The 115,343-nt window shown below is 71.7% G+C and carries 87 protein-coding genes, 4 pseudogenes and 2 CRISPR repeat arrays (2 of these 93 only partly in view); of the genes and pseudogenes, 42 read left to right on the top strand and 49 right to left on the bottom strand.

Annotated elements, in window-relative coordinates; genetic code table 11:
• On the top strand, window positions 1–1,351 hold the 3' portion of the coding sequence (locus SNR22_RS00975) for a PQQ-dependent sugar dehydrogenase (protein ID WP_320064305.1). It extends 737 nt beyond the left edge of the window; only the last 1,351 of its 2,088 coding nucleotides appear in the window; its start codon lies beyond the left edge, outside the window; its stop codon occupies window positions 1,349–1,351.
• 454 nt (window positions 1,352–1,805) lie between these two features.
• Window positions 1,806–8,747 carry an RHS repeat-associated core domain-containing protein gene (locus SNR22_RS00970; RefSeq protein ID WP_320064304.1) on the top strand — a complete coding sequence of 2,314 codons (6,942 nt, stop codon included), beginning with the start codon at window positions 1,806–1,808 and terminating at the stop codon, window positions 8,745–8,747.
• 457 nt (window positions 8,748–9,204) lie between these two features.
• Here SNR22_RS00970 and SNR22_RS00965 read toward each other — a convergent pair whose 3' ends face one another.
• The gene (locus SNR22_RS00965) at window positions 9,205–11,172 is read right to left on the bottom strand and encodes a copper-translocating P-type ATPase (RefSeq protein WP_320064302.1); all 1,968 of its coding nucleotides are present in this window, start codon (window positions 11,170–11,172) and stop codon (window positions 9,205–9,207) included.
• Window positions 11,173–11,748: 576 nt separating this feature from the next.
• Here SNR22_RS00965 and SNR22_RS00960 point away from each other — a divergent pair.
• The gene (locus SNR22_RS00960; RefSeq protein WP_320064301.1) at window positions 11,749–12,846 is read left to right on the top strand and encodes a serine hydrolase domain-containing protein; all 1,098 of its coding nucleotides are present in this window, start codon (window positions 11,749–11,751) and stop codon (window positions 12,844–12,846) included.
• Between the two features lie 315 nt (window positions 12,847–13,161).
• Here SNR22_RS00960 and SNR22_RS00955 read toward each other — a convergent pair whose 3' ends face one another.
• Window positions 13,162–13,719, bottom strand: a complete 558-nt coding sequence (locus SNR22_RS00955; RefSeq protein WP_320064300.1) for a dihydrofolate reductase family protein — start codon at window positions 13,717–13,719, stop codon at window positions 13,162–13,164.
• 159 nt (window positions 13,720–13,878) lie between these two features.
• On the opposite strand from SNR22_RS00955, the pseudogene SNR22_RS29320 reads away from it, so the two are divergent.
• The 6 genes and pseudogenes from SNR22_RS29320 to gdhA all read left to right on the top strand — a co-directional run.
• Window positions 13,879–14,064: pseudogene (locus SNR22_RS29320) on the top strand (IS5/IS1182 family transposase); the annotation flags it as partial.
• Window positions 14,065–14,306: 242 nt separating this feature from the next.
• The gene (locus SNR22_RS00945; protein WP_320064299.1) at window positions 14,307–14,552 is read left to right on the top strand and encodes an acyl carrier protein; all 246 of its coding nucleotides are present in this window, start codon (window positions 14,307–14,309) and stop codon (window positions 14,550–14,552) included.
• Window positions 14,553–14,609: 57 nt separating this feature from the next.
• A complete protein-coding gene (locus tag SNR22_RS00940; protein WP_320064298.1) occupies window positions 14,610–16,121 on the top strand; it encodes an amino acid adenylation domain-containing protein in 1,512 nt (503 codons plus the stop codon).
• Between the two features lie 76 nt (window positions 16,122–16,197).
• On the top strand, window positions 16,198–20,565 hold the full coding sequence (locus tag SNR22_RS00935) for an amino acid adenylation domain-containing protein (RefSeq protein ID WP_320064297.1): 4,368 nt from the start codon (window positions 16,198–16,200) through the stop codon (window positions 20,563–20,565).
• A 99-nt stretch (window positions 20,566–20,664) separates the two neighbouring features.
• Window positions 20,665–21,516: an ATP-grasp domain-containing protein gene (locus SNR22_RS00930; protein WP_320064296.1), complete on the top strand. Its 852-nt coding sequence runs from the start codon at window positions 20,665–20,667 to the stop codon at window positions 21,514–21,516.
• 405 nt (window positions 21,517–21,921) lie between these two features.
• Window positions 21,922–23,268: an NADP-specific glutamate dehydrogenase gene (gdhA, locus tag SNR22_RS00925; RefSeq protein ID WP_320064294.1), complete on the top strand. Its 1,347-nt coding sequence runs from the start codon at window positions 21,922–21,924 to the stop codon at window positions 23,266–23,268.
• Here the strand turns inward: gdhA and SNR22_RS29315 are convergent.
• The 12 genes and pseudogenes from SNR22_RS29315 to SNR22_RS00870 form a co-directional block, all read right to left on the bottom strand.
• A pseudogene (locus tag SNR22_RS29315) lies at window positions 23,261–23,425 on the bottom strand (hypothetical protein); the annotation flags it as partial. The gene gdhA and the pseudogene SNR22_RS29315 overlap by 8 nt on opposite strands.
• 263 nt (window positions 23,426–23,688) lie before the next feature.
• A CRISPR array of direct repeats spans window positions 23,689–24,180; the repeat unit is 30 nt; unit sequence GTTGCGATCCCTCCAGGGGTGATGAGCGAC.
• An 89-nt stretch (window positions 24,181–24,269) separates the two neighbouring features.
• The gene (gene cas2 / locus SNR22_RS00920; protein ID WP_320064293.1) at window positions 24,270–24,533 is read right to left on the bottom strand and encodes a CRISPR-associated endonuclease Cas2; all 264 of its coding nucleotides are present in this window, start codon (window positions 24,531–24,533) and stop codon (window positions 24,270–24,272) included.
• Between the two features lie 3 nt (window positions 24,534–24,536).
• Window positions 24,537–25,472 carry a type I-B CRISPR-associated endonuclease Cas1b gene (gene cas1b / locus SNR22_RS00915; protein WP_320064937.1) on the bottom strand — a complete coding sequence of 312 codons (936 nt, stop codon included), beginning with the start codon at window positions 25,470–25,472 and terminating at the stop codon, window positions 24,537–24,539.
• Window positions 25,393–25,674, bottom strand: coding sequence for a hypothetical protein (locus SNR22_RS00910; protein WP_320064954.1), 282 nt, complete (start codon window positions 25,672–25,674; stop codon window positions 25,393–25,395). Before SNR22_RS00910 ends, cas1b begins: the two co-directional genes overlap by 80 nt.
• The gene (gene cas6, locus SNR22_RS00905) at window positions 25,671–26,360 is read right to left on the bottom strand and encodes a CRISPR-associated endoribonuclease Cas6 (protein WP_320064292.1); all 690 of its coding nucleotides are present in this window, start codon (window positions 26,358–26,360) and stop codon (window positions 25,671–25,673) included. Before cas6 ends, SNR22_RS00910 begins: the two co-directional genes overlap by 4 nt.
• 112 nt (window positions 26,361–26,472) lie before the next feature.
• Window positions 26,473–29,067 (bottom strand): TIGR03986 family CRISPR-associated RAMP protein, encoded by a 2,595-nt coding sequence (locus SNR22_RS00900; protein ID WP_320064290.1) that lies wholly within the window; start codon window positions 29,065–29,067, stop codon window positions 26,473–26,475.
• Window positions 29,064–29,702: a CRISPR-associated protein Csx19 gene (gene csx19, locus SNR22_RS00895; RefSeq protein ID WP_320064289.1), complete on the bottom strand. Its 639-nt coding sequence runs from the start codon at window positions 29,700–29,702 to the stop codon at window positions 29,064–29,066. The genes SNR22_RS00900 and csx19 overlap by 4 nt, the downstream gene beginning before the upstream one ends.
• Entirely contained in the window at window positions 29,699–31,399 is a 1,701-nt protein-coding gene (locus SNR22_RS00890) for an RAMP superfamily CRISPR-associated protein (RefSeq protein ID WP_320064288.1), read from the bottom strand. The genes csx19 and SNR22_RS00890 overlap by 4 nt, the downstream gene beginning before the upstream one ends.
• On the bottom strand, window positions 31,399–33,828 hold the full coding sequence (locus tag SNR22_RS00885; RefSeq protein ID WP_320064286.1) for an RAMP superfamily CRISPR-associated protein: 2,430 nt from the start codon (window positions 33,826–33,828) through the stop codon (window positions 31,399–31,401). Before SNR22_RS00885 ends, SNR22_RS00890 begins: the two co-directional genes overlap by 1 nt.
• Complete coding sequence (locus SNR22_RS00880; protein ID WP_320064285.1) at window positions 33,825–35,504, bottom strand: Cas10/Cmr2 second palm domain-containing protein; 1,680 nt, start codon at window positions 35,502–35,504, stop codon at window positions 33,825–33,827. Before SNR22_RS00880 ends, SNR22_RS00885 begins: the two co-directional genes overlap by 4 nt.
• A gap of 48 nt (window positions 35,505–35,552) precedes the next feature.
• Window positions 35,553–37,724: a hypothetical protein gene (locus SNR22_RS00875; RefSeq protein ID WP_320064284.1), complete on the bottom strand. Its 2,172-nt coding sequence runs from the start codon at window positions 37,722–37,724 to the stop codon at window positions 35,553–35,555.
• A 135-nt stretch (window positions 37,725–37,859) separates the two neighbouring features.
• On the bottom strand, window positions 37,860–38,240 hold the full coding sequence (locus SNR22_RS00870) for a hypothetical protein (protein WP_320064282.1): 381 nt from the start codon (window positions 38,238–38,240) through the stop codon (window positions 37,860–37,862).
• 68 nt (window positions 38,241–38,308) lie between these two features.
• Here SNR22_RS00870 and SNR22_RS00865 point away from each other — a divergent pair, with 68 nt between their 5' ends.
• Entirely contained in the window at window positions 38,309–40,768 is a 2,460-nt protein-coding gene (locus SNR22_RS00865; RefSeq protein ID WP_320064281.1) for a hypothetical protein, read from the top strand.
• A 433-nt stretch (window positions 40,769–41,201) separates the two neighbouring features.
• Window positions 41,202–41,885: a CRISPR direct-repeat array (repeat unit 30 nt; unit sequence GTCGCTCATCACCCCTGGAGGGATCGCAAC).
• Between the two features lie 25 nt (window positions 41,886–41,910).
• Here SNR22_RS00865 and SNR22_RS00860 read toward each other — a convergent pair.
• Complete coding sequence (locus tag SNR22_RS00860) at window positions 41,911–43,413, bottom strand: MFS transporter (protein ID WP_320064279.1); 1,503 nt, start codon at window positions 43,411–43,413, stop codon at window positions 41,911–41,913.
• 164 nt (window positions 43,414–43,577) lie between these two features.
• Here SNR22_RS00860 and SNR22_RS00855 point away from each other — a divergent pair, with 164 nt between their 5' ends.
• Window positions 43,578–44,366, top strand: coding sequence for a VOC family protein (locus tag SNR22_RS00855; protein ID WP_320064277.1), 789 nt, complete (start codon window positions 43,578–43,580; stop codon window positions 44,364–44,366).
• Here SNR22_RS00855 and SNR22_RS00850 read toward each other — a convergent pair.
• From SNR22_RS00850 to SNR22_RS00835, 4 genes are read right to left on the bottom strand one after another with little or no spacing between them, the layout of a single operon-like run.
• Window positions 44,337–45,545 carry a helix-turn-helix domain-containing protein gene (locus SNR22_RS00850; RefSeq protein WP_320064276.1) on the bottom strand — a complete coding sequence of 403 codons (1,209 nt, stop codon included), beginning with the start codon at window positions 45,543–45,545 and terminating at the stop codon, window positions 44,337–44,339. The two genes, SNR22_RS00855 and SNR22_RS00850, sit on opposite strands and share 30 nt — an antisense overlap.
• Entirely contained in the window at window positions 45,532–45,702 is a 171-nt protein-coding gene (locus SNR22_RS00845) for a hypothetical protein (RefSeq protein ID WP_320064275.1), read from the bottom strand. The genes SNR22_RS00850 and SNR22_RS00845 overlap by 14 nt, the downstream gene beginning before the upstream one ends.
• A gap of 35 nt (window positions 45,703–45,737) precedes the next feature.
• Window positions 45,738–46,022 carry a hypothetical protein gene (locus tag SNR22_RS00840; protein WP_320064273.1) on the bottom strand — a complete coding sequence of 95 codons (285 nt, stop codon included), beginning with the start codon at window positions 46,020–46,022 and terminating at the stop codon, window positions 45,738–45,740.
• Window positions 46,015–46,467 (bottom strand): DivIVA domain-containing protein, encoded by a 453-nt coding sequence (locus SNR22_RS00835; RefSeq protein WP_320064272.1) that lies wholly within the window; start codon window positions 46,465–46,467, stop codon window positions 46,015–46,017. Before SNR22_RS00835 ends, SNR22_RS00840 begins: the two co-directional genes overlap by 8 nt.
• A 187-nt stretch (window positions 46,468–46,654) precedes the next feature.
• Between SNR22_RS00835 and SNR22_RS00830 the strand changes: the two genes are divergently transcribed.
• From SNR22_RS00830 to SNR22_RS00810, 5 genes are all read left to right on the top strand, one after another.
• The gene (locus tag SNR22_RS00830; RefSeq protein ID WP_320064271.1) at window positions 46,655–47,443 is read left to right on the top strand and encodes a GntR family transcriptional regulator; all 789 of its coding nucleotides are present in this window, start codon (window positions 46,655–46,657) and stop codon (window positions 47,441–47,443) included.
• Between the two features lie 10 nt (window positions 47,444–47,453).
• Window positions 47,454–48,101, top strand: a complete 648-nt coding sequence (locus tag SNR22_RS00825) for a 2'-5' RNA ligase family protein (RefSeq protein WP_320064270.1) — start codon at window positions 47,454–47,456, stop codon at window positions 48,099–48,101.
• 249 nt (window positions 48,102–48,350) lie between these two features.
• Window positions 48,351–48,578 carry a winged helix-turn-helix domain-containing protein gene (locus SNR22_RS00820; RefSeq protein ID WP_320064269.1) on the top strand — a complete coding sequence of 76 codons (228 nt, stop codon included), beginning with the start codon at window positions 48,351–48,353 and terminating at the stop codon, window positions 48,576–48,578.
• Window positions 48,579–49,918: 1,340 nt separating this feature from the next.
• Complete coding sequence (locus SNR22_RS00815; RefSeq protein ID WP_320064268.1) at window positions 49,919–50,287, top strand: hypothetical protein; 369 nt, start codon at window positions 49,919–49,921, stop codon at window positions 50,285–50,287.
• 235 nt (window positions 50,288–50,522) lie between these two features.
• Window positions 50,523–50,945, top strand: a complete 423-nt coding sequence (locus SNR22_RS00810; protein ID WP_320064266.1) for a hypothetical protein — start codon at window positions 50,523–50,525, stop codon at window positions 50,943–50,945.
• A 590-nt stretch (window positions 50,946–51,535) separates the two neighbouring features.
• On the opposite strand, the gene SNR22_RS00805 is transcribed toward SNR22_RS00810, so the two are convergent.
• Entirely contained in the window at window positions 51,536–52,252 is a 717-nt protein-coding gene (locus SNR22_RS00805; RefSeq protein WP_320064265.1) for a TetR/AcrR family transcriptional regulator, read from the bottom strand.
• 112 nt (window positions 52,253–52,364) lie between these two features.
• Here SNR22_RS00805 and SNR22_RS00800 point away from each other — a divergent pair, with 112 nt between their 5' ends.
• On the top strand, window positions 52,365–53,348 hold the full coding sequence (locus SNR22_RS00800) for an NAD(P)-dependent alcohol dehydrogenase (RefSeq protein ID WP_320064264.1): 984 nt from the start codon (window positions 52,365–52,367) through the stop codon (window positions 53,346–53,348).
• Window positions 53,349–53,399: 51 nt separating this feature from the next.
• Window positions 53,400–54,056, top strand: a pseudogene (locus SNR22_RS00795) (DUF2306 domain-containing protein); the annotation flags it as partial.
• Here SNR22_RS00795 and SNR22_RS00790 read toward each other — a convergent pair.
• Window positions 54,049–54,246 (bottom strand): annotated as a pseudogene (locus SNR22_RS00790) (hypothetical protein); the annotation flags it as partial. The pseudogenes SNR22_RS00795 and SNR22_RS00790 sit on opposite strands and share 8 nt — an antisense overlap.
• Before the next feature lie 8 nt (window positions 54,247–54,254).
• Here SNR22_RS00790 and SNR22_RS00785 point away from each other — a divergent pair.
• On the top strand, window positions 54,255–54,542 hold the full coding sequence (locus SNR22_RS00785; protein ID WP_320064263.1) for a hypothetical protein: 288 nt from the start codon (window positions 54,255–54,257) through the stop codon (window positions 54,540–54,542).
• A 70-nt stretch (window positions 54,543–54,612) separates the two neighbouring features.
• Window positions 54,613–55,035 (top strand): hypothetical protein, encoded by a 423-nt coding sequence (locus SNR22_RS00780; RefSeq protein ID WP_320064262.1) that lies wholly within the window; start codon window positions 54,613–54,615, stop codon window positions 55,033–55,035.
• A gap of 489 nt (window positions 55,036–55,524) precedes the next feature.
• Here SNR22_RS00780 and SNR22_RS00775 read toward each other — a convergent pair whose 3' ends face one another.
• The 3 genes from SNR22_RS00775 to SNR22_RS00765 form a co-directional block, all read right to left on the bottom strand.
• Window positions 55,525–56,337, bottom strand: a complete 813-nt coding sequence (locus tag SNR22_RS00775) for an ABC transporter ATP-binding protein (RefSeq protein WP_320064261.1) — start codon at window positions 56,335–56,337, stop codon at window positions 55,525–55,527.
• Window positions 56,338–56,463: 126 nt separating this feature from the next.
• The gene (locus SNR22_RS00770; protein WP_320064260.1) at window positions 56,464–57,489 is read right to left on the bottom strand and encodes a FecCD family ABC transporter permease; all 1,026 of its coding nucleotides are present in this window, start codon (window positions 57,487–57,489) and stop codon (window positions 56,464–56,466) included.
• A complete protein-coding gene (locus SNR22_RS00765) occupies window positions 57,486–58,595 on the bottom strand; it encodes an iron ABC transporter permease (protein WP_320064259.1) in 1,110 nt (369 codons plus the stop codon). The genes SNR22_RS00770 and SNR22_RS00765 overlap by 4 nt, the downstream gene beginning before the upstream one ends.
• Before the next feature lie 65 nt (window positions 58,596–58,660).
• On the opposite strand from SNR22_RS00765, the gene SNR22_RS00760 reads away from it, so the two are divergent.
• The 4 genes from SNR22_RS00760 to SNR22_RS00745 are packed head-to-tail and all read left to right on the top strand — an operon-like array spanning window position 58,661 to window position 64,997.
• A complete protein-coding gene (locus tag SNR22_RS00760; RefSeq protein WP_320064258.1) occupies window positions 58,661–59,689 on the top strand; it encodes an ABC transporter substrate-binding protein in 1,029 nt (342 codons plus the stop codon).
• A gap of 32 nt (window positions 59,690–59,721) precedes the next feature.
• The gene (locus SNR22_RS00755; protein ID WP_320064257.1) at window positions 59,722–61,263 is read left to right on the top strand and encodes an aspartate aminotransferase family protein; all 1,542 of its coding nucleotides are present in this window, start codon (window positions 59,722–59,724) and stop codon (window positions 61,261–61,263) included.
• A gap of 45 nt (window positions 61,264–61,308) precedes the next feature.
• Window positions 61,309–62,601, top strand: coding sequence for a lysine N(6)-hydroxylase/L-ornithine N(5)-oxygenase family protein (locus SNR22_RS00750; RefSeq protein ID WP_320064256.1), 1,293 nt, complete (start codon window positions 61,309–61,311; stop codon window positions 62,599–62,601).
• The gene (locus tag SNR22_RS00745) at window positions 62,598–64,997 is read left to right on the top strand and encodes a GNAT family N-acetyltransferase (protein ID WP_320064255.1); all 2,400 of its coding nucleotides are present in this window, start codon (window positions 62,598–62,600) and stop codon (window positions 64,995–64,997) included. The genes SNR22_RS00750 and SNR22_RS00745 overlap by 4 nt, the downstream gene beginning before the upstream one ends.
• Before the next feature lie 163 nt (window positions 64,998–65,160).
• On the opposite strand, the gene SNR22_RS00740 is transcribed toward SNR22_RS00745, so the two are convergent.
• The 8 genes from SNR22_RS00740 to SNR22_RS00705 all read right to left on the bottom strand — a co-directional run bounded on the left by SNR22_RS00740 (window position 65,161) and on the right by SNR22_RS00705 (window position 73,421).
• Window positions 65,161–65,859 (bottom strand): aspartate/glutamate racemase family protein, encoded by a 699-nt coding sequence (locus SNR22_RS00740; protein ID WP_320064254.1) that lies wholly within the window; start codon window positions 65,857–65,859, stop codon window positions 65,161–65,163.
• Window positions 65,856–67,181 carry an NAD(P)/FAD-dependent oxidoreductase gene (locus tag SNR22_RS00735; protein ID WP_320064253.1) on the bottom strand — a complete coding sequence of 442 codons (1,326 nt, stop codon included), beginning with the start codon at window positions 67,179–67,181 and terminating at the stop codon, window positions 65,856–65,858. Before SNR22_RS00735 ends, SNR22_RS00740 begins: the two co-directional genes overlap by 4 nt.
• A gap of 9 nt (window positions 67,182–67,190) precedes the next feature.
• Complete coding sequence (locus tag SNR22_RS00730; RefSeq protein WP_320064252.1) at window positions 67,191–68,066, bottom strand: family 3 encapsulin nanocompartment shell protein; 876 nt, start codon at window positions 68,064–68,066, stop codon at window positions 67,191–67,193.
• A gap of 97 nt (window positions 68,067–68,163) precedes the next feature.
• The gene (locus tag SNR22_RS00725) at window positions 68,164–69,012 is read right to left on the bottom strand and encodes a methyltransferase domain-containing protein (protein ID WP_320064251.1); all 849 of its coding nucleotides are present in this window, start codon (window positions 69,010–69,012) and stop codon (window positions 68,164–68,166) included.
• 59 nt (window positions 69,013–69,071) lie between these two features.
• Window positions 69,072–69,899 carry an SDR family NAD(P)-dependent oxidoreductase gene (locus SNR22_RS00720; RefSeq protein WP_320064250.1) on the bottom strand — a complete coding sequence of 276 codons (828 nt, stop codon included), beginning with the start codon at window positions 69,897–69,899 and terminating at the stop codon, window positions 69,072–69,074.
• Window positions 69,900–69,904: 5 nt separating this feature from the next.
• Window positions 69,905–70,858, bottom strand: coding sequence for a sulfotransferase (locus tag SNR22_RS00715; RefSeq protein WP_320064249.1), 954 nt, complete (start codon window positions 70,856–70,858; stop codon window positions 69,905–69,907).
• The gene (locus tag SNR22_RS00710) at window positions 70,855–72,057 is read right to left on the bottom strand and encodes an MFS transporter (protein WP_320064248.1); all 1,203 of its coding nucleotides are present in this window, start codon (window positions 72,055–72,057) and stop codon (window positions 70,855–70,857) included. Before SNR22_RS00710 ends, SNR22_RS00715 begins: the two co-directional genes overlap by 4 nt.
• Window positions 72,054–73,421: a DegT/DnrJ/EryC1/StrS family aminotransferase gene (locus SNR22_RS00705; protein WP_320064246.1), complete on the bottom strand. Its 1,368-nt coding sequence runs from the start codon at window positions 73,419–73,421 to the stop codon at window positions 72,054–72,056. The genes SNR22_RS00710 and SNR22_RS00705 overlap by 4 nt, the downstream gene beginning before the upstream one ends.
• A gap of 841 nt (window positions 73,422–74,262) precedes the next feature.
• Here SNR22_RS00705 and SNR22_RS00700 point away from each other — a divergent pair.
• The 8 genes from SNR22_RS00700 to SNR22_RS00665 all read left to right on the top strand — a co-directional run bounded on the left by SNR22_RS00700 (window position 74,263) and on the right by SNR22_RS00665 (window position 84,338).
• A complete protein-coding gene (locus SNR22_RS00700) occupies window positions 74,263–74,994 on the top strand; it encodes a lytic polysaccharide monooxygenase (RefSeq protein ID WP_320064245.1) in 732 nt (243 codons plus the stop codon).
• Between the two features lie 58 nt (window positions 74,995–75,052).
• Window positions 75,053–75,685, top strand: coding sequence for a DUF305 domain-containing protein (locus SNR22_RS00695; RefSeq protein WP_320064243.1), 633 nt, complete (start codon window positions 75,053–75,055; stop codon window positions 75,683–75,685).
• Window positions 75,686–75,832: 147 nt separating this feature from the next.
• Window positions 75,833–76,291 (top strand): ATP-binding protein, encoded by a 459-nt coding sequence (locus SNR22_RS00690; protein WP_320064242.1) that lies wholly within the window; start codon window positions 75,833–75,835, stop codon window positions 76,289–76,291.
• Between the two features lie 141 nt (window positions 76,292–76,432).
• The gene (locus SNR22_RS00685; protein WP_320064241.1) at window positions 76,433–80,998 is read left to right on the top strand and encodes a HAMP domain-containing protein; all 4,566 of its coding nucleotides are present in this window, start codon (window positions 76,433–76,435) and stop codon (window positions 80,996–80,998) included.
• Between the two features lie 23 nt (window positions 80,999–81,021).
• Window positions 81,022–81,312 (top strand): hypothetical protein, encoded by a 291-nt coding sequence (locus tag SNR22_RS00680; RefSeq protein WP_320064239.1) that lies wholly within the window; start codon window positions 81,022–81,024, stop codon window positions 81,310–81,312.
• A gap of 218 nt (window positions 81,313–81,530) precedes the next feature.
• On the top strand, window positions 81,531–82,829 hold the full coding sequence (locus SNR22_RS00675) for a hypothetical protein (protein ID WP_320064237.1): 1,299 nt from the start codon (window positions 81,531–81,533) through the stop codon (window positions 82,827–82,829).
• A 197-nt stretch (window positions 82,830–83,026) separates the two neighbouring features.
• Window positions 83,027–83,632, top strand: a complete 606-nt coding sequence (locus SNR22_RS00670; protein WP_320064235.1) for a response regulator transcription factor — start codon at window positions 83,027–83,029, stop codon at window positions 83,630–83,632.
• Between the two features lie 121 nt (window positions 83,633–83,753).
• On the top strand, window positions 83,754–84,338 hold the full coding sequence (locus SNR22_RS00665; protein WP_320064233.1) for a response regulator transcription factor: 585 nt from the start codon (window positions 83,754–83,756) through the stop codon (window positions 84,336–84,338).
• A gap of 148 nt (window positions 84,339–84,486) precedes the next feature.
• Here SNR22_RS00665 and SNR22_RS00660 read toward each other — a convergent pair whose 3' ends face one another.
• From SNR22_RS00660 to pgi, 6 genes are all read right to left on the bottom strand, one after another.
• Window positions 84,487–86,331: an ABC transporter ATP-binding protein gene (locus SNR22_RS00660; protein WP_320064232.1), complete on the bottom strand. Its 1,845-nt coding sequence runs from the start codon at window positions 86,329–86,331 to the stop codon at window positions 84,487–84,489.
• Window positions 86,328–88,049, bottom strand: a complete 1,722-nt coding sequence (locus SNR22_RS00655; RefSeq protein ID WP_320064230.1) for an ABC transporter ATP-binding protein — start codon at window positions 88,047–88,049, stop codon at window positions 86,328–86,330. Before SNR22_RS00655 ends, SNR22_RS00660 begins: the two co-directional genes overlap by 4 nt.
• Window positions 88,050–88,125: 76 nt before the next feature.
• Window positions 88,126–88,245 (bottom strand): SapB/AmfS family lanthipeptide, encoded by a 120-nt coding sequence (locus SNR22_RS00650; RefSeq protein WP_320064229.1) that lies wholly within the window; start codon window positions 88,243–88,245, stop codon window positions 88,126–88,128.
• Between the two features lie 53 nt (window positions 88,246–88,298).
• Window positions 88,299–88,418 carry a SapB/AmfS family lanthipeptide gene (locus tag SNR22_RS00645; RefSeq protein ID WP_320064229.1) on the bottom strand — a complete coding sequence of 40 codons (120 nt, stop codon included), beginning with the start codon at window positions 88,416–88,418 and terminating at the stop codon, window positions 88,299–88,301.
• 5 nt (window positions 88,419–88,423) lie between these two features.
• Window positions 88,424–91,174: a class III lanthionine synthetase LanKC gene (lanKC, locus tag SNR22_RS00640; protein ID WP_320064227.1), complete on the bottom strand. Its 2,751-nt coding sequence runs from the start codon at window positions 91,172–91,174 to the stop codon at window positions 88,424–88,426.
• A 253-nt stretch (window positions 91,175–91,427) separates the two neighbouring features.
• Entirely contained in the window at window positions 91,428–93,065 is a 1,638-nt protein-coding gene (gene pgi, locus SNR22_RS00635; RefSeq protein WP_320064225.1) for a glucose-6-phosphate isomerase, read from the bottom strand.
• A gap of 355 nt (window positions 93,066–93,420) precedes the next feature.
• Here pgi and SNR22_RS00630 point away from each other — a divergent pair, with 355 nt between their 5' ends.
• From SNR22_RS00630 to SNR22_RS00600, 7 genes are all read left to right on the top strand, one after another.
• Window positions 93,421–93,927, top strand: a complete 507-nt coding sequence (locus SNR22_RS00630; protein WP_413775566.1) for a hypothetical protein — start codon at window positions 93,421–93,423, stop codon at window positions 93,925–93,927.
• Window positions 93,927–95,345 (top strand): hypothetical protein, encoded by a 1,419-nt coding sequence (locus SNR22_RS00625; protein WP_320064223.1) that lies wholly within the window; start codon window positions 93,927–93,929, stop codon window positions 95,343–95,345. Before SNR22_RS00630 ends, SNR22_RS00625 begins: the two co-directional genes overlap by 1 nt.
• Complete coding sequence (locus tag SNR22_RS00620) at window positions 95,342–96,703, top strand: VWA domain-containing protein (RefSeq protein ID WP_320064222.1); 1,362 nt, start codon at window positions 95,342–95,344, stop codon at window positions 96,701–96,703. Before SNR22_RS00625 ends, SNR22_RS00620 begins: the two co-directional genes overlap by 4 nt.
• 12 nt (window positions 96,704–96,715) lie before the next feature.
• Window positions 96,716–97,825, top strand: coding sequence for an AAA family ATPase (locus SNR22_RS00615; protein WP_320064221.1), 1,110 nt, complete (start codon window positions 96,716–96,718; stop codon window positions 97,823–97,825).
• A 140-nt stretch (window positions 97,826–97,965) separates the two neighbouring features.
• The gene (locus SNR22_RS00610; protein WP_320064935.1) at window positions 97,966–100,812 is read left to right on the top strand and encodes a DUF5682 family protein; all 2,847 of its coding nucleotides are present in this window, start codon (window positions 97,966–97,968) and stop codon (window positions 100,810–100,812) included.
• A gap of 273 nt (window positions 100,813–101,085) precedes the next feature.
• Window positions 101,086–102,828: a M28 family metallopeptidase gene (locus tag SNR22_RS00605; RefSeq protein WP_320064219.1), complete on the top strand. Its 1,743-nt coding sequence runs from the start codon at window positions 101,086–101,088 to the stop codon at window positions 102,826–102,828.
• A gap of 245 nt (window positions 102,829–103,073) precedes the next feature.
• Window positions 103,074–105,080, top strand: coding sequence for an ABC transporter ATP-binding protein (locus SNR22_RS00600; RefSeq protein ID WP_320064217.1), 2,007 nt, complete (start codon window positions 103,074–103,076; stop codon window positions 105,078–105,080).
• Here the strand turns inward: SNR22_RS00600 and SNR22_RS00595 are convergent.
• The 10 genes from SNR22_RS00595 to SNR22_RS00550 form a co-directional block, all read right to left on the bottom strand.
• Complete coding sequence (locus tag SNR22_RS00595; RefSeq protein ID WP_320064216.1) at window positions 105,038–105,274, bottom strand: hypothetical protein; 237 nt, start codon at window positions 105,272–105,274, stop codon at window positions 105,038–105,040. The genes SNR22_RS00600 and SNR22_RS00595 overlap by 43 nt on opposite strands.
• A gap of 8 nt (window positions 105,275–105,282) precedes the next feature.
• Complete coding sequence (locus SNR22_RS00590; protein ID WP_320064215.1) at window positions 105,283–106,452, bottom strand: NAD(P)/FAD-dependent oxidoreductase; 1,170 nt, start codon at window positions 106,450–106,452, stop codon at window positions 105,283–105,285.
• A complete protein-coding gene (locus SNR22_RS00585; RefSeq protein ID WP_413775565.1) occupies window positions 106,449–106,652 on the bottom strand; it encodes a ferredoxin in 204 nt (67 codons plus the stop codon). The genes SNR22_RS00590 and SNR22_RS00585 overlap by 4 nt, the downstream gene beginning before the upstream one ends.
• A gap of 11 nt (window positions 106,653–106,663) precedes the next feature.
• A complete protein-coding gene (locus tag SNR22_RS00580) occupies window positions 106,664–107,797 on the bottom strand; it encodes a cytochrome P450 (protein ID WP_320064213.1) in 1,134 nt (377 codons plus the stop codon).
• Window positions 107,798–107,921: 124 nt separating this feature from the next.
• A complete protein-coding gene (locus SNR22_RS00575) occupies window positions 107,922–108,209 on the bottom strand; it encodes a hypothetical protein (protein WP_320064212.1) in 288 nt (95 codons plus the stop codon).
• Between the two features lie 259 nt (window positions 108,210–108,468).
• Entirely contained in the window at window positions 108,469–109,770 is a 1,302-nt protein-coding gene (locus SNR22_RS00570; protein WP_320064211.1) for a sulfite oxidase, read from the bottom strand.
• Window positions 109,771–110,061: 291 nt separating this feature from the next.
• Entirely contained in the window at window positions 110,062–110,577 is a 516-nt protein-coding gene (locus tag SNR22_RS00565; protein WP_320064209.1) for an NUDIX domain-containing protein, read from the bottom strand.
• 212 nt (window positions 110,578–110,789) lie between these two features.
• Window positions 110,790–111,341, bottom strand: coding sequence for an NADAR family protein (locus tag SNR22_RS00560; protein WP_320064208.1), 552 nt, complete (start codon window positions 111,339–111,341; stop codon window positions 110,790–110,792).
• An 86-nt stretch (window positions 111,342–111,427) separates the two neighbouring features.
• Complete coding sequence (locus tag SNR22_RS00555) at window positions 111,428–112,072, bottom strand: SRPBCC family protein (RefSeq protein WP_320064206.1); 645 nt, start codon at window positions 112,070–112,072, stop codon at window positions 111,428–111,430.
• Entirely contained in the window at window positions 112,069–112,440 is a 372-nt protein-coding gene (locus SNR22_RS00550; RefSeq protein WP_320064204.1) for a metalloregulator ArsR/SmtB family transcription factor, read from the bottom strand. Before SNR22_RS00550 ends, SNR22_RS00555 begins: the two co-directional genes overlap by 4 nt.
• A 175-nt stretch (window positions 112,441–112,615) precedes the next feature.
• On the opposite strand from SNR22_RS00550, the gene SNR22_RS00545 reads away from it, so the two are divergent.
• Window positions 112,616–112,966: a YciI family protein gene (locus tag SNR22_RS00545; protein WP_320064203.1), complete on the top strand. Its 351-nt coding sequence runs from the start codon at window positions 112,616–112,618 to the stop codon at window positions 112,964–112,966.
• Between the two features lie 6 nt (window positions 112,967–112,972).
• Entirely contained in the window at window positions 112,973–113,497 is a 525-nt protein-coding gene (locus tag SNR22_RS00540; protein WP_320064201.1) for a hypothetical protein, read from the top strand.
• A gap of 22 nt (window positions 113,498–113,519) precedes the next feature.
• Here the strand turns inward: SNR22_RS00540 and SNR22_RS00535 are convergent, their stop codons facing one another.
• Window positions 113,520–113,993 (bottom strand): MarR family winged helix-turn-helix transcriptional regulator, encoded by a 474-nt coding sequence (locus tag SNR22_RS00535; RefSeq protein WP_413775564.1) that lies wholly within the window; start codon window positions 113,991–113,993, stop codon window positions 113,520–113,522.
• A gap of 85 nt (window positions 113,994–114,078) precedes the next feature.
• Between SNR22_RS00535 and SNR22_RS00530 the strand changes: the two genes are divergently transcribed.
• A protein-coding gene (locus SNR22_RS00530; RefSeq protein ID WP_320064200.1) for an ABC transporter ATP-binding protein crosses the window boundary here: on the top strand, window positions 114,079–115,343 show its 5' portion. The gene runs 538 nt beyond the window's last position; 1,265 of the gene's 1,803 nt are visible here — the first part of the coding sequence; the start codon lies at window positions 114,079–114,081; its stop codon lies beyond the right edge, outside the window.

Genomic DNA, 115,343 nt, shown 5'->3' with positions numbered 1-115,343 from the left:
CGGCAACGTCTCGCAGGCCAGCGCCACCGTGTCGATCACCCCGCCGCAGTGCCAGGTCGACACCACGCCACCGAGCGCGCCGCAGCAGCTCACCGGCTCGGCGTCCGGCACCACGGTGTCGCTGTCCTGGACGGCGTCCACGGACAACATCGGAGTTCGCGCCTACGATGTGTACCGCAACGGCGTCAAGGTCGGCACGGTCTCCGGGACCGGCGCCGTGCCGCCCGCGACCAGCTTCATCGACAGTGGACTGACGGCAAGCACCAGCTACCAGTACTACGTGCGCGCGCTGGACGCGCAGGCGAACGTGTCGCCGGTCAGCAACACCGTGACGGTGATCACCGGCGCCTCCTGTGGCGCCTCGGTGTGCACGGTCCGGCAGGTCGCCACCGACACCGACATCCCGTGGGGTCTGGTCACGCTGGCCGACGGGACGATTCTCTACAACCGTCGGGACGCGCACGACATCGTCCGGCTCACCCCGGCTACCGGCGCGAAGAGCACTGTCGGCGCGGTGCCGAATGTGCAGAGCACCGACGGCGAGGGCGGCCTGCTCGGTCTGGCGATTTCACCGACCTTCGCCAACGACCAATGGCTGTACATCATGCACACCTCGCCCAGCGACAACCGCATTGTACGGATCAAAATGCAGAACGGGACGCTGAACAACTCCACCTTGCAGGTCCTGGTCAGCGGCATTCTGCGTAACAAGTACCACAACGGTGGCCGGCTGCGGTTCGGTCCGGACGGCAAGCTCTACGCCAGCACCGGCGATGCGCAGAACGGCGACAACGCGCAGAACATCAACAACCTCGCCGGCAAGATCCTGCGGCTCAACACCGACGGGACCGTGCCCTCGGACAACCCGTTCGGCAACTACGTGTGGAGTTACGGCCACCGCAACCCGCAGGGACTCGCGTTCGACTCGCAGGGGCGGCTGTGGGAGCAGGAGTTCGGCAACTCGATCATGGACGAGACGAACCTGATCACCCGGGGCGGCAACTACGGTTGGCCGGCTTGCGAGGGCACCAGCGGGGCCTGCGGGACCGCCGGATTCATCGCGCCGAAGCGGACCTACTCGACGGCCGACGGCTCCTGCTCCGGCATCGCGGTCGTACGGGACGTGCTCTACGTCGCATGCGCCCGCGGGACGCGGATGTACCGCGCGGTAATCAGCGGCAGCAGCCTCACCGACGTCCAAACGTACTTCAACGGCGTCTACGGTCGGCTGCGCACCGTCGAGCCGGCGCCGGACGGTGGCCTCTGGCTGACCACCACCAACAACGGCGACAAGGACAGCGTCCCCAACAACAGCAACGAGCGGATCTTCCACGTCACGCTCGGCAGCTGACCAGTAGCGGCATGTCCCTGCGGCGCGGCGGTGGAGTCCGGCGCGTCGCGGGCCGGCTGGCTGACCTATCGGCAGGACGGCGATCAACCGATGGCCCACCCGCCGCCGGGGAGCGGAAGTTCGGGAGCCGGTCGCCGGCCGTAGCGGCGTCCGCAGGGTGCGGGCGGCGGCCAGCCCGGCGTCCGCTGTGCACCCGTCCATGATGGTCGTCCCACGATCACCCTCCGTAAGTCATGACCATGGTCTTGTCCTGGGTAGGCAGTTCTGCTAAAAAGATCCGTACCTCTGAGTAACTAATGTGCACGCCCCTGACCACCTCTTTTGCAGCTTTCTAGCCGCTGTCCTCGCGCCTGGGACGGCGGTTGCTCTGTGCTGTCCTGGCACCGCACCTGCTGTACCACCCCCCCTCCAGCAACTCGCCCGTAGGGCGAACATCACGTGGAGCGTGAACCGGATGCGATCACGTTGGATCGCCGTGACCCTGGCCCTCACCCTGGCTGCCGGCATCGTGCCCGTCAGCCCCGCTCGCGCTGCGCCCGAACCGGGGAGATCCCGTGCGGCGGGCCCGGCGGCGGCGGTGGACCGCTCGGTGAAACCCGGATCGGCGAAGCTGTCCGCGCCCGATCGCAGTGGGCTGCGGAAAGGATCGCTGGCCGAGGCGCTGCGCAAACCGGTGACCCCGCGCACTCCGCAGCGGTCGACCCGCTGGTCGAAGCTCGACAAGTCGGGCAAGCCGATCGTGTCCAGTGCTGCGACGGCGGGCACCGAGCCGGCACTTCGGTCCGCGTCGGCGACGGCCGCCGCCGAGGACCGGCCGGTGTTGGTCAGCCCCGCCGACAACGCAGTGATCGCGGGGCTGACCACGACCCTGGTCGCGTCGATCAGCGACCCCATCCCGGGGGCGACGTATCAGTACCTGTTCACCGTCTGCCCGCAGATTGGGACCGACTGGTTCTGCGACAATCAGCCGCTGGCGGCCAGCTCGGGGTGGAACTCGGCCTCGTCGTTCACGATCCCGGCCGGGCGGCTCTTCTGGGACACCAGCTACGTCTGGGAGGTGGCGATTCGCGACAACCCGTACATGGAAACGATCATGAATCCGAGCCGGACCTTCCACACCGCGGTGCCGCTGCCGGCCGACGCGCGGTCCGGGCGGGACAGCAACGCCACCTTCGTGCAGGGCACCAACATCAGCACCGGGCACTACGTGACGTCGGCGACCGACGCCAGCGTCGCCTCGGTCGGGGCGCCGCTGGAGCTGACCCGCGCCTACACCAGCGGTGACAACCGTGCCGGGGCGTTCGGCACCGGCTGGTCCTCGGTGCTGGACATGAAGGTCACCGTGACGTCGAGCGGGCCGAGGGTCCGGATGGCCGACGGTCACGACGAGGTCTTCGGCATCAACCCCGATGGCACCTTTGCGCCCGCGCCGGGCAACTCACTGCGCACCCTCACCAAGTGTGCGACCTGCGCCGCCTACACCGCCAAGGACCAGGCCGGCACGACCTACGAGGTGGACACCTCGGGGTTGGTGGCGATGACCGACGCGCAGGGCCGGCAGACCACGGTGACCCGGGACAGCGCCAAGCGGATCACCACGCTCACCGATGTCATCTCTGGCCGCCGCCTCGTGGTCACCTGGTCGGGCACGACGGTCGCCACGGTGAGCGCCGAGCCGGTGCCACAGGGCAAGCCGACCACCTGGCGCTACACGTACTCCGCCGGCAAGCTCACCTCGGCCTGCGACCCGCGCGGCACGGCCAACTGCATGGGCTACAGCTACGGCAACACCGCGTTCCCCACCAAGCTGACCTCGGTGGTCACCCCGCGCGGCAAGGTCCACCACCAGATCGGGTACGACTCCGCCGGGCTGGTCGCCACCGTGACCGACGCGGCCACCGGGGCGACCACGTTCACCCGCACCGCGATCAGCGGCGGCACCAGGGTGGCCATCAGAGACGCCCGCTCGTCCACCTCGACCTACGAGCTGGACGGCTACGGCCGGGCAGTGAAGCTGACCGACCCGACCGCAGCGGTGCAGACCTGGGCCTACGACGTCGGCGGGCGGTTGGCCCGCTACGTCAGCGGGGCCGGCTCCGCCCTGGAGTTGACCTACGACGAGCAGAGCCGGTTGACCGAGCGCAAGACCTGGCGGGACGCGACGACGTACACCCGGCAGCGATTCGAGCACTCGCAGTGGCACCAGGGCGACTACCCCAACCTGACCGTGGCCGGCGCCGAAACCAACAGCCGGGACGCGCGCGCCCCCGACAGCTACAACTACCTGAACACGGTCCGGTACGACCTCAAGGGCCGGATCGTCCAGTCCGTGAGTTCGGGGATGTACCGCTATTTCGAGTACACGACCGGCACCGAGGCGGCGGTAGGCGGTGGCACGATGCCGGCCGGTCTGCTCCGGACTGAGAAGGGCCACGTGTACGACCCGTACGTGTACGCCACCTACTCCTACGATTCCCTCGGCAACCTGCGCGAGAAGACCGACGCGGTCGGACTGCGCACCACCTACGAGTACGACCCGCTCGGCCGGCCGGTCGCCGCGACCGAGTTCTCCGACTCCTTCCCCGCCGGGCTGCGCACCGAAACGACGTACGACGAGACCGGGCGGCTGGTGTCGGCGACCGCGCCGCAGGTCAGCGACCCGGTCAGCGGTACCACCCGCCGGCTGCGGACCAGCCAGAGCTACGACGCGGACGGCAACCCGACGGTGGTCACGGTGACCGACCTGGTCAGCGGGGTCAACCAGAGCATCCGACAGGCATACGACGATGCCGGGCGGGTCGTCTCGGTGACCGGCCCCGATCAGGTGGTCACCGAACGGCTCAGCTACGACGCGGTGGGTAACCTCGCCACCCGCACCGACGCCCTCGGCGCGGTCACCCGGCTCACCTACTCGGCGCGCCACGAGCTGACCGGCACCGTCGCGGTCGGCTACCGGGACCCGGCCAACCCGGGCAACCCACGGGATATCACCCTCGGCGCGTCCACCTACGACGCCGCCGGTCGGCTCGCCACCAGCACCGACCCGGCCGGCCAGGTGCTGCGCTACGCGTACTGGGGTGACGACCGGCTCAAGTCGGTGACCGCGCTGGCCGCTCCGAAGCCGGGCGGTGGCACCGCGGATCTGGTGCTGCGCGAGCACGAGTACGACGCGCTGGGCAACGTCACCCGGATGCGCTCGAACGGCGGGCGTACCGAGGCGGTGGCGACCTACGACACCAGCTACGGGAGGCTGGCCTCGGTGGCGGTCGCCGTGCCGGCGGCGGGTGGTTCCCCCGCGCACACCCGGACGGTGACCTACTCCTGGAGCCCGACGGTCAACCAGATCTCCCGGGAGCGGTTGGACAACGGCGAGTCCAGTGACTACCAGTACGACCGGGCCGGTCGGATGACGTCGGCGTCAATGGGCACGGACCTTTCTAGACTCACCCGCGACAAGCGGGGCCAGGTCATCGCGGTGGCTGTGGGCCTGATCGGCGGCATCACCAACTACCAGTACGACCCGGCCGGGAACCTGGTGCGGATGCAGGCCCCCGCCGTGTCGACCCGTACCGCCACCGGCACCGAGACGCTCCGGCCGACCACCTCCTGGGGGTACGACGCGTTCGGCCGCACGGCGGTCGAGCAGGCCCCGGGTGGGGCCCGGACCAGCTACGCCTACGACTCGGCGGGCCGGCCCGCCCAGGTGACCGCGCCCACCTACACGCCGGCTGGCGGCACCACCCTCACCTCCCGCTACGGCTACCGGTACGACGCGGCGGGGCGGCTGATCGGCCAGCTCGACCCGGCGGGCCGGGAAACCGTCACCGAGTACGACACCCTCGGCCGGCAGGTACGCCGGAGCGCGCCGGCGCTGGCCGACGGTGGTCCGGTGCGGGTCACCACGGCCCGCTACGACGACGCGGGACGGATGTCCCGACTGGTCGACCCGACCGGCGCGGTCGGTGAGTTCGGCTACGACAAGCTCGGCCGCCGGGTCAGCGAAACCACCCTGGTCCGCTCCGGCTCCGGCAGCGTCGCCCGGACCAGCCAGTTCGGGTACGACGTCGCGGGCAACGTGGTTTCCGCGACCGACCCGGCCGGCGGGCGCAGCACCGCCGTCTACAACGCCCTCGACGAACTCGTCCGCGCCACCGATCCGGACGGCGTCGCCACCTCCTACCAGCGGGACCCGGCCGGCCGGGTGACCCGGACCACCGACGCGCTCGGCCGCAGCGTGGTGCAGGAGTACGACGCCCAGCACCAGCCCACCGTGACCACCTATCGGGACGCCGCCGGCAACCCGATGCAGACCTCGAAGGTCGGTTACTCGCGCGGCAACCCGGTCACGTACACCGGGCCGGACGGTTCGGTGAGCCGCAAGGCGTATGACGCGATCGACCGGCTGGTCTCGACCACGCTGCCGGACGGCACCACCACCCAACTCGGCTACGACGTGGACGGTCGTACCGTCGCGTTCACCGACGAACGCGGCAACGAGACCCGGATCGCCTACACGCCGTGGGACCAGGTGGAGCGGGTGACCGAGCCGGCCACCAGCGCCCACCCGGCGGAGGCGGACCGGACCTGGGGATACACCTACGACGTCCGGGGCCTGCCCGTCACCGAGACCCGGCCCGGCGGGGTCCGGGTGGACCGGACCTTCGACCACGGCGGCAACCTGCTGCGCGAGGCGGCCAGCGGCGGCGGAGCAGCCAGCGCCACCCGGCAGTACGGCTACGACCCGGCCGGCCGGCTCACCGGCGCGGCGCACCCGGGCGGCACGCAGAGCTTCACGTACGACGACCGGGGCCTGCTGACCGGCGCCACCGGCCCGGCCGGCGCCTCGACCTACGGCTACGACGCGGCGGGCCGGCTGACCGGCCGCACCGACGCGTCCGGCACCATGGCCGCCACCTGGAGCCCGGCCGGGCGACTCGCCACGGTCACCGAACCTGGCGGCGGCACCACCGGCCACAACTACGACACCGCCGGCCAGTTGACCGCGCAGAGCTACGCCGGCGGGCTACGCCGCAGCTACACGTACGACGGGATGGGCCGGCTGGCCACCGACCGGATCTTCAACGCGGCGGCCCTCACGTCGTACAGCCTCGGCTACGAGCACGACGCGGCCGGCAAGATCTCGAAGCGTACCGTCGGCCCGGCCGGTGTCGCCGGGGCCGGCGCCACCACCTACGGCTACGACAACCGGGGGCGGCTCACCTCGTGGGCCGGGCCGGACGCGGCCGCCCACACCATCGAGTGGGACGCCGCCGGCAACCAGACCAAGGCCGACGGGGTGACCCGCAGCTACGACCAGCGCAACCGGCTGCTCACCGACGGCGGCACGACGCACACCTACACTCCGCGCGGCACGATTGCCACCCGCAAGAGCGGGTCGACCACCACCACGTTGCAGCACGACGCCTTCGACCGGCTGACCTCCGACGGCAGCACCACCTTCCAGTACGACAGCCTCGACCGGCTGGCCAGCGCGGGGCAGACCGCGTTCGCCTACGCCGGCACCGATCCCGACCCGGTCAGCGCCGGAAACCGGACCTGGCAGCGGGACCCGGGCGGGCAGCTCCTCGGCACCAACGGCAAGCCACTGATCAGCGACCCACGCGGTGACGTGGTCGCCGGCACCGATGGGCAGACGGTCACCGGCACCCGTGACCACCAACCCTTCGGCCCGGTCACCAGCACCGGCGGCGACCTCGGCGCAGCCGGCTACCAGGGGGACTGGACCGCGTCGAGCGGGCTGGTGCACATGGGTGCCCGCTGGTATGACCCGAGCACCGGCCGGTTCACCTCCCGCGACGACGCGACCTTGGACGTCGGGGAGCAGAACCGGTACAGCTACGCCGGCGGCGATCCGGTCGGCGGCACCGACCCCACCGGGCACTTCCTCCAGTGCGCCACACCGGTGACCGCACCGATCTGCGTCGGCGCCGGCGCCGGTTCGCTCGCCGGGCCGGGCGGTGCGGTGATCGGCGGCGCCATCGGTGCTCTCGTGGGTGGCGGCATCGGAGCGGCCATCTGGGCCGGCAGCCTGGTGCCCGACTTCGACGTAAAGCCGATCAACTACCGCTCACCGGGCGGGTATTCGTCCTACTCGTACTCCAGCGGTTACTCCGGCTCGTCCTACTCGTACTCGGGTTCGGGTTCGTACTCGGGTTCGGGTTCGTACTCCGGTTCGTATCCCACTAGGTACTCGACTTCGTACTCGACTTCGTACTCGTCGATCAACATTGGCCCGATCAACATTGGCCCGATCAACATTGGCCCGATCAACATCGGCCAGATCAACATCGGCTTCGGCCAGATGACCTCCGGCATCAACCAGATGACCTCCGGCATCAACCAGATGAACTCCGGCATCAACCAGATGAACACGGCGCTCGTCCAGGCCAACATCGGCATCAACCAGATGAACTCCGGCATCAACCAGATGAACTCCGGCATCAACCAGATGATCGCCGGCTTCGGCCAGATGAACACGGCGCTCGTCCAGGCCAATGCTGCGATGACCCAGACGATCGCCGGTGTCAACCAGATGAACTCCGGCTTCGGCCAGATGAACACGGCGCTCGTCCAGGCCAATGCTGCGATGACCCAGACGATCGGCGGTGTCAACCAGATGCTCGACGGCATCAACCAGATGCTCGCCGGCATCAACCAGATGATCGCGGCCCTCGATTGGATCAATACGGCGTTGCCCAAGATGGTCGACGGTCCGCCGCCGGTACTGGGTGAACCGCCGGTCGGCCACACCGCGCCCAATTCGGCCGACCTCTGCGGGGCGGCCGGATACGCGGCCGGCTGTGCGGCCGTCACCACCAGCCGGGACAACACCTGCGCCGGCAGTGGGGTCAAGCTCTACCAGGGGTCGTGTGCGCCGACCGCAGTCCTGCCCGCTCCGGGCAAGGGCGGCACCCGGGTAGCCCTCGACGGCCCGGCGCTGGGGGACAGCGTCGGCGGCGGATCCAAGGAACCGCCGACCTCATCCGGCACCAACGATCCGTGCCGCGACTCCACCGGTGGCGGATCGCCCGAGGACGAGGTCGGCACCGAGGGGCGTACCGAGAAGCACCACTCCTGGCCGAAGTACCTCGGGCCGCCGCACCGGCAGTCCCTGGTGCCGCTGAGCCGCACCGAGCACTACGAACTGCACCAGTCGCTGAACGACTTCTTCGACGACTGCACCCCGATCGACGGCAAGACCATGCGGGCCAAGTCGAACTGGTCCGGCAAGCTGATCCGCCAGCAGTACAGCGAGGCGGAGCGGGCGTTGGCGCTGGCCCGGTTCTACCGGGGCCCCGGCTCCCGGTTCACCACCACCGCCGCGAAGTTCTTCGAGCAGTTCTCCAGCAAGATCCCTCCGTTCCCCGCTCCCTAGCCAGTGTCGAAGCCGGCGGTGCTACCTGAACTGGTGTGACCGCTCGGCGTGTCGAAGATCGAGATGTGGCGAGGTCTCCGGTAGATGGTTCAGCGACCAAGCTGAACCTGAAACCGGAGACCTCGTGGAGTCCTTTCAGGTCCGTCGTGAGGTTCACGCGGGCCGTGCTGATCCTGCGGGACGTGCTCGGCTGGCCGGCGAAGGATGTCGCGGAGCTCCTCGGGGACTCCGTTTCCCGCGGCTCGGGCTGCCGGAGCGCCTGCCGGCGGACGGCACGGAGTAGTCCCGGTGTGGACGCTCGTGCTGCGCGGTGGCGCGCGTGTCGCGGTGGTCGAGGCGGAGTGGTGCGACGCGTTCGGCGTCGTCACCCCTGGGCGGGTGCAGCACCAACGTGGCCCCCGGTGCTGCCACCCTCCATTCCAGGTTTCTTGTTTGTGACGTGGGAGGTTGGAAAGGCTCACTGTTCGGTCGGCGCGAGCTGTACCCGCCGGAGCAGTTGCGCGTTGAGTGCCACGACGATCGTCGACGCCGACATCAGGACGGCGGCGACGGCGGGGTTCAGGGCGAAACCGGCCCAGGCCAGCACTCCGGCGGCGAGCGGGAGTGCGATGACGTTGTAGCCGGCGGCCCAGGCCAGGTTCTGGATCATCTTGCGGTACGAGGCGCGGGACAAGCGGATGATCCCGGTGACGCCGCGGGGGTCGGACGAGGCAAGCACGACCCCGGCCGACTCGATGGCGACGTCGGTGCCGGCGCCGATGGCGATGCCGACGTTGGCGCGGGCCAGGGCGGGCGCGTCGTTCACCCCGTCGCCGACCATCGCCACGATCAGCCCGCGGCGTTGCAGGTCGGCGACGGTGTCGTCCTTGTCCGCCGGCAGGACCTCGGCGAACACCTCGTCGACGCCGGGCCGGAAGCCGAGGTCGGCGGCGACAGCCTCGGCGACCGGCCGGGCGTCGCCTGTGATCATCATCAGTTTCTTGACGCCCAGCCGTCGGAGCTGGTCGATCGCCTGCCGGGCCTCCGGGCGTACCTCGTCCTCGAGCGCGAGGGCGCCGACGATCCTCGCGGTCGCGTCGAGCCGGGCGAGGTAGAGCACCGCCGCTCCCCGGTCCGACCACTTCCTGGACTCGTGGGTGATGTCGTCGGGGACGTCGGCGCCGAGTTCACGCAGGAGCGCGGGGCCGCCCACGGCGTACTGAACGCCGTCGACGGTGGCGCGTACCCCTCGGCCGGTCAGCGACTCGAAGCCGGTCGCCCGTAGCGGTTGTCCGGGTCGGGCGGCGGCGGCCACGATCGCGCGGGCGAGCGGGTGCTCGCTGTCCGCCTCGACCGCCCCGGCCAGCCGGAGCACCTCGTCCTCACTGCCGCCGGCGGTCGCGGCGACCGCGGTGACGGCATGTTCGCCCTTGGTCAGGGTGCCGGTCTTGTCGAACAGCACCGCGTCGACGGTGCGCATCCGTTCCAGCGCGAGCCGGTCCTTGACCAGGATGCCGGACTTCGCTGCCACCGCGGTGGACAGGGCGATGACGAGGGGGATGGCCAGGCCGAGGGCGTGGGGGCAGGCGATGACCAGGACCGTCACGGTACGGACCACCGCCTCGTTGACATCGCCGAGCGCGGACCACACGACGAACGTGAGGACGGCGGCGCCGCTGGCGATGTAGACCAGCCAGGCGGCGAACCGGTCGGCGAGCAGTTGCGCCCGCCCCTGTGACTGTTGCGCCTCGGCGACGAGGCGTTGGATGCCGGCCAGGGCGGTGTTCTCGCCGATCGCGTCGACGCGTACCCGGATCGCGGAGTCGGTGGCGACCGTGCCCGCGACCGCCCGGTCGCCGGCACCTCGCGGCACCGGCCGCGACTCGCCGGTGATCATCGATTCGTCGAGTTCGGCCCTGCCGTCCACGATCTGCCCGTCGGCCGGCACTCTGGCGCCGGGGCGGACGAGCACCACGTCGCCGACGCGCAGCTGATCCACGGGAAGCCGCTGGACGCCGTCTTCGGTGACGCGTTCGGCGTCGTCGGGAAGCAGCGCGGCCAGCGCGGCGAGCGCGCCCTGGGCCTGGCCGATGGCCTTCATCTCCTGCCAGTGCCCGAGCAGCATGATCGTCACCAGCGCGGCCAGCTCCCACCAGAAGTCGAGGTCGAACGCTCCGGCGGTGGTGGCCAGCGACGCGACGTAGGCGACGGTGATCGCCATCGAGACCAGCAACATCATCCCGGGCGTGCGGTCTCGCAGTTCGCGGACCGCGCCGACCAGGAACGGCCAGCCGCCGTAGAGGAACACGACCGTGCCGAGCACCGGCCCGACCCATGACCTGCCGGGGAAATCGAGGGAGTACCCGAACCAGTCCATCACCATGTGGCTGGTGACCACGATCGGCACCGTCAGCGCGAAACTCAGCCAGAACTTGCGGCGAAACACCTCGGGGTCGTGCCCGGCGTGCTTGTCGTGCCCCTGATGCCCACCGTGACCGGCATGCTGATCATGTCCGCGATGTCCCGCGTGCTGATCATGGCCTCCGTGTGCCGCCCGCTCGGCGGGCTCGCCGTGTCCGGAGCGCGGGCGGTGATCATCGCCCGCAAAGTCGTGTTGCATCTCATTGCCTCCTTGTCTCGGCGGCCACTATACCCCCCGGGGGTATTGGTGCAAGGAGTGGAGCGAACTTTCCCCCATCGGGTCTGGTTTCTCCGGACGCGGAGGCGTACCCCGCCTGGTCTGGACAATGCCATCGACCTCGCCGGCGGTAGGGGGCCGCACGCGGGCCCCCGCGTGTCGACGAGAACTCGCAGCGCCACCACGCCCGACCAGGCCCACGACGGTCGCTGACGCTCCGGCACCGCATCGCCCATTGCCTCAGATACCCCCCGGGGGTAGTTTATGGCGTGCCTCGATCTGTCCGAGGTGTCTGTGACGTCAGAGGCTGTCTGCGGTGCCGCCGGAACGAGTCGGATTTCGGGGCCCCACGGCAGCCAGTTGCCGCGAAGCGGGGAGGCGGAAATGGTTCAGGCCGAAGGGTTCGCCGAGCACGGGTACGACGCGGTGCGCGAGGTCTTCCAACAGCTGTTGGAAGACGGCCGGGAAACCGGGGCGGGGGTGTCGGTCTGGCGCGACGGCCGGGAGGTCGTCCGGCTCAGCGGCGGTTGGGCCGACCCCGAACGGCGGCGCCCCTGGCGCGCCGACACCCTGGTGCAGCCGTACTCACTGTCCAAGGTCTTCACCACGCTCGCCGCCCTGATCGCCGTCCGCGACGGCGCGCTGTCTCTGGACGAGCCGATCGCCACCTACTGGAAGGCGTACGGCAGCAGAGGCAAGGAACGGACCACGCTGCGTCAGGTGCTCACCCACCAGGCGGGTCAACCCCGGTTCCCGGCCGAGGCCGCCACACTCGACCTGCTCGACGACACCGCGCTCCGGGCGAGCCTGGCCGAGGCGGCACCGGAGTACGTGCCCGGCACATCGCTGGGAGAGCACGCGCTCACCTACGGCCACCTCATCGACGGCATCCTGCGCGCCGCCACCGGCAGCACACTTCAGGAGGTCCACAGCGGCGTCGTGCGCCCCGCACTCGGGCTGGACGCGTGGTTCGGCGTACCGGACGACGCCCTGGACCGCGTCGCCGACCTGGAGTACGCGAGTCCGGATTGGCCACATCAACTCCACGCGGCCCCGTGGTTGCAGATACCCGCAGGCGTGCTCGACACCACGCGGGCGAACTCCAGGATCTGGCGTCAGTCGGTCTTCGCGGCGGTCAACCTGCACACCACCGCGTCCGCCATGGCCGGCTTCTTCGCCCACCTCACCAGCGACGACGGACCCCTGCGCCGGCTACTCGGCCCCGACCTGCACGCGGAGCTGCTGAGATCCCAGGTCACCGGACACGACGAGGTCTTCGGCACCAGGCTCACCTGGACACTCGGACTCATCCGCGACCGCGGCAAGATCGCGAAAGGTGGCATCGGAGGCTCCGCCGCCTGGTGGTCACTCACCCACCACCACGCCTGCGCGTACCTTACCCGCAGGCTGGGCGACCACTCGCGCGCCGCAGCCATCGCCGCGGCCCTCGACGACAACCTGGCCGTAGTCGGGGAGGACTGAACCAGCAGCGGACCCTTTCGCGCCACTTCTCCATGATCAATGTGCGGGAATTCGGGTCCCGCCCTGGAGGCGTCGGCGGGTGAGCGCAAGCATGTCGATCAATTAGCCGGGGCCGCCGGTGATGTCGTGGCCGCGGAGAAGGGCGTCGCCTCGTAGTAGCCGTTCGGGCCGATGCTGCGCCGCTGGCGACATCCACGGAGCCCTCGACCGGCTCTTCAAAGACGTCTTCGCCTTCGAGGAGTCCTCGGCGCTGCACGGCGAGCGCAAGGAGGACGCCGCTCTGCCGGTGAGCTGGCGGCGATGGACTCCTGTGATTCAGCGCGCGCGGCGGTAGTGCATGGCCACCGCGCCGTTGTGGAGCGGCTTCGCCGAGAGCAGCTCGAGCTGGCGCGTGCCGGGCAGCCCGCCCTGGTACAGCGTCGGGCCGTGGCCGGCGATCCTGGGATGGACGAGCAGCTGGTACTCGTCGATCAGGTCCAGCCGGTCGAGCTCGGTCGCGAGCTTGCCGCTTCCGAGGAGGACCCCGGCCGGGGTCGCGTCCTTGAGCTTCTGCACGCCCTCGCGCAGATCGCCGGCGATGTGGTGGCTGTTGGCCCACGGGAAGTCCTTGCGCGTCGACGACACCACGTACTTGGGCTTGGCCTCCAGCTTGACCGCCCACTCACGCATGGCCGGCGGCGCCTCCTCGTCGCCGCGGGCGACTGCCGGCCAGTAGCTCTCCATCATCTCGTAGGTGACACGACCCCACAGCATTGCCCCGCACTCGTCCATGAGACGGGTAAAGAAGGCACGCGTCTCGTCGTCGGCGATCCCCTCCTGGTGGTCGACGCAACCGTCCAGGGTGAGGTTGAAACTGAAGATGAGCGGTCCCATGGCGGCGAGTCTAACGCCACTACGGCGTCGGCCCAGGCGGGCGTCGCGTCAGCGGAAACGTGTCGAGGGATTGAGGCCAGCGGGAGTTAAGAGCGACCGGCAATAGGTAGGGCATCTGGGCGGACGGGCCCCCGAGATAGGTCCGAGCGGGTCACCGCACACCTGGATTGCGGTTACGACAGCAACCGGACCCGTGACCTGCTCGAAGAGATCGGCTTCGATGCCGAGATCGCCCGCAAGGGCGTGCCAGCCCCGGTCCAGATCGGCAAACGCTGGGTGGTGGAGCGGACCAACGCATGGATGAACGGCTTCGGCAAGATCGCTCTATGGAGTCACGCGGCGGCCTATCGGAAACGACCCGCAGCTACCGAACAGCTGATCGAGATGACGCTAGTCGGTGACGAGGCAGACGTCGGCGGGCGCTGGTGGCGTCCACAGGAGTGGTGCGCGGCTTGCCCGTCATGAACGTGTTGCGTAGATAGGCGTTGGCCATCGCATCGTCTATTGAGACCAGTAAGTAGAGTCGTCCCACAGGTTAGGCACCACTCCACAGGGCCGTGATCCGAGGCCAGAGTAGGGACAGGACGTTGACCGAGCAGCACACCCCCGCACAGCAAACCGGCAACGACGAGGCCGTCCTCCGCATCGTCGCGGACGTGCTGAAGGTGCCACACGTCGCCCTGACCGACAGCTTCTACGACTTCGGCGGCACGTCGCTCCAGGCCATGCGGATCTGCGCCCGGCTCGGCAAGGAACTGGGCGTACGCATCAGCCCGGAGGTCCTGTTCGACAGCGACACCCTGGCCGACGTGATCTCGGCGACCGAGGCCTGAGCGCCGACCCGATTTCGCGCGTCGCCCAGTCCTGCCGGACATTCAGGAGCCAGCCCCGTGCCGCACTCCCGCCCCACGCCTCCCCGGCTCATCCACGAGGCGGTGACCCACCAGGCGCACCTGCGCCCCTCCGCCGTAGCGCTCCTGCACCGCGACGAGCGCGTCGACTACGCGACCCTCGACGCAGCCGCGAACGCCTACGCCGCTGCGCTCTGGGCGGCCGGTGTGCGGCCTGGGGCCGTCGTTGCGGTGCTGCTGCCCCGGTCACCCCGCCTGGTGGCGGTCCTGCTGGCCGTCCTCAAGTGCGGCGCGGCCTACGCAGCCCTGGACCGCCGCTGGCCGGGCGAGCGCATCGACCAGGTCACCTCGTTGGTACGGGCATCCATGATGGTGTCCGACGCCGAGGCGAACGGCGACGTACCGCACTGGATCGTGCCGAACGAGCCGCTGGCCCAGGCAGCCTCGCACCGCACCGAAACCCCGACGGTGTACGTCGACAGCGCTGACGCCGCCACTGTCTTCTTCACCTCGGGCAGCACCGGCGTACCCAAGGGTGTGCTCTCCCCGCACCACGCGACCACCCGGCTCTTTCCCGGGCGCGGCTTCGCCGACTTCGGGCCCGGCCGGGTGGTGCTGCAGGCCGCCCCGGTCTCCTGGGACGCCTTCAGCCTGGAGCTGTGGGGCCCGCTGACCAGCGGTGGCACCTGCGCCATCGCGGACGCGGACTATCTCCTCCCCGACACCCTCGCCGACCTCGTCACCGCGACCGGGCTGGACACCGCCTGGCTGACCTCTTCGCTGTTCAACTTCCTCGTCGACGAGGACGACCCGGATCACCCCTGCTTCACGGGCCTGCGCCAGGTCATCACCGGCGGGGAGCGGCTCTCACCGCCCCATGTGCGGCGATTCCTGACCCGATACCCGGACACCACCCTGATCAACGGGTACGGGCCGGCGGAGAGCTGCGTCTTCGCCACCACCCACCGGATCAGCCTGGCGGACTGCGACGACCCGGGCGGCATCCCCCTCGGCGTGCCGGTGCCCGAGACGACCGTGCACATCCTGGGCGGAGAAGAGCCGGGGGCGGTGGGGGAGATCTGCCTCGCCGGTGCGGGCCTGGCGCTCGGCTACGTCGGTGACGTCGACGCCACGGCCGCCACCTTTCCCCTCCTTCCGGTCGACGGAAAGCCCGTGCGGGTGTACCGGACGGGGGACCTGGGCCTGCTGGACTCCGCCGGGGTGCTGCACTTCCGTGGCCGATCCGATCTCCAGGTCAAGATCGCCGGGCACCGGATCGAGCCGGGCGAGATCGAGAGCGCCGCCCGGAGGATCCCCGGCATCCGGGAGGCCGCCGTGGTGCCCGTCCCGGCCCCGGGCGGCGGGTACGACCGGTTGGCCCTGTTCTACACGGCAGACGATTCCGCCGCCCCGACCCCCGCCGCGGTGCGCCGCGCGCTGGCCGCCACGCTGCCCCGATACCTGGTGCCGCACACCGCGCAGCGCCGCGACGCCCTGCCGACCACGACCACCGGCAAGCTCGACCGCAGCGCCCTGCTCGCCGCCCTGTGACACCGGGCCCGTCCCAATCCGACCTGGTCCCGCTCCGAAGCGACCTGGTCCCGTACCGAACCGGAGAGCGCCCCTCATGACGCCCGCCACGCCCCCCGCCGACACCCCGGCCCCCGGTTACCCGATGTCGTTCGAGCAGGAGTCCATCTGGCTGAACGACCAGTTCCAGCAGGGCACCTCCCGGTACGTCGAGTCGTGGGCGTACCGGCTGCGCGGCGCGCGGATCGACCCGGTGGCCGCCCGGCGGGCGCTCACCGAGATCGTGGCCCGGCACGAGGCGCTGCGCAGCCGGCTGTCCCTGGTCGGTGCAGAGGCGTGGCAGACCGTGCTGCCGCCGGCCCCGGTCGAGCTGGACGTCCGTCGGGTGAGTCCGCACGAACTGCCCGCCGCCACGGTCGCGGCGGCGACCCGGCCGGTGGCCCTGGACCGGCCGCCCCTGCTGCGGGCGACGCTGCTGCACCTGGCCGCCGACGACGCCGTCCTGGTGGTGGCGATCCACCACGCGGTGATCGACGGCTGGTGCTTCAGCCTGCTCGACACCGAGTTCAGCGCCCTCTACCGGGCCGCGCTGGACGGCACGGAACCCGGGCTGCCCGACGTTGCCCTCCAGTTCGGCCCGTACGCCCTACAACGCCGCCGGGTGGACGCCGCCGACCACGGCGAATCCCTCAAGTACTGGCGGGAGACGCTGCACGGGGCCCCACCGGAGTCGTCCTTCCCCACGGACCGGCCTCGGCCGGCGATCCTCGGCGCAGGCGGTGACCGCGTCGGGTTCACCCTGGACGCCGAGCTCGGCACCGGCATCCGCGCGCTCGCCCGCCGGGTGCGGACCACGCCGTTCACGGTTCTGACCACGGCGCTGACCGCGCTGATCTCCCGGCTGACCGGGGCCGACGACGTGGTGGTCGGCACGCCCGTCTCCCGCCGGGACGACGAGATCCTCGAACCGATGATCGCCTGCCTGACCGACATCATGCCGCTGCGCCAGCGGGTACCGGCCGACGCGTCCTTCGTCGAGCTGCTCACCGGGGCGAAGGAGCAGGTGTGGGGTGCCATCGAGCACCGGGACGTGCCCTACTCGCGCCTGGTCCGCGAGCTGGAGGTGGAGCGCTCACCGAGCCGCTTCCCACTGTTCCAGGTGGTCATCGGGCTCGACGACGCCCCGCCCCCGGCCCTGGACCTGCCGGGCGTGACCGCCGAGCGGCTCTACGTCCACTCCGGCACCGCCAAGTACGACATCTTCCTGCACCTCGTACCCGCTCGGGGCGGCTTCGACGGCTTCCTGGAGTTCTCCACCGACCTCTTCGACCGCCGTACCGCCCAGCGCCTGGCGGAGCGGCTGCGCACCCTGCTGACCGAGGCCGTCGCCCACCCCGACCTGCCCCTGCGCTACCTGGACCTGCTGCCGGCCGCCGAACGCCGGCTGATCCTCGACTCCTGGGTGCCGGGGGCTGCCGCCCCGGCCGGGCCGCCGCTGGCGCACGAGTCCGTCGCCGCCCAGGCGCTGCGTACGCCCGACGCTCCGGCGGTCGTACACGGGGACCGGGTTCTGTCCTATGCGGAGCTGGACGCGGCGGCGGTGGCGGTGGCGGCGCACCTGGTCGCGCGGGGCGTGGCCGGGCGTCCCGTGGGCGTCTGCCTGCGGCGCTGCCCGGAGCTTGCCGTCGCGGTCCTGGGAGTGCTCAAGGCCGGCGGCGCCTGCCTGCCCATCGACCCCGGGTACCCGCGCGACCGGATCGCCTACCTGGCGACCGACAGCGGCATCCGGGTCGCCCTGGTCCAGCGGGAGCTGACCGGGCTGCTCCCCGGGACCGTCGAGACGATCTGCCTGGACGACCTTCCGGCCGCGCCCGCAGCGGAGCTGCCCGTGGCGGCCCCCGCCGACCTCGCGTACCTGATCTTCACGTCCGGCTCCACCGGCCGCCCCAAGGGCGTGGCCATGCCGCACCGGGCGTTGGCCAACCTGCTGGCCTGGCAGCGCACCCGATCCCTCGCCGGGCCCGGCACCCGGACCCTGCAGTTCGCCGCGCTCAGCTTCGACGTGGCCTTCCAGGAGTTTTTCAGCACCTGGGCCACCGGAGGCACCCTGGTCATGGTCGACGACGAGACGAGGCGTGACCCGGCCCGCCTGCTCGACCTGCTCGCCGCCGAGCGCGTCGAGCGGCTCTTCCTCCCGTTCGTCGCCCTCCAGCAGCTCGCCGAGTACGCCTGCGCCGCCCACCGCTCGGCGGCCACCCTCCGGGAGGTCGTCACGGCGGGGGAGCAACTGCACGCCACGCCCGCCCTGCGGAAGTTCTTCCGGCGGTGGGCGCCCGGCGCGGTGCTGGAGAACCAGTACGGCCCCTCCGAGACGCACGTGGTCACCGCCGAACGCCTGGACGGCGACCCGGACACCTGGCCCGACCTGCCGTCCATCGGCCGCCCGGTCGACGGCACCCGGGTGGTGCTGCTGGACCGGTGGCAACAGCTCTGCCCGATCGGCGCGGTGGGGGAGATCTGCGTCGGCGGCCAGGCGTTGGCCGTCGGCTACCTGGGGCGTCCGGAGCTGACCGCACAGAAGTTCGTCGCGGACCCGTTCCAGCCGGGCGCCCTGCTCTACCGCACCGGCGACCTGGCCCGGTACCTGCCTGACGGGCGAATCCAGTGCCTGGGCCGCCTCGACAACCAGGTCAAGATCCGTGGACACCGGGTGGAGATCGAAGAGGTCGCCTCCGCCGTCCAGGCCGTGCCCGGAGTGGCCCACGCCGCCGTCGTCGCCCGGGACACCGCCGCCGGAGGCAAGCGCCTGGTCGCGTACTACCAGCCCGCAGCCGGGGTCGTCCTGCCGCCGGAGGTGCTGCGCCGCACGGTGGCCGGTCGGCTGCCGGAGTACCTGGTGCCGTCGGTCTGCGTACCGGTGGAGACGTTCCCCCGCACGTCCAGCGGCAAGCTGGACCTGGCCGAGCTGCCGCCGCCGGACGCCCTCGCCGCGGAGCCGGCAGACTCGTACGTGGCACCGGAAACCACCGCCGAGAAGATCATCGCCGGGATCTGGCAGGACGTGCTGGGTACGGCCCGGGTCGGTGCCCACGACGACTTCTTCGCCCTGGGCGGTCACTCGCTCCTGGCGACCCGCCTGATGCTGCGGCTCCGGCAGGAGTTGGGGGTCCAGATCCCGCTCGGGGCCCTGTCGGCGTCGCCGACCGTCGCCGGCCTCGCCGCGCTGGTCGACCGCGATCAGCGGCCGGGGCGGGAGTCCGACGGTCGGGGGTACGCCGGGCGGGGCCTTGACCTGGCCGCCGAGATCGAGCTGCCGGTGGACATCGTTGCGGCCGGCGAGACGATCCGGGTGGCGGAGGACCCCGCTCACGTGCTGCTCACCGGCGCCACCGGGTTCCTCGGCGCGTTCACCGTGCGCTCCCTGCTGGACCGTACCCGTGCCGTGGTGCACTGCCTGGTGCGCGGTGCGGACCGGGAGCAGGCCGCAGCGCGGTTGCGCCGGGTCCTGGAGGGCTACGGACTCTGGGACGAACGCGCCGAGCGACGGGTCGTCACCGTCCTCGGTGACCTGGCGCGGCCCCGCCTGGGGCTTCCCGACGACGCCTTCGACGAGTTGGCCCGCCGGGTGGAGGCGGTCTACCACGTGGGCGCCGCCGTGAACCTCTTCTCCTCGTACGCGCAGCTCAAGGCGAGCACGGTGGGCGGCACCGCCGAGATCCTGCGGCTGGCGGCCCGGCACCGCAGCGTGCCGGTGCACCACGTATCCACGGTCGGCGTGTACGCGGGACACGCGGGACACGCGGACGACCCGATCGGGCCGGAGCGTCCCACCGGCCCGGCGGAGGCCCTGGAACATGGCTACCCGCAAAGCAAGTGGGTGGCCGAGGGGCTGATCGAAGCCGCCCGCGCCCGGTCGCTGCCCGCCACGATCTACCGGCCCACCCGGATCGCCGGGCACAGCCGCACCGGCGCCTGCCAGCGCGGCGACTACCTGTGGCTGATGCTCAAGGGCTGCGTCCAGGCCCAGGCCGCGCCTGCCGGGGTGGACGCCGCCTTCGACCTGGTGCCCGTGGACTACGTCAGCGACGCCATCGTCACCCTGTCCCGGCAGCCCTCGGCGGCCGACCACACCTTCCACCTGGCCGCCGGGCGGCTGCTGCGGCTGGACACCGCGCTGGGCCGGCTGCGGTCCGGCGGCTACGCGCTGCCCGAGATCGCTCCAGGGGAGTGGCTGGGCCGGATCGGCGCCGACCCGGGCAACGCGGCATTCCCGCTGTTGGGGAGTTTGGCCGCCGAGCTGACCGGGGGCGGCTCAGAGGGCGGCCTGGTCTTCGACCCCGGTGCCACCGACGCCGCACTGGCCGGCTCCGGCGTGACCCGCCCCGAGGTGGACGAGGCGCTCTTCGACACCTACGTCGGGTACTTCACCCGGACGGGGTGGCTCCCGGGAACAGCGGAGCGCTGACGAGCCTGATCCAGTGCCGCGTCTTTGCGCGTTGACGGTGCAATCCGTCGGTTCTGCGACGGATACGCGTTCGGGTCGGGCGGTTGTGTCAGGCACGATGTGGGCGTGATCCTGTTGGTTCCCGCGCACCCTCTCCGTCCGCGCCACCCAGACGAGCACTTTGCGGCTGAGGCAGCAGCCGCTCGTGCTGCCGGGCTCGATGTGGCGGTGGTCGACCACGACACGTTGGCGGGCGGCGGTGATGTGCGTCGGGCGGTCGCGTCAGTTTCAGGCAGCGGTGTGGCGGTCTATCGCGGTTGGATGCTGCGGAGTGAGCGGTATGCGGCGTTCGCCGAGGTGCTCGCCGAGCGTGGTGTGGTGTTGAGAACCGGTGCTGAGCAGTACCGGCGGGCGCATGAGCTGCCTGGGTGGTATGCCGACCTGGCTGCGGTCACTCCCGCGACGGCGTGGACCCACGGGTCGAGTCGGGCGGACCTTGACCGGGCGCGTGTCGAGCTCGGTGCGGGACCGGCGGTGCTGCGTGACTACACCAAGTCGATGAAGCACTACTGGGACGAGGCCGCCTTCATCCCCGACCTCGGCGACGACGTGGCCGTGTGGAAGGTGGCGAGCCGGTTCCTGGAGCTGCGCGAGGACGACTTCGTGGGCGGGTTCGTGCTGCGGCGCTTCGAACGGTTCGTCTCCGCCGAGGTACGCACGTGGTGGGTGGACGGTGCCTGCGTCCTGATCGGCTCACACCCGGACACCCCGAACGACCTTCCTTCGGTGGAGGTTGATCTTGCTGCCGTCGTACCGTTGATCGCCGGGCTTGGTCTGCCGTTCGTTACCGTGGACCTGGCATTACGCGATGACGGGGTATGGAGAGTCATCGAACTCGGCGACGGGCAGGTCAGTGATCGGCCGATCACCGTCGGACCCGAGACGATGATCGCCGCCCTGCTTGCCCAATGACGCTGAACGACACCGCCGCCGCCGTCGCCGTAGTGAGCGCTAGGACGACCAGCCGGATGATCCCGGCCCCGTGACGACCGGCCGTCCGCTACCTCGACCAGCAACTCCAGCAGGCCGCGGCACGCAGCCGCAGTGCTGTCACCTCGCCAAACGGCACCGCTGGTAACGGGACCACCAGCGGGAATGTCACACTGAACCACGACGAAGCGCCGTCAAGGTCAAGGTCCGTGAGGAACCTGGTCCTGCCGGAGCTTCTTGCTCAACACGCCGGAATTTTCGTACCGCGACAATCGCCACCTACAGCACGGAATTATGATCTTGACATGGTCGTGGCGGTGTAGGTGACCCGCGAGGTCACCCAACACGCGCGGCAAACCGGCCATGGTTGCACACCGAGGAGCATTTGTGTCGGTACAGGACAAGCTAGAGTCGATCTTCACTTCGGTGGTGCGGCGCAACCCTGGCGAGGCCGAATTCCACCAATCGGTGCGGGAGGTGCTCGACAGTGTCGTGCCGGCCTTGGAAAGGCATCCCGAATACGCCGAAGCGAAGATTATTGAGCGGATCTGCGAGCCGGAGCGGCAGATCATCTTCCGGGTGCCATGGGAGGACGATCGCGGTGAGGTCCAGATCAACCGCGGCTTCCGGGTGGAGTTCAACAGTGCCCTGGGCCCGTACAAGGGAGGTCTTCGCTTCCACCCGTCGGTCTATTTGGGGATCGTGAAGTTCCTCGGTTTTGAACAGCTGTTCAAGAACGCGTTGACTGGCATGCCGATCGGCGGCGGCAAGGGTGGGTCGGACTTCGACCCCAAGGGCCGCTCCGACCGGGAGGTGATGCGGTTCTGTCAATCGTTCATGACCGAGCTGTACCGGCACATCGGCGAGTACACGGACGTGCCGGCCGGCGACATCGGAGTCGGTGGCCGAGAGATCGGCTACCTGTTCGGGCAATACAAGCGGATCACCAACCGGTACGAGTCCGGGGTGCTGACCGGTAAAGGCCTCAGTTACGGCGGTGCCCAGGTGCGCCGGGAGGCCACCGGCTACGGCGCGGTGTTCTTCGCCGAGGAGATGCTACGCGCCGACGGCGGCGACAGCCTCGACGGAAAACGAGTGGTGGTCTCCGGCTCGGGCAACGTGGCAGTCTACGCGATTGAAAAGGTGCATCAGCTCGGTGGCACCGTGGTGGCATGCTCGGACTCCTCCGGCTTTGTGTACGACGAAAAGGGAATCAACGTCGAGGTGCTCAAGCAGGTCAAGGAGATCCGCCGGGCACGGATCGACGAATACATCGTCGCCCGCCCGCACGCCACGTTCGTCACAGGTCGCCCGGTCTGGGAGGTGCCCTGCCAGGTGGCGATCCCCTGCGCGACGCAGAACGAGCTCACCGCCGCCGACGCGCTCACCCTGATCGCGGGTGGCTGCACCATCGTGGTGGAGGGGGCTAATATGCCCACCACGCCGGAGGCGGTGCGGGGTTTCGCCGAGGCCGGGGTGCGATTCGCGCCCGGTAAGGCGGCCAACGCCGGTGGCGTCGCGGCCAGCGCGCTGGAAATGCAGCAGAACGCCAGCCGCGACTCGTGGACCTTCGCCCATTCTGAGCAGCGGCTGCGGGAAGTCATGCGGACCATCCACACCCGCTGCTACGCCACCGCCGACGAGTACGGCATGCCGGGCAACTACGTCGCTGGAGCCAACATCGACGGCTTCCGGCTCGTCGCCGAGGCGATGCTCGCCCACGGGCTCATCTGAGACGGCGGGGTGCTGGTGCGCTGTCGATCTTGGAGTCTGGCTGAGGAAGGCTGCGGTCGCCGAGTTCCATCTGGATGCGGCGGGTGTCGTACCAGCTGTCGATGTAGGTGAAGATCGCGTTCTCGGCCTCGTCTCGGGTCCGCCAGGACGTGCGGTAGACGACGTTCGTTCTTCAGCGTCCGCGAACCGGAAAGACGTGTAGTTCGACCCCGTGCCGGAGTAGTGAACCCGCAACCGATCAACCGATGCCACAAGCGGCGTAACACCCGCTGGTCTCACCGGCCTGACAAGTACTGGCCGGACATGCGGACTGCGGAGAGGTGGTGGCTCATCACCCCTGGAGGGAGCGCAACATGTCACGAGGGCGGTCCCGGGTGATGAGCGACGCGCGTGCCTGCGCGACGCCCACCAGGACATCGGGTTGCGATCCCTCCAGGGGTGATGAGCGACACAGGGCCCCCACGTCGACCGGCCCCGCCGGCCCCTGTTGCGATCCCTCCAGGGGTGATGAGCGACTCGCCGCGTCCGACCTCGGCGACAAGCCGCTCCCCAAGTTGCGATCCCTCCAGGGGTGATGAGCGACCGGAGTGACCAGTCGCCCGCGGCGGCGTTACTACGTTGCGATCCCTCCAGGGGTGATGAGCGACAGGTGCCCCTCGGACACATACCGCTCACAGTCGGATGTTGCGATCCCTCCAGGGGTGATGAGCGACCCGGCACCGCAGGGTCTCTACCACTGCATCCGTACCGGTTGCGATCCCTCCAGGGGTGATGAGCGACGACCCGGAACTCGGATTGAGGCAGGCAGGCGCCTACGTGTTGCGATCCCTCCAGGGGTGATGAGCGACATGAAGCGGCGCGGGTCATCGGGGCGCTGTACTCGTTGCGATCCCTCCAGGGGTGATGAGCGACCCGAACCTTAAGTCGCAGGTCAGAGCGCCTTTCCAGGGCCGGATTCCATGGAGTTTTGCAGCAATCCGCCGGTTGTGCATCTGTGCAGGTCAGAGCACCGAATCCGGGTGCCCGAGTGCGGCGCCGAGGGCCTCGACCTGGACGAGGTGCGGCGAACCGATCCGGTACACGCGCACGCTGTCGTAGCTCAGGTCGAGCTGCTCCCGGAGCTTGATCATGAGGCTCCGGTGTTGCGCGGTGGACAGCTCGCCCTCGAAGACGCTGCGCTGCACCCAGTGCAGGTACTGCCGGCAGGTACGCAGGGCGACGGGGTTGCGTTCCACGGCGGTGTCGTAGACTAGGACGATGAACATCGGTCACCACCAGGGCCGAAAGGGCTTGTAGCTCGTTCCTTCGAGACACAGCCGCACCAGCTTGAGCGCCTCCAGGTGAATCAACTCCTCGTAGGAGACCTTGCGCAGCAGTTGCCGGTGGTAGACCGTCGTGGCCAGCTCTTCCCGGACCATCACCGAGACCTTCTTCCGTCCGGCCGGGCTCAGGGACGCGCTGCGTACGTCGCTGACGAAGTCTGCGGCGGTCAGGGTTCGCTGCGCGGCTGCTCGCCGGAGCAGCCGTTCGGCGAGCAGCGGCTTGAACGGTTCGGCGAGGTCGAGGGCGAGGGTGTTGCGGCGTCGGTCGGTGTCGGCGTGCAGGAAGCCGATCGCCGGGTGCAACGGTGTGCACCGGATCGCGGTGAGGACCCGCGCGTACGTGATCGCGTTCAGGTAACTGATGAATGCGTTGCCGGCGTTGCTGGGCGGTCGACGGGTGCGTCCGTCCAGTTGCAGCCATGGGGGCAACAGGGTGTCGAGCACCCCCCAGGCGGTGCGCCGGAAGTTGCCTTCGACGCCCATCAGATCCTCGGTCGACGTGCAGGCGTCGACCTGTGCGGGAAGTCGTTCGAGCGGACCGTCGAGCAGCTTCGTGTCCAGGGCCCAGGCGATGTTGGTAGCGGTCGCCCTGACCAGGGCCCGCGCAACAGCGAGTCGGGCACCCGGATCGGCCGTCAGGGTGACCTGGGCGCGGACGACGTGAGCGGAGGACATGTCGTCGGCCGGGGTCATCGCGCCGGCGTAGTTGCCGTAGTGGTCGAGCAGGTGCACGGTGACGCCGTGCCGGCTGAGCAGCGACACGGCGGCGGTGTTGATGTCGGCGTTGTCGAAGACCACCAGGTCACGGATGTCGGTGATCGGGATACGGACGGGTTGCCCGTCCACCCGCTCGATGCGGATGCTGTTGTCCTCGCGCCGGATCCGGCACGGTTCGGTCAGCCAGTAGCTTCGCCCGCTCGACGATGTCGTCAACCAGCGCTGCGGCGACGGTGTCGAGATCCTCCGGGGTGACGTCGCCCGGATCGGACCGGCCGGCGAGGACCGCCACGGCCCAGGCGCCGCAGGATTGCAGCGGGTGCGTGGTCGACGCCAGCGCCGGCCGGGCCGGGGCGACCACCGTCACCGCACCCACCCGAATCCCTGGATGTTGGACAGTCCGAGCCCCCATTCGCGCAGCGCGCCGATCAGGCGGGGGTCGGCGGTGAGCCGAATCTTCGCGGTCGCGCCGATCCTGATGCCGTTGGCGACCTCGTAGCGTCGCCGAGGGCCGGCCGAGAGCACCTCCAGCTCGGCGTCGCCCGGCAGGCCGAGGACATCGGCCTTGTGCCGGATGTTCGCCAGCAGCGCGGGGACGAACCCGGCGTCGTCGGGCAGGAGGTAGCGGTCTTCCTCGCCCTTGACCACAATGGGCGAGCGGGTCTCCAGGACCGCGGGCGACTCGGGCGCGGCCAACGGCTCCAGTTGGGCACCCTTAACGGTCAGAGTGACCGGCCCCCACCGCAGCTCCCGGCGGCTAATCAGGCCGGCCAACAGATTCCCGGCGAGCGTCGGGATCGGCGAGCCGAACCAGATCCGGCCGTTCGGCGACATCATGTACGCGCTGCGTTTCTTCGGCGCATCGGAAAAGACCGGCGGCGAGATGCCCACCGGCTTCAGGGAACTCTGCTGCCAGCCGGCGTCGTGCAGGTGCGTGGCGAGCGCGGGAGCCTGGTCAGCGATGAGGCCGTAGACCACCGCGTGCGCCACACCGTGCACGTACTTCCAGGGCAGTGGCGCGGTGGGACCGGAGACGTCGGCATAGAACCGCATGAAAATAAGCTCCGTTCGCTTTTGTGATCCGGTGCGGGTAACGATCGGCCGGGTCATGGGCATGGCTCTCGCCTGCCTTTGTGGAATCCGCCGGCCGATGCCGGAAGATGAGTCAGGAGGGGCGGCGATTGCCCGACTTCGTGCCGGCTGGTCCGGGTCGCGGCGTCCCGTGTCCCGGGCTGGGCTTGGCAGTGGAGCCTCCGCCCTGTCTGGGCACGGAACGAGGCTCCGCCTTGGGTACGGACCGAGTGTTTGGCTTGGGCCCGGACCGAGCGTCCGGCTTGCGGCCGGGTTGCTTCTTCCCGCTGCCCCGATTGCCGTCGCCGCTATCGTCGTCGGATTTCTTGGGCAGGTACGGCAACCGCTGCTCCGGGTCACGCACATGCGGCAGGGGCCAACCCTCGGCGACCTCGCCCCCCTCGATCCTGTCGTTCTCGACGAACCACTCGTAACTCTCGGCCTGCGGCTCGGGGCTCACTCGCGGGTAGTGCACCGGCTCGGTGACGGGGGCTGCCGCCGTCAGGTACGACTCGGTAGCCTCGTGCAGCACCTCGTTGTTGCGGGCGCGGTCGTGGAACTTTTCGGCCAGCTCGGTCAGTCGTTGCAGGTCGACCGGAGCGGGACGGTTCAGGCTCAGCCAGCCTTCGCGGGTTCCGTCGGCATCCCACAGCCGGGTCCGGTCCGCGTCGAGTCGTGCCGTGACCACGCCGAATCCGTACGGCTTGCCGGCACCGAGGCGCAGTGGCGCAGCCGTGCCACGGGTGAGCAGCCAGAGCAGGGGGCCGAGTTCGGCTTTCCGCACGCCGTCGAGGAACAGCTCGACCTGGAATGTAACCCCGGGTCGCACCCAACTCTCGTGGCGGACGAGCTGCGTAGCGTGCTCTTTCTGATCCTCCGAAGCCAGGTATGCCGGGGCGTCTTTGCCCTTGTCCTCCTTGTCCTTGTCTTGGCCCTCGTGCTTGTCCGGCTGCCAGTACTCGGGTTCCTCCTCGCGCCAGCGGTACATCTTGCGACCGCGCAGCCCCGTGCCGGTGGTGTAACCCTTGCTCTTCGCCGCTCCCCGCTGCATGGGCATCCCGGTTTCCGGATGGGACGCGGCGTAGAAGCGGAACTGGGTGGGCTTGGGGCTGCTTAGCGGCGCGAGGGTGACGCCCTCGGGCGGGAAGGACGCTGGCCTCCAGTCGCCGGTGGTGCAGGTGATCGACCGCACCCGCAGCCGGCCTCGGTATCCGGAGGCGTCGTCGTCGCGTCGCCCCGGCGGCACCCAGCCGAACAGATGGTCCGCCGGGGAGAGCTGCTTTCGACTCTGGGCGGGACGCAAGCTCTCGTGCAACAGCTCACCGGGGGCGGCGTCGAACGGCAACCGGCCGATCATGACCGGGTGAACCTCGGTGATCTTGCGGGCTCTGTCGTCGTACTTGACGTAGACGAGCGTGCCGTCCGGAAGCTTCCGCAGATCCGGGGTGCTGGGAACGTGCAAGGAGCGTTCGATTCCCTCCGCCGTGGCGGGATCGCGGCGGTAGGTGGCGCGGGGATCGTGGTAGCCGTGGGCCAGATCGTAGGCCAGCAACACCGATTCCCAGTACTCTACGTGCTCGTCGGTGAGCGGCACGTCCAGGCCCGGGGTCTCCACGAACAGCCGCTCGTTGCGCTTGCTGTCGATGGAACGTCCGGTGGCGGACAACCATCCCCGCACGATCCGGGGCTGACCGTTGTCGGGCCGGCCCGACAACGCCCGCAGGCTGGCCTGAAGTTCCGCTTCGGTGTGCGCCAGGTGGGTGGCGCGTGGGGCGCGGGAGCCACCCTTGCCCTGTCCGTCCCGTCCGCTCTGCACCACCAGGGCATGGACCTCGTGGCCGTGGTGCCGGGTCAGCGGCCCGTGGGCCAACTCGCCGAGCCGCCGGACGGGCTCTGTGTCCTCCCCGTACGCGGGCACTAGGACGACGTATGGCTTCTGGTTCGTGCTGCGGCTGGGCCTGCCCGACGCGGTGGCACCCCGGCACAGCCGGAATACCGGGGTGCCACCGGCGGGCCGCATGACCCGGGCCGGGGTGAGGCTCTGCGGGGTGTCCGGGGGCACCCGATAGGCGAGCCGCTCGTGGTGTTCGAAAAATACCCCGTATCGGCTGGCGGTGATCGTCTCGTACGCGCTGCGCAACGCACCCTTGAGCGACGCGCCGTGGATCAGCGGCTGGCCATCTGCGTCCACCCGCACGTCGAAGGTTCTGATCTTGTCATCCGGCTGCGTGGCGGCAGGCACGGGCAGCAGCAGCGGCGTGACGGTGGTCAGGGTCAGCGCGAGGCTCCCGCTCCACTGTCCGTCGACGATCCGGGCGTGACTGGCCGGCCCCGCGTCGCCCATGCTGGTACCGGCCAGCCCTGTGCGGGGCGGGGTCGGCACGAACGTGTACGGGTTGACGAACCCACCATTCTCCTGGAGCGTCTTCTCCCGCCTTACGTCTCGCTTGAACACCACCTCGGCCAGCCGGACGGTCCGTGTCCCGCTCTGGATTTGATCGATCGTGACCTTGACCTTGACGCTCTCGCCCTCGTGCATGCCGTCCACATGCTCGGCCAGGGTGGAATCCCACTCCTTTCTGAGAACTCGCGTTGGCTTGGGCTTGTCGACTATGCCTTCGAGGACGTCGCCGCGTTTGGTCAACTCCGCCACCACGGTATTCGTCAGCTTTTTCTTCGGGGTGCTCATGCTGTCGCCCCTTCCTGGCTGGTCGTGACAGCGGTCCGGCCGGGTGCCGTCTCCGAGGTGACGGACCGCAGCCCCACCGTGCGGCTCTCGACCACGTCGAGATTGCCGTGCTCGTCCTTGATGACGTACTCCACGACCTCGACCTCGATCCGGGCACGTTCTGGAAACGTCCCCGGCAGGTGCGCCGGGGCGTGCCGGCGTCGGCTCCTCGACAACGTCGTCCACCCGGCGCGGGAGTGCGGGGTCGCCACCCCGTCCAGCCGCCGCCGAACGGTGCCCTTCGCGCGGCGCGGCGGCGTGGCGCTGGCGGGGTCGCCGTCAGGCAGCCGGGCCGGCTCCTCCCCGAGCGCGACGGCGATGCCCCGGCCGTCCGGCGTGCGCAGCCACCGCAACTCCCGCTCACCGTCGAAGAGCACCATCTCGTACGCCTCGGCGAGCGCGTTACCGGCGGCGTCGACCCTCTCGACGGCACCGTCATCGTGCACCCGCACCCAGCTTGCCGCTGAGGGCGAGAGCGCGTAGCCGATCACCTGCCCGTCGGGCGGGGTGCCGGGGGCGAACCAGGCCACCGCCTCGGCGGCGGTGCATCTGGTGCTCACGGCGTGCAAGGCGGCGCGTTCCAGGGCGGTGCTCACGCTGCGGTCTCCTCGAACAGGGCTTTCCAGGTGCTCATTGCTGCGATCACGTCCTCGGGTGGGTCGGCAAGAATGGTGTCGAGGGTGCGGCCGGCGAGCGACTGCCAGGATCCGTCCAACCCGGCCCCGTCGAACGTCACGTCGGTCACCTCGATCTGGCCTCGACCACGGGTGCCGCCGTAGCCGAGGCTGAGCCACCCGTCGCGCAGGTCCCGCAGGACGAGCAGCAGCAGCGGTAGCGCGGCCGACGCCCCGTCGGAGCGGCCGTGCCGGGTCAACCGGGCGACGTCCACCTCGAGGCGGATCGGCTCCCAGGCCGTCTTGGCGTCGGGATCGAGGACGCTGAACAGCCGGTGATCGCTGGCCCCGCCGGTCCATCGGTCGATGGCGACGTGGTCGCTCACGGTGAAGGCCAAGCCGCGCTTCTTGGAGCCGTTCAGCGTTTCGCGCAGCAGGTTTCGGGTCCGCTCCCGTTCGGTGTTGCGCTCGTCCCGTTCCGGCTTTTGCAGGCCACTCTCCGGCTGCGCCACGGGCGTGGGGTTGGGGCTGATGGTGACGATTTCGTTCCAGGTCTGCGCGCTGATTCGCCCGACGCTGTGGCAATCGGAGAAGTGGAGCACCCCGCGCCAGCCCTTGCGGTCGCCGTCCTCGCCGCGCCCGGCCGGGGCGGAGCCGAAGAGCATGTCGACCCCGAGCGGCGGCTGCCGCAGCACGGCGAGTAGATCCTTGTCGTCTTCCTCCTCGGCGGGGGCCTCGTCGCGGCCTTGCAGCGTGCGGACGATGCGTTCGGCGTGCGACCGGATCACGCCTCGGATCGACGAGCCCGGTAGCAGCAGCCGGACGGTGCCGTCGGCGGCGGTCTCGGTCAGCGGCAGCGTGTCGACCACCGTGCCGCTGACCGAGTCACGGACCAGCAGCGGGCCGATCGGCCGCCAGTCGACGGTGACAACCAGCCGGCCGTCCGACTGGACGCTCGCCTCACCGTGCTCGTCGGGTCCGACCGGGGCCGGGTCCTCGTCCGGCACGACCGGGACCGCCCCGGTCAGCCAGGCGACCAGGCCGGCCGGGTCGGAGAGGTCGACGCGGCGTACCGTCACGTCGCGCAGCTCGACCCGCCCGAAGCCGCGGCCACGACCGGCGCCGACCGTCACCCGGCCCCGGCGCAGGCCCGCGACCATGCCCCGCATGGCCTGCTCGATCAGCGCCGGCCACCCCTCGGAGGAAACCGGATCGGCGGCGGCGGTCGGGGTGTCGGCCACCAGGCGCAGGGCGAACCTGGTGCCGGCCGGTAGCACCTGCCGGGTGTAGAGGATGCTCGCGGCGGCGCTGGCCGAAACCCGGTCGATGCCGACCCCGTCGCGGGTAACCGGCGCGACGTCGGGGCCAATCAGGTGCGCGTCGTCGACCCTGATCCACGACGGCGAACCCTCCTGGCTGTGCCGGCCGCCGATGTGCCCGAACAGGGCGTCGATGAGTTCGTTGCCCTCTTCGGCGCGGCGAAACTGTTCGAGACTGGCGATGTAGGCCCGCAGCGCTCCGGCGAGCGAGGTGCCGGGCAGGAAGGGGCGGCCGGTGCCGTCGCGGGCGACCGTCAAGTTGGCCTCGGCGCTGGTGCTGTCCCAACCCCCGACATGGACCGGGCCGAGGCAGACGAGAGTCCCGAGCACCTCGATGCGGGTTCCGATGGACTGGCCCATCAGGGCATCTCCTCCGTGTGTCGCGTACCGGCCTCGGGCTGTGCCGGTGTGCGGGCGAGCGCCCGAAGCGCGTCGGTCATCGACGTCACCACCGCCTCGGTGTGCAGGTAATCCCGCACGGCGGCCTCTCGGCCGGGGGCGAAGACCAGGTGGGACTGGGATTTGTGCAACCCGAGACGCTCCCAGACCAGGTTTCGGTCGCTCACGAGCAGCTTTCTGAGATCGTCCAGAACGTCTTGGCTCCACATCTCCTGGCGGGCCCGGACCGCCCCGGTGCCCTCCAACCAGGACTCGACCATGCGGGTGCCGCCGGGCAGGTACAGCCGCTCCAACTGCGCCCGCAGCGACCCGAGCTGGGCCCGCTTCCCGGTGAGCCGGTCGACCCCCTTGACCAGGTCCTCCGGCGCGAGCCCGGCACTGGCCCGCCGCAACTCCCGCCGCCAGGCGTTGACCTCCAGCGGATGTGCCTGCTCGCCCACCTTCTCCACCGGAATCGATTCCCGCTCGACCGCTTCCCCGCCTGCGGCCTTCCCGGCCGTCGACTCGACAAGGTCGGAGAACTGCACCGGCGGGCGGGCGATGGCCAGCTCCGGCGGGTTGAACCGGAGCCGGCCGAAACCCTCGGCGGTGCGTTCGCCGATGCCCTCGCGTTCCACCTCCGCTAGCCGGACCGGATCGATCTCGCCGGTCACGGTGAAGGTCACCACGCTGCCGGCCCGCAACGCGACCTGACTGAGGCGAGGGCGACCCCATTTGACCGTGAAGCCCTCCCGTCGAATCACCGAGGCCACTGTTTCCGCCGGCACCACCTGGACCGACACGGGGGGCGGCGTAGCCGCCGGGTTCTCCACCTCGGGCGTGGCCAGCGCGGTCGACAGCGCGCGGGCCAGGGCCCTCGGGGACGGGTCGGGGGCCAGCCGCTCGTCGCGCAGCAGCACATCGGAGACGCACCAGACCCGCAGCGTCCCCGCCGTGAGGGCCGGTGGCGTTGGCCTCGGCGGCAGGTCGATCACCTTGACCACCTTGACCAGGCCGTAGTCGTCCTTGCGGGAGCGGCCGAACCGGAGCTCTTCACCCTCCTTCAGTCGGAGCGGCGCCTCGGCGGGCAGCACGATGTCGCTGCACAGCAACGTGCCGGCGGCGATGCCGACATAGGTGTAGACCCCGCCGCTGGCCACGGTCGGCCGGCGGGCGTCGTCGTCGACCACCGCGTGCGTGTTGGCGGTCATGGCTGGGCTGACCGGACGCCACTGGGGGCCATCGGCGACGATCCAGCCGGACATCGACTTGGCCCGTGCGTCCGACTCGGGCTTGCCGTCGAGGGAGTTGTAGACCGTCGCGCCTCGCCCCTTGTCGCCCCGCTGCCACACCGCCGGCACCGGGTAGGCCGGGACAACCGACGCCGGATCGTCTCGGTCGATCACGGCCGGCACTGCGTCGCCCACCCGCAGGTCGTTCAGACCGATCTGGCCACGACCGTCGCCGTCACCGGAGCCCGCGACCGCGACGCGGCGCAGGATCGTGCCGAGTAGCGCCGTGCCGGGGATGCTGGTGTGACTGGTGATGACGTTGCCCAGCACTTTCTCGGCGGCCACGACCGGGGTGAGGACCTGCAGCGCGACGCGGACCACGCGCCGCCCCGAGGCCGGCATCCGCTCGTACGGGTAGACGGTGACCAGGTCGCGCGCGGGCGGCGGGGCAGCCGGCGCGGCCGGCACCCCGGCGGCCAGCAGCTCGGCGAGCCGGCGGTCGGTCACCGTCGGATGGCCGTCCACGCCCGTCACCTGCGAGTCGGGCAGCAGGAACGCCAACCGTCCGCTGCCCCGGTTCCGCTTGCCGCCGAGCGCCTCGACCAGCCGGGCACCGGCCCGCAGCAGCAGCTCGGCCGGGGCGGGAAGCGGCCCGGCGTCCTCCGTGACACCCGTGGCGACGCTGACCATCGTGTGCAGCCGCAGGCCCCGGATGGCCCGTTCCTCCACGCGCAGCAGTTGGTCGGCGGCGGTGCCGGTCGTGTCGTCGATCTGCACCCCGGGGCGCAGCACCACAGCCGCCTGCGCCAGCGCCGGTCGGCTACGGACCCCGGTGCGCATCCAGTCCGGGGCGCGGGCCGGGGTCAGTCGCAACGCCGCCGGCTGCGGTGGCCCGCCCGCCCGAGCGGGGGAGTCGGCGTTGCCGGCCTGGGTGCCGAAGAGCCAGGTGACCCAGGCACGCCACGCCCCCGGCTCGCTGGCGGCCCGGTCGAACGTGTCGGCCACCGTCTCGCAGGCGTCCCGCCACACCCCGACGAGGGTCTTGGCCGGCACGAAGGGCAGCTTGTCGGCGTCCCGGCGGACCTCGGCGTCGACCGTGCCGAGCCGGCCCTGGCCGGTGCCGACGTGCCAGTCGCTGAGGAACTCCAAGGTGACCTCGAAGGTCGTGGGCAGGGTCATGAGGCACCACCGGCAGAGGTAGATCCGCTGCTCGTCGTCGACGGCGCGGAGGAGTCCAGGCGTAGGCCGCGCAGGTGCAGCGCGTCGAAGAGGCGCAGGAACGGGCCGCCCGGGTCGGTGTCGTCCGCCTGGCTCACCCGCCCCTCGTCGCCGCCGTTCGGGGCGGGCTGCATGTCGAGCAGCGCGTGGGCGCGGGCCCGCTCCGCTTCGGGGGCGTGGTCCACGGTCAGCTTCAGTTGGTACTGGTATTCGGCGAGGCTACGGTCGGCGGCCTCGCGCAGGGCGTGCGCCTGCGCGGCCGACAACCACCCCTGCGGGCCCAGCCAGCCACCGATCTCGTCGAGCAGTTCCACGCTGCGGTGGCGCAGCCCGACCGGCAGTTTCTCGGCCTGGCCGATCAGGTACGGCCCGGCATGTCGGGCGACCCGCTGGCTGACGCCGGCCGGCTCGACGTACTCCCGCAGCTCCGGCAGCTCCCGCAGCGTGGACGTGTGCGCCACGTGCACGTCGAACGCCGCCAGGGACTGGCCCTTGTGCCGCAACTGCTTCGCCGAGTCGGTGAGCGCCTCGGCCAGCTTGTATGCGGTGGCGAACGGGTGGTGCAGCTTCACCACGGCGATCCCGGCCGAGGCGGCGAGGCCGGGGTGGCCGGTGGCCTGCGCCGCCACCTTCGACAGCGTCTCCTGCTGCTGCGTGCGAACGGCGTACGCCTCGGCGAAGTGCCGCACGAACCGAACGGCCACCGCCGCGTCGCAGGCCACCGTCACGTCGTCCCCACCCACGACGATCGGCAGCAGCCACCCGGCGTCCTGCTCCGACGACTCGTCGAGGAGCTTGCCGACCGCGTCCCGGACCGCCTCCCAGGTGGCCGTCTCTAGCTCCTCCGACACCTTCCGCTGGTAATGGGCGTGAGTCGCCAGCGACACCGGCCCGCCCCCCTCGACCTCGGCGATGTGGTCGATGAATTCGCGGAACAGGCCGCCGACGCCGTTGCCGTCGGCGTGCACGACCGCCATCCAGCGGTCGTGTCGCAGTTCCTCCAGCTGCGCCGGCACGACCTGGGAGAGCCGTCCGTGACCCGCACTGACCGGCCCTTCGGCGAGCTTGTCGAGCAACCGTTTGCGGGCCCGGTCCCGCGCCTGGGATCGAGCCAGCACGCCGGCTGACGCCGGCACGGGCTCTTCGTCGCCGTACCCTTCCATCCCGGCGGCGGGCCGGCCGCTGTCCCGGCACAGTTCGTGCCAGGGGAACACCCGGTCCCGCACCAGCGGGTCGGGCCGGCCGGCCCGCACAGCGGCGTGCAGCTTGTAGGTTGCCCGGCGGGCCGGCTCGTGTGCGGCGTCGTCGGACGCGTCGAACGACGGGCCGACCACCCCGGTCACCTGGAGCCCCGGCACCTCCCGCAACGCCCGTTCGCTGACCTTCCGGATGATCGCCCTGCCGTCGTCGGCCGCGTCCACCAGCAGCAGCGCCTTGCCGGAAGCCTTGGTGACCACCGTGGCCTCGGGCAGGCCGACGTCGGCGACCGCCTCCGGCACCCACTCGGTGCCGACCTCGTGCACGAGCTGGGATGCGCCGACGACGTGCCGCAGCCGGTTGCTGCCGAAGATGTAGCGCTGGTTGCCGCCCGTCTCGATCAGCACCCAGTGCTTGCGGCCGGTGGCCTCGTTGTCCATGTCCAGGTCCCTGGATCGTCGGGAAAGGGAGAGGGGAAGGTGGGGTCGTCAGTCGTTCGGCGGTGGTGTCCTGCCGGCCAGCGCCGCCAGCTCCGCCCGCCACCCGTGGGGCGTGGCCCGGGATGTCTCGTCCAGCCGGCACGCTGCGCCCGAGGCCCCGCCCGAGGCCGCACCCGACGTCCCGCCCGAGGGCGTGCCGCTGTCGTCGGCGGTCGCGCCGTCGAGCAGCGCCAGCGCTGCGGCGGCGTCCTCGGCGGCCACGTCCACCCCGTGCGACGCGGCCAGGAGAAGCGCCCGCACCACCACCCGCACGGTGCGGACGGTCGCCGCTGCTCCACCGGCCTGCTCCAGCAGCAGTCGCGTGCTGGGGTCGGCCAGCACCGTGCGGGCGTGCCGCAGCGCCGTCCGCGCCGCCTCGGCGCGTGGGCCGCGTTCCCGCTCGGGGGTCGCCAGGGCGAGGTCGGTGGCGATCTGGGCGGCCAGTTCGTGGCCGGCGCGGGCGGCGGCCGACTTGGCCACGAACCCGGCCGTCTCCCGGCGGGCCACCTGTGTGCGGATCGACGCCACCCGTTCCTGCACCGCGAGGGCCTGGCGCAGGTCGCCACGCCGGCCGCTGCCCGCGCGCCAGGCCGCGTAGTGGTGCAGGTGGAACACCTGGGCATCGCCGAGGGAGTCCAGTGAGGCGGCCAGGTCGGCGTCGGCGGCGATGCCGCGAGCCTCCAGGATGGCCGACCACCACGATCGCATCGCCGTCGGTGTGGGGTGCGGCCCGCTGCCCGGAGTCACGCCGTCGTCGGGGTCGGCGGTGGCGTCGAGCAGCGCGACGTTGCCGATCTCCAGCAGGTACGCCGCCGCGCCGGGGTCGAGCCGTCCGGCCCGCCAGGACGCCACGACCTGCTGCTGTGACGCGGTCAACCGTTGCACCGCCGCGACCGGACCGTCCGGCTCCCGGTCACCCCCGGCGGCGGGCGAGCGCCGTACGACCCGGGTGTGGTCCCACACCTCCAGGTACGCGGCGTACCCGCGCAGCAGCAACGCCACCGGATCGTCGTCGTCGAGCGTTTCGGCGCACCGGTCGACGGTGCCGCCGACCAGCTCCCGGGTCCGGGCGCGCAGCTCCGGCCACTCCAGCAGCCACTCGTCGCGGTACCGCACGTAGTTGGCGGCAACGTGGGTCCCCAGCAGGTGCGCGCGACGCCGTAGCACCGCAACGTCGACCAGCTCGCCGGCCTGCGGGACCGGCGGCAGCGGCGGGGGAGACGTACGTTCCCCGGCGGTCGTGCCGCCCAACGTGGCAGCCACGAAGGGAGCGACCACGGCCCCCACCCGAACCATCGCCTCGGCCCGCCGGGAACCGTCGTCGTCCTCGGTCAGCCACACCACCCCACGGCCGGGCCGCCCGATGCCCAGCAGCCGGTGGCACCACGCGGAGGCGATGTCGTCGAGCGCGTCGGCGGTCACCAGCCCGGGGCCGTCGGCGGTGTCGTCGGCCAGCCCGAGGGCCGGCAGGGTGGAGTCCACCAGGTCGAACGAGGTCGGCCGCCACCGGCCGTCGACGGTCTCGCCGTCCGGGCCGTCCACCCCGGCCGGGTGGATCTCCGAGGGAGCGTCGACCCCCTTCACCCGGCCCCGGTCCACCTGCTCCCCCCACCGGGCCGAGAGCGACCGTTGCACCTGGCGGGCCTGGACGGCCGCCACGACAAGCGCCGGCTGCGCCCGGTAGACCTCCAGCACCAGCCCCGCCCAGACCGCCAGCCGCACCTCGGGGTCGCAGTCCACGAGGGCCAACCGGCGCGCGGCGGCGGCCACGGCATCCGTCGCGCCGAGCAGCAGCCGGTTGGCGCCGGCCAGCACCACGGCGGCCTTGGTGTCGGGCCCGTACCTGTTGAGGGTGGCGTTGCTCAGCGCGCCCGGCAGCGCGGCCTGCTGCCGGGACCAGACACCCCGACCCGCCCACACCCAGTCCGCGCCGACGCCGTCCGGGCGACCGGCCGGTGACGCGGCCTCCAGCTCGGAGCGCTCGGCGCGCGACGGGTGTGGGGCGCCACGGCCGATCTCGGCCAGCGAGAGCGCGGTGTAGTCGCAGACCCAGGACCGGCGGAACGGGTCGATGCCGCCGCTCACCCCGAACAGGGGAGCGACCTTGCGGGCCACCCGAAACTCCACGACGTCGACGCGTCGGGCCTCGGCCGCCGGGATCTGGGCAGGGAAGACATGCACGGAACGCACGCTACTGATGCGACCTGAGTAGTTCAACTACAAAAGTAGTCGAAATCAAGACCGTGTCGCCATCGGGTGCCCGGATCCGGCCAGCGCTGACGATCGAACGGATGAGCAAGCCCAGCAAACCCGGCGTCAGACGCCGTCGTCACCCGCCGGACGGGCAAGTGACCGACATCCGACAACGACACCGGCCGCGTCCCGCACCGTGTCGTGCGGATACACCAGGTCATCGCGCTCCGGCAGGGCCTCCGCCACCGCCCGCGCGACGATCAACAACACGCCCGGCCTGCGCTCCGGAACCCCGGTGACCAGGGGCGACGCGGCGGTGCGCTTGAGCGGCACCACGAGCCGACCGACCCGCACCGTCCCGTCCGCACGATCCGGCCGCAGCACCACCCGCGCCGGCGGCCCGGCCGGCGGCACCTCCACCATCGCGGCGTCACCCACCAGGCGTACGACGTGCGGAGTCAGGTTGATCAGCTCGGTTGCGGCGCTCGGGTCCTCGGTAGACATGCCGTCAGCGTAGATACGCCATGACGTGGAGTGACGCGGGCGAGGCGCGGTAGTCCACAATGGCGGCCATGCGTCTGCTCGTACATATCGCCGGGGAGGCGGACCTCCTCCTGTCGTCTCAGAACGGGTCGTCGATTGACCTCCGCGTTGAACGAATCCGGGAGCGGTGCCGCCAGCTCAACGCCGCCACCGCCGACCCCGAGGGGCTGATCGGCATGCTCCGCGAGGGGGTATGGGCAGATCAATACCTCGGCACCCAGCCGCCAAGCCCTCTGCTGAAGGCGCTCACCGCCGTCTCCCCAGGACCGGATCTCGACGTGCTCCTGATCGGCACCGAACGGAATCCTTCCCATCCCCTGGACACGATGCTGACAGCGCGGGCCCTCGCCAATGCGCTCAAGGCTCGCCTTGGCAAGGACGGGGAGACAATTGTACGGACGGCTGAGCCGATCATCGTTGAGGGGCAGAACGAAAAGAATGTCGTCCCAGAACTCGTCTGTCACCTTGCCGGCGCCCCGAACTACCAAGAGGCATATGTGACGTGGGGCGCAGGGGCAACTGCGCTGGCCATGTGCGCGCTCACCGCGCTCTCCGAGGCCAGAATCCCGTGGCGTCTCGCGCTCACTCCCCCCAGTGGGGAAGGCCAGGTCATCGACCCGCTGGAGCAACTCGAAACCGACCCGGTCATCGGAGTCCTCGTGCGCTGGCGCATGTTCGGGACCTTGGCCGAACTCGCCGGGACTAACCCGCCACTGGTGCGGCTTACCGCTCGCGGGCTCGAACTGGTGAACCGGGCCGTGGAACGCCATAACAAAGGCTTTCAGGCACATGACGCGGAGTCCCTGCGAGTGCTCCTTGCCGACGCCGTGGTGCGCCGGGACGGCACTGCGAGCCTTGCCGTTCGCCGCTACATCACAAGGAAGTACGATGAGCTGTTCAGTGAGGACAAGGAGGCCCATTCTCATATCAATCGATTGGTGGACGGAGAGCGGGGGGGTGAGGTTGGAAGACAGCTCCGACAAATCGAAAGGGGCCCTGATGATCCGGCCGTCCTAGCTTCGCTCGGGCTGCCTTCTGGTCAATGGCTAAGAACGCGAGAGGTCGGTTCGCTGCTAAGTATCGGTAACGGCAGCCACAACCTGCTGCCACCCGCGCTCGACGATTCCAAAATCATCGGTAGTTACCTTTCCCGTTATGACGTTGACGGAAAGGGGTGGCAGGAAGCGGGTCTCCCCGAACCGCCGATCGCGCCGGCTGACATGGTGCTGACGGTCTGGCTCGCCGGCAACAAGCAGGAAGTTGGGGGCCGTGACGGGAGGCCGATCGAGACGGTAGGGCAGCAGCTCAGCAATCGCCTACCGGCTGGCGTGGTCACCTTCCTGGGCGTGGAAGAGGTCCGGCTTCGGGCGGTCATCTTCGGAGTCGACGGCGATGGGGGAAGTGCCCCTATGGCCGAGGCGGAGGCCGAGATCATTCGTGCCGGCAGGTACGGAAGCACCCCCGATAGCGGGGCTGAGGCATGGGCCGAGTTGATCGGCATTACCGATATTGATCAGTTGGCAGTCGAGCGGGCGATCGAATCCCGGCTCACCCGCGAGACCGGAGCACTGCTGCTCGTTCCCACAGGCCGAAAACAGGTGATGCTCTCTCTTCTCCGCGCTATGCGCCTCATTGGCGCTCGGCACGGTATTCCGCTGTTCGTCCGTGAAAACGCGGAGCCGGAGGAGTCTGGAGAGGCCCACAAAGTCCATCTGTGGCCAGCCCTGACCGGTGGGGACCTGCCTCTTCTCATTGCCGCCGCGCAGGCCATGCGGACCCTGGAACTAGACGTTGCCTGGAGGTTGCTGGATGCCTCGGCGATCGGCGAGGAGATCACGCGTGACGCCCGCCGCCTAGCTGACAGTTTTGCCAGTCGTAAGCCCTTGTGCGATGAGGATAAACCTCAGACCGTCGAAACTCGGCGCGGCTGGACGAAGGGCCGCGTTGTGCAGCGACTGGAATTGGTGGAGGCCGCCCTTGCCTCCACAACAGCGCCAGCCCAATGCATCCGCATGCTCGTCCTCGCGGCCGACTGCGTGGAAGCGTCATTCGCGGCTGCCGCAGCCGCTGTCGGTAAAAATCCGAGAATCGCATACAGCAACTTTTTTCAAAGCGTCTTAGAGGAAAAGTGGCAGCGCGGAGGCCCCCGCGAGGCATGGTCCGCGTTGATCTTCTTCGTGCTACGCAAGGCGCGTAATGGTGCTCCCGTCGCCCATGGTGGTCGGATGGTGGCGGACGAGGTGGTGGCCGAAGCGGCGAAATCTATGGTAGAGCACCGATCTGTCCCGGCGGCCGAGGCCGCTCTGCTGCCACAGGACGCGGCCACCTTGTTGCGCGAAGCGATTTCCGCGGCCGCTCAGCAAGACGGGTTAGGGCAGCCTGACGAGCCAGACAGCCTGCGGCAGTTGCACAGCAAGCTCCTAGAGCAGATCCAGGCTGTCATCGACACACGACGAGTGGTAGGAAGACCCGTCGCAACCAGAGAATGAGGCGCTGAGGTGATCTCAATAAGGGTCGGGGCACCGATCGGGGTGACACGGGCATTGCGTCTATAGCGGACAGCGGGTGGATGTGGGCGTGGAGCCATCGGTAGACGGGTCAACGCGGTGATCCGGTACGCCTGCACCAGCAGCCGCGCCACCATCGTCAGCCACGTCGACCTGATCGAGATGCACTGGGCCAACAGATGTACGAGTGGCGCTCCGTGGCCGCGCTTCCTCCAGCGTAGGGCGTCAGCGGTTGCTGCTGGCCTTTCACCTGGCGGTGCTTTCTCTCGCTCGGTGTGGCTTCCGACCAGCTACCAAGGTTGGCAGGGTTAGTTTCAACTCTCTGACCTGGGCAGATGCACAACCGGCGGTCTGCTGCAAAAATGGTGCCGGCGGGCGCGCTGGCGGTACCTCTGACCTGGGACTTAAGACTCGGGTCGCTCATCACCCCTGGAGGGATCGCAACATGTGGGTGTGCGGCATGATCTGGCCCATGCCGGGCGTCGCTCATCACCCCTGGAGGGATCGCAACACGGTGAGGCCGAGTGCGGCGCGGACGGGGAGGAGTCGCTCATCACCCCTGGAGGGATCGCAACTTGTCTCGGCGTGCGCCGGCGGTCGCCCGCTCGTGTCGCTCATCACCCCTGGAGGGATCGCAACGTCACCGGGTACGGGATGGTGGCGAGGCTGTCCGCTTGTCGCTCATCACCCCTGGAGGGATCGCAACGCCACAGGGGCGTTCTGGATTCGGACGTTGACGATGTCGCTCATCACCCCTGGAGGGATCGCAACAGCACCCGGCGCAGCACGGCGCTGTGCCTGGCCTCGAGTCGCTCATCACCCCTGGAGGGATCGCAACGGTGGCGAACGCCAGGGCGATCAGCTGGCCGAGCAGGTCGCTCATCACCCCTGGAGGGATCGCAACAGCCAGACGACGGCGGTGTGTCCGCTGAGGACCTGTCGCTCATCACCCCTGGAGGGATCGCAACGGGTGTGAGCGGTTGCGGGCGGCCCGGATGGCGTTGTGTCGCTCATCACCCCTGGAGGGATCGCAACCGGTGGTCGGCGTCGGGCCGGCGCAGGGCCGTCAGTCGCTCATCACCCCTGGAGGGATCTGGCGGACGGTGCCGAGGTAGGCGGGTCGCTTATCTGGGAGCGCGTGGTGAGGGGATCAGCCACCAGGCGAGGGCCCCGGCGGCGAGGGTGAACCCGGCGGCGACCAGCGAGGCGGTCTGCATGGCGGTCAGGAACGCGTCCTTTGCGGCCTGGGCAGGTGCGCTGCCCGGTTCGAGGACGGCGAGGGCGGACCCGAGGGAGTCCTCGGCCCGGGCCCGCACCTCGTCCGGGAGGGTCTCGGGCAGGACGAGCGTCGAGCGGTAGACGGCGGTGACCAGTGAGCCGAGCACGGCGATGCCGAGCACGACGCCGAGTTCGTTGGCGGTCTCGGTCACCGCCGACACGGAGCCCGCCTTGCGGGGCGGCGCGGCGGAGAGGATCGCGTCACCGGCCAGGGTCATCGACAGTCCGACACCGAGACCGACCGGCGCGAGGCAGAGCGCGAGCCACACGTACGATGCCTGGCCCGCCGCAGGCGCGACGAGCGCCAGCCCCGCGGCGGCGACCACGAGGGCGACGGCGATCGCGCGGCCCCGGCCGAGCCGGGTCACCGCGACGCCGACCAGGGCCACCACGACGATCGACGCGATGGTCGCGGGCAGCTCGGCGATACCCGCCTGTAGCGGGGAGAAGCCGCGGGCGAACTGCAGGTACTGGGAGAAGAAGAAGAGCAGGCCGACCAGCCCGAAGATCGAGACGACGTTGGCGGCCACCGCACCGGAGAAGGCGGGACTGCGGAACAGGTCGACGTCGATCATCGGATTGGGTAGGCGGCGCTGCCGACGCACGAAGAGCGTGCCGGCGATCAGGCCGATCACGACACCCGCCACGATGATCGGGCTGATGCCGGAGGACGCCAGGTGGGTGATGGCGTAGACGATCGGTACGACGGTGAGCATCGACAGCACGGCGGAGAGGCCGTCGAAGCGGCCCGGGTTCGGGTCCTTGGACTCGGGCAGCAGCAGGATGCCGGAGATCACCACGACGACCATGACCGGCAGGTTGATCAGGAAGACCGAGCCCCACCAGAAGTGTTCGAGCAGAAAGCCGCCGATCATCGGCCCGGCGGCGGAACCGGCGCCGAAGGCAGCCGACCAGACGGCGACCGCCCGGGTGCGCTCCGCGTCGTCCGGGAAGATGTTGCGGATCAGCGAGAGCGTCGACGGCATCAGCGTCGCGCCGGCGACGCCGAGCAGCAGCCGGGCCACGATCAGCGACTCCGCGCTGGTGGCGAACGCCGCGAGCAGCGATGCCAACCCGAACAGGACCGAGCCGGCCAGCAGGATGCGCTTGCGGCCGAACCGGTCGGCGAGGTTGCCCATCAGGGCGAGCAGGCCGGCGAGGGCGAGGGAGTAGACGTCGCCGATCCAGATGATCTGCTCGGCGGTCGGCGAGAGGCTCTCGGTCAGCGACGGCACCGCGAGGGCGAGGACCGTGCCGTCGATCGCGAGCAGCAGTACGGCGGCAGCGAGCACGCCGAGGGCGGCCCAACGACGCAACGGCGACAGGGTGGAGGCTGGCGCGGAGGTCATGGGCACCTTCTGATCATGCCTTGGGCCTGACCACCCGCGCGGCAAAGCGGTTCGGGCGAATACTCGGGTGCGGGTAACACGCCCCACTCCTAGGCTCTCCGGTCGAGAGCTGCCGGGGCACCCTGTCGACGGCGGCCGGTCACCGGATCGGGGATGAGTGGGAAATGGCGTACGAACTCTTCGCGGTCTGCTTCGATGCCAGCGAGCCGCTTCGTCTCGCGCGGTTCTGGGCCGGTCTCCTGGGATGGGCGATGGCCGACGATCCGGACGACGACGTCGCGCTCCTACCCAGTGACGACACCGGGTTCCGACTCCGTTTCCTTCCGACGCAGGAGCCGAAGGTCACCCAGAACCGGATGCACTTCGACCTGACGAGCACATCATTGGAGGACCAGCAGCAGACGGTGGCTCGGGCGTTGGGGCTCGGCGGACGGCACATCGACGTAGGGCAGCGCCCCGAGGAGGGGCACGTGGTGCTCGCCGACCCCGAGGGCAATGAGTTCTGCGTCATCGCGCCCGGCAACAACTTCCTCGCCGACTGCGGATTCGTCGGCGCGCTGGCCTGCGACGGCTCGCAGGACGTCGGCTACTTCTGGAGTGAGGCCCTCGGGTGGCCGCTGGTCTGGGACCAGGACCAGGAGACCGCGATCCGCTCGCCGCACGGCGGGCCGAAGATCACCTGGGGCGGCCCACCGCTGGGGCCGAAGGCAGGCAGGGACCGGGTGCGCTTCGACCTCGCCCCGGGTGCCCACGGGAACCCGCAGGCAGCGGTCGACCGTCTGCTCGCCCTCGGGGCGACGCGGATCGACACCGGCGAGGGCGAGGCCGGTCGGGTGGCGATGGCCGATCCCGACGGCAACGACTTCTGCCTGCTGACCACCCGGGTCCGGCCGCCGCGCGGCACCGGCGCGGACCGGGGCGGGTCAGCCCGGCAGGCCGACGGCCGTGGCTAGGCACGCCACGTCGGCCGGGAGCGGTCCGGCGCGCGCCAGTGCGGCGATCAGCGTACGGGCCACCGGCCGTAATCGGATTTCGGCCGGCGCGGTCCGGTCCGCCTCGACCAGCGCGCGTCCCGCCGTGAGTGGGTCACCCACCAGCAGGTGCGCCCGTGCCACATCCAGCAGGTACGACGCCCGGTGCTCGACGGGCAGCCGTCGCCATCCGTCCGAGCCGATCACGTCAGCGTGCCGGATGATCGCCTCGCGACCCTCGCCCAGGTCCACGGCCGTGCTCACCCGGGCCAGCGCCACCGTGACGGGACCGAAGCCGATCCGGTGCGGGTCGTCGTGACCCTCGTTCATCCGTACGGCGATCCGGGTTGCCAGGTCGAGTAGCTCCCGTACGCTGCGCGCTTCCCCGCAACCGGCGGCGGCGCGGGCGGCCTCGACCAGCAGCGCCCCGCGTAGCGGCAGCAGCTCCGGCGTGTCGGCCGACCGGCGGGTCGCGATCCGTTGGGCGGCGGGGACCGTGGCGGCCAGGGCGAGTCGGGCGCGGCCGAGCGCGCGCAGGGCCTGCCCGACGGGCACCGTGGCCGTCGCCGACAGCGGCGCGTCGCCTGCGGCCACGGCCATCGCCCGGTCGGCGGCCAGCCAGCCGAGGTCGGCCTCGCCGAGTTTCACGAGCACCGACGCGGTGAGCCGGTACACCTGCACCAGCAGGCCCGCCGTCCTGTCGCCTCGGCGGTCGTGGTGGGCGCGTTGGGCGTCGCCGAGCAGCTCCGGCAACAGCCGCAGCAGCCCCGGATAGTCGGCGTGCTCGTACGTCAGCCAGGCGTGCCCCACCCGCCCGCCCAGCTCGCCGATCGGCGTCGCCGCCGCCGGGTCGCCCGGCCCGGCCGGCACCGCGTCGTAGCGGGCGAGGGCGGCACGCACCCCGTCGACCCCGGCCGCGACCGACCCGCTGCCCGGTTCGGGCGGGGTGGCCCGGCCGAGCAGCAGCGCCGCGTCGACGCGCAGCGCGGCGGCGACCTCTTGGATGACGGAGACCTTGTCCAGGGTGCGGATGCCGCGCTCGACCTTGTCCACCCAGCTCTTCGACTTGCCGAGCTGGTCGGCGAGCATCTGCTGGGTCATCCCGCGTCGGGCCCGTAGCCGCGCGACACGGCGGCCTATCGGCAGGTTATGGCTGGTCACGCTGCCACCGCCGGTCGGGTCTGGCCCGGGTGGTCTCCTCGACGGGTATCCGGTCAGCCTCGGCCTGCTCCAGCAGCCGTTGCCTCGCCGCTTCCCGTTCGGCGGCCTCGGCCTGCTCACCCCTGCTCTGGGCTTCGCCACGATCCCTACCGTCCATATCTCCCTGCCTTCTGTTGGGCACACGTACCGCCGTCATCGACGGTCTTGATCGGCCGGGCGCTCCTGGACCACCCACATCTCCAACGGTCTGCCGCACCATCCGACGACGCGTTCGGTGATGTCAGCGGTGCTCATGCCGCTAATTTCCTCGTGGGCGTCCGGTAGGTACACGTTCATGTAGCGGGTCAGCGTTCGGATGTTGCACTGGCACAGCTCCTTGAGCTGGCGCTTGCGGGTCAGGCAGGGCCAGGGGTCGCCGCAGACGAGGCAGTTCCAGTCCGGTCTCGACGGGCCATGGATCGCCGGGTAGTCAGTCATCGCCCGGTTCGTCTTCCGGCTGGCGGTGGCAGCCCTGCTGGCGGGGGGAGTAGGGCTGCCACATGGGCGGACGTCGGTACTCACCGCGGGGCCGCTGTGCCCATGGCGCGCGTGGACGCCAGCGCTCCGCGCGTAGCTCCGTCGCGGCGTTCCGGTGGTGGTGCGCCTCGTCGCGAGCGGTGACGATCTCCTGGTACAGGGCGTCCATGTCGGCCTCGACCTGACGCAGAAATTTGCCGACCGCCGCCGGGTCGAGGCCCCGCCGACCGAACCCGGTCAGCGGAAATTCTTGCCACCGGATGTCGGCGGGTGTGAGCAGGTTCCGCCGGGACTGGTAGACCGAGCCGCCGTCGCCGGCCGTGCTGCGGTTTCGGTGATCGCCCGGTTCCGCTGTGGCCCATTCGGGCACTTCGCCCCTGGTTTCATGCGCCTCCGTCACCTCCATACCCCTGCCTCTCTGGCTAGTCCTATAGACCTATAGAGGACTGTAGGCTTAGACCTCTCGGTAAGCAAGACCTCTACAGGAAGTGATCGGTGGGGGCTCGGGGAGCGGGTCTGCGCCATGAGGGCTGGCAGACGTACAGTGGGGTGAAGGTGTTGTCCTGGAGAGGACTACCTGAGTGGGGACGGCGATGACCGACGAATTAGGCGCAAGAGCACCCAAGTACCTCCAGATCGCGGCGGAGTTGCGACGCAGTATCCGTGATGGGGAGCTGAAGGCGGGCGAGCGGCTGCCGGCGGAGACGGCGTTGGCGGGACGCTTCCGAGTGAGTCCGATTACCCTGCGTAACGCTTTGGGTGTGCTTCGCGCCGAAGGTCTGATCGAGTCTCGCCATGGCGTAGGAACCTTCGTCCGCGAGAGCTGGCGGCTGCAACGCCACTCTCGGTATCGCTACGGGCGCGCTCGTAGCGATGAAAAGTTGCTGACAGCCCACCTGCGACACACCATCGTGTTCGCCGGGAGGGCGCAGGTCCGCGGTGAGATCGCTGCCGCGATGGGCGTGCCCGCTGGAACCGAGGTGGTGGCACGACGACGACACCTCCATGACCAGGAGACCGGCAAGCGCGAAGAGGTCGGCGCGAGCTACATCCCGACCGATCTTGCTGGCGGCACGTACCTGGAGGAGCCCAAGGTGGTGCCGAAGGCTCTCTTCCTCTGTATTGAGGAACTTAGCGGCAAGCGCTACGCAACGGCCCGCGATCACTGGTTCTCCCGCCTACCCACGGCAGAGGAAGCCGCCGCGCTGGAGCTGCCTACCGGCGCACCCGTCATGCAGGTCATCCACGTTGCCAGGGCCGATGACGGGACCGTCCTAGAGGTGTCGGAGTCGGTCTGGCCGGCAGACCGAATCGTCGTCATCGACGAGTACCCGGTAGAGGCAGAGTCTGCCCAGCCCGATGCTGCTCCGTCCGAAGTCTGAGGGAGCTTGGATGTCCTTAGTCGACCTTGCCCCGGGCCAGCACGCAGGCGAGGTCCGCAACCACTGGTGGTGGCGTCCAGGGTGGCGCGTGGGGAGGCGCTTCTACGCCTTCCACATCACCTTCGAGGATCAACACCAGCTTTACGACACCGCGACGGCCTATCGAACAGCCCTGGCGGAGATGCCGAGCCTCACCCTGATCCCGGACCGATGGCTGCACCTCACCATGCAGGGCGTCGGCTTCGCCGACGAACTCGCCCAGGACGTTGTTCAGGACGTCGCTGACGAAGCTCGCTCGCTGCTGGCCGCCGTTCCCGCGATCCAGGTCGAGTTTGGACCAGTCGTCGTGGCCGAGGAGGCGATCGTGATGCCAGCCGTGCCCGCCGAGCCAATCCACGAACTGCGCCACCTGACCCGGCAGGCGATCGGGCGAGTCCTGGGCACCGACAAGGTCGGCGAAGACCCGGACCGGTTTCGGCCGCACGTGAGCATCGCGTACACCACTGCCGGCGGGCCTGCCGAGCCGTACGTCGAGGCCACGAGCCGTGCGAACATTCGACCCGCTCGCGTCGCTATCCGGCACCTCGACCTGATCGAGATGCACCGCGACCAGCAGATGTACGAGTGGCGTACCGTGGCCGCCCTTCCCTTACGGTAGGCGGCACCAACGGTAGGAAGTGGTTGTCCTGAGCCTAGATCCACCGATGGATGTTGGATCGTCCCGTACGCTGCGCACGTCCCCGCACGCGGCGGCGGCGCGGGCGGCCTCGACCAGCAGCGCGGGCTCCCGGAGGCAATGGAGCGCTGACGTGGGCCGGGACCGCTTGCGGATCCGGTAAGCCGCAGGTCAGACCGGCCTTCCGCGTTCGGATTCGGTCGCGTCAGGCGTCAGCCAGGGAGAGACTGCATGCCCGTACCAATGTCGTCGCGGCAGATCGCAGACGACCTGACCGCCCGCATCACCGCTCGGGAGTACAAGCCCGGAACCAAGCTGCCGTCGCTGCGGGAGCTGTCCGACCTGTACTCGGTCAGCGTGTCGACCATCCAACGCGCCTTGGAGCTGACTCGTGATCGAGGGCTTACCGTGGGGCGCGCCGGCAGCGGGGTGTACGTCGTGGATGAGCTGCCAGCGTAGGAGGCTGCGCGGATTGGCGCTCGACCTGGTCGGCCAGCTGTTCGGCTTGCCCTGGGTGTCGTTTATGGGCAAAACTGTCCGGTAGGGATAGTTTTGAGGCGTGCTGTTTCCGGGTGTCCTTAATGTTTGGGTCGGAGCGGCACGCCGCTCCGACCCAAACCCCAAACCACTTTTTACCCAATCAGCCGTCGGCTTACCGAGGCATTCTCAACGCGCGGTGGCAACGCCGTCGCCGGCCCCGCCCCGGGACGAGGCGATGAGGACAATCATGACCAGGGTCACGACCAGGGAGTGCCGACACGAACCACGACGGCAGCTTCATGCCGGCATCCGTCCCCAGGGTTACCGGAAGGTGCGAGACGACGGCGGCGATTCCGGTCGCGTCGAGCAGCAGGCTGACCTGCCGGACCCCAGCGACACCCCATCGGCTTGAGCCCGCTTGACCAGCTGCTGGGCGAACTCCCACTCCGCTGGTGTCGGCTGCGGAAACTGAGCAGCGGTCGCCTATCTTTTCCGTCATGACGTGGTCCATTTCCGGACAGGACCAACTCCCGTTCAACGGACCACACCCAGGTCAACCACGAAAATCTGCGCAGTCTCGATCCTAACGTCAGGCTGATAGTGGCTTTCCTCCCGACTCACTCCCGCGCACTCCATTGCTAACAGGCTGCGGCGAGTCCTACCGTCGAACGTGAAGCGATGGTAACCCGCCAATCGCCGTCAAGATCGCTAGCTGGCGGTTCGGAGGAAGGGGTATCGGCCGTTCGGCGTGACAAAGAATCGTCAACTTGACCGGCGCACATCAACCGATTTGCAATTGACGGCGGCGATCAGGAGTTACACGGGTGTAGTTAGCCCGTAAAAAGCAGCCGCCCGGGTGGCTGCCCGGGCGACTGCTGATGACTCCGAGTCAACGTAGTCCGGCTAGGCGTACGAAAATGGAGGCAGGATGAAAATACCCTCACCCCCGGAATGCGTCAACGCTGATGCACAGCAGCCAGCCAGCGGAGATGCTGCCGACCGGTGGCACCGGCGATGGATCGAATGGGCGACGTTGGGTGTCTCGCTGATCCTCGCGTTCGCCGCGCTGATCACGGCGCTCAAGTCCTAGCAGTGAGGCCGGGGGCCCGTGAAGGGCCCCCGGCTACGGCAGGGATTAGGAGAAGTTGGGCAACTCAAAGGTGGCGAAACAGGTCCCCGCCGGGGTCGAGCAGTATCTCAGTGAGCGCAGACTCCGGAGGGGCCTGGGCGGCCAGATCCGCCAGGGTGGGGGCGGTAACGGGCGGCTCAATCTTGCTGACCCACACCCCGGGGGAGTCCCTTACAGCCCTCATCCAGCCGTGATCCTGACTATATGGCGAACGGTCCCGCGCTACCGGCGGCTGGCCTTCTTAACCACAAGCCAGAGCAAGCAGCCGATGAGCACGGCTGACGACACGAAGCAACAAGGATGGGAGAAGACCGCCGACGCCCGGGGCGAGGTGGTGTGGCAGGTCTACGACGCGCTTGGGCGCCGCACGGAGCTGCGGGTCGATTCAGCGACCGGCGCACTGCGGGTCAAGCGGAAGTACGACTCCAAGAAGCAGCGGGAGAAGGCTCGGGCGCCCAGAGTCACCGACCCTGACCTTAGGGGTCACATCGCGAGCATCTACAACAGATCCACGAGGTCGGCAAGGCGTTCGCGTCGGACGACCCGGCCGCCGCGCTGAACGAGATCCTCTGTAGTTGCGGGTCGCCGGGGGTGTAATTCGTATTTGGGAAGCACGGACAGCGGTTACGAATACTACCGCGACGACGACGGGAACACGCGCGTGGTGCCACCCATCTGATCCGCATCGCCGCTCACGCCCTCCGGTCGCCGCCCGCTATGATGATCGTTAGTCGAGCGGCGATCGGAGGTCGTCCTCACTTCCACCCAGCCCTCATCGGCGCTGGAGGTAGCAGTTGTTTGTCCAGAAATGGGACTTCGGTCCTATCGGCAACGCCACCTGGCGACACTTTCCGGAGGCGCGGCAGTCCATCAAAAGACTCGTCTGTGACGAGTTGGACAACGCCATCTACGACGACCGGCAACCCGAGCCCGCCGAGCAGTACGAGTACTTCATCCGCGGAGCCGGGCCGTTGCTGTTCGCCCGGCGGGTCGTGGGCGACCTGGATCCGGACCTGGTGTGGCGGTTCTGCCTGTTCTGCCGCGAGATGCTCGACTACTCCGGCCCGGACCCGTTCGGCATCTCCTACACGTTCCAGATGTACTTCCTCGACGCCGTCGACGATCCCGCCAGCGTCCGTACCCTACGTGGGGTCGATTCCGAACTGGTCGATCTGGTGCACGCCCGCTATCCCGGCACCTGGGCCGAGGACGACTGACGCACTGAGTCGCTCCACCGCCCGCAAGTTAGCGGTCCGGTCTACCGGGTGCAGGAACAGCGCGAGAGGATCAGCCGCATCGTCGACCCGATCTGACCTGGATCGGCGCGCTGACGGCAGGGTGCCCTTGGCATGCGGGTCCGCCGCGCCGCGCCGCTCCTGATCAGTCCGAGGACCGGGGCGGGTCACGCCGGGAGGCCGACGGCCGTGCCCAGGCACGCCACGTCGGCCGGGAGCGGCCCGCCGCGCGCCAGGTCGGTGATCAGCGTACGGGCCACCGGCCGTAACCGGACCTCGGCCGGCGCGGGCCCAGATGGCCGCCGGGGCTTGTGCCCTCTACATTGAAGGAGAGCCGTTGCACTGGCCCGCAGGCCGCCTGTATTACGCAGACTTGGACCGGCTTCATCACGCCGTGAACACGGGCGCGGAGCAGTGCATCCATCTCGTCATCGACTGCCTGCCGACGCCCGCGTTGCTGTCGCTGTTCCCGGACGACTTTTTCGAGCGTCTGAGGTGGAGCGAGTCCAGGACCGGGGGCCTCTGGATTCCGGGGCGCAGCAACGCCCCCGCCGCGTCGTCAGGTCACCGTCTCACCTGGGTGGACGCGATGACGTCCAGCCTTGCTGGCGCAGTCGTTCGATGCCGTCCAGCAACAGGTCCAGAGCGAATTCGAATTCGAACTGGTCGTCGCAGCCCTGGCCGACGACCGACGTGTCGTCGTGTGCCGCTGCGGTGGCGATCGCCGCGAGGTGCGGGAACTGGGCGGCGGCCTCCGCCGGAAACGCCGCCGGCGGGTCGGGCTCGGCGATGCCGGACCGGCCGGCGCGCCGGGAGGCGTCGAACAACTCCTGGCTGAAGCCCAGCATGCGGCTGCCCATCGCGTGCATCACGTGGTGGGCGAGGTCGGTGGAGAATCCGCCCTCGCGGAGCGTCCCGACCATCGAGTTGAGGTAGCCGAGGAGGGCCGGCGTCGCCTCGTTCCGCGACTCGATCGCGATCGCCGCCCAGGGGTGGCGCAGCAGCACCTCCCGCGCCGAGAGGATGCGTTCGCGGATTACGCGCTTCCAGTCGGCGTCGGGCACCGGCGGATCGATCTCGCCGACGATCACGTCGATCATGCCGTCGAGCAGCTCGTCCTTGTTCGCCACGTGCTTGTAGAGGGCCATCGGCACGACGCCCAGATCCTGGGCGAGGTTGCGCATGCTGAGGGACTCGATCCCGGCCTCGTCGGCGAGCGTGACGGCGGCGCGCAGGACGCGATCTCTGCTCAGCGGCGTCCGGCGCAGCGTCTCAGCCTGCTCGGCCATCAGGGTCCTCAACTTTCTGCCGACGAGTGAACCCTAGCCACCTTGACAGGTGTACGGCGTACACCTATCTTTTTCTTAGGAAGGTGTACGGCGTACACCTGGGGAGGGCGAGATGAAGGCGATCGTTCAGTATCGATACGGCCCGCCGGAGATGCTCACGCTCGCGGACGTCGACACGCCGGTGCCGGCGGTCGACGAGGTGCTCGTGCGGGTCGAGGCCGCCGCGCTCAACGCGTACGACTGGCACGTCATGCGCGGCGATCCACGGCTGGCGCGGCTGTCGATGGGCCGGTCCGGGCCGCAGGCGCGAATCCGTGGCCGCGACTTCGCCGGCCGGGTCGAAGCCGTCGGCACCGACGTCCGGCAGGTGCGACCGGGCGACGCAGTCTTCGGCGACCTGGGCGACGCCAACGGCGCGTTCGCCGAGTACGTATGCGTGCCCGAGGCCCTGGTCGCGCGCAAGCCCGGGAACCTGACGCCACAGCAGGCGGCCGCCCTGCCACTGGCCGGCGTCACCGCACTCATGGGACTGTGCGATGTCGGGCAGGTCGAGCCCGGCCACCGCGTCCTCGTCAACGGCGCGTCCGGCGGCGTCGGCACCCTGGCCGTCCAGCTGGCCAAGGCGCTCGGCGCGACCGTGACGGGGGTGTGCAGCACCCGCAACGTCGACCTGGTGCGCTCCCTCGGTGCCGATCACGTCGTCGACTACACCCGCGACGACTTCACCCACGACGCCGGCCGCCACGACGTCGTGTTCGACCTGGTCGGCAACCGTTCCCTCACCGCGCTCCGGCGAGCGCTTACCCCGACCGGAACGCTCGTGCTCTCCGGCGGCGGCGTCTATCGCGGCGGCAGCCTCGTCGGACCGGTCTGGCTCATCGCGCGCGGGCGCCTGCTGGCACCCCTCGTGCGGCACCGCATCGCCATTCTCACCACCGCACCCAGCCGGCAACACCTCGACACGCTCCGCACCCACGCCGAGGCCGGCCGGCTCACCCCGGTCATCGACCGGACGTATCAGCTGCCCGAGGTTCCCGAAGCCATCCGGTACGTGGAAGGCGAACACGCGCGGGCGAAAGTGGTCATCACCATCTGACCTCCCGAAGATGCCAGACGCCTTCTGCTGGTCTTACCGAAGGGCATCGCCATGATCGTTCGCTCTCGCGCACTGCGCCTGACTGAGCACACCGTCCCGGTCACCCGACCGGCATCACGGCGCCCGCCGGGTGCCCGGGACGGGTCGAGCTGGCACCTCCCGGTAGCGCTGGTGGTCCTCGGCCTCATCCCGGTCGTCGCCGGGTCACTGCGGCTTCTCGAGCTCGCCGGCGGGCCGCAGCTGCTACCCACCAACCCGCGCGTCGACTCCTCCCCAGCGCCCGTCGTGGTGCACGTGCTCGCCGCAGCCCTCTACGCCTTCCTCGGCGCGTTCCAGTTCTCCGCCCGGCTGCGTCGTCGCCATCCAAGCTGGCACCGACGGTCCGGCCGGATACTGATCGTGCCCGGCCTGATCGTTGCCGCCTCCGGGACCTGGATGACACTGTTCTACCCCGACGCCCCGGGCGGTGACCTGCTGTGGGGAATCCGGCTCCTGGTCGGATCGGCAATGGCCGCCAGCATCGTTGCGGGGTTCACCGCGATTCGCCGTCGCCGTATCGCCGCCCACCGAGCCTGGATGATCCGTGCCTACGCCCTCGCCGTCAGCGCCGGCACCCAGGCACTCACCCAACCCGTCGGTGAGGCCCTGTTCGGCACGAGCGACCTGAGCACCGCCCTCTCCGTAGGGTCGGGCTGGATCATCAACGCGGCCGTCGCCGAATGGGGTATCCGACGCGGCCCAGGGAAGCCGGTCGCCGCGCGGCCGGGACCACCAGCGGCGAACCCGTCTCCGGGTCGTCGATCACCCGGCATGGCAGCCCGAACACCGGCTCCACCAGCTCCGCGGTGACGATCTCCCGTGGTGGCCCGGCCGCCACCACGGCGCCGTCGCGCATCGCACGGCAAGGTGACCAAGATCTACCCGACCGGGCCGGCGAAGATGGTCGGCGTGGCGGGCCTGTTGAGCGTCGCCGGCGACCTCATGCAGCAGCAGGAGGTCGGCAAGGCGTTCGCGTCGGAGGACCCGGCCGCCGCTCTGAACGAGATTCTCTGCAGCTTCGGGTCCCCGTCGTGCAGCGGTCTGGTCGGGCGCGACGGCGTCAACTCCTACTACCGGAACGAGGACGGGGACGTGTTCGCCGTGCCCAACGCCTTTCCGGCGACACCGGTCGTGCCTCCGGTCGCCGCCCGATGACATGCTTGGGTGTCGGGCGGCGACCGGAGGCCGTTCCACCCATCAACCCAGTCCTCGACGGAGGTAGCAGTTGTTCTCCCGGAACTGGGACTTCGGTCCCATCGGCAACGCCGCGTGGCGACACTTCCCCGAGGCCAGGGAGTCGATCAAGGAACTCGTCTGCGGCGAGCTGGACCGGGCGATCGACGCCGACCGGCACCCCGACCCCGTCGAGCACTGCGAGTACGCCGTGCACGGTGTCGGGCCGCTGCTGTCCGCCGGGCGGGTCGTGGGCGACCTGGACCCGGACCTGGTGCGGCGGTTCTGCCTGTTCTGCCGCGACGTGCTCGACCACTGCGGCCCCGACGACGTCAACGTCTCCTACACCTTCAACATGTACATTCTTGATGCCGTCGACGATCCTGCCAGCGTCCGCACCCTACGTGGAGTCGACTCCGAACTGGTTGACCTGGTACACGCCCGCTATCCCGGCACCTGGATTGAGGACGACTGACGCCCTGCGTCGCTCGCTCCACCGCCCGCGAGGTAGCGGTCTGGTCTACCGGGTGCAGGTACAGTGCGCGGGGGTCAGTCCGCATCGCCGACCCCGGCCTGACCTGGATCGGCGTGCTGAGGGCCACCGGCATGGCAGTGGTGGGTTAGCTGGGCGAGTTATCGACGCATATTGGCGGACTTCCTCTGCCAGGTTCTTTGCTGCGCGCCGTCGCCGAGGGGCGGTGGACGCCGCCCGAGTCTGTCGAAATTATCAAAAACATGTTCGGTGACGATCCGGACTGGCCGCATTTCTATGACGTTTCGACAATGGGAGCTGGCTCGGAGGGCGGCCTGGTCGTCGACCCCAGCGCACCGACGCAGCCCTGGCCCGTACCGCCGGGAGGTGGACGGAGCGCACCGGTGCCACGACGGCCGGGACCAAGGCGTGGTATTCGCACATCCCCGCCCGGGGCGTGGAGCGGCGGCCCGGGCGGGGAGATACGGCTGCTCAGCCGCGTACCGCCGACGGCCGCCGTGCGGCGGGGACGACCAGCGGCCCGCCCGTCTCCGGGTCGTCGATGACCCGGCAGGGCAGCCCGAACACCCGCTCCACCAGCTCCGCGGTGACGATCTCCTGTGGTGGCCCGGCCGCCACCACGGCGCCGTCGCGCATCGCGATGAGGTGGGTGGCGTACCGGGCGGCCTGGTTGAGATCGTGCAGCACCGCGACCAGCGTGCGCCCCTGCTCCTCGTGCAGGCTCGCGCAGAGGTCCAGGACCTCGACCTGGTGGGCGATGTCGAGGAACGTGGTCGGCTCGTCGAGCAGCAGCAGCTCGGTCTGCTGGGCCAGGGCCATGGCGATCCACACCCGCTGCCGCTGCCCGCCGGAGAGCTCATCCACCGGCCGGTCGGCGAGGTCGGAAACGCCGGTGGCGGCCATCGACTCGTCGACCACCCGCTCGTCGTCGCGGGACCACTGCCGCAGCAGCCCCTGGTGCGGGTACCGGCCCCGGGCCACCAGCTCGGCCACGGTGATGCCGTCCGGCGCGGTGGAGGACTGGGGGAGCAGGCCGAGGGTGCGGGCCACCTTGCGGGCCGGCTGGGCGTGGATGTCCCGCCCGTCGAGCAGCACCGTGCCGGCGGCCGGCTTGAGCATCCGGGCCAGGGCCCGCAGCAGGGTGGACTTGCCGCAGGCGTTCGGGCCGATCACCACCGTGAAGGAGTGGTCGGGCACGGCGACGCTGAGCCGCTCGGTGATGATGCGCTTGTCGTACGCGAGGGTCAGCCCGTCGCCGTTGAGCCGGGTGGTGTCGGGCGGCATGTGCGGTGCTCCGTTCTTTGATCGTGGGGTGTGCCGCAGCCGGGGCGGCGGCTGGTGGGGCGCGTCGCGGGCAGCTGTTTGGAGGGTGCCCTTCCTATACCTAAAGCGTTAATAGGGTGCCCCTCCTTACAGCCGGCCGGCGCGGCGTTCGGTGGCTAGCAGCCAGACCAGGTAGCCGCCGCCGAGTAGGCCGGTGACCACGCCGACGGGGAGTTGGTGGCCGGTGAAGGCGCGCTGGGCGATCAGGTCGGCGGCGACCAGCATTGCCGCGCCGAGCGCCATGGCGGCGGCCAGGTTCGGCCCGGGGGCGCGGGTCAGCCGGCGGGTCAGGTGCGGTGCGGTGAGCGCGACGAAGTTGACCGGCCCGGCCGCGCCCGCGGCGACGGAGACCAGCAGCACCGACGCGATCAGCAGCACCGTGCGCAGACCCCGCACCGGTACGCCGAGCGCGGCGGCGGTGTCGTCGCCCAGCTCGGTCATCCGCAGTGCCGGGCCGTAGGCGAAGAGCACCACCGGCACCAGCACCGCCAGGGTGACGGCGACGGGCAGGGCCTGCGCCCAGCCGCGCCCGTCGAGGCTGCCGGTGAGCCAGAGCACCCCGCGGGCGGCGTCCATGAGCTGCCCCCGGGTCAGCAGCCAGCCGTTGACCCCGGTGAGGATGGCGGCGACGCCGATGCCGGCGAGGATCAGCCGCTGGCCGTGCGCGCCGCGCGCCCAGGCCACCGCCCAGAGCAGCGCGCCGGTGGCCAGGCCGCCGACCATCGCCGCGCCGGCCAGGGCGAGGGTGCTGCCGCCGACCACCACCACGACGAGGGCGCCGGTGGCCGCGCCCTGGGTGACGCCGAGGATGTCCGGGCTGCCGAGCGGGTTGCGCACGAGGGCCTGGAGCACCGCGCCGCCCAGGGCCAGCGCCGCACCGACGAGCAGGGCGGTGACCAGTCGGGGCAGCCGCAGCTCGCCGATGATGAAGTCCTCCGCCGGGGTGCCGCCCCCGGTGAGGGTGCGCAGCACGTCCGCGGGGCTCATCGGGTAGTCCCCGCCGCCGATGGAGACGACGCCGAGCGCCAGCGCGGCCAGCGCGCAGCCGAGCCCCACCAGCAGGGCCCGGGACCGGAACCGCAGCGACCAGTGGCGTACCCGCAGGACCGTCACGACCGCACCGCCCGGCTCCGGGTGACCAGGTGCAGGAAGAGCGGGCCGCCGAGCACGGCGGTCATGATGCCCACCTGGAGTTCGCCGGGGCGGCCGAGCACCCGGCCGACGACGTCGGCGCCGAGCAGCAGCACCGGGGCGAGCAGCGCGCAGGCCGGCAGCAGCCAGCGCAGGTCCGGCCCGGTCAGGGCGCGTACCAGGTGCGGCACCAGCAGCCCGACGAAGACCAGTGGCCCGCACGCCGCCGTGGCGGCGCCGCAGAGCAGGGTGACCGCCGCGATGGCGGCGGCCCGGACGGCGGCGGGGTGGGCGCCCAGCGCCCGAGCCTGGTCGTCGCCGAGGGCGAGGGCGTTGAGCGGTCGGGCCGCCGCGAGGGCGATCAGCAGGCCGACCGCGATGAACGGCAGCACCCGGAGCACCGTGGCGAGGTCCGCGCTGGCCAGCGACCCGACGGTCCAGAACCGCAGCCGCTCCAGCGAGGCGGCGTCGAGCAGCATCACCGCGCTGACGTACGAGTAGAGGGCCGCGTTGAGCGCGGCCCCGGCCAGGGCCAGCCGGGCCGGGGTGGCGCCCCGGCCGCCGCCGACGGCGTAGACGCAGCCGGTGACGACCGCCGCGCCGGCCAGGGCGAACCAGATGTACCCGTCGACTCCGGTGATGCCGAGGAACGCGGCCGAGGTGGCCACGGCCGCCGACGCGCCGGCGTTGATGCCGAGCAGCCCGGGATCGGCCAGGGGGTTGCGGGTGACCGCCTGCATCACCGCACCGGCCACCCCGAGGGCCATTCCGGCGAGCAGTCCGAGCAGGGTGCGCGGCAACCGGAGCTGCCGTACCACCGGGTGCGCGGGGGAGTCGGGGTCGATCAGGCCCTGCCACACCTCGGCGAGGCTGAGTTGCTTCGAGCCGACGGCGAGGCTGACCGCGAGCACGACCACCAGCAGCAGGAACGCGGCCAGGATCCCGCTCGTCCGGGCCGCCGGGCGGCCCCGGCGCGGCGGTGGGGGTGAGGGCGTCACCGCCGCCGGGGGGGCGGTCGGCGACGAGTCTGTGGCGTACAGCGCGGGCTCCTGGGTGGCGGAAATCGATGGCGATGGTGTTGACAACAACTTAGGTTAGGGTAACTTAACGTCGCCCATGGTCATCGGACCACCCCGGACTGGAAAGAGTCGTCATGCCCGTACCCGCGTCCCGCCCGCACCTGACCCGCCGCGGCCTGCTCTCCGCCGGCGGCGCCCTCGCCCTCGGTGCCCTCCTCGCCGCCTGCGGCGACAAGGACGACGACTCCACGCCCGCCGCCGGCAGCGGCCCCTGGTCGTTCACCGACGACCGGCCGGAGAAGGTCACCCGGGACGCCACCCCGGCCCGCGTCGTCGCCTTCACCGGCGTGGCCGCCGCCCTTGTGGACTTCGGGGTCGACTCGCGAATTGTCGGCGTATTCGGGGAGACCACCCGCACCGACGGCTCCAAGGACCCACAGGCCGGTGACCTCGACGTCGGCAAGGTGAGCGTGCTCGGCAACGTCTGGGGCGAGTTCAGCGTCGAGAAGTACGCCGCGCTGAACCCCGACCTGCTGATCACCCACATGTACGACCCGGGCGCGTTCTGGTACGTCCCCGACGAGAGCCGCGACAAGATCCTCGCGCTGGCCCCCGCCGTCACCATCACCACCGCCCGGGTGCCGATGACCCGCCCGATCGCCCGCTACGCCGAGCTGGCCGCCGCCCTCGGCGCCGACCTCAACGCGAAGAAGGTCACCGACGCCAAGGCCCGCTTCGAGGCCGCCGCCGAGAGCGTCCGGCAGGCGGTCAAGGCCAACCCCGGCATCAAGGTCCTCGCCGCGTCCGGCAGCCCCGACCTGTTCTACGCCTCCAACCCGAAGGTCAGCACCGACCTGATGTACTTCGCCGAACTCGGCGTCGACATCGTGGTGCCGACCAAGCTCGAGCAGGGCGACTACTTCGAGGCCCTGAGCTGGGAGAACGCCGGCAAGTTCCCGGCCGACCTGATCCTGCTGGACAACCGGGCCACCGCGATGCAGCCGGCCGACATGGCCAAGAAGCCGACCTGGGCGCAGCTTCCCGCCGTCAAGGCCAACCAGGTCACCCCGTGGGACGCCGTGCCGCGCTTCTCGTACACCGGCGCAGCCCCGCTGCTGGAGAACCTGGCGAAGGCCATCAGCGCCGCGAAGAAGGTCAGCTGAGCACCGACTCCCATCGACCGTCGAGGAACCGCATGAGCATCCCGGGTCGCTCCGCCCCGTACCCGCCGCCCGCCACCGGCGTTCCGGCCGGCCCCCGAGCCCACCTGCTGACCACCGGCAACACCGAGCAGTACCGGCAGGTGCTGGCCGAGGGAATCGACCGGGTCGGCGCCCGGATCGCCCGCACCGCCCGCCCCTTCACCGGCGTCACCCCGGCGGCGCTCGCCCCCACCGTCGCCGCCGTCGACCTCGACCGCCCCCTCGCCGACGCCACCGCCGCCCTCGACGAGCTGGAGGACGTGTACCTGCGCGACGCGGTCTACTTCCACCACCCGCGCTACCTTGCCCACCTCAACTGCCCGGTCGCCATCCCCGCACTGCTCGGTGAGGCCGTGCTCACCGCCGTGAACTCCTCCCTGGACACCTGGGACCAGAGCGCCGGCGGCACCCTCATCGAGCGCCGCCTGATCGACTGGACGGCCCAGCGGATCGGCCTCGGCCCCACCGCCGACGGCGTCTTCACCAGCGGCGGCACCCAGTCCAACCTGCACGCCATGTTGCTGGCCCGGGAGGAGGCGTGCGCACACACCACCACCCCCCGCCGCGACCTGCTGCCCCGGCTGCGGATCCTCGCCTCCGCCGCCGGCCACTTCAGCGTGCAGAAGTCCGCCACCCTGCTCGGCCTCGACGACGACGCCGTGATCTGCGTGCCCACCGACGCCGACCGTCGCATGTGCCCCGCCGCCCTGCACGCGGAGTTGACCCGCTGCCACCGCGACGGACTCGTGGTGATGGCGGTCGTCGCCACGGCCGGCACCACCGACTTCGGCTCCATCGACCCCCTCGACGCCATCGCCGCCCGGTGCGCCGCCGCCGGCGTTCGGCTGCACGTCGACGCCGCGTACGGCTGCGGGCTGCTGGTCTCGCCCACCCGGCGGCACCTGCTCGCCGGCATCGAACACGCCGACTCGGTGACCGTCGACTACCACAAGTCCTTCTTCCAACCGGTCTCCTCCAGCGCCCTGCTGGTCCGCGACGGGCTCGCCCTGCGGCACGCCACCTACCACGCCGACTACCTCAACCCGGCCCCCCTCAGCACCGGGGAGGAACTGCCCAACCAGGTCGACAAGAGCCTCCAGACCACCCGCCGGTTCGACGCGCTCAAGCTCTGGCTCACCCTGCGGGTGATGGGCCCCGACGCGCTCGGCGAACTCTTCGACGAGGTCATCGACCGGGCCGACGGGGCGTGGCGGCTGCTCGCCGGCGACTCCCGTTTCGAGGTGGTCACCCGATCCGCGCTGAGCACCGTCGTGTTCCGCTACCTGCCGACCGGGCCGGCGGCGGTCCTGGCCGACGACGCCAACCGGCACGCCCGCCGGGCCCTGTCCGCCTCCGGCGAGGCCGTCGTCGCCGGCACGAAGGTCGACGGTAGTCAGTACCTGAAGTTCACCGTGCTCAACCCGGAGACCACGGTGGACGACGTGGCGCACGTCGTCGACCTCATCGCCGCACACGCCGGCCGGTACGTGCACGAGCGGAGCACCGCCGTCGCCACCCCCTGCCCGGTCGGCTGACCGCGAACCGTGCCCACCACCCGACCCCGCGCAGAAAGCGATTCCATGTCCACCCATGACGTCGTCGCCGTCGGGCTCGGCCCGTACAACCTGGGCCTGGCCTGTCTCGTCGAGCCGGTCGCCGACCTGGACTGCCTGTTCCTGGAGGCCCGGGACTCCTTCGACTGGCACCCCGGCATGCTGCTCGAATCCGTGCGGTTGCAGACCCCCTTCCTGGCCGACCTGGTCACCCTCGCCGACCCCACCTCGCCGTACTCCTACCTCAACTGGCTCAAGGAGACCGGGCGGCTGTACCCGTTCTACATCCGCGAGCGGTTCCACCCGATGCGCAGCGAGTACAACGCGTACTGCCGGTGGGCGGCGGCGAAACTCGCCGGGGTGCGCTTCGGCCACCAGGTCACCGCCGTCACCCACGACGAGGCCGACGACCTGTTCACCGTGACCGCCACCCTCACCGCCACCGGCGAGACCGTCACCCACCGGGCCCGGCACCTGGTGCTCGGCACCGGCACCCCGCCGTACGTCCCGGCCGCCTGCGCGGGGCTCGACGGCGTCGTGCACTCCTCGGCGTACCTGGAGAACCGGGCCGCCCTGCGGGAGAAGACCAGCGTCACCGTCGTCGGCTCCGGACAGAGCGCCGCCGAGATCTACCACGACCTGCTCGGCGACCTCGACACGTACGGCTACCGGCTGAACTGGGTCACCCGCTCGCCCCGGTTCTTCCCCCTGGAATACACCAAGCTCACCCTGGAGATGACCTCCCCGGACTACGTGGACTACTTCCACGCCCTGCCCGAGCCCACCCGCTACCGGCTCGAAGCCGAGCAGAAGGGGCTCTTCAAGGGCATCGACGCCGACCTGATCAACGACATCTTCGACCTGCTCTACACCAAGAGCGTGCCCGGGCCGGTGAACACCCGGCTGCTCACCAACACCGAGGTGACCAGCGCCCGGCAGGACCCGGCCGACGGCTCGTACACCCTCGGGCTGCGCCACGTCGAGCAGGAGCGGGACGTCGCACTGACCACCGAGGGGCTGGTGCTGGCCACCGGGTACCGCTACGCGGTGCCGGCCTTCCTCGACCCGGTGCGCCACCTGCTGCGCTTCGACTCCCACGGCCGCTTCGACGTGGCCCGCGACTACAGCATCGACCACGCCGGCCGGATCTTCCTGCAGAACGGCGGCACCCACACCCACAGCGTCACCTCGCCCGACCTCGGCATGGGCCCGTACCGCAACTCCGTCATCATCCGGGAGGTCCTCGGCCGCGAGCACTACCCGGTCGAGCGGCGGATCGCGTTCCAGGACTTCGGCGTCGCGGCGGAGGCGGAGGCGTGACCGAGGTCGTCCACACCGGCACCGACCCCCGGCTCGGCGACTTCGCCCTGCGTACCCTCGACCCGGCCGCCGACGCCGCGCTGCTGCACTCCTGGGTGACCCACCCGAAGTCCGCGTTCTGGCTGCTGGGCGACGCCGACGTGGCCCGGGTCGCCGCCGAGTACGCCCGCATCGCCGCCGACGAGCACCACGACGCCTTCGTCGGTCTGTGGCGGGGCGAACCGGCGTTCCTCGTCGAACGGTACGACCCGGCGCGGGTCGAACTCGCCGGCCGCTACCCGGCCCGCCCCGGCGACGTCGGCATGCACTTCCTCTGCGCGCCCACCGACACCCCGGTTTCCGGCTTCACCCGGGCCGTCATCACCGTCGTGATGGGCTGGATCTTCGCCGACCCGGAGACCCGGCGGGTGGTGGTCGAGCCGGACGTGCGCAACACCGCCGTGCAAGCGCTGAACGCCGCCGTCGGCTTCGTCCCCGCCGGCCACCTCGCCCTGCCCGCCAAGACCGCCCTGCTCAGCTTCTGCACCCGCGCCCAGTTCCTCACCGCCACGGGTGCGGCCCCCACCAGCAGCGAAGGAGCGACCAGCACCGTGGACGCCCAGGACGCCGTCGCCCACCTCACCCCCGACACCTGGGCGCGCGCCAACCGGCTGCTCGTCCGCAAGGCCCTCGCCGAGTTCGCCCACGAGCGGCTGCTCACCCCCGAGCCCGTCGGCGGCGCCCCGTCCCCCGGAGCGCCGGCCGAGTACGAGGTGAGCAGCGACGACGGCACCGTCACCTACCGGTTTGCCGCCCGGCTGCTCGCCCTGGACCACTGGCGGATCGACCCGGCGAGCATCACCCGCCGCCGCGACGGCGTCGAGTTGCCCCTGGACGCCCTCGACCTCTGTGTGGAGTTGCGCGGGGCACTCGGCCTCACCGACCGGGTGCTGCCGGTCTACCTGGAGGAGATCACCTCCACCCTGGCCGGGTGGGCGTACAAGCTGGACCGGCCGGAGATCGGCGCCGCCGAGCTGGCCCGCGCCGACTTCCAGACCATCGAGACCCGGATGACCGAGGGGCACCCCGGCTTCGTCGCCAACAACGGCCGGATCGGCTTCGGCCTCGACGAATACCACCGGTACGCCCCCGAGGTCGGCCGGCCGGTGCGGCTGCTCTGGGTGGCCGGGCACCGCGACCACACCACCTTCACGAGCTGCGCCGACACCGACGCCGACGCGCTGTATCGCGAGGAGTTGGGCGAGGAGGCCCTGGCCGGGTACGCCGCCACGCTGACCGGGCTCGGCCTCGACCCGGCCGACTACCTCTTCATCCCCGTGCACCCGTGGCAGTGGTGGAACCGGCTCGCCGTCACCTTCGCCGCCGACGTGGCCGAGCGCCGGCTGGTCTACCTCGGCCCCAGCCCCGACGAGTACCTGCCCCAGCAGTCCGTGCGCACCTTCTTCAACGTCACCCGCCCCGAGCGGCACTACGTCAAGACCGCGCTGGCGGTGCTGAACATGGGCTTCATCCGAGGGCTCTCGGCGGCCTACATGGAGGCCACCCCGGCCATCAACGACTGGCTCGCCGACCTCATCGACCGCGACGAGGTGCTCAGGGCCACCGGGCTGACGATCATCCGGGAGCGGGCCGCGATCGGGTACCGCAACCGCCGCTTCGAGGCGGCCACCGACCGGTACTCCCCGTACCGCAAGATGCTGGCGGCGCTGTGGCGGGAGAGCCCCGTTCCCGGCTTGGAACCGGGGTGCCGGCTGGCCACCATGGCGTCGCTGCTGCACGTCGACTCCGCCGGCGATTCGTTCGCCGCCGCGCTGGTCGCCGAGTCGGGCCTGCCGGCACCGGCCTGGCTGCGCCGCTACCTCGACGCCTACCTCGTCCCGCTGCTGCACTCCCTCTACGCCTACGACCTGGCGTTCATGCCGCACGGCGAGAACGTCATCCTGGTGCTGCGCGACGGGGCGGTGCAGCGGGCGATCTTCAAGGACATCGCCGAGGAGATCGTGGTGATGGACCCGGACGCCGACCTGCCCGAGGCGGTGCACCGCGTCCGGGCCGCCATCCCTGAGGACGAGAAGCTGCTGTCGATCTTCACCGACGTGTTCTCCTGCTTCCTGCGCCACCTCAACGTGGTCTTCACCGACGCGGGGCTGCTCACCGGGGAGGAGTTCTGGCGCACGGTCGCCGACTGCGCGTCCGACTACGCCGAGCGGGTTCCGCACCTGGCCGACCGGCTGCGCCGCTACGACCTCTTCGCCCCGGAGTTCGCGCACTCCTGCCTCAACCGGCTCCAGTTGCGCAACAACGAGCAGATGGTGGACCTGGCCGACCCCTCGGCGGCGCTCCAGTTCGCCGGCACCCTGACCAACCCGATCGCACCGTACGCCCGCCGCGGCTGACCCCGCCCCGCCCTCGCCCCGCGCCCCGCCCTCGCCCCGACCCCCGCTCCCGCCACGCTCGCCGTGCTCGCTCTTTCACGGAAAGAGTGGCTATCCCGGCCGGAATGACCACTCTTTCCGTGAAATTGCGCGCGGGTGCGGGGTGCGGGGTGCGGGGTGCGGGTTAGGAGTGGCGGGGGTACGGGTGGCGGGTCAGGGTGGCGTGCACCATGTTCGTGAGCGTGACGATGTCGAAGACCGGCAGCCCCAGCCGGGCCTGGATCTCGTGCACGTACGGCACCAGATCGGTGCACTCGATCACCAGCGCGCCGAGGTCCGGGTGGGCCTCGGCGAGCCGGTCGACCCGGTCGAGCACCTCCCGTCCGAGCCGGTGCGTGTCGAGCTCGTCGCGACGGCCCTCCATCATCACCTCGCGGAACTCCGGCTGGTCGGCCATCCCGGTGACCCGCACCGGCACCGACTCGGCGCCGATCGCGGCGAGGTGGCGCGGGGTCAGCGCGGCCTCGTCGGCGACCAGCAGCCCGACCGGCCGGCCGACCATCCGGTACACCATCGGGAGCTGGACCAGGCTGGACGCCCAGATCGGCACCGAGATGGCGGCGGCCAGTTCGGCCTGGAAGAGCACCAGGAAGCCGCACGCGCCGGTGATCCCGGCGGCCCCGGCGGCCTGAAGGTCCTTCGCCGCCGAGATCACCGGCTCCAGCAGGGTCGGGTCGGCCTCCCGGACCAGCCGCTGCGGTGTCGCCCCCTCGATCACCTGGTAGATCACCGGGAAGTCGAAGGTGGCCGGGTTGCGGATGTGCCCGGGGACCTTCTCGAACGAGGTGTTCAGGCAGAGGATCCCGATCGGCGCGGCGGTCATCGCGTACTCCCAGGGGTTGGGCGGCGGCGCGGGAAGCGGCGCCGCCAGCGGTCCACGGCGAAGGGTGACAGGTCCAGCTCCGGGCGGACGCCGCCGACGAGCTGGGCGATCAGCCGCCCGCCGGCCGGCGCCAGGCCCATCCCGATGTGGCCGTGCCCGGCGGCGACGCAGACGTTGCGGTACGCCCCGGCGCGGCCGAGTAGCGGCAGGCTGTCCGGGGTGCAGGGGCGCAACCCGCTCCACACCTGCACCCGACGGTCGGTGTCCAGCCCCGGCAGGTACGACCGGACGGTGCGCACGATGCCGTCGACCCGCCGGGGCGCCACGGAGGTGTCCATCCCGGTCAGTTCCAGGGTGCCGGCGAGGCGCAGCCGGTCGCCGAGCGGCATGACGGCGACCTTGCCCTCGCTGAGCAGGATCGGCAGCCGGGGCGGAGTCTGTGGGGCGGCAACGGTCACCGCGTAGCCCTTCGCCGGCTGGAGCATCAGGTCGATCCCGAGCTTGCGGGCGCAGGCCACCGACCAGATCCCGGCGGCGATGACCACCTCGGCCGGGCGCAGGTCCCCCCGGCTGGTGCGGACGGCCCGGACCCGGTCGCCGGCCACCTCGAAGTCGTGGACCTCGGTGTGGGTGCGGATCTCCACGCCCATCTCCCGCAGCACCCGGGCGAACTCGACCAGGAACGCCGGGATGTGCAGCGCGGCCCCCTCGGCGTTGAGCAGCGCACCGGCCACGTCGAACTCGACGTCCGGTTCGAGGCGGGCCAGCTCGCCGGGCTCGAGGACCCGCAGCGGCACCCCCCGGGCGACGGCCGCCGGCACCGAGCGGCGGGCCTGGTCGAAGCCCTCCGGGGTCTTGCAGGCCAGCAGCATGCCCTGGGCGGTGAGGGTGTCGGCGAGCGGGCCCGCCGCGCACACCTCGTGCAGGATGGCCAGGCTGCGCTGCTTGAGCGACAGCAGGATCTCGAAGGCGGCCCGGGCGTCGGCCTCGGTGCAGAGCCGGCGGAAGTGCCAGAGCCAGGCCAGCAGGGCCGGGTCCCAGCGGGGCCGGACGTGGAACGGGCTCTCCGGGTTCAGCAGGTAGCGCAGCCCCTTCGCCGGCACGCCGGGTTCCGCCAGCGGCGCGGAGCCCTGGGTGCCGACGAAGCCGGTGTTCCCCGACGAACAGGCCGCCGGGTCGCCGACCTCCCCCCGGTCGACGACGGTGACCCGGTGACCGTCGCGGGCCAGGAACCAGGCGCAGAAGAGGCCGACGATGCCCGCGCCGACGACCAGCACGTCGGGGTCGTCGCCGGGCGGGCGCGGCGCGGGCGTCGTCGACATCGTCGGGCCCTACACGCTCACGATGTAGAAGCAGGTGGGCAGGTTGAGCACCACCCGCTCGTAGATCTCGGCGGTCAGCGCCACCCCCGGCTCGGCGAAGGTGCCGGGCGGCGGCTCGGCGAAGGAGATCATCGAGCGGCCCGCGTCGAGGAGCAGCGCCCCGTGGCCGAAGTCGCCGACGATCGCGGTGCCCGGGTCGACCAGCCGGGTCCGGACGATGAAAACCCCGTTCTCCTCGATGTCGCGCATCAGGGTGCCGGAGCCGAGCAGTCGGTAGTAGTCCGCCGGGTTGATGATCAGCCCGTCTGCGGTGCTGCCGTTCTGCTCCACCTCGTTGCAGGCCGACAGGATGGTGGAACCGAATGGGCCCGGGTCGGTGATCCGGGCGATGTCCGGCATGGTCAGCAGGCCACCCTCGCCGCGCAGGATGGTGACGTTCTCGGCGGTGCACAGCCGTACGACGAGGCGGTAGTTGATGAACTCCGCGAAGCTGGTCGGGTCGTCCCAGAGCCCCTCCGGCACCTGCGCCCACGCCTTCGTGGTGTACAGCGGCGGGATGGGGGAGAGGTGGAAGTGGTTGGCCGCCTCCCGGCGCAGGTCGGCGCCGTCGACCGCCGGGTCGCCCGCGCGGGCCGGGCTCTCGTGCCAGTAGAAGTCCTGCGGATCCCGGGACAGGTCCACCACCTTCAGCACGTTCCGCGACGGGTAACGCGGCTTGCGCCGGGAGCTGGTCAGCGAGTCGGTGATGGTGACGTCGTAGTCGACGCGGGTGTCGAAGCCCCCCTTGGCGAAGGCGTCGGCGAACACCTGCCCCGGCGACAGTTGCTTCTTACGGTCCGCTACGACCTCGGCGATCGTCCGCTTGATGACGTCGGTTCGTTGCATGGGGGTTCACACCTTCGGGTCGGGTCGGGTCGGTACCGCGCGGCGGGGGTGTCGCGTGGGCCAGGTCACTGGGGGTGGGGGCGCCGCCCGGCGCCGGTCACCGGGCGGCGGCGGACTTGCGGGCGACGAACATTCCCCAGCCGAACTCGCCCCGGCCGATCGCCGCCTGGATCTCCGCGCAGGACGCGGCGAAGCCGAGGATCCACTCCCGGGCGGCCGGATCGCCGGTGCTGGCGGCCCGCTCCCGGGCGGTCTCCCCGAGCACCCGGTACGTCTGCCGGATGTGCTCGTCGAGGTTGCGGGCGACCAGCACCTCGAAGCCGACGTCGGTGAGCGCCTCGGCGTACCCGTCGAGGGAGTAGCCGCCGCTCCACCGCACCCGGTCGTAGACGTGCCGCCGGGCGGCCTCGCCGATCTCGGTGGTGGGCTGGAGGAAGTCGGTGATCGCGAGGATCCCGCCGGGGGCGAGCACCCGGTGCATCTCGGCGTGGCTACGCGGCTTCTCCGGCACCAGGAAGAGCGCGTCCTGGCTGACCACGTGACTGAAGCTGCCCGGCTCGTACGGCAGGGCGGTGGCCGAGCCGTGCCGGAAGGTGACCCCCGGCGTCGGCCGCTCGGCGAGCTTGGCCTGGGCGAACCGGACCCGCTCGATGCTCAGGTCCAGGCCCTCACCCCGACAGCCGGTCTGCCCGGCCAGCCGCAGCAGGAAGTTGCCGCAGCCGCAACCCACGTCGAGCACCGTCGAGCCGGCGTCGATGCCCGCCTCGGTGGCGAGCAGGTCCGAGGTCCGGTCGGCGGCGCCGTGGTAGTCGGTGTCGGCGTCGTCGGCGAAGTATCCGGTGTGCAGGACGCCCTCGCTGTCCCAGAAGCTGAGGTACGTCTGGGTGGTCTCGTCGAAGAACTCGGAGACGTCCCGCTCGGTGAAGGTGGGGCTGGTCGTGGACATCACGCACTCCTTCGTGCTGTGCCGCCGGTCGGCGTCGCCGCCACCGGTCCGGGGAAGGGTCAGGCGTAGGTGTCCTTGCGGACGCCGGTCATGTGTGGCAGCTCCGGGCTGGTGACGCTGGCGCCGCCGTCGATCAGGTGCACGCCCGCGGTGACGAACGAGGCCCGCTCGCTGGCCAGGAACGCGGCCACGGCGGCGATCTCCTCGGGGCGGCCCAGCCGGCCCAGCGCGATGTGGTGCCCCATGGCCGCGAGCTGCTCCTCGACGTCGCCGTCGCCAGCCAGCCGCGCGGCGGCCCGCTCCATCGGTGGGGTGCGCACGCTGCCGGGGGCGAGGACGTTGACGGTGATCCCGTCGCCGGCCACCTCGACGGCGAGGCCCTGGGCGAAGCGGACCAGGGCGGCCCGGGTCACCCCGGAGAGCACCAGCGGGCTGATCGGCACGCTCGCGGTCTCCGAGGCGACGAAGAGCAGCCGCCCCCAGCCGGCGGCGCGCAGGTGCGGCAGCGCGGCGAGGGCCAGGCCGACCGCCGGGATCAGCACCTTGTCGACGGCGGCCCGGTAGTCGTCGGTGTCGAACAGCGCCACCGTGCCGATGGGCGGGCTGCCGCCGCTGACCAGCAGGACGTGCGCCCCGCCGAGGTCGGCGGCCACCCCGTCGACCCAACGGCGGGCCGCGTCGGCGTCGGTGACGTCAACGCTGGTGGCGCTGACCCGGCCGGCGGCCACCCCGGCCAGCTCCCGCTCCGCGGCGGCCAGCCGGTCCGGGTCGCGGCCGCAGATCGCCACGTGCGCGCCCTCGGCGGCGAACTCCTTCGCGCAGGCCAGCCCGATCCCGCTGGACCCGCCCGCGACGAGGACCACTCGTCCCTTCAGCCCCAGATCCACGCTTCCTACCTCTCTGATCCGTTGGTCGGTGACAGCCGGTTCGCCCCGGCCGGGTCCGACCGGTAGCCGTACCGGGCGAACAGGGGCTGGGCCAGGGCCGTGGCGGCCAACCGGTCGGCCCGCGGCAGGCTGCGCCGCCAGGAGTCGTCGGAGTCCCGGATGACGGTGGCGCCGATGCGGAACCGGTCCGGGTTGCCGGTCACCGTGTGGTTGGTGTGCAGCTCGACGGTGCGGCCGTGGACCGGGTTGCCGGCCGGGTCGGCGCCGCAGAACCGCAGCAGCGCGTCGACGGTGCCGGCCGGGTCGGCGGTGAACGACTCGTAGCGCAGCAGCGTCGACCGGTCGGGGAACCGCCGGGTGATCGCCGCCGAGGCCAGGTTGAACCCGTGCCAGTACGCGGTGCTGCGCGCCGCCGACATCGCGTACACGTACTGCTTGGGTTCCCGCCAGGAATGCGCCACGGCGCGCGGGTCGCGGACCAGGTGCACGTAGTACGGGGTGATCCCGTCCAGGTACGGCAGCAGGGCCGCCTCGCCGGGGATCTTCGTGGTGTCCACGATGGTGTGCGCGCCGGTGCGCTCGGCCACGGCACGGTAGACCCGGCCCATCAGGTCGGCGTGGGCGCGTATCTCGTCGTCGTGCAGGCCCCGGCGCAGCACCCGCCAGGTGTGCCGGGTGCGGACCCGGGCCCGCTGGCGGTCGATCACCGTGGCGGCGTGCGCGTCGGCCGACGCACCGACGGGCCGGCCGACCGGCAGGACGTGCGACCAGACGTCGCAGTGGGTCAGCGGCACGCCGCAGCCGCACAGGTCGTTGACGCCCCGCCCGGTGGAGTTCTTCCACAGGAAGTGCAGCTCACCGACGTGGAAGAAGCCGGGTACCTCGTTGAGCACGTTGCCGATGATGGTGCTGCCGTTGCGGCACCAGCCGGTGACGCAGAGGACGGTCAGGTCACTCATGTCGCTCGGGCCTCCGTCGCCTCGGTGCCGGATCGGGCGGCGCCGGGATCGGCCGCCGGGCGGCCGATCCACGCCGCCATGACGGCCGCCGCGACGGCGCAGACCGCGCCGACGCCGAACACCGCGGGGTAGTTCAGGGTCGCCGCGACCAGGCCGGCCACCGGCCCCCACACCGCCAGCCCCAGATCCCAGAACGAGGTGTACGCCCCGATCGCCGCCCCCTGCCGGGCCGGGTCGGCCCGGTTCATCACCATCAGCGCCAGCGACGGGTGCAGCAGGCTGAACCCGACGCCGGTGACCACCCCGCCGAGCACGGCGACGGGCAGGTTCGGGGCGAGCGCGACGATCACCAGGCCGACCGCCTCGCCGGCCGCCGACCAGGCCGCCACCCGTCGCGGTCCCAGCTTGTCCGGCAGGTGCCCGATGACCAGCCGGGTGAGGGCGTACACGGCGCTGAAGCAGCTCAGCACCACCACCCCGGAGCCGATTCCCCGGGCGTCGAGGTGCAGCACGACGAACGCGGCGAGGCCGGCGTACCCGGCGGCGCCGAGGGCGAGCGCGGTGCCGGGCAGCAGCGCCGGGCGCAGCAGCAGCCCGCCACCCTTGGCCGGGGCGGCGGCGGGATCCCGGGGCGGGACCGGGGCCATGGCCACCAGGGCGGCGGCCAGCAGGGGAGCGGCGGCGGCGAGCGCCCAGACCGCCGCGTAGGAGACCTGTTGCAGGGTGGCGCCGAGGAAGGTGCCGGCGGAGATGCCGCCCCACATGCTCATCCCGTACAGGCCGATGAGCTGACCGCGCCGGTGGTGCGGGGCCAGCGCCACCGTCCACACCGCACCGGCGGTGAACAGGGCCGCCTCGCCGGCGCCGAGCAGCAGCCGGACGGCCACCAGCGCCGGCACCGCCAGCGGCAGGAAGTACAGCAGCCCGCCGGCGGCCAGGACGAGGGCGCCGGTGAGCATCACGGTGCGGTGCCCGTACCGGTCGGCCAGCGCACCGGCGATCGGCCGGACCAGCAGGGCGGTCACCGCGGTCACCGTGACGACCAGCCCGATGACCAGGTCTCCGCCGCCGTGCCGGTCGCGCAGGAACCCGGGCAGCACCGGGATCACTGCGGTGAGGCCCAGGTACCCGGCGAAGAGCCCGCCGAAGACGCCGACCAGGGCCAGGCGCGGCACGGCGCGGGTGGTGATGTCCGTCATCGGCGCACCGGCTCCGCCGTGCCGGCCGGCACGGCCGTGGGGTCGTCGCTTCCCGGACCGGCGGGCGGGCTGCCCAGCGCGGCGGCCACCTTGCGGACCGCCCGCACCAGGTCCTCGCAGTCCTCGAGGGTCAGGTTGGACGACAGCGGCACGTCCACCGACTCCCGCAGGTACCCGGTGGTGCGCGGCAGCATCGCGCGGATCTCGTCGAGGTCGTCGGTGTCGTACACGAACCGCCAGTTCCAGAACGCGCGGACGTTGAGGTCGTCGTCGGCGCCGATGTTGCGCGCGTCGATCCCTTCCCGGCGCAGCGCGCGAGCGAACCAGCCGGCATCGCCGCCGGGAACCCGGAACACGAACGCCTCCCCGAGGTACGCCCCGGGGGCGACCGGCCGGCGGGCCGCGATGCCCGGCAGGTCGGCCAGCGCGGTGGAGACGTACTCGTAGTTGCGGTGGAACAGCCCTAGCCGCTCCGGCAACCGGGCCATCTCGGCGCGCAGCAGCGCCGCCCGGATCTCGTCCATCCGCAGGCTCAACAGCGGCAGTTCGAGGCCGGTCAGCGGTGGCTCACCGTCGGGGAAGTGCCGCCGCAACCGCCCCTCGTACGCGCCGGAGAGCGCCACCGCCCGGGCGAACAGCTCCCGGTCGTCGGTGACCAGGAAGCCGCCCTCACCGCAGTTGAGCGCCTTGTCGGACTGGGTGCTGAACGCCCCGGCAGCCCCGAACGTGCCGAGCTTGCGGCCGTTGAGCTCGGCGCCCAGCGCCGGCACCGCGTCCTCGATCAGCGGCACCCCCATCTCGGCGGCGAACCGCGCGAGGGCCTCGGCGTCGGCGGCGAAGCCGCGCATGTGCACCACGAGGATCGCCCCGATCCGCTGATCCCAGCGCCGCCGCAGGTCGTCGAGGTCCATCCGCAGGTTCTCGTCGACCTCCACCAGGAACGGCCGGCAGCCGGCCATGACGATCGCGCTCGGCGTGGCGACGAACGTGAAGCCGGGGCAGGCGACCAGCGACCCGGGGGGCACCCGGGCGGCCATCACGGCCAGGGCGAGGGCCGCGGTGCCACTGGAGACCGCGAGGGCGTGCCGGGTGCCGAAGAAGCGGCACAGCTCTTCCTCGAACTGGCCGCACTCCGTCTCGTGCTGCGGCCGGTGGTCGTACCGGAAGTAGAGGTGGCTGCGGACGGCCCGGCAGGCCGCCTCCTCGTCCTCGGGGTGGACGAAGACGGCGCCCTTGTCGTACGTGGGCCAGGGGGTGTGGCGGACCGGCGGGCCGCCGTGCAGGGCGAGGCGTTCCTCCGGTCGGTCGTGGTGCGCCGTCGGCAGTGGCCGGGGCGGCGCGGAAGCTTCGTCGTTCCCGTTCACCGGCGGACTCCTCGCTCGTGTGCTGGCGGGTGTTCCGATGACCCGATTCCTGGTGGATCAAATGGCGGTCGACGTATGCCGTGGGCACCACGAATAAACCCGTTGACGTGGGAAAACGTCACGGATCCGGAATCACGGTAATCGCCGTCCAGTGACAGTCATGATTGTCGTGGGGGTGCGGCGCGTCAACCCGTGCATTTTGCAATCCGCTCTCCCGGAGTTGCGCGGGGCGAGCCCCGGTGACCGCCCGTTGCCGTTCGTCGAGCCGCACCGCGCTGGACCGGCTTCTGAGCTGGATCGATGTTCGGCGACGCGGGCCGCAGCGATGCCGAGGGCATCACCCTGTGTCATGACTCAAGGTCGGTCGTCGGATTGCCGATTGCGCCTACCCCTATAAACACGATTTCCCTATCGGAAAAGCAGACTTTGCGCGGCGGCGGCTCAAAACGGTCAACAGCCGTCAATGGCATTTTGTCCGAGCGGAGCCGGAGATATGCGCCGCGGGCGGTTGGATGGAATGTGAGCTGGCCCGTCGCCGGCCTCCTGGGCTGGGGCTCGGGCTTCGCGGGGCTCGGGCTTCGTGGGGCTCGACGGGCGGGCCCGGGTTGTCCGGTCCGCCGGTGCGGGACGTCCTGTCGCGGGGGCGGAAGGGGCGGCCCGGCCGCGGTGGTGCGCGGTCCGGCGCGTCCGGGGACCGGATCGGGCGCTGGGTGCGACTTTTTCGCCAGGGGTATTTACTGTTAACAATGTTTACTTTATCTTCATCGCATCCCCTCGGTGGGCGCGTTCCCCCAGCTGGTGCGGTGCGGGGATGTCCGCCATGATCGGAAGGATCATCCACATGCGTCGAACAATCGCCGTTCCGCTCGCGTCGGCGGGAGCCGTCGTCGCCTCCCTGGCCGTCGCGGTGCCTGTCCAGGCGCACGGCTACATCTCCGGCCCGCCGAGCCGTCAGGCGCTCTGCGCCCAGGGGCGGGTGCCCGACTGCGGCCAGATCAAGTACGAGCCGCAGAGCGTCGAGGGTCCGAAGGGGCTGCGCAGCTGCAACGCCGGGATCAGCCACTTCGCCGTCCTCAACGACGATGCCCGGGGCTGGCCGGCCACCTCGGTCGGCAGTTCGGTCACCTTCACCTGGACCAACACCGCCCGGCACGCCACCAGCAACTGGGAGTACTTCATCGGCGGCACCCGGGTTGCCACGGTCGACGGGGGCGGAAGCCAGCCCGGGGCCACCGTCTCGCACACCGTCAACCTCGGCAGCTGGTCGGGCCGACAGAAGCTCCTGGCCATCTGGAACATCGCCGACACCGCCAACGCCTTCTACTCCTGCGTGGACCTCCAGATCGGTGGGGGCGGAGGCAACCCCACGCCCACGCCCACCCCGTCCCCGACGAGGCCGCCCACGCCGGCACCCACCACCCCCGCCCCGTCCGGCACCTGGACCGCCGGGCAGGCGTACCGCGTCGGTGACCAGGTCACCTACGGCGGTGCGACGTACCGGTGCGTGCAGCCGCACACCGCCCTGCCCGGCTGGGAGCCGCCGAACGTACCGGCTCTCTGGGCCCGGATCTGACCCGCCCCGGGTGTGGCCCGGCTGCGGGCCACACCCGCCCCACACGGAAGGCCACGGCATGAGAACCCCCGGCGCGGTGCTTCGGATCGCCCCGCTCCCGCTCGCCGTGCTCCTGGCGCTCGCCGGATGTGCGCCGACCGTCGCCACGCCCACCGGTCCCGCCAGCGGGACCGGGGCGCCGCCCGCGTCCGCGGGCTTCGCCCGACCCGACCCGGCGGACGTGCCGTTCCTGACGGCGATGGTGGCCCACCACGACCGGACCCGGGTGATCGCCGTCGCGGCGGCCGGTCGGATCACCGACGCCGAGCTGCGCACCCTCGTCGCCGCCGTCGACGCGACCGAGGCCGACGAACTGGCCACGATGCGGCGGTGGTTGGCCGCCGCGACCCCGCCCGGCGACCCCGCCGGGCCCGACGCGCACAGCGGGCACACCGGGCACGACGCGCACCGTCCCCCCTCCCCGACCACCGACCCCGACCTCGCCCGGCTGAGCTCCGCCGCCGCCGAGCGGTTCGACGCCGTACTCATCGACGTGCTCACCGCCCACCAGGGCCGGGCCGTCGCGCTGGCGCGGGCGCACCGACCGGTGGCGGTGGGCCCCGAGGTACGCGACCTCGCCGACCGCATCGAACGGTCGCGTACCGCCCAGATTCGACTGATGGCCGGGCTGCCCGCCGCCCGGGCCGGCTGATCGCGAAGGGCTCTGCCCGCCCGGGCCGGCAGAACGTGCGGTGGCTCTGCCGCCCGGGCCGGTAAACCGTGGCTGGCTCGGGCCGTTCGGGCGGCAGAGCCACCCGGGGCGCGTCCTGTGTGGGCGCGGGCCGTGTACGGTCCCGCCATGAACAGCGGTGGGGGTGGTGGCGGCGGCACGGCAGCCGGCGCGTCCCGTGCGGATGCCGGGACGACCCTGTTGGCGGAGGTCATCACCGCCGGGGGGGTGACGGCGCTGCGGCACGCGGTCACCGCCTCGGCCGGTGCGGCGGGCCTGACCGATGTCGCCCTGGAGGACTTCGTGCTGGCGGTGCACGAGCTGGTCACCAACGTCGTCCGGCACGGCGGCGGCAGCGGCGAGCTGCGGCTGCGCCGCCACGGTGACCTGCTGACGTGCGAGATCGCCGACGATGGCCCCGGCTTCGGCGACGTGCGGGTCGCGCTTCCCGCGCCGAACCAGGTGGGAAACCGCGGCCTGTGGCTCGCCCAGCAGCTCACCGACGGTCTGGAGATTCATGCCGACGGTCGGGGCACGATGGCTCTGGTCAGCGCGCGGCTGACCGCCCCGGGTCCGGCTCGAGGCTGAACGCCGCGCCCGGGATCGGGCGTACGACCCGCCGGGCGGCCGTCCTCACCGCTCGCGGCCCCACGGACATGTGCATACTTGCTCGGTTTGCTGTCGTTGCTGTCGGGCCGCCCGCCCGACGGGTTGAGTCCGGGGGTTGCGATGGTCGAGCGGTCGGCGGTACGGCGTGGTGGCACGGTTCCCGGTTCGGCCGGGCCGGTGACCGACCCGGGTCTGCGGCAACTGCTCGCCGGCCTCACCGCGGTACGCGACGGCGACTTCGGCACCCGGCTGCCGGAGGACGCCGACGGCCTGCTCGGCGAGATCGCCACCGTCTTCAACGGCATGGTCGACCAGCTGTCGCTGTTCACCTCCGAGGTGACCCGGGTGGCCCGCGAGGTGGGCACCGAGGGTCAGCTCGGCGGCCAGGCCGAGGTCCCCGGGGTGTCGGGCACCTGGAAGGACCTCACCGACTCCGTCAACGCCATGGCCGGCAACCTGACCGACCAGGTACGCGACATCGCCGAGGTGGCCACGGCGGTGGCCCGGGGCGACCTGTCGCAGAAGATCACCGTGGACGTGCGGGGCGAGATCCTGGAGCTGAAGGTCACCATCAACACGATGGTCGACCAGCTCTCGTCGTTCGCCGACGAGGTGACCCGGGTGGCCCGCGAGGTGGGCAGCGAGGGCCGGCTCGGCGGGCAGGCCGAGGTGCCCGGGGTGGCCGGCACCTGGCGCGACCTCACCGACTCGGTGAACTTCATGGCCGGCAACCTGACCAGCCAGGTCCGCAACATCGCCCAGGTCACCACCGCCGTGGCCCGCGGCGACCTGTCGCAGAAGATCACCGTGGACGCCCGGGGCGAGATCCTGGAGCTCAAGAGCACCATCAACACGATGGTCGACCAACTCTCGTCCTTCGCCGACGAGGTGACCCGGGTGGCCCGGGAGGTCGGCACCGACGGCCGCCTCGGCGGCCAGGCCCAGGTCAGCGGCGTCGCCGGAACGTGGCGGGACCTGACCGACTCGGTGAACTCGATGGCGGTCAACCTGACCGACCAGGTGCGTAGCATCGCCCAGGTGGCCACGGCGGTGGCCCGGGGCGACCTGTCGCAGAAGATCACCGTTACGGCGCACGGGGAGATCCTGGAGCTGAAGAACACCATCAACACGATGGTGGAACAGCTCTCGTCGTTCGCCGACGAGGTGACCCGGGTGGCCCGTGAGGTGGGCACCGAGGGCCGGCTCGGCGGCCAGGCCGACGTCAAGGGCGTCTCCGGCACCTGGAAGGACCTCACCGAGTCGGTGAACGTCATGGCGGACAACCTCACCGCCCAGGTCCGCAGCATCGCCGAGGTCACCACCGCCGTCGCCAAGGGCGACCTGACGCAGAAGATCCGGGTCGACGCCCGGGGCGAGATCCTGGCCCTCAAGGAGACCATCAACACGATGGTCGACCAGCTCTCCGCGTTCGCCGACGAGGTGACCCGGGTGGCCCGTGAGGTGGGCACCGAGGGCCGGCTCGGCGGCCAGGCCCGGGTGCTCAACGTCGGTGGCACCTGGAAGGACCTCACCGACAACGTCAACGAGATGGCCAACAACCTCACCAACCAGGTGCGCTCGATCGCGCTGGTCGCCACGGCCGTGGCGCAGGGCGACCTGAGCCGCAAGATCACGGTGGAGGCCAAGGGTGAGGTGGCCGTGCTCGCCCAGACCATCAACACCATGGTCGACACCCTCGGCGCGTTCGCCGACGAGGTGACCCGGGTGGCCCGGGAGGTGGGCACCGAGGGCCGGCTCGGCGGCCAGGCCCGGGTGCCCAACGTGGCCGGCACCTGGAAGGACCTCACCGACAACGTCAACTCGATGGCGAACAACCTCACCGGCCAGGTCCGCAACATCGCCCAGGTGACCACGGCGGTGGCCCAGGGCGACCTGACCCGGAAGATCGACGTCGACGCCCGGGGCGAGATCCTGGAGCTGAAGACGACCATCAACACGATGGTGGACCAGCTCTCCTCGTTCGCCGCCGAGGTGACCCGGGTGGCCCGGGAGGTGGGCAGCGAGGGTCGGCTCGGCGGCCAGGCCGAGGTGGAGGGCGTCTCCGGCACCTGGAAGCGGCTCACCGAGAACGTCAACGAACTCGCCGGCAACCTCACCCGGCAGGTCCGCGCCATCGCCGAGGTGACCAGCGCGGTGGCCACCGGCGACCTGACCCGCTCGATCACCGTCGACGCCTCCGGTGAGGTGGCCGAGCTCAAGGACAACATCAACTCCATGGTGGAGTCGCTGCGCGAGACCACCAGGATGAACCAGGAGCAGGACTGGCTCAAGACCAACCTCGCCCGGATCTCCGGCCTGATGCAGGGCCACCGTGACCTGGAGGTCGTCGCCGGGCTGGTGATGGACGAGCTGGCCCCGCTGGTTTCCGCGCAGCTCGGCACGTTCCTGTTGGTCGAGGAGACCACGGACGCCCCCACCCTGCGGGTGGTCGGCGGCTACGGCCACCGCGCGTCCGGTCGTCGGTACGCCCTCGGCGACTCCCTCGTCGGGCAGGCCGCGGTGAGCAAGCGGGCGATCGTGGTGGACACCGTGCCCGCCGACTACGTCACCGTCTCCTCCAGCCTCGGCGCCGCCGTCCCGCTGCACCTGGTGGTGCTGCCGATCCTCTTCGAGGACCAGGTGCTCGGCGTCATCGAGCTGGCCAGCATGAGCCGGTTCACCGAGGTGCACCGGGACTTCCTCGACCAGCTCATGGAGACCATCGGCGTCAACGTCAACACCATCGTCGCCAACGCCCGCACCGATGTGCTGCTCACCGAGTCGCAGCGCCTCGCCGCCGAACTGCGGGCCCGCTCGGAGGAGCTCCAGGCCCGCTCCGAGGAGCTCCAGCGCTCCAACGCCGACCTGGAGGACAAGGCGGCGCTGCTGGCCAGGCAGAACCACGACATCGAGACCAAGAACTCCGAGATCGAGCAGGCCCGCCAGGAGTTGGAGGCCCGCGCCCAGCAGTTGGCGCTGGCGTCGAAGTACAAGTCGGAGTTCCTTGCCAACATGAGCCACGAGCTGCGTACCCCGCTGAACTCGTTGCTCATCCTGGCCCAGCTGCTGGCCCAGAACCCGAACCGCAACCTGACGGCCAAGCAGGTCGAGTACGCCACCGTCATCCACTCCGCCGGCACCGACCTGCTCCAGTTGATCAACGACATCCTCGACCTGTCCAAGGTGGAGGCCGGCAAGATGGACGTCAACCCGGAGACGTTCGAGCTGAGCGAGCTGCGCGACTACGTCGACGCGACGTTCCGCCCGCTGACCACGCCCCGGGGCCTGGAACTGGACATCAGCACCGCCCCGGACGTACCCCAGCGGCTGCACACCGACGAGCAGCGGCTGCGGCAGGTGCTGCGCAACCTCGTCTCCAACGCCGTCAAGTTCACCGAGCAGGGCCGGGTGGAGCTGCGCATCGAGCGGGCCCGCCCCGACGAGCTGCCCGAGCAGTTCGTGGCGGGGGAGACGGTGCTGGCCTTCCGGGTCGTCGACACCGGCATCGGCATCGCCGAACAGCACCTCACCGCGATCTTCGACGCGTTCCAGCAGGCCGACGGCACCACCAGCCGCCGGTACGGCGGGACCGGGCTGGGCCTGTCGATCAGTCGCGAGATCGCCCACCTGCTGGGCGGCCGGATCACCGCCCGCAGCGTCCTCGGAAGAGGGAGCACGTTCACCCTCTTCCTGCCGGCCGCCCTGTCCAACCCGGTCGTTCCCGCCGCCCCGGCGGCCTCGTCCGGCCCCGTGGCGTCGCTGTCCGCCCTCGCCGGCCAGGCCGGGCTCGCCCTCGCCGGCGGATCGGCTCCGTTCGGGCTGCCGGCCGCCCCGTCCACGGTGGCCGAGCGGCGTGTCCTCGTGCTCGAACACCACGACAAGGGGCTGCTGACCATGCTGGTCCACGGCGTGGCGGCCGGGCTGAGCGAGGGTGGCACGCCCGTCGAGGTCGCCACCGTCCTGGACGCCCCCTCGGCGCTGGAAGCCGCGGCTGGTCGCCGGCACCGCTGCCTGGTGGTGCACCTGGACCTGCCGGACGACAGCGGTGCGCTGCTGCTGCGGGCGCTGCGCGACGACCCCGCCAACCGGGGTGTGCCGGTGCTGGCGTACCACGCCCGACCGCTGGCGTCCGGGCAGGAGGCCCTGCTCCGGGCGATGGCCGGCGATCGCCCGCTGGAGGTCCTGGCCAGCCTGGACGACCTGCGGGAGCGGATCGTCCTGTACCTGTCGGTGGAGGTGCGCGAGCATGTGCTGCCCTTCGCCCGACCGTCCCAGGGCAACGACACCTCCTGGGGCGGTGCCCCCGGCGGGCTGACCGGCCGCAAGGTCCTCGTCGTCGACGACGACGCCCGCAACGTCTTCGCCCTGACCAACATCCTGGAGCTGCACGGCCTCGACGTGGTCTACGCCGAGAACGGCCGCAAGGGCATCGAGACCCTGATGCGCCACGACGACATCGACCTCGTCCTGATGGACGTGATGATGCCGGAGATGGACGGGTACGCGGCCACCGCCGCCATCCGGGCAATGCCGCGTTACGCCGACCTGCCGATCATCGCGGTGACAGCCAAGGCCATGCACGGCGACCGGGAGAAGAGCATCACCTCCGGGGCCAGCGACTACGTCACCAAACCGGTGGACGCCGAGGACCTGCTGCACTGCATCCACCGCTGGCTCGACAGCTGACCGCCGGCCGGCACAATGGCCGGGTGACCGATCGAAGGGTGAGCCTCGACGACCTGGGGGCGTGGCTGATCAAGGGCAACGCCGACCGGGTCGGCCGGGTCACCGCCGCGCCCGTCGCCGACCCGGACGACGGCTGGTCGGTGTCGCTCGACCTGACCGTCCTCGACGAGCCGGACCGGGTACCCCGCCGGCGGTTGCGTGCCGATCCGCGGCTGGCCGGCCTGGAGGTGCTCCGCCAGCCACAGGTGGCCAACCCGTCGTACCTCACCGTGGCCCAGTTTGCCGCGTTGCGCGACCATCTTCCGGCCGGCTGACCGGTCCGGCTCTCTGACTGTTCCGGCTCTCTGACTGTTCCGGCCGTCCGAAAGGACCGGAAGGCGGGGGGTGCATGGTGGTGACGACCTCGTTACGATGTGTCAACACCTTCGGAGGAGAAAGGTCGGTCCGCGTGCGCTGTCCCGCTGTCCGCTCCGCCCCAGCCGTGGTCGTCGCAGTGTCGTGGCGCGCCGGGACCGCTCCGGTTGCATCGGCGGTGCGGCTCGTACGGCGGCTCGTGCTGCTGGTGGGCGCGATGGGCGCAGGGATCGTCGCGGCCGTGCTCCTCGCCGGCCCCGCCGCCGCGGACGAGCACGGTCCGCGCACCGACACCGACACCGACACCGCCACCGTAGGTGGGGTGCTCCGCTCGGCCGGTCTGCTCCCCGATCTCCTCGGCCGCGTCCTGCCCGCCAGCCCCAACGGCACCCTGCCCGGTAACCCCGATGGCAGCTGGCCCGCCAACCCGGGCCGCCCCACCCCTGACCGGGATGGGCCCGACCGGGCCCGGCCCGGTAACCCTGACGGCGGCCGGCCCGGCAATCCCGACCGGGCCCGGCCCGGCATGTCGGTTCCGGAGCAGGCCGTGGAGCGGCCCACCCGGCTGCTGCCGGTGCTGCCGCTCCGCCCCCCGGCGCATGCTCCCCGGCCCACGGAGCCCGACGTCCCCGGCCCGGCCCGGCCCGCACCGGCCGACGTCCGTCCCGACGCCGACGAGGCGTCCCCCGTGAACCCGGGGGAGCCCCGGCCAGCAGCCCGCCCCGGCCAGCGGCCAGCGACTCCCGGCGTCCCGTCGGCCGTCGTCGACCCGGCCGGGGAGCTGCAGGGCCCGGTGGCCGGCGTCGGGCGTCCGCTTCCTGACGCACCCGCCGTCGCGGCGCCCACCGGCCCCGGTGGCGGCGTCGTGTCCTGCCTGTCCGAACTGCTGGGCGGCCGTACGACCTGGGTGACCGGCCTGGTCAGCGAGCTGGCGCAGCAGGTCCTGCCCCCGGTCTTGGGGCTGGTCGGCGCGGTGCTGACCCCGGTGTTGCCCGGCCTGCCCGGCCTGCCGGCCGACCCGACGGCTCCGCCCGGGTCCCCGATCCCGCCGGTCGGTGCGGCGCCGCTTCCGGGCGCACCGGTCATCCCCACCGCCCCGGCTTCCACCGCCCCGGTTTCCACCGCCCCGGTTCCCGTAGCCCTCGCGTCGCCGACGTTCCCTGGGGCCGACGGCGCGAGCGAGCCGGCTATGGCGTCCCCGCCCGGGTGGCCGATCGCCACCGTCATTCCCGGAACCTCCGGCCCCGCCACGTCCGCGAAGACCCAGCCGGCAGCCGGGGCGCAGCCCTCGGCCGGGCCCGGCCGGCCGGTGCCGTACGGCGACCGGGTCGGCGACGCCCGTGCCGGTGCCGGGCCCGTGCCCGCCTCGACCCATGACACCCGCTGGCCGTCGCGCGTCGACGGCCGCCATCGCACCGTCCTCACGTCGGTTCCGGTCAACGGCCGGGCCCCGGCGGTGACCGTCCGCCCCGGCTGATCCGCGGCCCGGCCCGTCCCGCGCTCGCCGGCCCGTGTGCCGTGCTGATCGCCGGATGTGGCCCCCGTGGCCCGTGAGCATCCATCATGGCGCCCGCTCCGGGCCGACGCTGTCCGTTTCCGCGCGCACCGCCCCCGATCCGTGTCGAGCCGACCGGTCGGGGCGGCGCGACGCGTACCCGAGATCGGAGATACGTGGTGATCCACGTCGTCGTGGCCGAGTACATGGGACTGCTGCGCAGCGCACTCTGCGCCGCGCTGTCGAACGAGGAAGACATCCAGGTCGTCGCCGATGCCGCCGGCATCGGGGAACTGTGGGGGGTGCTGCGTCGGGAACGCCCCGATGTGCTGGTGCTGGAGCTGAAGCCGGACGCGCCCGAGTCGGCATGGGTGGTCGCCAAGGTGGTTGCCGAGACCCCACAGACGTCCGTGCTGGCGTTGAGCCATCGTTGGAGTCCGCCGCTGGTCGAGGCGGCCCTGACGGCCGGGGCGCGCGGCCTGGTCAGCAAGAGCATCGCGCTGTCGGAACTGGTACGCGCGGTCCGGACGACCGCCGCCGGGGAACGGGTGATCGACCCGGTGGCCGCGGTGGCCGTGCTCAGCCCGCCGGTCAACCCGCTGACCCGTCGGGAACTGGAGGTGCTGCGGGTCGCCGCCGAGGGGCTGCCGCTGAAGGAGATCGCTCGCCGGCTCTTCCTTGCCCACGGCACTGTACGCAACCACCTCTCGGCCATTCTGCACAAAACCGGCACCCGAAACCGGCTGGAAGCCGTCCGGCTGGCGCAGCGGGACGGCTGGCTGTAGCCGTCGCGGGCGGGCCCCGGCGCGGTCGTTCCGGGGCCCGCCCGCTCACCGAGCGGAGTGCCAAGTTACGTGTTTGAATGTTGACCGTCGGTGGTCAATGGAAGTGCCGGAGGGGTCCGATATGATCCGTACCCTGCTCGCCCTGGACGGTGCACTGGTCCGAGGTGCGTTGTCCCTCGTCCTCGCCGCCGAGGAGGACATCCACGTGGTGGCGGAGGTGGGCCGCCGCGACGCGGTCGGTCAAGCGGTCCGTGCCGGCCGGCCGGACGTTGCGGTGATGGACTTCGACCTGATCACCGAAGGGGCGGCGACGGTGGCGCAGCCGTGCCCCCTGCTGGTGCTCGCTGACCCGCGTCGCGTCCGGGGCCTGCACGGCGTGTTCTCCCCGGGCCGTACGGTCGGCATCCTGGCCAGCGACGTGTCCCCGCACCGGGTGGTCGACGGGATCCGGCGGCTCGCGCGGCACGAGTCGGTGGTCGACGCCGAACTCGTCCTGGCGGCGCTCGCCGCCGACAGCCCGCTGACCGTCCGGGAGACCGAGGTGCTACGGCTGACCGCCGACGGTGCCCCGGTCGCCGAGGTGGCCGGTTCGCTGAGCCTCTCCTGCGGCACCGTCCGCAACCACCTCGGGCGTATCGCCCGCAAGACCGGGGCCCGGACCCGGGTGGAGGCGGTCCGGGTCGCCCGGGAATCCGGTTGGATCTGACGCCACCCGAACCCGACAAGCCCCCGCCCCGCTCCCCCCACCTAACACCCCCCCGGGGACACGAAAAACGCTCTCCCCCGCAGGCAAATACCCGGAAAGGGAACCCTTTCCGGGTATTTGCGCGGCGTGGGGGTGGGTGGGGTGGGGGTTAGTGTTGGGGGGCTGGGGTGGGGTGGTCGGTCCAGTGGCCGACGAGTTCTCGGTACGTTGCAGATAGGCCCAGCAGTTCCTCGTGGGTGCCCGTAACCGGCCGCTCGCCGTCGACCACCAGCACCCGGCGGGCGCGGACGGCGGAGCTGATCCGGTGCGCGATCACCACCAGCGTGCCGGGCCGGCGGGCGAAGGCGTCCTCCACCGTCGCCTCCGCCGCCGGGTCCAGGTGACAGGTGGCCTCGTCGAGGATCACCAGCGGAGCGGGGGACAGGTACGCCCGCACCGCAGCGAGGAGTTGCCGTTCGCCGGCGGAGATCGCGTCCGGCGTCACCGTCCCGCCCAGCCCACCGAGCCGGGCGACCAGCGTTCTCGCCCCGAGAACCTCGACGGCGGCCGCCACGGTGTCGTCGTCGGCCTCTGGGCGCAGGTAGCGCAGGTTGTCGGCGAGTGAGCCGGTGAAGACGTACGCCTCCTGCGGCACCAGCACCCGGAGGCGAGCCAGCGCGGCCGGTGGGGCGGTGGCCACCGGGACCCCGCCCAGGAGCACCGTGCCGGCTTGTGGCACGAGCAGCCCGGACAGCAGGGCGGCCAGGGTGGACTTGCCCGCCCCGCTCGCCCCGACCACGGCGAGGTGCTCCCCGGGGGGCAGGGTCAGGGTGACGTCCGCCAGTACCGGCCTCGCCGCCGCCCCGTACCGGAAGGTCAGCCTGTGGATCCGCGCGGCTGCTGGGCTCGCGTCCCGCGGGGCTGCTGGACTCGCGTCCCGCGCCGATGGCGGGCCGTCTGCCGGCTGGTCGGACGGGGCTGCGGACGGGGCGGCGGGCGGCGGGTCGGGCTCGTCGTCGGGGCAGGTCCGCAGGATGCGGTCCAGGGTGACCACGTACCGCAGGCCACCGCCGCCGAGGCCCTGCACCAGCGCGTGCAGGGCGGGCTGGAGGCCGGTGGAGACGTAGATCAGGGCACCGAGCACCGCGCCGGCGGTCAGGCCTCGGTCCACCAGCCACGGCGCCGCCAGTAGCAGCACCGCCAGCGGCAGCCAGCCGCCCAGGCCGAGGCTGAGGCTGCGTACGGCGGACATCCGCGCCAGGGTCCGTTCGGCGGCGGCCTGGTCGGCCACCCGCCGCCCCACGTCGGCGACGACCCGTTCGGTCGCGCCGCACGCCCGCACGTCCCGGTGCCCGGACAGCGCGGTCGCGGCGGCCCGGCCGAGCTCCTCGCCGGCGCGGACGTACCGTCGCTGCTGCCCGGCCATCGCCGGGAGCGCGGCGAGGAACACGGCGAGCCCGACGACCAGCGGCGCGGCCACCAGCGCAGCCATCACCGGGTCCAGGGCCACCAGCCCGAGCAGGGCCGCCCCGGCAGCGAACAGGAAGCCACGCGTCACCATCAGCAGGCCGGCGAAGGTGTCCCGGACCAGCTCCACCTGGTGGGTCAGCCGGGCCGCCGAGGCGGTGTCGGCGCGTCCGCCGACCCGGGTGGCGTCCCGCAAGGCGGCCCGGACCACCCGGCCGGCGAGGTCGTCCCGGAACGGTTCGACCACCGCGCCCAGGCTCCGGTACGTCCGACCGGTCGCCACCGCGCCGATGAGCACCGCCCCGGCGAGCAGCCCCAGCCAGCCCAGGCCGACGTTCAGGCGTCCGGCCAGGAAGCCCGCGTCGACCGCCCGCGCCACCAGGGCGCCGGAGAGCAGCGCCGGCAGCGCCTCGACGACCGACCAGCCGACGAGCCGCGTCACGGCCGGCCGCCGTGCGCGGAGCGCCCCCCAGGTCGCCCGTCGTACCCCGGCGCCGGTCGACACCCGGGTCTCCCGGTGTGGCACCCGGGCGTTTCGGCGGCTCATCGGGGGGCCCCGTCGGTGCGGAAGACCGCCCGGTAAGCCGGGTCCGCCCAGAGCCGCCGGTGCGGGGCGAGGGCGCGCAGCCGGCCGCCGTCGAGCCAGGCGACCAGGTCGGCCGCCGCCGCCGTGGCGGCCCGGTGGGTGACCACCAACCGGGTACGCTCGCCCGGCCGGCCCGTCACCGCCCGGGCGATGCGGTGTTCGGTGACGGTGTCCAGGCTGGACGTGGCATCGTCGAGGATCAGCAGCCGATCGGCCCCGGCGAAGGCGCGGGCCAGCCCGAGCCGCTGGGCCTCGCCGCCGGAGAGCGGGGTGTCTGCCAGCGGGGTGCGGAAACCCGCCGGCAGGCGGTCCACGACATCGGCGACCGCCGCCGCCTCGGCGGCCCGCCGGACGGCGGGGGCGGCCGACGACCCGTCTGCGGGCGGGGCGGCTTCGTCCCGGGGCAGGGCCAGGCCGATCGCGTCGTGCACGGTCGCGCCGACCAGCGCCGGCCGGTCGAAGGCGTACCCGACGGCCCGGCGCAGCTCGTCCGGGCGCAGCCGGGGCAGCGGCACGCCGTCCAGGCAGACCTCGCCGGAGTCCGGGTCGTGCAGCCGCCCGGCGACGGCGGCCAGGGTGGACTTGCCGGCGCCGGACGGCCCGACCACGGCCACCGTGACGCCGGCCGGCACGGTCAGGTCGACCCCGTCGAGAACGGGCCGGCCGTCGTCGGCGTACACGCTCACCGCTGTCAGCCGCAGCGCCCCGCGGCCCGCCGGCAGCCGACGGTCGCCGTCGGTGGGCACGGGGTACGCCAGCACCTCGGCGACGCGGGCTGCGCCGGAGCGGCTGCGCACGAGACGGTTCAGGCCGGCCAGGACCGCGCCCAGCCCGGCCCCGATCGCCGCGTAGCGGACCGCCGAGACCAACTGGCCGGGGGTGAGCCAGCCGGCGGTCAGCGCGTACCCGCCGACGGCGACCACGCCCAGTTGCAGCAGCGGCGCCACGGCGGCGGTGCGGGCGCTGGCCCGGGCCAGCAGCTCCCAGCCGCGCCGGCCGTTCGCGCCCAGCTCCGGCAGCGCGGCGAGCACCCGCTGCGCCTCCCTGCGGTGGGTTCCGGCGGCGGCGATGGTCCGGGCGCCGGCGAGGGATTCCAGCAGCCGGCCGGCGATCGAGTTCAGGGCCCGTTGGTAGCCGGCGGTGGCCGCCGAGGCGTCAGTGACGAACGCCCGCATCAGGCCGGCCAGCAGCACCAGCCCGGCGAGCAGGGTGACGCCCAGCGCCGGTTCGATCAGGGTGAGCGCGACGACGCTGCCGAGCGGGGGCAGCAGTGCGATCGCGCCGAGCACCACGGTGGTGCCGGCCTGTCCGGCGTCCGCGGCCTGGCCGACGAGCCGGCCGACCAGATCCCCGACGGGGTGCCGACGGGCGGCGCGCACGTCGAGGGCGAAGAGGTGCCGTAGCAGCCGTTCCCGGAGCCGGGCGGTGGCGCGGGCGGCGCCGTACCCGCTGGCCAGGTCGGCGAGGGTGTCGGTGGCGACGAGGACGGCGACCAGGGCGCAGACGGCGGCCGGCCACCAGCGGCTCCCGCCGGTCAGCGCCGCGTCGACGGCGACGCCGAGAACCGCCGGCAGCAGCAGTTCGGCGAGCGCGCCGGTCAGGGTGATGGCGGCCAGCGCGGCCGTCCAGCCACCGGCGTCCCGGACTACCCGCCGGAACATCCCGTCGCCCGTGGGCATCGGTCCTCCTCGGAAACGGAGAGCGGCCCCGGGCGGACAGAGCTGTCCACCCGGGGCGCCGCAGAGCGACCCGAAACTAGTTGCAGGTCGTGATGGAGAGCGAGCTGTCGCCGCAGAGCAGCAGGCTCGCGCTGGAGCCGCCGCCGGTGCGGTCGGTGGAGGCCATCTCGAGGCCCTGGAGGTCGAGGAGCGCCATGATGTTCACGTCCTTTCGTGGGGTGGTGATGGTCACGTGGGTGGTGCGGGCGATCAGTTGCAGGTCGTGATGGAGAGCGAGCTGTCGCCGCAGAGCAGCAGGCTCGCGCTGGAGCCGCCGCCGGTGCGGTCGGTGGAGGCCATCTCGAGGCCCTGCAGGTCGAGGAGCGCCATGGTGCTCACTTCCTTTCATCGTGGTGGTGGTGTTCCCCCTCGCCGTGGCGAGGAAGTCTCGGTGCGCCGGACAGCGGCGCGAGGAAGGGCAGTGCCACCGGCTCGTCGTGCCGCGCCGTGGCCAGCGCGAGCAGCACGCCGGCGGTGCCGGTGCCCAGGTCCATGGAGAGCCGCAGGAGCTGCTCGCCGGGGAAGGCGGTCCCGCCGCCGTACGGCAGGGCGTGCCAGGCGAGCCGGCGCAGCTGCGCAGCCAGCTCGCGACGCGCCTCGGGCTCGTCGGTCAGGGTGGCCAGGTACGCGATGATTCCGGCCCGGCCGGCGAAGAGGCCCGACTGGGCGTAGAACGGGGACCGGGCGGCCCGCCGCACCCCGGCGCTCGCCTCGGCGAAGCGCTCGTCGGCGTGATGGCGCAGGTACTGGTCGAGCACCAGGCCGATGCCGACGCTGCCCTGACCGAGGTAGGGCATGGTCCGCCAGCCCTCGTTGACCTCCAGTGCCCCGTTCGGGCGGACCACGCACCGGCGCAGGTCCTGCCGCAGGGCGGTGGCGGCGTGCTCCAGCAGGGCCGGGTCGCCGGTCAGCTCGTGCAGTCGCACCAGCAGCAGCGCCGCTCCGGTGCGGCCGCGCAGCAGCCCCGCGTACGGGTTCCGGCCGCCGCTGATGTCCGGGCCGGGGTCGTCGGCGAGCCGGTCGACGACAGCCTCGGTGACCTCGCGGGCGGCGTCGCGTAGCCCGGTCTCCCCGGTGCGTGCGGCCAGCTCGGCGAGGTTCAAGGCGATCCCCGACAGCCCGCTGGCCAGGCTCAGGTCCAGCTCGGTCCAGGGTTGGCGTAGGCAGATGTCGAGTACGTCGAGGGCGTCGGACCGGCGGCCCAGGTGCTCCAGCGCGTACGCCACCCCGTGCAGGCCGTCGTAGAAGCCGAGCCGGGTGCCGGAGGCGGGGGCGGTGGCCCGTCGTACCAGCCACTGCTCGTGTTCCGGCCAGCGGCCCGCGCCGCTGACGGCCAGGGCGTGCAGGACCCCGGCGGCACCGTGGGCGAGGTTGAGCCCGCCGGTGTGGAACTGCGCGATGTCGCCGGGGAAGAGCCGGTCGTCGCGGGCCGGGGTGGCGCTGGCGAGGATCGCCGTGGAGAGCCGCCGGCGCACGTCGGGCCAGTCACCGTCCAGGTCGTACCGGCGTGCCGGCGCGGTTGGCGAGCCGGTGGTTCCGGAGCCGGTGATCACGGAGGCGGTGGCCCCGGAGCCGGTGGTTCCGGAGCCGGTCGGGCGGTCGGACGTGGCGGCGGTGATCTCGGCGACCGCTTCGGCCAGCCACTCGCGGGGGACCGGGAAGCTCTCGGCGATCACGTCGGCCAGGTGCCCGGCCTTGTCCGGGGCGATCCGGACGAGTTGGGTCAGCGGAAGGAACAGGGCCAGGCGCAGGCAGGCCAGGGCGTACCGGTCGACCGCCGGACCGGTCCGGTCGTTCGGCGCGGCGAACCCCTGGTTGCGCAGCCCGGGCCGGCGGTGCCCCTCGATCGGCGCGGTGACCTCGAAGTCGACCAGCGCCACCCGGTCGTCCGGGCGGACCATGATGTTGAACAGGTGCAGGTCGCCGTAGACCAGGCCGCGCTCGTGGATCGCGGTGACGATCGCCTCGACCTGCGTCAGGACGTCGCGCGCCCAGTCGGCGTACGCCGCCCGGTCGGCCTCGGTGGCGTCGGCGTCGATCAGCGGGTACCGGTCGACGACGACCTTGTTCAGCGCGCGACCCTCGATGAACTCCAGGGCCAGGAAACGGTGCTCGCCGAGGGTGAACTCGTCGTGCACGGCGGGCACCTGGGGCAGGTCGGCGAGCCGGCGTAGCGCGGTCGCCTCCTGTGCCAGCCGGGTCACCGCGTCGGTGCCGTCGGCGTCGAGTCCGGCGTGCGGGCGGGCCTCCTTGAGCACCACCTCGGTGTCGGTGCGCAGGTCCCGGCCCACGTACAGGCCGCCGCCGTTGGAGAAGTGGATGACCTTCTCGATCTTGTACGGCACCTCGGTGGTGCTGGTGGCGCTGCGGGCGGCCAGGTGCGGGGCGAGGAAGTCCGGCAGGGTGACCCACTCCGGCAGGTGGAACACCGGGTCGCGGCGGTCGGGCACCAGGGTACCGGTGCCGTCGGCGATGGCCGGGACGACCTGCCCGTCAGGGGAGAGGCAGTAGCGGCGGGCGAAGCCGCCGTAGCGCACGTGCACCGGGCCGGCGCCGTAGCGCAGGTCGCTGAGGATGTACGGCCCGTCCTCGCCGGCGAGCAGCGTGTCGAGCTCCTTGCAGGCCAGCTCCAGCTCGGCGGCGTCTCGCGGGTAGATGGTGACGAACTTGCCGCTGGCCGACCGGGAGGCGTACTTGGAGTTGCGCAGCAGCAGGGTGCGGGGGCCACGCAGGAACTTGAACGACAGCCCACGCGGCACGCAGTAGCCCCACACCGCGTCGAGCACCCGCTCGGCGTTGGCCAGGGTGGCCGACACATGGATCTTCCAGCCCTGCTGCGGCAGCGAGCCGCCCTCCGGGGCGTGGATGAGCCAGTCGTCGAGTGACTCGCGGCGCCAGCCCTCAGGCACCTGCCGCTCCGCCCCGCCGAAGGCTGCCTGCGCGACTGCGCTGCCGAGCGAGTCGTAGAAGAGCCGGTCAGCGGCGCAGTAGTTGTCGTAGCGCTCGTCCACCGTGGCCCCCTCCGCGATCTCGGCCGGTTCCGTTTCCCGGCGATGTGTCGAGTCTCGTTGGAGGGACTGCTCCATCCCAGTGCACTAAGTCACGAACCCGAATGCGTGTTACACGGGTCGCGGTGACAAAAGTCAGGGTCGGGCCGTGTGTGCTGGGACGATCGGGTGGGCTGGGACGACGTGGGTGCTGCGAAAAGACTGAGCCGGGGGGGGGGGGGGGGGGGGGGGGGGGGGGGGGGGGCGGGGGTGGGGCTCCCCAACCGCCGCCGCCCGCCCGGGGGGGGGCCCGCCCCCCGGCTCAGTGCGGGCGCGGTAGGGGTGGTGCGGCTCAGCCGGCGGCGTGCCGCTGGGCCCGGTAACGGGCGATCAGGGCCCGGGTCGACGAGTCCAGCCCGGACAGGTCGGCCTCGTTCCCGGTGAGCAGCGGCGCGAGCTGGTTGGCCAGCACCTTGCCCAGCTCCACACCCCACTGGTCGAACGGGTTGATGTCCCAGATCGCGCCCTCGGTGAACACGATGTGCTCGTAGAGCGCGATGAGCTGGCCCAGCACGGCCGGGGTCAGCTCGGCGGCGGTGATCGAGGTGGTCGGGTGGTTGCCCGGCATCACCTTGTGCGGCGCCAGCTCGGCCGGGGTGCCGTCGGCCTCGACCTGCTCGAGGGTCCGGCCGAAGGCCAGCGCGGCGGTCTGCGCGAAGAAGTTCGACATGAACAGGTCGTGCATGTCGTCCAGGTCGTGCCGGGGTCGGCTGAACCCGATGAAGTCCGCCGGCACCAGCCGGGTGCCCTGGTGGATGAGCTGGTAGAAGGCGTGCTGACCGTTGGTGCCCGGCTCGCCCCAGTAGATCTCCCCGGTGTCGTACGAGACCCGGGTGCCGTCGAGGGTCACCGACTTGCCGTTGCTCTCCATGGTGAGCTGCTGGAGGTACGCCGGGAACCGGTGCAGGTACTGCGAGTACGGGAGCACCGCGTGGGTCTGCGCGCCCAGGAAGTTCGTGTACCAGACGTTGAGCAGGCCGAGCAGCGCCGGCACGTTGCGCTCCACCGGCGTGGTCCGGAAGTGCTCGTCGACGGCGTGGTACCCGGCGAGCAGCTCACCGAAGCGCGCCGGCCCGACCGCCAGCATCACCGACAGCCCGACGGCCGAGGGCAGCGAGTACCGCCCGCCCACCCAGTCCCAGAAGCCGAACATGTTCTCCGGGTCGATGCCGAAGTCCCGTACCCGATCGGCGTTGGTGCTCACCGCGACGAAGTGCCGGGCCACGGCCGAGTCGTCGCCGCCGAGGCCGCCCAGCAGCCAGTCGCGCGCCTGCCGGGCGTTGGCCAGGGTCTCCTGGGTGGAGAACGTCTTCGACACCACCACGAACAGGGTGCTCGCCGGATCCAGGTCGGCGGTGGCCTCGGCGATGTCGGTGGGGTCGATGTTCGAGACGAACCGGCAGGAGATCCCGGCGTCCCGGTACGCCTTCAGCGCCTCGTACGCCATCACCGGCCCCAGGTCGGAGCCGCCGATGCCGATGTTGACCACGGTGCGGATCCGCTCGCCGGTGTGCCCGACCCATTCGCCGGAGCGGACCCGGTCGGCGAACGCCGCCATCCGGTCCAGCACCGCGTGCACGTCGGCCACCACGTCCCGGCCGTCCACGCTCAGCGCGGCGTCCCGGGGCTGGCGCAGGGCGGTGTGCAGCACCGCCCGGCCCTCGGTGGCGTTGATCCGCGCGCCGGAGAACATCGCGGCGATCCGGTCGGTCAGCCCGGCCCGCCGCGCCAGGGCGGCGAGCAGGGCCAGCGTCTCGTCGGTGACGAGGTTCTTACTCCAGTCGACGTGCAGGTCCGCCACCTCGCCGGCGAGCCGTTCACCCCGCTGCGGGTCGGCGTCGAACAGCTCACGCAGGTGCTGGTCGCGCACCTTCTCCGCGTGCGCCGCCAGCGCCCGCCACTCGTCGGTGGTGATGATCTCCTCGGCCATTCCCGGCTCTCCTCCCGCACCTGCTCAACCCTTGCGCGGCCGTAACCGTACTGGGTGGGCCCGGCCGCCCGGGCCAGACTGCCACCAGGCGGGACATGTCGCACCCCGGCGCGCTCAGGCCACCCGGACGATGCTCCCGCATCGGCGGGCCGACCCCTGCTGGACGGATCGGCCGGCGGTGGGTACCGCCGACTGATCGTGTCGTACCCGTGGTGCAAGATCGGAATCCGGACGGGCGTCCTGGTGAGGCTCGGTTCCGCGCGGGTCGTCGTGCCCGTTGTCCCTTGTGGTGCGTCGGCCTCGCCGTCGGCGCGGAGTCGGCGCGCCCACCGGCGCACCGGGTACGGAGGTCGTAGTGCTGGAGACGGAGCACGTCCCGTGGGAGCGGCGCAGCCTCGCGTCGGTGCTGCCCGCGGTGCGTCCCCGCAAGCTGGCGAAGGTCCCCTTCGTCGAGCTGGCGGACGGCCGCTTGCAGGGGGTGGTGTCCAGCGGGTCCGACATCGATCGGGTGTATGTCTCCTCGATCGCCGCCGGCAGCCACGGGTTCAACTGCTCCACCAACAACAACCGGCCCTGCGGCGGGCTGCGCGGCGCGCCCTGCAAGCACCTGCACGCCCTGCTCGACGAGGCGGTCCTCCAGTACGGCGTCGCGCGCGTCAGCCGGTACCTGCGCGTCGACGTGACCGACGGGGCGCAGACCGGCGCCGACCTGCTCCGCAGGCTCGACGGCCACCACGAACCCACCCCGGCGGCGGTGGTGTTCAGCCGGTTCCTGCGCCACCTGAGCTACCTGGAGCTCCCGGCGGCCGACGGGCCGCTGCCCGAGCTGCACTGGTTCCCGGCGACCGGGGCGGTCCGCTGATGCGCGGGGCCCAGCTCACCGCGCTGGTCAATGCCGCACCGGCGGGCGTCAACGCCGCCCTCGCCCTGGTGGACGGCCTCGACGACGCCCTGGTGGCCGGCCTGGCCCGGCCCGGTGAGGCGCAGGTCGCCGCGCTCGGCGGGCTCGCCGCCGCGCTGGCCGGCACCCCGCTGGGCGACCGGGTCGCCGAGGCGGTCGCGAAGGTCACCGCCGGATCGCCGGGCGACGAGCACCTGGCCGCCCTGGCCGGGGCGCGCACCGCCCTGCTCGGCGCGGCGCACGACGCCCTACTCGCTGGGGCCGACGCCGCCGGCGGCCGGGAGCGCGCGGCGCAGCCCGCGCCGGCGGCCGGGCCGCTACCGGCCGGGGCCGCCGCCCCGCTCCCCGCGGCCCGGTCCTGGCTGACCGAGCTGGCCATCATCGGCTGGCGCGGCGTCAACCACGACCTGGTGGCGGCCGGCGGCCGACCGGTCGAGGCGGCCCTCGCCGTCCCGGCGCTGCGCCGGCTCGCCGTTCTTCTCGACGGCCTGGCCGGCGAGTTGGCCGCGTCCTGCCCGGTGGCCACCATGGCGGCGGTGCCGGCCCGGCGGTGGGCCGACCTGTGGGCCCGCGCCGTGCTGCTCGCCCAGGAGACGACCGGCGTCGGCGACCCGTCCGCCGCGGGCGTCGAGCGGGTCTCCGGCCGGCTGCTGGTGCTCGGCATCGACGTGCACGAGCACGCCACCGCCGTCCAGGTCCAGGCGCACGGCGTCCTCGAACCGTCCGGCGGGGGGCCGGCGCGGCTGGTCCGCACCGCCGTCGCGGCCACCAAGGTCGACACGATCGTCGGCCCGGCGCTGTGGCGGCTGCTCGCCGACCACCCGGTCCTGCTGGCCGCGCTGGCCGAGCGCCGCGGCCTGGAGGTGACCGACCTGCCGCTGGCCGGCGGCGACCTGTGGTGGCGCGACGGCCAGGCCCGCGCCGGGGAGCCGGCCGACCCGTTCGCCACCGCCCGGGTGCTGCTGCCCGCCGCGCTGGCCGCGCCGGTGCCGCCGCTGGACCGGCACCCCGTCGCCATCGCCGAGCCGGTGCTGCTGGAGGGGTACGCCGTCGACACCGGCGACGACGGGGCCGTCCGGTTCACCGTCGACGGGGCGAGCGTCGCGGTCGCCGTCGATCGACTGCCGACCTGCGGCCCACTCACCCCCGCCCTGGTCGCCGCCTCGACGGCCTGCCTGGGCCTGCTGCGCTGGGACGCCGGCCAATGGACGGTGCAGCCGCTGGCCGTGCAGGCCAGGGTCAAGCGGGCCACCGTCGCCGCGCACAACGGTGACTGGGCGCAGGGCCCCACCGACGCGAAGGTAGCCAAGGCCGAGGCGAAGGCCGGCGACTCCGTCGCCGTGCTCCGGGAACGCGCGGGACGGCTGCTGCGCCGATGACCACGACCCCCGAGGCGCCCGGAGACGCGCACGTGAACGCCGATGCCAACCGCCGACAGGTGCTCTACTGGCGGCTGCTGGCCCAGCTCTTCGACCCCGAGGAGCAGCCGTCCCTGGAGGCGGCCAGCGTCGCCGTCGTCGACGACCTCGGTCTGCCGGCCGCGCTGCTGGACCCGTCGGTCTCCGTGGACAACGTGGTACAGCGCTTTCCCGACCTCGCCGCCGAGCTGGACGGGCTGCTCACCGCCGACCGACCGGCGGGCGACGAGCCGGCCCCGGCGGGGGAGGCCGAGGTGCGGCGGGCCGCGCTGGTGTCCAAGCTGCTGCTCAACGTCTTCGCCACCGGCGGGGGCAGCGTCAGCGCCACCCAGCTCGCCCGGTGGCAGTCCGACGCTGGCTGGTTCGAGCGGGCGCTCGGCTGGGAGCCGGGTGAGCTGCGCCGGCAGGCCGGTGCCGCCGGCGGCACCGGCCTGGGCGGGGTGCTGGCCGGCCTGGAGGGCGACCTGGTGCGCCGGATGCACCTGCGCGAGGTGCTGGCCGACCCGAAGCTGGCCGCGAAGCTCACCCCGAGCATGTCGCTGATCGAGCAACTGCTGCGGGACAAGTCGAACCTCTCCGGGGTGGCGCTGGTTAACGCGAAGGCGCTGATCCGCCGGTACGTCGACGAGGTCGCCGAGGTGCTGCGGACCCAGGTCGAGCAGACCAGCGTGGGCACCATCGACCGGTCGGTGCCGCCGAAACGGGTGTTCCGCAACCTCGACCTCGACCGCACGATCTGGAAGAACCTCACCAACTGGAGCCCGGAGGACCAGCGCCTCTACGTCGACCGGCTCTTCTACCGGCAGACCGCTCGGCGCACCACCCCGGCCCGGCTGATCGTGGTGGTCGACCAGTCCGGTTCGATGGTCGACTCGATGGTCAACTGCACCATCCTGGCGTCCATCTTCGCCGGGCTGCCCAAGGTCGACGTGCACCTCATCGCGTACGACACCCGGGCGCTGGACCTGACCCCGTGGGTGCACGACCCTTTCGAGGTGCTGCTGCGCACCAAGCTGGGTGGCGGCAACGACGGCCCGGTGGCGATGGCCCTGGCCCGGCCGAAGATCACCGAGCCGCGCAACACCGTGCTGGTCTGGATCTCGGACTTCTACGAGTTCGACCGCTCGCAGCCGCTCTTCGACGGCATCGAGGCGGTGCACCGCTCCGGGGTGAAGTTCATTCCGGTCGGCTCGGTCAACAGCTCCGGCACCCAGATCGTCAACCCCTGGTTCCGCCAGCGCTTCAAGGATCTGGGCACTCCGGTCATCTCCGGCCACATCCGCAAACTCGTCTTCGAGCTCAAGAACTTCCTCACCTAGGAGACCCCTGACATGTCCGAGATGTTGCGCGCCCCCGTCGAGGTCAAGTTCGCCGAGGAACTGGCCTGGCTGGAGTCGGTCGACACCGACCCGAAGCCGTTCTCCTGGCGGCTGAGCCCCCGCATGGTGCGGCTGTTCGTGCTCGGCTCCGAACGGGCCGACGGGCTCGACCGGGAGGTCGCCCAGAAGTGGTTCGGCGACCGCAGCTTCGTCGAGCGAGCCATCGTCACCCTCGCCTCCGACCGGGGCCTGCTGCTCATCGGCGACCCGGGCACCGGCAAGAGCTGGCTGGCCGAGCTGCTCTCCGCCGCGGTCTGCGGCAACTCCACCCTCGTCGTGCAGGGCACCGCCGGCACCACCGAGGACCACATCAAGTACTCCTGGAACGTCTCCATGGTCATCGCCAAGGGGCAGTCCCGGCAGTCGATGATCCCCTCGCCGATCATGACCGCGATGGAGCAGGGGGTGATCGGCCGGTTCGAGGAGCTGACCCGCTCCACCAGCGACGTGCAGGACGCGCTGATCTCCATCCTGTCCGAGAAGTACGTCTCCATCCCCGAGCTGGACGAGGACAACATCGTCTTCGCCAAGCCCGGCTTCTCCATCATCGCCACCGCCAACAGCCGGGACCGGGGCGTCAACGACCTGTCCTCGGCGCTGAAGCGGCGGTTCAACTTCGTCCGCATCCCGGTGGTGACCAACAAGCGCAGCGAGGCGGAGATCGTCCGGTTCCGCACCGAGGAGTTGCTGCGCCGGCACCGCATCGAGCTGGACGTCCCGCCGACCCTGCTGGACATCCTGCTGCAGAGCTTCGCCGACCTGCGGGCCGCCGCCGCGTCGGCCACCAGCGACGACGAGAAGCTGGAGTCGGCGCTGTCCACCGCCGAGCAGATCGGCGTGCTGGAGGATGCGATCCTGCACAGCCAGTTCTTCGGCGACCGCACGCTGCGCGCGGAGACCCTCGCCGGTTCGCTGGTCGGCTCGCTGGCCCGGCGTAGCCCGGAGGACCTGGCGATCCTCAACAAATACCTGCACGGCGTCGTGGAGCCCCGGGCCAAGGCCGACGGCTCGTGGGAGGGCTTCCTCGCCGGAGGCCGCCAGGCGATCGCCAACCTGTCGTGAGCGGCCCGACGACCGCGCCGCCCGGCGCGACCCCACCACCGCCCCCCGGCGAGATCCCATCGGGCGGCTCGTCGGCCGACGTCGTCCGGCCCGCCGGGGACCGGTCCCCGACCGCCGCCGCGTCCGGTGCGTTCCGGGGACTGCGCGAGCAGCTCACCGACGCCGCCGCGGCCTTCGCCGGCAGCCCGGACGCGCTCGCCGACATCCTCACCGGTCTGGTCGACGACGTCGACCGGGCGCTCGGCGAGCGGCTGGAGATCTTCCCGGTCTGCCACCACTCGCCGGCGTCCGCGCTGGCCATGGCCCGACGACTACGCGCCAAGCGGCCGAAGGTGGTCTACCTGGAGCTCTGTGAGGACCTGCAACCCCTGCTGGGGGAGCTGCGCAACTGCCGGCTGCCGGTGGCGGTGCAGGCGTTCGCCTCCAAGCTGGACGGTTTCCCCGCCGACTGGGCACCGCTGAGCGTCGTCGCGCCGATCACCGAGGCGTCGGCGGAGTACCAGGCGATCGCGTACGCGCTGGAGACCCCCGGCGTCGAGCTGGTGCTGGTGGACCGCTCGGTCGACCACGTCTTCCAGTGGTCGCCCCGCGACCCGGCCGAGGGCCAGGGCGGGACGGACGGCCCGGCCGGCGGGTCGACGGGGGAGACGGCGGCGGCCCACGAGGAGGAGACAGCGCTGCACGGCGACGCCGTCGGTGTGGAGATCGGTGACCTGCGGCCCCGCTTCGCCGAGCTGGAGACGTACCTGCTGCACCACGGCAAGGTGCGGCACTGGTCGGAGTGGTGGGACCAGTACGTCGAGCAACCCTTGGTCGGCGCCGACCACGCGACGTACCGGCAGGTGATGGTGTTGATCGGCAGCCTGTTCCGGCGGTTGCGCCCGGCCGACGCGGCCCGGCACGACTCCGACGAGGAGCGCGAGCGCTACATGTGGACCCGGATGCGGGAGCACCTGGCCGCCTCCGGCACCGACCCGGCCGACTGCCTGTACGTCTGCGGCGCGTTCCACGCCGCCAGCCCCGTCGCGCAGTTCGGCACCGGCCCCGACGCGGCGGCGTACGAGATCAGCCCGCGCACCGGCACCCGCTGGCTCTACGGGCTGATCCCGTCCAGCCATTCGGCCATCGAGGCGCAGTTCGGGCTCGCGTCCGGCTCGGTCTCCATCGCCGCCGCCACCTGGGCCAAGGCGCTGTCCCGCTCCGGGGTGAAGCCGTTCCGGCTCGCCGGCCAGGCTGGCGGCAAGTCGGGCAAGGGCCGGGCCCGCAAGGCCGCCGTCGCGGTGGCGGTCGCCGAGGAGCCGGTCACCGACCGGCTGTCGGGGTTCCTGGCCCGGCCGCCGGTCCTCGACGACCTCGACGAGGCGGAACTGCGCGGCTGGTGCGTGGACATCGTCCGGCTGGCCCGGCGCAACGGGTACCTGGCCAGCACCGCCGACGCGATCGCCGTCTTCGAGACGTCGATCCTGCTCGCCGGGCTGCGCAACCGGGCCCGCCCCACCCCGTACGACTTCGCTGACGCGGCGGTGACCTGCATCGAGAAGGACGTGGTGCCGGGCCGGCGGGACGTCCGGCGGCTCTGCGAGATCCTGCTCGGCGGCGACCGGATTGGTCAGGTCGGCTACGACGCCCTGCCGCCGCTGGCCCGCGATGTGCTCGACCGGCTCACCCCGCTCGGGCTGGACCTGGACAAGCGCACCATCGCGCGGGCCCTGCTGGACCTCCAGGGCCAGCCGGCCCTGGCCGGCTGCTCCGACCTGCTGTGGCGGCTTCGTCACCTGCTGCCCCCCGACGCGGTCCGCCCGATCATGGGTGAGCGCCGGCTGGGGGAGCGGTCGACGCAGGAGAGCTGGGACCTGGCGCTGGGCCGGCACCAGCGTTCGCTGATCGAGCTGGGCTACGAGGGCGTCACCGTCGAGCAGGTCCTCGAGCAGCGGCTGCGCCGCCGGGCCTGGAGCCCACGGGCCACCGCGGCGGTCGCCCTGGAGGCGGTCGAGGACGCGATCCTGCTGCTCGACGGCCGTCGCCTCGTCAACGAGTTGGGCGCCCGCGCCGTGGAGCTGCTCGCCGCCGAGCGGACCGTCGACGAGGCCCCCGAGGTGCTGCGCCGCATCCGCCGGCTACTGGTTCACTACCGGGCCACCGAGCCGGACCTGCCGGCCTGGTGCGCGGCGTTCGTCACCACCGGGTACGCGCACTACTGCACCCTGCTGCCCACCGCCTTCGTCGACCCGGAGGCGGGGGTGCGGCAGGTGGCGGCGATGCTCGGCTTCCTCTGCGGCATGGAGAGCCTCGCGCTGGCGCTCGGCTGCGACCGGGCGCAGCTCGAACTGGCCGTGCGGCAGTCCCGGCCGGAGGCCCCGGCCCGGGTGGCGCTGCACTGGGCCGCCCAGCACCAGCTCGGCCTGCTGCCCCTGGCCGAGCTGCGGGCCCGAGCCGTGGAGTTGCTGGACAACCCGCTGGTGGTGCCGGCGTTCCCGCATTACCTCAGCGGGTTCGTGCAGGCTCTGGAGCCGGTGCCCGGGCTGGCACCGTTCGTGGTGGAGGTGATCTCCACGGCGTTCGCCCGGCTGCCCGACCCGGTGCTGCTGCCCTGGCTGCCGACGCTGATCACCACCCTGCGCGAGCAGGCGGGCGAGCTGGTGCCGACCCTGGTCCGCGAGGCCGGCCGGACGTTTCCCGCCGCCCTGCCCGCCCTGGACGCCTGGGTGCCGCCCTGGGCGGCCCGACCGGCGGCGCCGCCCAGCGCCGCGCCGATCGCCGCCCCGGGTGGCCCGGTGATCGACCTGCTCGTCAGCCACCCGGCCACCTGCGACGCCGTGGCGGCCCTGCTCGGCTGCGCCGGCGAGTGGCGGATCGGCGCGTCGGGGCCGGGGCAGGACTCGTCGGCCGGGCTCGGCACGGCGGCCGATCCGGAGGTGGCCGCCCTGCTCGCCGCCCATCCGGCCACCGCGTCCGCGGTCGAGGCCCTGCTCGCCCCGGTCGGCTGACCGGCCCTGGCCACGGCGGCTGGCCCGGTCACGTCGGTCGTCCCGGCTCCGCCGGCCGGGTCGAGCGCGTGACCGGGGATCGGGGGATCGGGGGATCGGTGCGGGAGTATGACCTTAATGGATGTTGACCAGCCGATCGACGCATGTCAGTGTTTGCTTCCCTGGAACGAACGTCGGCGTCCCCGGACACCGTCGGACCCCGTCCGCCCACCCCTGCGGACGGGGTCCGGTCACGCCCAGGTGCACACCCCCGATCTGCACCGAGGAGCATCCATGAGACGCACAACGTTGACCGCGGGCCTCGCGCTCGCCGCCGCCGTCGCCCTGACGGCGTCGGCGGCGACGCTGCCGGCCGCCGCCGCACCGGCCCGGCCCGCCGCGCCGGCGCTCGCCGCACTGGCCGCCCCGGACATCTCCGTGACGAACGTCCAGGCCCACCTGAGCCAGCTCCAGAGCATCGCCACCAGCAACGGCGGCCACCGCCGGGCCGGCTCCGCCGGCTACACGGCCTCCGTCAACTACGTCAAGGGCAAGCTCCAGGCCGCCGGCTACACCATCACCGAGCAGAACTGCACGAGCTGCACCTACCCGGGCAACAACGTCATCGCCGAGTGGCCCGGCACCGCGCCGGCCGACCAGGTGGTCATGTTCGGCTCCCACCTCGACGGCGTCTCCGCCGGCCCCGGCATGAACGACAACGGCTCCGGCTCCTCGGTGCTGCTGGAGAACGCCCTCGTGCTGGCCCAGCAGAACCCGACCATGACCAAGCGGGTCCGGTTCGCTTGGTGGAACGGCGAGGAGCAGGGCCTGCAGGGCTCGAAGTTCTACGTCAACTCGCTCAGCGCCACCCAGAAGGGCTACATCAAGGGGTACTACAACTTCGACATGGTCGCCTCCACCAACGGCGGCTACTTCATCAACCGGGTCACCTCCACCACCGGTGCGCCGCTGAAGGCGTACTGGGACTCGCTGGGTCTGGCGCCGGAGGAGAACGTCGAGGGCCAGGGCCGCTCCGACGACTACTCGTTCCAGCAGGCCGGCATCCCCACCTCCGGGTACGCGATGGGGGCCAGCGCCCGCAAGACCAGCGCGCAGGCCACCAAGTGGGGCGGCACCGCCAACGCCTCGTATGACCCCTGCTACCACGCGTCCTGCGACACCACCAGCAACATCAACGTCACCGGGCTCAACCGCAGCGCCGACGGCATCGCGTACGCCATCTGGGACCAGGCCGTCGGCACCGGCACCCCGACCAACGACTTCTCCGTCGCGGTCAGCCCGACCTCCGGCAGCGTCGCCCGGGGCGCCTCCACCACCGCCACGGTCTCCACCGCCACCACCTCTGGCAGCGCCCAGACCGTCGCCCTGTCCGCCACCGGCGCGCCCAGCGGGGTGACCGTGTCGTTCAGCCCGTCGTCGGTCACCTCCGGTGGCTCCTCCACGATGACCGTCGCCGCCTCCTCGACGGCGACCACCGGCACGTACACCATCACGGTCACCGGCACCGGGTCGGCCACCCACACCGCCACGTACAGCATCACCGTGACCGGCACCGGCGGCTGCGCCGGCGGCCAGGTGGTCGGCAACTCCGGCTTCGAGAGCGGCGCGACCGTCTGGACCGCGTCCTCCGGCGTCATCACCACCGACCAGGGCCAGCCCGCCCGCACCGGCACCTACAAGGCGTGGATGAACGGGTACGGCAGCAGCCGCACCGAGACGCTGTCCCAGTCGCTGACCGTCCCGGCCGGCTGTGGCACGTACACCCTGTCGTTCTGGCTGCACATCGACACCGCCGAGACCACCACCTCCACGGCGTACGACAAGCTCACCGTCCAGGTCGGCAGCACTACGCTGGCGACGTACTCGAACCTCAACAAGGCCACCGGCTACGTGCAGCGCACCTTCAACGCCGCCGCGTACGCCGGACAGACGGTCACCCTGAAGTTCACCGGTGTCGAGGATGTCTCGCTGCAGACCAGCTTCGTCATCGACGACGTCACCCTGACCGCCAGCTGACCGGAGGGAAGGGGCCCCGCCAGCGCCTGCGCCACGGCGGGGTTCCCTTCCCACCGGCTCACGTCGCCCTTCGCCGGCCGTCGCGGCTGCCCCGCCGCGACGGCCGGCCGGCGTTCTCACAGGGAGGGCCGGACCCCGGCACGGCACGCCGATTGCGGCGAGACACCGAATCGTCGCGGACAGTAGGATTCCCGTGGCTGCCGACCGTAGCGGGCGGTCCGGGGCCAGCTCTCCGGGAGGGGTCCGTGGAGAAAGCCGTCCGCCAACGCCGAGCGCCCGACCAGACCCTGCCAACCGACCCTGTCGCCCAAACCGACCCCGTCGCCCCGGCCGAGGGCTCGCCGGCTGACGGCGTCGAGGCGTCGACCCTGCCCGAGCTGGACGACCGGGGTTGGTTGCACCACGCGACCGAGTTCGCCCACACCAGCTTCTGGGCGGTGGCCCGGCGGCTGCCCCTGCTGGTCCGTGAGGCGATCGCTCTGGCCTGGGCGACCAGCCGCCGGGACACCGCCGCGTCCATCGGGCTGAACGTCGCCGCCGGGGCGATGACCACCCTCGGCCTGCTGGCCACCACCGGCGTGTTGCGCGAGGTGTTCGCGGCCGGCCCCACCCCGGAACGGATCCGGGCGGCGCTGCCGGCCCTGGCGCTGACCGCCGCGGCGGTGATGGCCAGGGGCGGCCTGACCATCGCGGCCGGCTGGGCGCAGGCCCGACTCATCCCGCAGGTCAACTACCAGGTCGAGCTGCGGCTGTTCGAGGCGACCACGGCCGTCGACCTGGCGGCCTTCGACGACGCCGGGTTCGCCGAGGAGATGGACCGGGCCCGGGAGCGCGGGGTGACCGAGGCGGCCTGGATCGTCGACCACACCGTCAATCTGATCACCGGCCTGGTCGGCGTGCTCGCCACCGCGGCGGCGGTCACCGTGATCCAGCCGCTGCTGCTGCCCTGTCTGCTGCTCGCCGGGGTGCCGGAGGCGGCGACCGCGGTGAAGATGGCCCGCCGGCAGTACCTGGAGATGCTGGCCCGGATCAACCGGCGTCGCCGGATGTGGATGCTGGCCAATCTGATGGCCAACCGGCGCACCGCCGCCGAGGTTCGGGCGTACCAGATGCGCGACTTCCTGCTCGGCGAGTACCGGCGGATGATGGTCACCGAGACGAGGGCGCACCTGCGCCTGGTTCGCGCCCAGACCCGGACCCGGGTGCTCGGCACCTCCGCCGCAGGCCTGGCCACCTTCGGGGTGTACGCCGTCCTTGCCGGTCTGCTGCTCGGCGGCATGGTGGCCCTCGCCGCCGCCGCGACCGCGCTGATCGCCCTCCAGTCCGCGCGGTCCAACCTCGGCGCTGCGGTGTTCGCCACCAACTCGCTGTACGAGGACGCGCTCTACTACCAGGACTACCGGGACTTCCTGGACCGGGCCCGCGGCCGGACCGGCGCCGGCGGCGAGCGGCCGACCGACGGCTTCGACGTCATCGAGCTGGACGGGGTGAGCCTGCGCTATCCGGACACCGACGCCCCGGCCGTCGACGAGGTGAGCCTGACCATCCATCGGGGGCAGGTGGTCGCGCTGGTCGGCGAGAACGGCTCGGGCAAGTCCACCCTGGCCAAGCTGATCGCCGGCCTGTACCGGCCGACCGGCGGGGTGATCCGGTGGGACGGCGTGGACACCGCCGAGCTCGACCCCCGCCAGGCCGGTGGGCACGTCGCGGTGCTCAGCCAGGACTGGTGGAAGTTCCCCTTCACCGCGGGCCAGAACATCCGTATCGGCCGGCACGACCGAGCCGCCGGGCACCGGGGACCCAGCGTCGAGGATGCCGCCCGGGCTGCCGCCGCCCACGACATGATCAAGGGCCTGCCGTTCGGGTACGACACCCTGCTGGACCGCGAGTTCAAGGACGGCCACGACCTCTCCGGCGGCCAGTGGCAGCGCCTCGTCGCCGCCCGTGGCCTCTACCGGGATGCCACCCTGCTGATCTGCGACGAGCCCTCGGCGTCGCTCGACGCCCGGGCCGAGCACGCCCTCTTCCAGCACCTGCGACGTCGCCCCGAGCGGGCCGTCGTGCTGATCACTCACCGGCTGGCCAACGTTCGTCACGCGGACCAGATCTTCGTGATGGAGCGTGGCCGACTCGTCCAGTGCGGCACCCACGACGAGTTGGTCGCCGCCGACGGGCTCTACCGCGAACTGTTCGACCTCCAGGCCAGCGGCTACCTCGGCGACGCCGTCGACGAGGCGTCGGCCCCCCGCTGACCCGAGGCCGTCGCCGAGGCATCGACCTCTGAATGTGGAGCTTGCGGGCGGTGCCAGCGCAGCCAGGCGGCCTGGCCACCGTCGACGAGCAGGTCGGTGCCGGTGATGTAGAGCGAGGCGGGTCCGGTCAGGAAGGCGACCGCCTCGGCGATCACGCCGGCGCCGGTCACCACGACGACATCTCGGTCAGTCACGATGGCGCTCATTCGGTGGTGGTAACTACGGAGGACCAGGGCGCGCCAGCGGCGATCGCCTGCCGCCAGGAACGGATGGCCTTGGGTGGCATGCCGACGACCAGGGCGCCGACGAGACGATCGCCTTTGCGGTACGCCGCGAGGAACCGCCGCTGCGCGAGGTCACCCTCGACGATCTCGACGGCGTCATGGCCGCGCAGATAGCCGTACGCATGGATCTTTATGTCGTACTGGTCGGACCAGAAGTACGGCACCGGGGCGAACGGCTTGCGTGCCGAGGGGTGCAGCAGGTTGCGGGCGGCCGCCATGCCCTGCTCGGCGGCGTTGGTGCGGTGCTCGATGCGCATGGACTCGCCGAACAGCGGGTTCAGCCAGCGGGCGACGTCCCCGGCACCGTAGACGTCCGGAGCGGCTGCGCTGTACTCGTCGCACACCAGGCCGTCGGAGAGGTGCAGACCGCTGCCCTCGAGCCATTCGGTGTTCGGCAGCGACCCGATCGCCACCAGCACCTCGTCGGCCTCGACGGACCCACCGTCGCGCAGGAGCACCCCGCCCTCGGTCACCGCCGAGACGCCCACGCCGGTGCGCAGTGCGACGCCGTGCTCGGAGTGCGCCTGCGCCAGCACCCGGCCGACCTGCTCACCGACGGCGTGCGCCAGCGGCACCGCAGCCGGTTCCAGCAGGACCACCTCGCAGCCCAGGCTCCGGGCCACGGCGGCCGACTCGGCGCCGAGGAAGCCGGCGCCGACCACGACCAGTCGCCGGCCCGGACCGAGGCGCTCGCGCAGGTGCAGGGCGTCGCCGACGGTACGCAGCACGTGGGCGCCCTGGCCGGGCAGCCGGCGTGGGCGTACTCCGGTGGCCACGATGAGACCGTCATAGCCGATCCGCTCGCCGGTGCCCAGCTCCACCGTGCGCTCGGCAGAATTCAGGCCGGTGGCGAGCACACCGAGACGTACGTCGAGGTGGAGCGCGTCGATCTGGGCGGCGGTGCGTAGGGAGAGCCGTTCGGCTTCCCACTGCGACGCGAGGATCTGTTTGGACAGCGGCGGCCGGTCGTACGGCGCATCCACCTCCTCGCCGACCAGCGTCAGCGTGCCCCCGTACCCCTCGCGGCGCAGGGTCTCGGCCGCGGCGAGGCCGGCGGCCGAGGCGCCCACGACGACGATCCGGTTCACTGCTGCACCAGACGGATCGCCGCGGCAGGACACACCGCCGCCGCCTCACGCACCTGGTCGTGGTGCTCCGGGCCCGGCGTCTCCTCGAGCACGATCGCGACGCCGTCGTCGTCGCGCTGGTCGAAGACGTCCGGGGCGACCATCGCGCACTGCCCGGCCGCGACGCACTTCGGCTCGTCGAACTCCACTCGCATCATCATCGTCGACTCCTTCACCAGGTGACCGGCAGCGACCGGAGACCGTAGGCGACGCCCTCCATCGCGAACTCGACCTGCTCGAACGGCACCGCCAAGGCCAGGGTGGGGATCCGTCGGTAGAGGGTCCCGTAGGCCACCTGCAGTTCCACCCGGGCCAGCGACTGGCCCAGGCACTGGTGGGCGCCGTAACCGAAGGCGTGCTGCTGACGGGCGGGCCGACGCAGGTCGAGCCGCTCCGGCTCGGGGAACTCCTCGGCGTCGTAGTTCGCACCGGCCAGTTCGAAGATGACGCCATCACCGGCCTTGATGACCTTGCCGTGAAGCTCGATGTCCTCGTTGGCGATGCGCCGAATCCCGCTGTGCACGATCGTCAGGTAGCGCAGCAACTCCTCGACCGCGTTGGCGACGAACTTGGGGTCGTTGCTGTTCTCGCGCAGCAGTGCCAGCTGGTCGGGGTTCTGCAGGAGAGCGAGCGTGCCCAGCGAGATCATGCTGGCGCTGGTCTCATGCCCGGCGATCAGGATGGCGGTGGCCATGACGATGGCCTCCGGCGCGGTCATCTCGCCCGCTCGGACCTTGCCGGCCATCTCGGAGATCACGTCGTCGCCGGGGTCGGCCATCTTCCTCGCGAAGAGATCGCCGAGATAGCCACCCAGCGCGCGGCTTGCTTCCGCAGCCTGCTCGGGCGTCGACTCGTGGCTGATCAGCGCGTGACTGGTGGTCTGGAACAGCTCGCGATCCTCATAAGGAGCACCGAGGAGCTCGGTGATCACCATGGTGGGGACCGGCAGGCCGATCGTCTGCACCAGGTCGGCCGGCTGCGGGCCGGCGAGCATTTCGTCGATCAAATCGTCCAAAACCGTCTGGATACGCGGACGCAGCGCCTCGACCCGCTTGACCATGAACGGCGCGTTGACCGTACGCCGCAGCCGGGTGTGCTCCGGCGGGTCCGTGTTGGTGATCAGTGCCGGGTGGTGCGGAGCCGAGGCCGCGCGGCTGCGGGTCATGTGCGGATAGCCAGGACGCTTCTCGTCGATGCTCAGCCGCGGATCGTTGAGCAGTTCCCGCTGATCGGCGTGCCGGGTGATGAACCACGGCGTGCTGCCGTCCCAGATCCGCACCTTGCCCACCGGGTCCTCGCGGGTCATCTCGCGCACGGTCGCCGTGGGAGCGAAGGGGCACGCCGATTCCCGCGTCATCGGGTAGTAAGGAACGTCGTTGGTGCTCGTCGAAGTCGGTAACAATGGGTCTCCTCAGGGGGATAAGCGTGCTTCAGTACCTGGCACGCGCCGGCACAAAAACTGAGAAACCGATACAAGCAGGCGGCGTACGCAGCAGCACCTGCGCACGGGCCAGCAACTCGGTGATGTGGCACGGCTTGGTGACGTAGTCCTCCACCTCGGCGCCCACCTCCGGAAGCAACCGGTCGAGGTTCTCGAACGTGGCCATGCCGAGGATCGGTGGCCGGGCGGTCACCGTGTCGCGCAACTCCGCCTCCGGCGCCACCACCAGCAAGCGGCGGCTGCGAAGCACCGGTATTTCTCTCACGTTGCTGTACATCTGGCACCTTCACCTCGAAGCGGGAGCTCGGCTCGGCGCCGGCCGAAGCCACGCCCGCATCCCACCTCGCGGGCGCCAGCCCCATTCGTCATCAGCCTGCCGCAGTACCTGATGCTGATCAATACTGCTCGACGTAACATCCATGTCCCAGCCGACGGAACTTACCGTTTGTCCAGAACAGGCAAGCAGAACACCTGTCGTCGATAGTGGACTGACCCGCTGCCCTACGTCGCACGCCCAACACCGAAACCGCCCGCGTTCAGCAGACCGTGACCGGGTGCCGGACGACGCCGTCGAAGAGGTAACCGAGGTCGTTGGGGCGGGCCCGGTCCGGCTGCCCGGCCCCGGTGACGTCGGTGGCCCGCGCCCGCAACGTCACCGGGCCCGGCCCCGCCGGCCGCCAGCGGGCCGTCCACCGCTGCCACGGCCCGCCCGCGTCGGCGGCGACCAGCTCGGCCGGCCGCCAGTCGTCGTCGCCGGTGCGCACCTGCACCGACCGGATCGGGCCCGCGCCCGACCAGGACCGGCCGCGCAGCAGCACCTCAGCACCGGCCGGCACCCGGGCGTCCCAGGGCAGCTCGAAGGCGCTCTTCACCGACTGGGCGCCCAGCTCGGCGCCGCCGGCCGGGCGGTCGGGGCCGAACATGCGGTAGAGCTGGGTGTTCCACGGTGAGAACAAGGGGACGGTGGAGACCTCCACCGGTCCGACCCACTTGATCGAGGAGATGCCGATCCAGCCCGGCACCACCACCCGCACCGGGAAGCCGTGGTCCGGCGGCAGCGGCTCGCCATTCATCTCGTACGCCAGCAGCACGTCGTCGAGGGTCTTGCCGACCGGCAGCGGCCGGCGGACCCGGCCGAGGTTCACCCCGCCGGTGACGTACTCCGGGTCCAGCCCTTCCGGCATCACGTCGACGGCCGCCCCGGTCAGCCCGGCCAGCCGCAGCACCTCCGACAGCCGCACCCCGCGCCAGTGCGCCACCCCGACGCCGCCCAGCCCCCACGCCACCCCGGGCGCGGGCCGGTCCTGCTGCCCGGCGAAGAACCGGCGGCCGTTGCCGGCGCACTCGATCAGGGCGGTGACCCGTTCGGCGGGCAACCGGCGCAGGTCGTCGTAGCCGAACTCGACCGGCCGGTCCCGGGTGGGCGCGCTGCGCAGGCCGTCGCCGAAGAGGCTCAGCCGCCACGTCCCGGGGTCGACCACCGGGGTACACGTGTGGTTGCGGACGAAGAACCGGTCGGTTGGCACGACGTGCCCCTGCCCGGCCATCGCCTCCCAGCGCATCTCGGCGTTGGTCTCGTGCCGGGTGAAGAGCCGCGGCGGCAGCGGCTTGACCACGCCCGACTCGTCGGCCGACCGCCCGGGGTCGGAACCGACCGGTTCGGGCGCGACGGCGACCGGGTCGCGCTCGGCCGCGGCGGCGGCGAGGGCGGTCATCGCCGCGCCCAGCTCCAGCAGTTGCGGGCGGGACTCCTCCGCGCCCCGGGCCTGGCCGGCCAGCCACTGCCGGGCCCGTCGGGCGTCGTGGTCGGCTTCGTCGTACGACAGGGAGTGCGGCATCGGGGTTCCTCCGGTCGGGCGTGTCTAACTCCTATTGAATCAGTAGGAGTTTTCGCCGGGGGAGGCGTCACCCGGCCGGAACCACCGGTCCCTTCGGTCGGCGGCCTTGCTCAGGTGACCGCGGTGATCGTCCCCGCGACCACCAGCACCCAGGCCCAGAGTCGGCCCACGTTGAACCACGCCCGCCGCAGCATCCCGACGCCGGAGCCCCGTGGTTAACTCATTGTGCCGAATTCCTGGCCCAGGGTTGCCGGGCGGGGTGGCCGGTCAGGCATCCCGGTGTGCGGCCGGTCAGGCGCTCCGGTGTGCGGCAAGGAAGTCGGCGAGCACCTGAGAGTGGGTGGAGAAGGCCAGCTCGGCCGGCTCGGTGAGCACCAGCCACTCGGTCGCCTCGTCGGTCGGCGCGGACGGCGGGAGCTGCCCGGCGGCCCGCTCGGGCAGCGTCCCGAAGACCATCATGGTGCCGCCCGCCGGGGCGCTGTGCACCGCGAAGAGCTCCGCGTCGCCGGCCGTCGCGACCAGCCCGGTCTCCTCGCGCAGCTCCCGGACCAAGGCGTCGCGCCACTCCTCGCCGTACTCGATGAAGCCGCCGGGGAGGGCGAGCAGGCCGCGTGCGGGCTCGATGTCCCGGCGCACCACGACCACGCCCAGGCCGGCGTCGGTGCGTACCGGCAGCACCGCGACGGCGACGGGCAGGGGATTACGCCAGACGGCGTGCCCGCAGGCCGCGCAGACCCGGGGCCATCCGCTCCCCGCCGGATAGCCGGCGCCGCAGGAGGAGCAGTGGGAGTACGGTGCGCCGGTCATGCTGCTGCACGTTACCGCCCCGGCTGCCCGGCCCCCACCGGGTGGCCGCCGGCCACGACGAGATCGGCCGCCCGGTCGGCTGCTCCGTCACCGTCGCCGTCACCGTCCCACCCGGCCAGCGCCGCCCCTGACCGCGCCGCCGCCGGGTCTCCTCCGGTGATCGTGGACAGTTGTCGCGCCGTGCTGGCGACAACTGTCCACGATCACCTTTGTCAGCCCCGCAGGGTCGACCGGGCGTCCATCAGGGCGAAGCCGAGCAGGTTCTCCCCCCGCCAACGGGCCGGGTCCTGCGCGTCGGGGTCGTCGGCGGCCAGGCCGATGCCCCACACCCGGTCCACCGGGCTGGCCTCGACCAGCACCCGGTCACCGGTGCCGAGCAGGAACGCCCGCAGGTCGTCGTGCTGGGCGAACTTGGCAATGCCGCCGGCCACCACGATGTCGTACCGGTGGGCCGCCCAGCGGGTTTCGTCGAAGCCGCGGACCCGGCGGCCGAGGGTTTTGGCCTGCTGCGGATGCCCGACGGTGAGGACCCGCTGCGCCACCTCGTCGTCGCCGAAGAGGACGGCCTTGCGCCACATCATCCAGTGCTCGGCGGTGTCGAAGACACGGCCGTCCACGGTGAACGGCGCGGGCCACCACTGGCTCAGGCAACCCGGCCCGATCGCGCCGTCCCGCCCGGGCCGGTGGCCCCAGAAACGCAGGTATTTCACCCGGGTGCCCGCGTCGTGCAGGGCCACCAGGTCGGCGACGGATCGAGGCGACATGGCGACAGTCTGCCCGTCACCCCCGACGATCCGCAGCCGCCGCCGGTCTCGCCCTGACGTGGCGCGGCCGCCCTCGTCCTCGACGGTCAGGCGGCCGGGTCTCCGAGGTACGCCGCCGTGGTCCGTGCCGCCGCCGCGGCGGCCACGTCCGGGTCGGTCCCGGAGGCGATGTCGGCCTCGCCCCAGTGCCGGCTGCTGGTCACCACGAACTGTCGCCCCTCGTCCGACGCCGCCCAGGCGGCCCCCTGCTCCCGGATGTCGTCGCCCCCGTCGTCGCCGCGCAGGTACGTGGCCAGGCCGAGCAGCCCCATGTCCCAGCCGATCCCGACTGCGCCCGGCCCGAACTCGGCCCAGACCACGTCGTCGACGTGTGCCACGTGCTCCAGCGTGAACCGGGTCCGGTCGTCGGGTTCCGGGGTGAGCCGCACCTCGATCCAGCTCATCTGTTCGCCCATCTCCCAGGTGGCGGCGAAGCTCTCCGGCGGGTTGCAGCGCTGGATCTCGCCGCCCGCGTTGCCCTCGAACTGGTACCGGCCGTGCAGCCGCAGGTCGCCGTTGACGGGCAGGAACCAGCGGGCGATCCGGGCCGGATCGGTGCAGGCGTCCCAGACGTCGGAGACCGGAGCGTCGTACGTCTGGCTGATGGTCAGCACGCGGGCCGCTCCGGCCGGCAGCACCCGGCTGCCCACCCGGCGTTCCACCCCGCTGATCTGGTGAGTGGCATCGATCATTCCGGTCTCCTCTTCTCGGGTTCGTCATCGGCCTCGGTGGCCAGCCGGCGTTCGCGGCGGCCCCGGGCCAGTTCGGTGGCGAGGGCGTGCAGGGGCGGGGTCCAGAACCGGCGGAAGTGGCCGAGCCAGTCGTCGACCTCGCGCAGCGGCTCGGGATTGACCGCGTACAGCCGGCGGGAACCCTGCGGGCGCACGGTGGCGAAGCCGCTGTCCCGCAGCACCCGCAGGTGCTGGGACACGGCCGGCTGGGAGATGCCGAACTCTGCCCGGATCACGTCGCAGATGGCCCCGGCACTGCGCTCGCCCTCGGCGAGCAGCTCCAGGATCCGCCGGCGCACGGGCTCGCCCAGCACGTCGAATGCATGCACCCGACAGTTATATCAGACAGGCCTTATATAAGCTGCGGCCGGTAGGTTCGGTCGCGGGGACGGCCCACCGGTCGGAACCCTCAGCCGAGGCGGGCGGCGTGTCGAATCCACCCGGCCCCGATCGTGTGGAGGGTGGAGGTCGGCGCGGGTCGACCCGGACCAAGGAGTAGATCGCATGAAGCAGTACCTGATCAGCATGTACCAGCCGGCCGGCCAGGGGCAGCCGGACCCGGTGTTCCTCGCCGGGGTGATGCGCGAGATCGAGGCGATCCGCCGTGACCTCGTCGAGGCCGGTTCCTGGGTCTTCGGGCAGGGCCTGCACGCCCCGGAGACGGCCACCGTGCTGCGCACCCGAGGCGACGAGGTGCTGATCACCGACGGGCCGTACGTCGAGGGCAAGGAGTATCTCGGCGGCGTCACCATCATCACCGCCGCCGACCTCGATGCCGCCCTGCACTGGGGCCGTCGCTACGCCCGGGCCACCACACTGCCGATCGAGGTCCGCCCGTTCGCCGGTGAGGCCTGACCCGACGTGTCCGACCCCGCAGCCGACGTCGAGCGTGCCTTCCGTGCCGGCCACGGGCGCGCCGTCGCCGTGCTGGTCCGCCTCCTCGGCGACATCGGCCTCGCCGAGGAGGCCGTTCAGGAGGCGTACGCCGAGGCGGTGCGCCGCTGGCCGGTCGAGGGCACGCCGGACACCGACTGGGCCCAGATCCTCCAGCTGTACGACCACCTTGTCGCCCTCGCGCCGAGCCCGGTCGCCGCGCTGCACCGCTCGGTGGCCCTGGCGGAGGTATGCGGCCCCGCCGAGGCCCTTGCCACGGTCGACACCCTGGGCCGCGAGACCCCGGCTCTGCACCGCCACCACGTCTACCACGCCGTCCGCGCCGACCTGCTGCGCCGCCTCTTCCGCCCCGACGAGGCCCGTGCGGCCTACCAGTCCGCGATCACCCACACCTCCAACACCCCGGAACGCGCCCACCTGACATCCCGCCTCCACACCCTCCCCACCCCCACCTCTCCTGACGAGCTGATGGGGGCGGGGGAGGCCGGTTAGTCGGGTGGGGCGGGGAGGTCGGTCAGTCGCGCAGGGTGCGCAGGATGCGGGCCAGGTGGGCGCGGTCGGTGGGGCTGAGCCCGCCGAAGAGACGTTCCGCCTCGGCGTGCCGGGCGGCGTGGATGGCCGCGCCGACGCGTACCCCCTCGTCGGTGGGGGTGACCACGGTGGCCCGCCGGTCGGCCGGGTCCCGGCGGCGGGCGACCAGGCCGCGTTCCTCCAGGCCGTCGACGACCTCGGTGGTGGAGCGCGGCGCGATGCGCAGGTGCTCGGCCAGCGCGCTGAGTCGCATGGCGCCGTGTCGGGTGAGCACGCCCAGTGCCCGGGAGTGCCCGGGGTTGATCTCCCAGGGCTCCAGGGTCTGCCGGGACAACCGGCGCAGCCGGCGGGCGACGGCCCAGAAGCTCTCGGCCAGGCCCTCATCGCCCGCCTCAGCGCTCTGCCCGTCCGCTCCGGCGGGCGGGGCGGGCCGAGGCACATGATCGTCGGCGGTCACGGGAATACGGTAGCAGAACTTCCTGTTGCTACCTCATGATGAGGTACCCTCAGCATTATCGTTCCCCACCGGAAAGGCACCCCCCTTGGACACACCCCCCACCCACCGCGAAGGCCGTGGCGGCCCCCGCACTGTCAGCCCCGCCGAGAAGGCCGAGGCCCGGCAGGTGTCGCTGCGCCGCATCGGCCGGCTCTTCGCCGGACACGGAGCGCCACTCACCACCGTCACCGCGATCATCGTGGTCTCGTCGATCGTCGCCATGGCGTCCCCGTTCCTGCTGCGCGCGGTCATCGACCGGGCCCTGCCCGAGCGCGACCTGACCCTGCTGGCCTGGCTGGTCATCGGCATGGTCGGCGTCGCCGCCGTGACCGCCGCCCTCGGCGTGGTCCAGACCTGGCTCTCCACCCGCGTCGGCCAGCAGGTCATGCACCGGCTGCGCACCGACGTCTTCGCCCACCTGCACCGCCAGTCGATCGCGTTCTTCACCCGCACCCGCACCGGCGAGGTGCAGTCGCGGATCACCAACGACATCGGCGGCATGCAGACGGTGGTCACCTCCACCGCCACCTCGATCGCGTCGAACCTCACCACGGTCGTCGCCACCGCCGTCGCCATGGTGGCGCTCTCCTGGCGGCTGTCGCTGATCTCCCTGGTGGTGCTGCCCCCGGCAATCTGGCTCACCCGCCGGGTCGCGCGGATGCGGCGCGAGATCACCGCGCAACGGCAGCGCGAACTGGCCGACCTCAACGTCACCATCGAGGAGGGGCTGTCGATCAGCGGCGTGCAGCTCAGCAAGAACCTCGGCGCGGGCGCCGCGCTCATCGACCGGTTCGCCGCCTCGTCGGCCCGCCTGGTCGACCTGGAGCTGCGCTCCGACCTGGCCGGCCGGTGGCGGATGGCCTCGATGAGCGTCATCTTCGCCGCCATCCCCGCGCTCATCTACCTCGGCGCCGGCCTGCCCGGTTCCGCCGGCACGCTGAGCATCGGCACCCTGGTCGCCTTCACCGCCCTGCAGGGCGGGCTGTTCCGGCCGCTCATGGGCCTGCTCGACGTGGGCGTCTCGCTCACCGCCTCGATGGCGCTGTTCGCCCGGATCTTCGAGTACCTCGACCTCCCCGTCGAGGTCGACGACCCCGAGCGCCCGGTCGAGATCGACCCGCGCCGGGTCCGCGGCCACGTCCGCGTCGAGGGCGTCACCTTCACCTACCCGGGCAGCGACACGGCCGCGCTCGCCGGGATCACCCTCGACGTGCCGGCCGGCACCGGCCTGGCCGTGGTCGGGCACACCGGCTCCGGCAAGAGCACCCTGGCCGCCCTGGTCAGCCGTCTGCACGATCCCACCGCCGGGCG

It is taken from the genome of Micromonospora sp. RTGN7 (assembly GCF_033804645.1).
GTDB lineage: Bacteria > Actinomycetota > Actinomycetes > Mycobacteriales > Micromonosporaceae > Micromonospora.
Note: the sequence above shows the minus strand (reverse complement) of the source record. Positions and strands in the feature narration are given on the sequence as shown.

Coding starts and splice junctions, on each gene's coding strand:
- SNR22_RS00715 (WP_320064249.1), bottom strand. CDS start 70,858: ATGAGTGACCTGACCGTCCTCTGCGTCACCGGCTGGTGCCGCAACGGC.
- SNR22_RS00885 (WP_320064286.1), bottom strand. CDS start 33,828: ATGACCCTGCCCACGACCTTCGAGGTCACCTTGGAGTTCCTCAGCGAC.
- SNR22_RS00830 (WP_320064271.1), top strand. CDS start 46,655: ATGACCGACGAATTAGGCGCAAGAGCACCCAAGTACCTCCAGATCGCG.
- SNR22_RS00555 (WP_320064206.1), bottom strand. CDS start 112,072: ATGATCGATGCCACTCACCAGATCAGCGGGGTGGAACGCCGGGTGGGC.
- SNR22_RS00695 (WP_320064243.1), top strand. CDS start 75,053: ATGAGAACCCCCGGCGCGGTGCTTCGGATCGCCCCGCTCCCGCTCGCC.
- SNR22_RS00825 (WP_320064270.1), top strand. CDS start 47,454: ATGTCCTTAGTCGACCTTGCCCCGGGCCAGCACGCAGGCGAGGTCCGC.
- SNR22_RS00605 (WP_320064219.1), top strand. CDS start 101,086: ATGAGACGCACAACGTTGACCGCGGGCCTCGCGCTCGCCGCCGCCGTC.
- SNR22_RS00660 (WP_320064232.1), bottom strand. CDS start 86,331: ATGAGCCGCCGAAACGCCCGGGTGCCACACCGGGAGACCCGGGTGTCG.
- SNR22_RS00665 (WP_320064233.1), top strand. CDS start 83,754: ATGATCCGTACCCTGCTCGCCCTGGACGGTGCACTGGTCCGAGGTGCG.
- SNR22_RS00820 (WP_320064269.1), top strand. CDS start 48,351: ATGCCCGTACCAATGTCGTCGCGGCAGATCGCAGACGACCTGACCGCC.
- SNR22_RS00735 (WP_320064253.1), bottom strand. CDS start 67,181: ATGTCGACGACGCCCGCGCCGCGCCCGCCCGGCGACGACCCCGACGTG.
- SNR22_RS00960 (WP_320064301.1), top strand. CDS start 11,749: ATGGTTCAGGCCGAAGGGTTCGCCGAGCACGGGTACGACGCGGTGCGC.
- SNR22_RS00565 (WP_320064209.1), bottom strand. CDS start 110,577: ATGACCGGCGCACCGTACTCCCACTGCTCCTCCTGCGGCGCCGGCTAT.
- SNR22_RS00700 (WP_320064245.1), top strand. CDS start 74,263: ATGCGTCGAACAATCGCCGTTCCGCTCGCGTCGGCGGGAGCCGTCGTC.
- SNR22_RS00955 (WP_320064300.1), bottom strand. CDS start 13,719: ATGGGACCGCTCATCTTCAGTTTCAACCTCACCCTGGACGGTTGCGTC.
- SNR22_RS00580 (WP_320064213.1), bottom strand. CDS start 107,797: ATGACCCGCGAGGACCCGGTGGGCAAGGTGCGGATCTGGGACGGCAGC.
- SNR22_RS00805 (WP_320064265.1), bottom strand. CDS start 52,252: ATGGCCGAGCAGGCTGAGACGCTGCGCCGGACGCCGCTGAGCAGAGAT.
- SNR22_RS00690 (WP_320064242.1), top strand. CDS start 75,833: ATGAACAGCGGTGGGGGTGGTGGCGGCGGCACGGCAGCCGGCGCGTCC.
- SNR22_RS00935 (WP_320064297.1), top strand. CDS start 16,198: ATGACGCCCGCCACGCCCCCCGCCGACACCCCGGCCCCCGGTTACCCG.
- SNR22_RS00575 (WP_320064212.1), bottom strand. CDS start 108,209: ATGTACAGCAACGTGAGAGAAATACCGGTGCTTCGCAGCCGCCGCTTG.
- SNR22_RS00725 (WP_320064251.1), bottom strand. CDS start 69,012: ATGTCCACGACCAGCCCCACCTTCACCGAGCGGGACGTCTCCGAGTTC.
- pgi (WP_320064225.1), bottom strand. CDS start 93,065: ATGGCCGAGGAGATCATCACCACCGACGAGTGGCGGGCGCTGGCGGCG.
- SNR22_RS00900 (WP_320064290.1), bottom strand. CDS start 29,067: ATGAGCACCCCGAAGAAAAAGCTGACGAATACCGTGGTGGCGGAGTTG.
- SNR22_RS00620 (WP_320064222.1), top strand. CDS start 95,342: ATGACCACGACCCCCGAGGCGCCCGGAGACGCGCACGTGAACGCCGAT.
- SNR22_RS00840 (WP_320064273.1), bottom strand. CDS start 46,022: ATGACTGACTACCCGGCGATCCATGGCCCGTCGAGACCGGACTGGAAC.
- SNR22_RS00650 (WP_320064229.1), bottom strand. CDS start 88,245: ATGGCGCTCCTCGACCTCCAGGGCCTCGAGATGGCCTCCACCGACCGC.
- SNR22_RS00585 (WP_413775565.1), bottom strand. CDS start 106,652: ATGATGATGCGAGTGGAGTTCGACGAGCCGAAGTGCGTCGCGGCCGGG.
- SNR22_RS00615 (WP_320064221.1), top strand. CDS start 96,716: ATGTCCGAGATGTTGCGCGCCCCCGTCGAGGTCAAGTTCGCCGAGGAA.
- SNR22_RS00800 (WP_320064264.1), top strand. CDS start 52,365: ATGAAGGCGATCGTTCAGTATCGATACGGCCCGCCGGAGATGCTCACG.
- SNR22_RS00560 (WP_320064208.1), bottom strand. CDS start 111,341: ATGTCGCCTCGATCCGTCGCCGACCTGGTGGCCCTGCACGACGCGGGC.
- SNR22_RS00835 (WP_320064272.1), bottom strand. CDS start 46,467: ATGGAGGTGACGGAGGCGCATGAAACCAGGGGCGAAGTGCCCGAATGG.
- SNR22_RS00880 (WP_320064285.1), bottom strand. CDS start 35,504: ATGGACAACGAGGCCACCGGCCGCAAGCACTGGGTGCTGATCGAGACG.
- SNR22_RS00710 (WP_320064248.1), bottom strand. CDS start 72,057: ATGACGGACATCACCACCCGCGCCGTGCCGCGCCTGGCCCTGGTCGGC.
- SNR22_RS00865 (WP_320064281.1), top strand. CDS start 38,309: ATGCGTCTGCTCGTACATATCGCCGGGGAGGCGGACCTCCTCCTGTCG.
- SNR22_RS00890 (WP_320064288.1), bottom strand. CDS start 31,399: ATGGGCCAGTCCATCGGAACCCGCATCGAGGTGCTCGGGACTCTCGTC.
- SNR22_RS00730 (WP_320064252.1), bottom strand. CDS start 68,066: ATGCAACGAACCGACGTCATCAAGCGGACGATCGCCGAGGTCGTAGCG.
- SNR22_RS00570 (WP_320064211.1), bottom strand. CDS start 109,770: ATGCCGCACTCCCTGTCGTACGACGAAGCCGACCACGACGCCCGACGG.
- SNR22_RS00855 (WP_320064277.1), top strand. CDS start 43,578: ATGGCGTACGAACTCTTCGCGGTCTGCTTCGATGCCAGCGAGCCGCTT.
- cas6 (WP_320064292.1), bottom strand. CDS start 26,360: ATGCGGTTCTATGCCGACGTCTCCGGTCCCACCGCGCCACTGCCCTGG.
- cas2 (WP_320064293.1), bottom strand. CDS start 24,533: ATGTTCATCGTCCTAGTCTACGACACCGCCGTGGAACGCAACCCCGTC.
- SNR22_RS00740 (WP_320064254.1), bottom strand. CDS start 65,859: ATGACCGCCGCGCCGATCGGGATCCTCTGCCTGAACACCTCGTTCGAG.
- lanKC (WP_320064227.1), bottom strand. CDS start 91,174: ATGGAGCAGTCCCTCCAACGAGACTCGACACATCGCCGGGAAACGGAA.
- SNR22_RS00750 (WP_320064256.1), top strand. CDS start 61,309: ATGTCCACCCATGACGTCGTCGCCGTCGGGCTCGGCCCGTACAACCTG.
- SNR22_RS00860 (WP_320064279.1), bottom strand. CDS start 43,413: ATGACCTCCGCGCCAGCCTCCACCCTGTCGCCGTTGCGTCGTTGGGCC.
- SNR22_RS00760 (WP_320064258.1), top strand. CDS start 58,661: ATGCCCGTACCCGCGTCCCGCCCGCACCTGACCCGCCGCGGCCTGCTC.
- SNR22_RS00970 (WP_320064304.1), top strand. CDS start 1,806: ATGCGATCACGTTGGATCGCCGTGACCCTGGCCCTCACCCTGGCTGCC.
- SNR22_RS00625 (WP_320064223.1), top strand. CDS start 93,927: ATGCGCGGGGCCCAGCTCACCGCGCTGGTCAATGCCGCACCGGCGGGC.
- SNR22_RS00775 (WP_320064261.1), bottom strand. CDS start 56,337: ATGCCGCCCGACACCACCCGGCTCAACGGCGACGGGCTGACCCTCGCG.
- SNR22_RS00645 (WP_320064229.1), bottom strand. CDS start 88,418: ATGGCGCTCCTCGACCTGCAGGGCCTCGAGATGGCCTCCACCGACCGC.
- SNR22_RS00655 (WP_320064230.1), bottom strand. CDS start 88,049: ATGCCCACGGGCGACGGGATGTTCCGGCGGGTAGTCCGGGACGCCGGT.
- SNR22_RS00545 (WP_320064203.1), top strand. CDS start 112,616: ATGAAGCAGTACCTGATCAGCATGTACCAGCCGGCCGGCCAGGGGCAG.
- SNR22_RS00755 (WP_320064257.1), top strand. CDS start 59,722: ATGAGCATCCCGGGTCGCTCCGCCCCGTACCCGCCGCCCGCCACCGGC.
- SNR22_RS00845 (WP_320064275.1), bottom strand. CDS start 45,702: ATGGACGGTAGGGATCGTGGCGAAGCCCAGAGCAGGGGTGAGCAGGCC.
- SNR22_RS00870 (WP_320064282.1), bottom strand. CDS start 38,240: ATGTCTACCGAGGACCCGAGCGCCGCAACCGAGCTGATCAACCTGACT.
- SNR22_RS00685 (WP_320064241.1), top strand. CDS start 76,433: ATGGTCGAGCGGTCGGCGGTACGGCGTGGTGGCACGGTTCCCGGTTCG.